We start from the raw sequence: 97,630 nt of genomic DNA on the forward strand, positions 1-97,630 counted from the left end.
GAACACAGTGACGAACATCGAGAAGGCGCAGCGCGCGCAGGGGCTCCAGTTCCGCATGCTCGACCAGAAGCTCTTCGGCAACAACGTCGGCTGGTGGTACGCCAACAACGAGAAGGGGCGCGAGCTGCGCGACGCGCTGAACAAGGTGCTGCGCGAGATGCACGAGGACGGGACGATTTCGCGCATAACGACGAAATGGTTCTATCAGGACCTCACGAAGCTCATCAGCAACCAGTGGCTGACCGACGAGCGCGGCGAGGCGAAGAAGTAAAGCCGCGCGCCAAATGATAGAAGTACGCAATCTTTCAAAGACCTTCGGCGAAGGCACGGAGGTGCTGAAAGATATAAGCTTCACGGTGAACAAGAACGACGTCGTCGCTGTGCTCGGCCCTTCGGGCACGGGCAAGTCGACGATGCTGCGCTGCCTCAACTACCTGTGCATGCCGACGACGGGCGTCATAACGATAGGTGACGTGACCGTGGACGCGGCGCACTACACGAGCGCCGACGTACGCAGGCTGCGCCGCCAGAGCGCGATGGTCTTCCAGAGCTACAATCTGTTCAAGAACAAGACGGCGAAGGAGAACGTCATGGAGGCGCTCATAACGGTGCAGAAGAAGCCGAAGGACGAGGCCGAGGAGATCGCGCTGAAGTTCCTGAAGAAAGTCGGGATGCTCGACAGGAAGGACTTCTACCCCTCGAAGATGTCCGGCGGGCAGCAGCAGCGCGTCGGCATCGCGCGCGCTCTCGCGGTGAACCCGAACGTCCTTCTCTTCGACGAGCCGACCTCCGCGCTCGACCCCGAGCTGGTCGGCGAAGTGCTCAACACGATAAGGCAGCTCGCCGAGGAAGAGACGACGATGATACTCGTCACGCACGAGATACGCTTCGCGCGCCACGTCGCGAGCAGGATACTCTTCATGGACGGAGGGCGGATAGCCGCCGACGGGACGCCGGAGGAGATAATCGACGACCCGCAGAACCCGAGGCTGCGCCAGTTCCTGAAGTTCGTGAGCAAATAACGGCGATACGCGGCGGAGGCTTCGCGCCTCCGCCTTTATTTTTTACTGAACGGAGAATGAAAGATGCTGACCGATGATATTAAGGCGTTAGCGCAAAAATACGCGCCGCGCATGATAGAGTTCCGGCGCGACCTTCACAGACATCCTGAAATTTCCATGCACGAGCTCCGCACCTCGGAACGCATAGCCGAAGAGCTGAAAAAGCTCGACGGCGTGGAGGTGCGCGAACACGCGGCCGGCGGCACGGGAGTGATTGGGCTCCTGCGCGGAAACGGCGACGGTCCGACTGTGCTGCTGCGCGCCGACATAGACGCGCTTCCGATAAAAGAGGCGACCGGGCTGCCCTTCGCCTCGGAGACCGACGGAATGATGCACGCCTGCGGTCACGACGGACACGCGGCGTGGCTCCTGGGCAGCGCGATGATTTTGTCCGAGCTGCGCGGACGCTTCCGCGGAAACGTGAAATTCGTCTTCCAGCCCGGCGAGGAGACCGGAGACGGCGGACGCAGGATGATACTCGACGAGAAGGTGCTCGAAGCGCCGAAGGTCGACGCGGTGTTCGCGGCGCACGCGTGGCCCGACGTTCCGGCGGGAAAGATCTCTATAGCCGAGAGATGTGCCTTCGGGTACGCGGGACGTTTTTCGGTAAAGGTGACTGGACGCGGAGGCCACGGCTCGTGGCCGCACCTCTGCATAGACCCGATAGCGGTAGCGCATCAGATATACGGCGCGATCCAGCAGATAGTCTCGCGCCGCCTGCCGGAGATCGCGCCGCGCGTCATATCGGTCTGCACGATACGCTCGGGCGACAGCGAGAAGAGCAACATCATCCCGGACTGGTGCGAGATGACCGGGACGATACGCGGCGACCGCGTCGAGGTGATGGAGCAGATAACCCGCGACCTGAAAACTCTCGCCGAGGGCATAGCTGCGGCGAACGGCGCGCGCGCGGAAGTCGCGGCACGCTGCGGCAACGCGGTCATAAACACGCCGGAGGCCGTAGCCTTCTGCGCAGAAGCCGCCGCGAAGATAACCGGCGCGGAAAACGTGATAATAGACAAAGAGCCGCACCTCGGCGGCGAGGATTTCAGCGAGTACATCACGCGCGTTCCCGGCGCCTATCTCTTCGCCGGAATAGAGACGGAAGAGACGCGCGGAAAATTCGGCCTTCACGCAAACAACTTCGTCCTTGAGGAATCCGCCGTTCCGCGCATGGCGGCGGTCTTCGCGCAGATAGCGGTAGATTTTACGGAAAAGGGCGGCTTCCGGTAGCTTTCCCAGGAATTACGGCGGCGCGGCGGCGCTCCGTTTTGTCAGGAGCGGCGCGCAACGCCGTAAGTTGACGCGCGTTTTGAAACGCGCGCCCGTTTGCGCGAAAGGCTAAAAATAAGGGGACGGGCGAAAATCCCGTCCCCGTGTCTTCATTCTTCCGGCGCTACCAGAAGAGCGCCGACCAGTAGGCGAAGGTGTCCGTCAGTATCGCTATGCCGGCGGCGGCGAGTATCGCGCCGGAGACTTTTTTTATCGCCTGTCCGTGGCGGCGAAGCCACTGGAAAATTCCCTTGATGCGCGTGAAGAAGAGCGCCGCAAGTATGTACGGCACGCCGAGGCCCATCGAGAAGACGAAGAGATAAAAAACTCCCTCCGCGACGGTCTCGCGCGCGCCAGCGAGCATCAGCGCCGAGCCGAGGAACGGGCCGAGGCACGGCGTCCAACCGAGCGAGAAGGCCGCGCCGAAGAGCAGCGCGCCGATGAAGCCGCGCCGCTTCACGTTCACCTCGAGCTTCTTCTCAACGTCGAGGAAGCCTATTCTGAACACGCCGAGGAAGTGCAGGCCGAAGAGCAGTATCACGATCCCGCTCGCGCGCTGAAGCAGAAGCCTGTGCGCGTCGAGCGCGGCGCCTATCGCGGTGGCAGTCGCGCCGAGCGCCATGAAAAGCAGCGTGAACCCCGCGACGAAGCCGAGCGTGTTGACGACGCTCGCGCGTTTGCCCTGCTCAGTCTCCGCCGCGAGGTACATCAGATAGACCGGCAGCATCGGCAGCATACACGGCGAGACGAAGGCGAGCAGCCCTTCGAGAAAAAGGAGCGGAAGCTCGCCCCCCACTACTTGCCCTCTCCGCGCAGCAGCTTCAGCACGGCGTCCTTTGTCGTCGCGCCCTGTATCTGTCCCGCGAGTTTTCCGTCCTTGTCGAGTATGAATGTCGTCGGTATGTAGCGCACGCCGAAGAACGACGCGGCCTCCTGTTTTTCGTCAAGCAGCACGGTCATGCCGTAGCCGGTCTCCTTGAGGAATTCGGCGACGCGCTCGGGCGTCTCGCGCTTCCCGTCGGTGAGGTTGACGGCGAGCAGCACGGCTTCTCCGCTCTTTTTAAGCTCTTTGTCGAGCTCGTCGAACTCCGGCATCTCGCCGCGGCACGGCGGGCACCACGTGGCCCAGAAGTTGAGGACGACGGGCTTTCCTTTGAAACCGTCGAGCGAGACCGGCTTTCCGGACATGTCCGTAAGCGTTATGTCGCGCGCGAGGTCGCCCGAGCCGACCGCGAACGAGGGGACGGCGATGAGCGCAGCCGCGAGCAGCGACATTACGAGCGCCGCGAATATTTTTCTCCGCATTGAAGATCCTCTCCTTTTGTCAATGTTTACGCCCTGCGCGCGTATTATATCATGAAAGATGCGGCATGCAGGACAATGCGCCCCTTCGTCTGGAATTTATAAAGTTTGCGCTTTTTCGGACGATATGGACGGACGCTTTGAGCTTTGGGCGTGAGCGCAAAAAAGCAGCCGCGCCGGGAACGTCATGCCCGCGGCGCGGACGAGCCGGATTTTTTATGATTTGCGCGCAGGAGCCGAAACGTTGCGGCTTTCCGTAATTTCCGCCGCGGCCTCCGTTTTGAGGCGCAGGAGGCCGCGCGGCGAAAGTCCGCGGAACTTCGCGCTTCCGCCGTTTTCCGCACCGCGTTACAAATACGCGCCGTCGGGGTAATTCCGCACGCGTTCCTCGCCGCGCAGGACGCGCAGAGCGCCGAACGCGAGGGCTTCGAGCTCGTTCTCGCCGGGCAGGGCTATGACGTTTCCGAGGAATTTTATCTTTTTCGTGATGCGCGAGACAAGCTCCGCGGAGTTAGCCATTCCTCCCGTGAGTATGACGGCGTCGACGTCTCCGTCGAGAGCCGCGGCTAGCTCGCCTATCCCCTTCGCCGTCTGGTAGACGAAGGCGTCAAGGACGAGCGCCGCTCGCTCGTCGCGCCGCGCGAGCGCGAATATCTCGCGCAGGTCGCGCGTGCCGAGGTATGAGACGAAGCCCCAGCCCGAGAGCAGCTTGACGCGCAGTTCGGCCTCCGTGTATTTCCCGCTGAAGCAGAGCTCGACGAGCGCGTCCGCGGGCAGTCCGCCCGCGCGCTCGGCCGAGAACGGGCCGTCGGCCTTCGCGCCGATGACGTCGGCGATGCGCCCGTTTTCGTGCGCGCCTATCGTGACGCCGGTGCCTAGGTGCGCGACGACGAAGCGGCAGTCCTCGTAGCGCTTGCCGAGAGCCGCCGCGGCCTTGCGCGCCGTCGCGCGCTGGTTCAGCGCGTGGACGAGGCTGCCGCGCTCTATCTCCGGCGCGCCCGATATGCGCGCGACGTCGGAGAGCTCGTCGACAGATACGGGGTCGACGATGTAGGCGGGAGCGCCGGACTTCTCCGCGAAGCGGCGCGCGATGAAAGGGCCGAGGTTCGAGGCATGTTCGCCGCGCGGCGCGCGCGTGAGCCAGTCGGTCATCGCGCCGTTGACGAGGTACGTCCCCGACGGCACGGGCGCGAGCAGCCCTCCGCGTCCGACGGCGGCGTCGAATTTCCGCCCGCCGAAGCCGGCTTCGCCCAGCGCCGCCTCTATCGCGGCGCAACGCGCGGGAAGCTGCGCGAGTATCGTCGAGTAACGCGCGCGCTCCGCGTCGGAGAAAGGCAAGCTCTTTTCGAAGAGCTGACGTTCGTCCTCGTAGACGGCTGTCTTCGTCGAGGTCGAGCCGGGGTCGGCGGCGAATATCAGCAACGATGCATTCCTCCGGCGACGAGGCACGATAGCGCGATGGCGTTGAACTTCGTCTCGTGGTCGTCTGTACGCGACACGAGGATTATCGGGGCTTTCGCTCCGAGGACGACGCCAGCCGACTTCGCGTGACAGTAGTGGATGAGCGTCTTGCAGTGGACGTTGCCGCACTCGATGTCCGGCACTATCGTGAGGTCCACCTTGCCGGCGATGACGCTCTTTATCCCCTTGCGTTCGGCGGCCTCTTTCGAAGCCACTACGTCTATCGCCATCGGCCCCTCTATAGTGCAGGTGCAGGGCAGTCCGTCGAACTCCCCTTCGCGCCACGCCTCGACGAGCGCCGCCGCGTCCACGGTCGCCGGCATGTCGGGGTTGACGCGCTCGTTCGCCGCCAGTATCGCGACGTTGACGTGCTCGTAGCCGAGCGCGTGAATCGCGCGCAGAGAGTTCGCGATTATATGCTTTTTCTCTTCGAGAGTCGGCGCGATGATGAAGCCGCTGTCGGCACAGAATGACAGATGATGCTCGCCCGGTATCTCGAGCACCGCAAGATGGCTCAGCATCCGCCCTGTGCGCAGGCCGTTCTCCCTGTCGAGCACGGCGCGCAGAAAGTCCTCCGTGTTGACGAGCCCTTTCATCAGAGTGTGCCCCGAGCCCTCGCGCACTATGGAGACGGCTTTGCGCACCGCCTCCGCCGGAGCGTCCGCGTGGACGACCTCCGCGCGCGCCCCTACGCCGAACTCCTCCATCGCGGGGCGTATCACGCCCTCGTCGCCGACGAGCACCGCGTGACCGAGGCCGTGGTCGAAGGCGAGCTTTATCGCCTCGACGGTCTCCCTGTCGGCGGAAGCCGCGACGACGTTGCTGCCTCCGAGGCAGCCGCAGCAGTTTATCATTTCGTCGAAAGTCTTATACAAAGAACAGCCCTCCAATCGTTGGGGACGCCGGGCCGAGGCCCGGTGTTGTGAAAAAATTATACTATACTATAATGTACAGCGTCTGCGCGCGCCGCGCGGCGATGGAGGCGGCTTAATGGGTTTTATGAAAAACGCGAAAGGGATATTTTTTCACAGAGGTCCCGTCGATCTCGGCGGCGGGCACGTGCTTCAGTCGCTCGCTCGCCTCTCCGTACCCTCTATCGGAATGGTGCTCTTCCAGACGCTCTTCAACCTCGTAGACACTATTTTCATCTCGTGGCTCGGCGAGAGCCACATGGTCGCTATCTCGTACACATTTCCCGTGCAGATAGGAGTCTTCGCCCTGCTCGAAGGCGTCGGCAACGGCGTGACCGCGCTCGTAGGCCGCAGGCTCGGCGAGAGCGACATCGAGCTCGCGCGTAAGACCGCGCGCTTCGGCCTCGCATTCTCCTACGTCCTGAGCCTCGTGTGGCTTCCTTTTTTATTCCCCGGCCCGTCGAACGCTTTCTTCTCCATGCTCGGAGCCTCCGACCCTGAGACGCTGCGCCAGGCGTGGCTCTACAATATGTGGATTCCGCCGATGACCTTCGTCATAAGTTTCACCTACATCGTCAATTCCATATTCCGCTGTCAGGGCGACACGATGACTCCGCTGCGCTTCTTCGTCGTCGCGAACGGGCTGAACTTCGTACTCGACCCGCTGTTTATATTCGTCTTCGGCTGGGGCATGACCGGCGCGGCCGCGGCGACCTTCATCGGGCGCGTCGCGGGCGCCGTCTACCTTATAAAAAAGATGCGCCGCGGCAGCGCGATACAGATACCGCTCTTCGTCCGCCCGCGCCGCGAAATGCTGCCGGTATGGCGCGCGGTCGCGGCGATCGGCCTGCCCGTGACGCTCTCGACCGGAAGCGTCGCTCTCGGCATGGGCTCGGTCAACCGCGTGCTCACCGAGGCATACGGCAACGTCGCGATAGCGGGCTGGATGATCTCGCTGCGCATCGAGGACCTCGCCTTCGGCACGCTGATGGGCGTCAGCAACGCGCTCGTCCCCTTCATCGCCTTCAACTACGGGCGGCGCAGCTTCGCGAGGATAAAAGAAGGAATACGCGCGGCGTTTGTGATATGCTGCTGCGTCACGCTCACGATCTGCTTCCTGCTCGCGCTGTACCCGTGGCCCGCGATAGGGCTCTTCCGCCCGTCGCCAGATGTCGCGCACGCGGCGGTGCGCTCTCTGCGCATCACGATGGCGGGCTATCCGTTCGCGATGTACGGAATGATATACAACGCGCTCTTCATCGCCGCCGGCAGCTCCGTCTACGGTTTTATCGTGCAGATGGGCAGATGTATGTTCTTCCGCCTGCCGATGGCTTGGTTCCTCGCCGCGACCGTCTCGATGAGCTGGGTATGGCTCTTCCAGCCGCTCTCGTTCCTCTGCGCCGCAGTCATGACATTCGCCTTCGCCGCAACGCTTATGAAAAAGCTTAAAAAAGAGCTCGCCGGCCCCCTAAGCGCGGAATAAAACCAAAAACGTCAACAAGCTCGGAGATGGACAAGAAATGATACGACACGCCATAAAAAAGGTCGATCTCGGAAAAGACCCGATAAGGCCGCTGCTGTTCAAACTCGCCGCACCGGCGATAACGTCGCAGGTCGTCAACGCGCTCTACAACGTCGTCGACCGCATGTACATCGGACACATCCAGGGAGAAGGCGCTGCGGCTCTGACCGGGCTCGGCGTATGTTTCCCGCTCATCATGCTCATATCGGCCTTCGCGAACCTCATCGGCATGGGCGGCGCGCCGCGCGCGAGCATACTCATGGGCCACGGCGACGAAAAGGGCGCGGAGCGCATACTCGGCAGCTGCTTCACCGCGCTCGTAGCCGTCTCCGTCGTCCTCACCGCTTTCTCGTTCGCCTTCATGCGCCCGCTGCTCACGCTCTTCGGCGCGAGCGGCGCGACCATCGGCTACGCGACGGACTACATGGAGATTTACGCCGCCGGGACTATCTTCGTGCAGCTTACGCTCGGCATGAACGTTTTCATAACGGCGCAGGGCTTTGCCAAGATCAGCATGATGACGGTCATTATCGGCGCGGCGATAAACATTGTGCTCGACCCGATATTCATCTTCGTCTTCGACATGGGCGTGCGCGGCGCGGCGTGGGCGACGGTGATCTCGCAGGCGGTCAGCGCCGCGTGGGCGCTGTGGTTCCTCTGCGGGGAACGCGCCGTGCTGAAGCTGCGGCGCTGCAACATGCACCCCTCGCGCGCAGTCATAACGCCGTGCGTCGCGCTCGGCTTCGCTCCGTTCGTAATGCAGTCAACCGAGAGCCTGCTCCTGCTCTCCTTCAACTCGTCTCTGCTGAAATACGGAGGCGACGCCGCGGTCGGAGCCATGACGATTGCGTCGAGCGTGATGCAGTTCGCCATGCTTCCCGTGCAGGGGCTCACGCAGGGCTCGCAGCCGATAATAAGCTACAACTACGGAGCCGGGAACCCGGAGCGCATGAAGCAGGCGTTCGTCATACTTCTGAAGTCGTGCCTCGCCTGCACCGCCGTACTGTGGGCCGTGTGCGTGTTCTGCCCGGGAGTATTCGTCCGCATATTCACCGACGACCCTGAGCTTGCCGCGTCGGCCTGCCGGGCGCTGCGCATCTACATGGCCGGCATCGGCGTATTCGGCGCGCAGACGGCATGCCAGCAGACCTTCATCGCCCTCGGAAATTCAAAGACGTCGTCGTTCCTAGCGATGCTGCGCAAGATCATCCTGCTCATACCGCTCATCTACATACTGCCGCATTTCTTCGACGACAAGGTCTTCGCCGTCTTCCTCGCGGAGCCGGTCGCCGACGTCATAGCAGTAACGACGACGGCGACGCTCTTCAGCCGCGAATTCCGCCGGCTGCTGCGCTCTATGGAGAGCGGCGCGGAACTTCGGAACTATTGACACCCGAGGCGCGAGCGGTTATAAATACTTCGGGAAGAGAAGGGACAGCCCTCCTCGCTAGAGACAGGACAAGACGAGAAAAGCTGCGAGATAAGACGAGTGTGTTGACTGTGAAGACATTCAAGGCTCCGTCGTGTGCGCGGGGCCTTTTTTCGTGAGTTCATAAATTTTTCAGCGCTTGGGGGAATTTTTTCATGCGTAAGGTCTGTATGGGAAACGAGGCGATAGCGCTCGGCGCGCTCGCCGCGGGGCTGAAACTTGCAGCCGGCTATCCCGGAACGCCTTCGACGGAAATAATAGAGACTCTCGTCCGCGAGCACCGCGCGGACGTGGACGTACAGTGGTCGGTCAACGAGAAGGCCGCGCTCGAAGTCGCAGCGGGCGGCGCATACGCCGGCGCGCGCACGATGTGCACAATGAAGCAGGTCGGCCTCAACGTCGCGTCAGACCCTCTGATGAGCCTCGCATACATCGGCGTCAAGGGCGGCATGGTCGTCGCCGTCGCCGACGACCCGGGGCCCTGGTCGTCACAGACGGAGCAGGACACGCGCGGCTTCGCGAAGCACGCGAACCTTCCGGTCTTCGACCCGTCGTCGCCCGAGGAAGCCTACGAGATGATACAGACGGCTTTCGACTTCTCCGAAAAATACGAGCTTCCCGTCTTCCTGCGCCCGACGACGCGCGTCTGCCACGCGAGCGCGGAAGTCGAGCTGCGCGAGCCCTCGCCCGTTAAAGAGGCGGACGGCTTCGAGCGCCGCCCCGAGTGGTGCATATTCCCCGCGCTCTCATACCGCAAGCACGGCGAGCTCGAGGTCAAGCAGCACGAGATGGCGCGCGACTTCGACGCGATGCCGTATAACAGGATAGAAAAATACGGAGCGGGCGGACGCCGCGCGATAGCGGCCTCCGGCATATCGTACCTCTACGCTAAGGAGGCGCTGAACGAACTCGGCGCGGACGCTGCGCTCTACAAGATAGGCACGCCCTACCCGATCCCCGAGCAGACGACGAAAGATTTCCTCGCCGGCGCGGATTCCGTGCTCGTACTCGAAGAGCTCGACCCCGTAGTCGAAGAACAGCTCCTGATAGAAGCCGCGGGGCGCATCCCCGTGCTCGGCAAGCGCAGCGGCGACATGCCGTGGAACGGCGAGTATTCCTTCGAGCTCATAAAGGCGGCCCTCGCGAAATATCTCGGGCTTTCCGCCGAAGCTGAGGCTGCGCCCGAACTTCCGCAGCTTCCCGTGCGTCCGCCGGTTCTCTGCGCCGGATGCCCGCACCGCGCTTCGTTCTACGAGGCGAAGGTCGCGACAAAGGACTGCAAGAAAGCGATATACTGCGGCGACATCGGCTGCTACACGCTCGGCAACGCCGCGCCGCTCAACATGGTAGACACATGCCTCTGCATGGGCGCTGGCATAACGGTTGCGCAGGGGCTCGCGCTCGCCGAGCCGGGGGCGAAATGCCTCGCCTTCATCGGCGACTCGACCTTCTTCCATACGGGCATCCCCGGCGTGATAAACGCCGTCTACCAGGGAACGGACATAACGATAATAGTCCTCGACAACAGGACGACCGCGATGACGGGCCACCAGCCGCACCCCGGCACGGGAAAGCGCGCGCTAGGCGACGACAGCATCGCGCTCGACATAGAGACGATTCTGCGTGCCTGCGGCGTGGAGCACATAGCGCGCGTCAATCCATTCGACTTTGAAAAATCCGTCGCCGCGATGAAGGATGCCGTGGCCTTCGACGGCCCGTCTGCCGTCATAGCAGAAGCGCCCTGCATAGCGAGCCTCAAGAAAAAACCGGCGGCGCACTTCGTCGCCGAAAGCTGCATAAAATGCGGCAGGTGCGTGCGCGAGATAGGCTGCCCCGCGATAACGCCCGACGCCGAAGGGCGCGCCGTCATCAGCGCGTCGCTCTGCACAGGCTGCGGCCTCTGCGCGAGCGTCTGCCCCGTAAACGCGATAAAGGGAGGCGAAGCCGATGCTTAGCAGCATAGTGATAGCAGGAGTCGGCGGACAGGGGACGCTGCTCGCCTCGCGCATACTCGCGGAGGCGGCGCAGGACAAGGGGCTCTTCGTCCGCACGTCTGAAACGATAGGCATGGCTCAGCGCGGCGGCTCCGTATCGAGCCATCTGCGTATAGACGCGCGCGAAGTCTCGCCGATAATCCCGGCGGCGCACGCCGACGTGCTGCTCGCCTTCGAGCCGGCGGAAGCCGTGCGCATGATACCGAAACTGAAGAAAAACGCCGCCTGCGTAGTCAACACCGACGAGATAATCCCGACCAACGTCGCGCTCGGCAAAGGCGTCTACCTCGGCGAAGAATATATAGATACGATGAAGCGCTTCTATCCGGATACGCTCTTCCTCGCCGGCGCGGCTCTCGCGCTCAAGGCCGGAGACATCCGCACGCTCAACATCGTGATATTAGGCGCGGCCTGCGGGGCCGGGAAACTGCCCTTCACGACCGACGAAGTACACTCCGCGATAGCGAGATGCGTCAAGCCGAAGCTGCTGCCGATGAACGAAAAAGCATTCGCGCTCGGCATAGACGCGTCGTCGCGCCGATGGTGAGAGACCGGCGGAAATTCATAAAGACGCAGTAAACTACGCGGCCCCGCGCGGGCCGCACAGAACAGACCAGATTTAGAGAAGACGAGACAAGGAGAAGAAAAATGAACGAACTTACGATAATGAGCCAGTGCTTCGCTCAGGTGCGCCGCGTAGCTAAAGAAAGCCCGATGTACCGCGAGAAGTTCAAAGATATACCGGTCAACACGATGATGACGAAAGAGCAGTTCGAGACGCTGCCCTTCACGACGAAGCAGGACCTCCGCGACGCATACCCGATGGGCATGCAGTGCGTGCCGAACGATAAAATAGTCCGCGTCCACTCGTCCTCTGGCACGACCGGAACGCCCGTCATCATGCCCTACAGCGCGCAGGACCTTGAAGACTGGGCCGTCATGTTCGAGCGCTGCTACCAGTTCGCGGGCGTCACGCCCGAAGACCGCGTGCAGATAACGCCTGGCTTCGGCCTCTGGACCGCCGGCCTCGGCTTCCAGGCCGGAGCGGAACGCCTCGGCGCGATGGTCATACCGACCGGCGCGGGCAACACCGACCGCCAGCTTCAGCTCATGCGCGACCTGAAAGCCACAGTGCTGTGCAGCACGTCGTCATACGCGCTCGTCATCGCCGAAGAGGTGGACAAGCGCGGCATGAGAGACCAGATACACCTCAAGCGCGGCATCTTCGGCTCAGAGCGCTGGGGCGACAAGATACGCGAGCGCATCCACGAGACGCTCGGCATAGAGTTCTTCGACATCTACGGCCTGACGGAAATCTACGGCCCGGGCATCGCGATCGACTGCGAAAAGCACACAGGCATGCACTACTTCAACGACTACATCTACTGCGAGATAATCGACCCGGTAACGGGCAAGGTGTTGCCCAACGGAGAGCAGGGCGAGATAGTCATCACGACCTTCCGCAAGGAGGCCGCGCCGCTCATCCGCTACCGCACGCGCGACATCTCGCGCATAATCCCCGGCGAATGCCCCTGCGGCTCGCCGTTCCCGCGCCTCGACAGGATAGTCGGACGCAGCGACGACATGATAAAGGTCAAGGGCACGAACATCTACCCCGCGCAGGTCGAGGAGATACTCAAGAACATCGACGGCTTCTCCAGCGAGTACCGCATCATCCTCGAGAACAAAGACCTCCGCGACCGCATGATAGTCCAGGCCGAAATGAAAGAGGGCGCGGACCCTGAGCGCCTCGCCGAAGAGCTCGTCCGCGAATGCAAATCCGGCCTCGGCATCCGCATAGTCCCCGAAGTAATGAAGCTCGGCGAACTCCCGCGCAGCGAGAAAAAGACGCAGCGGGTCATCGACAGGAGATACTAAAAGCTGAATAAACGACAGACGCGGGCGGCGGCGGGAATTTTCCCCGCCGCCGTTTTTATGCGCGCGGCGCGTTTTTGCGCAATATGCGCGTACCTCCATAAAATCTCCACACAAGGGATGTATAATGATTAACTGTGGGAAAATCATCGACGGTCAAGGTGATCTGGCTTTATGAAAATCACGGAAATTTCTCTGCGCAGACCCGTAACGGTCCTTATCGTGACGATAGCCACAGTTATATTCGGAGCCTATTCGTACATGCACATGGGCGTGGAAAGGATGCCGAACGTAGAGTATCCGATAGTCGTCGTGCGCACGACGCTAGAGGGCGCGAGCCCGTCGATCATCGACAACGACGTTACTGACGTGCTGGAATCGCGCATCAACACCATAGAGGGCATCAAGAGCATGAGCTCCAGCAGCTACGAGGGACGCTCCGTCATCGTCGTGGAGTTCGAGCTTGACCGAGACATCGACTTCGCGACGGCGGACGTGCGCAACAAGGTGAGCCGCGCGCGCGGACAGCTGCCCGACGACTGCGACGAGCCGGAGATCGACAAGTACGACCCGAGCGACCGCCCGATCATGCGCGTCGCGGTGAAGAACGACGGGCGCACGGACATGAAGACTCTCTCTCGCTACGTAGACCAGGTCGTGCAGGAGCGCCTCCAGACGGTTCGCGGCGTCGGCGGCGTGCAGCTCCCGGGCTTCCGCGAGCGCGAGATGCGCGTCTGGCTGAATCCCGAGGCGCTCGAGGGCTACCGCATCACGACGAAGGAAATCAAGGACGCCATCTACAACAAGCACGTCGAGCTTCCCGCTGGGCGCGTCGAGACGGGGACGAAGGAGTACGGCATACGCATCATCGGCGAGTACGCCTCCGCCGCAGAGCTTGAGTATCTTCCGATAGCCGTGCGGAACGGCGCTGTGATACGGCTGCGCGACGTCGCGCGCATCGAGGACGGCCTCGAGGACGCGCGCAGCATGTCCATCTACGAGGGCAAGCCGGCGATCATGGTCAGCATAAGAAAGCAGCGCGGCGCGAACGAGGTCGCGCTTTCGCGGCTGATGCACGAGCGCATAGCGGAGCTCAACAAGACCGCGCCGGTAGGCACGAGCCTCGTCGTAGTGTCGGACAACGCGAAGTTCATCATGAATTCGATGAACGGCGTATTCGGCGACATCATCGCCTCGATAATCCTCACCGCTCTCATCATGTTCGTATTCCTGCGCACTCTGCGCGCGACGATAATCGCCTGCATAAGCATCCCCGTCTGTCTGCTCGGCAGCATGTCCGTGCTCTATCTGATGGGGATAACGATAAACAACATGTCGATGATGGGCATCTCGCTCGCCGTCGGAATGGTCGTAGACGCGACGACCGTCATCATGGAGAACATTTCGCGCCACAAGTCGATGGGGAAGAGCGCCTTCCGCGCTTCTGAGGACGGCACGAACGAGATCGCTTTCGCGGTCGTCGCGGGCGCTGCCACGACCCTCGCCGTCTTCGTCCCGGTCGCCTTCATGGGCGGGATGATGGGACGCTACTTCAACGCGTTCGGCGTCACCGTATCCACGACGATAGCCATATCGCTGGTCATCGCGGTGACGCTGACGCCGTTCCTCTGCTCGCGCATCATGGGGCGCTCGCACAAGCCGACGCGCCTTGAGACGGCGCTCGAGCGCCCGTTCCTGCGTCTCGAGGCGCAGTACGAGCGCGCGCTGAAATTCGCCGTCGGACACCGCGCGCTGGTGCTTTCGTCGGGGATAGCGCTCTTCCTCATAGGCATGGTCTTCGCCTTCAATCTAGGGACGGAGTTCTTCCCGAGCGAGGACCAGGGGCGCCTGCGAGTCGAGCTTGAGCTTCCGGCCGACACATCGCTTGAAGTGACTACGGCGATAACGAAGGAAATGGTCGATATAATCCAACAGAATAAATTCGTCGCCTACACTTACGGCGAAATCGGGAGCGGACGCGGCGAGGAGGTCTATAAATCCACGATAAACATTGAGCTGATAGACCGCGCGCTGCGGCCGCGCGCCGCAGTCATAATGCGCGGCCTGCGCGAGGAGCTTTCGCGCTACCGCGACGCCGACATAAAGATGGGCACGTGGGGCAACTCGGACATCGCGCTGGTCGTAATGGGGCCGACGAGCGAGGAGCTTGCGGCGCTGGGCGATCTCATCAAGCGAGACCTGACGGAGAACGCACGCGGCCTCGTAGACATAACGACCGACCTCCAGATGAACAAGCCGCGCATCAACCTGGCGCTGAACCGCGGCCTCGCCGACGACCTGAATGTGAGCATACGCGACCTCTCGGACGAGATGCTGACGTGGTTCGGCGGCGACGACGGCGGCACCTTCAACGACCGCGGATACCGCTACGACATCCGCCTGCGCGCGGAGCGCAGCGGGCGCGACGACCCGGAGAAGGTGCTGAAGACTCTGATAACGACGCAGAGCGGCGCGACGATACCGGCCGAGGGCGTCATAACGAGCTCGATAGGCATGGCGCCGAACGTCATAACGCGCTACAACCGTCAGCATTCGATAGAGATAGAGGCCAACGTCGACGGCATATCGCCGGGCGAGGGCATAGAGATAATGCAGGAAGTGTTCCGCAAATACGCGCCGCAGGACGGCATGTACAGCATGGTGCCGACCGGAGACTCCGAAGACATGCGCGAGAGCTTCCGCTATATGACGGTCGCGCTGATTTTCGCGATAATGCTCGTCTACATGGTGATGGCGATACAGTTCGAGTCGTTCATACACCCGCTGACGGTCATGTTCTCGCTTCCGCTTATGACGGCTGGCTCCTTCGGCCTTCTCGCGCTCGCGGGGCTGCGTATCTCCGTTATGAGCTTCATGGGGATAATCCTGCTCGTCGGCGTCGTCGTCAACAACGCGATTCTGTTAGTAGACGTAATCAACCAGCTCCGCGCCGCGGGGGACGACAAGATAACGGCTGTGCTCAAGGCCGGGCCGCTGCGCCTGCGCGCGATACTTATGACGACTGTCTCGACGCTTATCGGCTCCCTGCCCGTCGCGCTCGCGCTCTCCGAGGGCGGCGAGACGCGCCAGCCGATGTCTGTCGCGGTCATAGGCGGGCTGACGACGTCGACGCTGCTGACGCTGCTCGTCATTCCGGTGGTCTATCTCATCTTCGACGACATAACGGACAGAGTAAAAGGCTCGATACGGCGCTTCAACGCCTACAGGCGTCTAAAAAGCCACGGGAGGGGCGCGTGATGAATAAAAAATTTGCGATTCTGGCGGCGGCACTCGCGCTCGCCGCCGCGGCGGCCCCGTCCTTCGCCGCGGCCCCGCTGGAGATAGGCGAGGCAGTCGCGATAACGATGAAAAACAACTCCTCGCTGCGCTCGCTGCGGCAGGAGCTTATAAAGGCCGAGGCTTTCAAGCTCGCGGCCGACGGCACTCTGCTGCCCTCCGCGACGGTAGACGGGACGCTCGGCTGGCAGCGCGAGCCGCAGACCGACGACGGGGACCGCGACGACGACCGCAGCGCCGAGGCGGCGCTCGAACAGGTGATATACTCTGGCGGGCGCAACAGCGCGATGCGCGCGCAGTCGCCGCAGGTGCGCACGATAGCGGAAATGGCGATAGCCGACGGAGAAAACAGCGCGGCGGGAGAGCTTTTCGCGCGCTTCTACAACGTCCTGCTCCAGAAGAAATGTATCGAAGCCGAGGAAGACGCCGTGAAAACTTCGGAGCTTCATCTGCGCGAAGTGTCGCGCATGTGCGACGTCGGCCTCGCGAACAGGCTCGAGGTGATACGAGCGCAGCAGCAGCTCGCTGAAAACAAGGCGGCTCTCGCGACGGCGCGCGGAGCCTTCGAGGCGGCGAACATTTCGCTGATGAACTACATGGGCATAGAGCCGGCAAACCGCCGCGAGGTGCAGGGCGAGCTTTACGAGCCGGAGATAACGGGCAGCCGCGAGAAGTCGCTCGCGCTCGCCTCGCAGTTCCGCGCCGACCGCCGTCAGCTCGAGGAACAGCTCGGCTATCAGACGAACCAGATAAAGATAGAGCGCAGCGAAATGCTGCCGCAGGTCTCGGCGGGATTCACCGCCGGATGGCTCAGCCCGTACCACCAGCGCGACGAGAGCGGCGACACGTGGCGCGCCGAGCTTCGCATATCCGTCCCGATATTCGACCGCAACGTGACGCGGCGCGCCGTAATGGAGGCGAAGGCCGTGCGCGAGCAGGACAAAATAGCGCTAGAACAGAAGGAGCTCGACATAAAATCCGAGGTCGAGACGGCGTGGACGGAGATAGAGACGAACCGCGAAAATCTCGCCGCATCGGAGGAGGCGCTGCGCCTCGCGCGCGAATCGCTGCGCCTCGCCGAAGTCGGCTACCGCGAAGGGGTAACGCCGCAGCTCGACCTGCTGACGGCGCAGTCCGACCTCACGGCGGCGCAGCTCGAATACAACCGCGCGCAGTACAACTGCATAATAGCCGCCGTCGCGCTCAAAATGACGGAGGGGACGATAACAAAGTGGAACGGGGAGAGCATATGAGATGAAAATACAGAAACGCCCGCGATTCGGAAAGGCCGCGGCGATAACGGCGCTGCTAGTCGCGGTAACGGCGGCGGCCTGGATCTACAGCCGCAGGGAGACGCTCTTCGACAAGCCGGCGGACCCGTCGCTGCTGACGCCGATAGTGAAGACCGAGATAGTCAGAGGCGACGGCACGATATCGAGCCGCATAATCCAGAACATGCAGATAGACGCGCGCGACCGCGTCGAGCTGCTGCCGCGCGTCACGGGGCGGCTCCTCTCGCTCTCCGTCAAACAGGGCGACCGCGTCAAGAAAGGGCAGATAGTCGCGACGCTCGAACACGAGCAGCAGGACGCGCTGATACTCTCCACGATGGCGCAGGCCGCCTCCGCGCGCGCCGACAGCGAGAAGGCGCACGCCGAGATGCTCAACGCGAAGACGGAGCTCGACCGCTACAGCCGCCTCGTAAAAGAGGGCTTCAGCACGCAGCAGCAGTACGACGCCGTGCAGACGCAGTACACCAGCGCCGAAGCCTCCTACCGCGCCGCGCTTGCGAAGGAACGCCAGTACGAGGCCGAGGAGAAGCGCGTGAAGTCCGAGAAGAACGACTACATAATCCGCGCGCCGATAGACGGCGTCGTGCTCGACGACTACTCCTTGACGCCCGGCGCGATGATTTCTCCCTCGTCGCCGATACTCGACATCGCCGACCCGCGTATGCTGAAAGCGACGCTGCGCGTGCCCGAACTCAAAATATTCAACGTCGAGGTCGGGATGCCGGTGACGCTGCGCTTCGACGCGCTGCCCGGCGAGACCTTCGACGGCAGCGTGACGCGCATAGACCAGTACGTCGACCCCGCGACGCGCACGAGCGCCGTCGAAATTGCGCTCGACAACGAAAAGCAAGCCGGCGGCAGGCTGCGTCCCGGAATGTTCGGACAGGCCGCAATCGTCGAAAAGGAATACAAAAACTCGCTGACTGTGCCAGAGGGCGCGCTCCACGCGAGCGAGGACGGTTTTTACGTCTACGTCGTGAAGGATGGCAAAGCCGAGGCGCGCCGCGTGACTGCCGGCATCAGGGAGAGCGGGCGCGTGCGCATAGACGAAGGACTCGCCGCGGGCGACGAGGTCGTCGTCTTCGGCGGCAACAACCTGCGCGACGGAGAGGCCGTGACGGTCAGAAACTGACGCGAATGACGAACGCCCAAAGCCAGACGTCCGACTCTTACCGCGTCGGGATACTGCTCGCCGCGGCGGGCGGCTTCCTCGACGCCTACACTTTTCTCTGCCGCGGCCACGTCTTCGCTAACGCGCAGACCGGCAACATGGTGCTGCTCGGCGTCAGCCTCGCGCGCGGCGACCTCGGCGGCGCGGGCTACTACCTGCTGCCGATAACCGCCTTCTTCGCGGGCATCCTGCTCGCGGAGCTCGTCAAGGAATCCATGCGCGAAAGCCGCTTTATACACTGGCGTCAGGTGATAATAGCCGCGGAAGTGCTCTTCCTGCTCTGCGTCGCCTTCACGCCATCCGGGGAATTTTACGACATGTGCGCCAACGCCGCCGTCTCGTTCATCTGCTCGCTGCAGGTCGAGGCCTTCCGCAAGGTCCACGGACGCGCCTACGCGACGACGATGTGTACCGGCAACCTGCGCAGCGCGACGGAAAACCTCTACAAATACCGCAGCACGGGCGACCGCGAGAAACTGCGCTCCAGCGTCGAATACTTCGGGATAATCCTCTTCTTCATAATCGGAGCAGCGATAGGCGCCGTCGTGACGGCGGCGTTCTCGACGAAAGCCGCCCTCGTCCCCGCCGCCGCGCTCGCCGCGGTGTTCGTCCTCATGTTCCGCGAAAAGCTCTAAACGCCGCACCGTGCGGAAAAGTGTATCTCACACAACACTTTTTTTGCAAAAAAGTGTATCGCGCGGCACACTTTTCCGCAAAACATAAATGTAGTAATATATCTGCAAAGACAAGGAGGGAGCGCAATGGGCATAACGACGGTGACAAGCAGAGAGTTTAACCAATATGCCGGAGAGGCGAAGAAAGCCGCTAACAACGGCCCCGTATTCATCACGGACAGGGGAAAGCCCTCACACGTGCTGCTGAGCTTCGAGGAATACCAAAGGCTGACGCGCAGCGGCCGCAGCATAGCGGAGGCTCTCGCTATGCCCGGCGTCGAAGATGTCGAATTTGAGCCTCCGAAAGCTTCGATAACAGCGGCGGAGGTCGATTTGCCCGATGTTCGTGCTTGATACTAACGTCGTCTCCGAGCTGCGCAAAGCTGCCGCCGGAAAGGCGGACGCAAACGTCGCGGCATGGGCGGCCGAAGTCGACGCTTCGGAGCTTTTCATATCGGCGATAACCGTCATGGAGCTTGAGATAGGCGTCATGCGGATAGAGCGGCGCGATGAAGCGCAGGGCGCCCTTCTGCGCCGGTGGCTTGAAACGCGCGTCCTGCCGGCATTTGAAGAAAGGATTCTTCCGATAGACGCCCGCGTCGCGCGCCGCTGCGCCAGGCTGCACGTTCCGGACATGCGTTCAGAACGCGACGCGCTCATAGCGGCTACGGCGCTGACGCACCGCATGGCCGTCGTCACCCGCAACACTGCGGACTTCGCCGCCACCGGAGTTACTCTTATAAATCCGTGGCTTCCGCGCCGGTAAGCGCTGAGACACAAAGACGGCAAAGGCCGGAGCTTTTCGCTCCGGCCTTTTTACGGCTCCTGCCGCGATTTTGTTGGGAGATTTTTATGCATACGCCGTGTGCCAGGCGGTTATTTTTTCACGGTCTCCTTGTCGAAGTAGCAGCTCTTCAGCAGCTCCGCCATCTGCTCCGGCGTTATCTTGCGCGGGTTGGAGCCGGTGCAGGCGTCGCCGACCGCGAGCTCCGCGACGTGCGGCAGCTTCTCCATGAATTCTTTTTCGTCTATTATGCCGCCCTCGTAGTCCTTGATGCGCGACGGTATATTCAGCTCGGCGTTCATCTCGTTGATGCGATTTACGAGAGCCGCGACGAGTTCTTCCGTCGTATCGCCCTTGAGGTGGATGAAGCGCGCTATCTGAGCGTAGCGCTCCGCCGCCTCGGGCTCGACGGCGTTGAAGCGGATGACCTTCGGCAGGTACATGGCGTTCGCCGCGCCGTGTACGATGTGGCCGCCGCTGAACGCCGCGCCGGTCTTGTGCGCCATCGAGTGAGTGATGCCGAGCAGCGCGTTGGAGAAGGCCATGCCGGCCAGGCACTGCGCGTCGTGCATCTTCGCGCGCGCCGCCATGTCGCCGTTGTAGGACTTGACGAGGTTCGCGTTAATAAGCTCAATCGCGTGCAGCGCGAGCGGGTCGGTGTATTCGCAGTGCATCGTCGAGACATAGGACTCGATGGCGTGGGTCATCGCGTCCATGCCGGTGTTGGCGGTAAGTTTCTTCGGCATCGTCTCGGCAAGCTCCGGGTCTACGATGGCGACGTCCGGCGTGATGTTGAAGTCGGCGAGCGGATATTTGACGCCCTTCGCGTTGTCGGTGATGACCGCGAACGACGTCACCTCGGTAGCTGTGCCGGAGGTCGAAGGGATAGCGCAGAAGCGCGCCTTCGTGCGCAGCGTCGGGAAGCTGAAGGGCACGCAGAGCTGCTCGAAGGTCACTTCGGGATGCTCGTAGAAGACCCACATCGCTTTCGCCGCGTCTATCGGCGAACCGCCGCCCATCGCGACTATCCAGTCCGGCTGGAACTCGCGCATCGCCGCCGCGCCGCGCATGACCGTCTCGACCGACGGATCGGACTCCACTCCCTCGTAAAGGCGCACTTCCATGCCGGCCTCTTTAAGATACTGCTCCGCTTTATCGAGGAAGCCGAAGCGCTTCATGCTTCCGCCGCCGACAACGACGAAAGCCCTTTTGCCCTTAAGACTGCGAAGCTCGGCGAGAGCTCCCTTTCCGTGATACAGATCGCGCGGTAATGTGAATCTTGCCATAATCTATCTCTCCTTCCGACGCGCGGGTTCTATGTCCGCTGCGTTCGTTATCTCGTTCACGTTTATTATTCTAGGACGGCGGCAAAAATTTAGTAGATACTAAAAAGAAATATCGCTATACCGTTATCGATATATCCGTATCAAATGTTCGCCGCCTTGACAAGCCGCGCGCGCAGTCGGACAATGTTGCGCATAATCGCACGAAATAGACGCTCGATACGGAGGTGCCTGATATGCACAAGCTTGTACTGATAAGACACGGCGAAAGCTCGTGGAATAAAGAGAACCGCTTCACGGGATGGCAGGACGTCCCGCTCTCGGAGAAGGGGCTCGCAGAGGCGAAGGCCGCGGGCGAGCTTTTGAAGAAAGAGGGCTACGTCTTCGACAAAGCCTACACGTCGGTGCTGCGCCGCGCGATAAAGACGCTATGGTGCGTGCTCGAGGAGACCGACCTGATGTGGATACCGGTCGAAAAGTCGTGGAAGCTCAACGAACGCCACTACGGCGCGCTGCAGGGGCTCAACAAGGCGGAGACCGCGGCGAAGTTCGGCGACGCGCAGGTGAAGATATGGCGGCGCAGCTACGCGACGCGCCCGCCGCTCCTCGACAGGAGCGACGAACGCTGGCCCGGCAACGAAGCGCGCTACGCCTCGATACCGGCGGACGAGCTTCCGCTCGGAGAGTGCCTCGCCGACACCGTCGCGCGCGTCGTGCCCTACTGGGAGGACGTCATAGCCCCGGACATCCGCGCGGGAAAGCGCATAATAATCGCGGCGCACGGCAACAGCCTGCGCGCGCTCGTGAAATACCTCGACGGAGTGTCTGAGCAGGACATCGTGGAGCTCAACATCCCGACCGGCGTGCCGCTCGTCTACGAGCTCGACGGCGATCTGAAGCCTATAAATCATTACTATCTCGGAGACGCCGAGGCGATAGCCGCGGCGCAGGCCGCAGTCGCGAATCAGGGAAAGGCGAGACAATAAACGCCGCCGCACTGCAGGCCAACGGACAGACACACAGACGCGCCGTCTTTTCGGGAGGCGCGTCTGTTTTTTTGCGCGCGCGGCTGCGCGGCTCCGAGCGCGGCCGCTTCTTGGTTTTTTAATATAAACTAGGCAGACGTTCGAAAACCTGAAAGAAAGGAAAACCGACATGAATTTTACCATTATGACGATCGAAGGCTATCTGCAAAAGCTCGCGGAAGACGAGCGGAGCGCAGCGACGATAGACAAATACCGGCGCGACCTTCTCCGTTTCCGCGATTTTCTGCATGGAAGCAAACATCTGGATAAAAACGCCGTGCTGCGGTGGAAGGAATCGCTGATCGAAGCGGGGTACGCAAGTTCCTCGATAAACGTGATGCTCGCTCCGGTCAACGGGATGCTGTCGTTCGCCGGACGCCCGGAACTGCGCGTGAAGTTTCTGAAGCGCCAGCGCTCCGCTTTCCGGGACGAACGCCGCGAGCTCGGGCGCGCCGAATATATAAAGCTTCTCAAGACGGCTCGCAGAGAAAAAAACGACCGCCTCGGCCTTATCCTGGAAACTATATGTTCGACCGGCATACGGGTATCCGAACTGGCCTTCGTAACCGTAGAAGCGGCGCGCGCCGGACGGGCCGAGCTGATGCTCAAGGGCAAATGCCGGCGCATACTCTTCCCAGCCGCGCTCGTAAACAAGCTGCTGAGCTACTCCGCAAGGCTCGGGCTTACGCGCGGCTTCATATTCAAGACGAAGAACGGAGCGCCGGTGAGCCGTAACTGGATATGGAAAGAGATGAAAAAGTTGGGCGCGAGGGCCGGCGTGGCCGCGAGCAAAGTGTTCCCGCACAATCTGCGCCACCTTTTCGCGAAGATATTTTATGAACTCGACCGCGACATTTCAAAGCTCGCCGATCTTCTGGGACACAGCAGCATAGAGACGACGCGGATATATATCGCCACCGACGGCGGCGAACACCGGCGCCAACTAAATAAAATGAGGCTGATAATGTAATTTCGCTTACGTTGCCATAGTCGCGCTGACGGCGCGGCGCAATATGGCAGGAAGGTGATAAAAAACGGCTAAATATTCGTTTTATAAAAGGCGGGGAAAACTCCCCCAGGCGGGCTGTATCCCTCGTAACCGGGAAAACGGCGTCAGGCGCGCGCGGTTCATCGCCCCGACGCAGAGGAAAGAAGCGTTATTTCACGCTGAATGCCGTTCGGGAACTTGATTTTTTGTGCATGGTAATGTTATAGGGGATGTTGCGTACAATATATTTTTATATTAAAATGCTTCACAATAACTTTTCAGGCAACGTAAGCGAAATTACGTGCGCCGCGCCGCCTTTCTCAAATAAAAAACGCCGGGCGCGGCGGACGCAGCGAGCGCAAATACACCTGATGGGGCGTGTTTAATAAAAAATTTCATGACAGGAAGGTGCCAAACGTGAAGAGAAACGTATCCATGCTGCTTTTCCTCTTCATCCTAACCGCCTCGCCTCCGGCGTTCGGAGACTCGCCTCTGCCGACCTTCGACAAGGAAGCGGTGGAGACCTATCCGTACATGCGGACGGGAGACATGAACATCATGGTGGACGACCCTGATATAAGGCCGCCGGCCGGATACAGGGGCGGCAACACCGGGACGGAGGACGAGCCGGCGTTTTTCGTCAGGTCGATCAGGCTCACCGGCTATCAGGTGCTTCGGGGGAGCGGACTTGACGAGATACTCGCCCGCTACAGCGGGCGGAACGTCAAAGTCAAAGAGCTTCCGCTGCTCACCGCCGCGATCACGGAATACTGCCGCGAACGCGGCTACACGATACCGCTCGCCGCCATCCCGGAACAGGAGGTAAAAGACGGCGTGCTGGAGGTAAGGATCTACACAGCGACCTACGACGGCGTAGAGATAACTGCCAATTCGTCTGACATTTACGACAAGACGCTCCGCCGCTACGTGAGCTGCCTCAAGCGCGGCGACGTAATCACAGACCGGCGGCTCGAGACCGCAGTCAACAACCTCAACGACCTTCCAGGCGTGCAGGCGCGCGCGGTACTCAAGCCCGGCTCTAAGCCGGGCACTACGAAAATCGACATAGAGGTGCGGAAACGAAAGGTCTGGAACAACTACGTCTTCGCCGACAACGGCGGCAGCGAATACTCCGGCCGCTACCGCTTCGGCTTCAACACGGAAATAAACAACCCTTCGCGCACAGGCGACAAAATCATAATAAGCGGCATGATAACGGACGAAGAGACCAAGAATTACAGCGTCCGCTACGAGACGCCGCTGGGCAGCCGCGGCACGCGCGCCGGCGTCGCGTTCAGCCAGACGAACTACGACTTTGCCAACACCGCGTTCAGCGCCCCCGGCTTCAACCTCGACAGCTCGGGAGAATCGCGCGGCGTCAGCGTCTACGGCATGACGCCGCTCTACCGAAGCAAGGCCGCGCGAGTGACGCTCATATACGGCTACGACCGCCGCGACATAGAGGAAGAGCTTCGCTGGCGCGAGTACGGGCTGAAACTCTCCGAGGCGGATAAGGACGCCAACGTCTGGCACATAGGCATTACCGGAAGCTGCTACGAGCCGAACGAGTTCCTTCAATACAGCCTCGTCTACTGGTACGGCGATATATCCACCGACGGCGGAGCCTACTACGACGGAAGCTATCAGAAGCTCACCGCCGACTTCCTCAAGATATGGTACGCGGGACGCTTCAACTACCGCATACGCGCCAAAGGACAGCTCGCAAGCCGCGCGCTCGACGGCAGCGAGCAGTTCTTCCTCGGCGGCATAAACGGCGTGCGCGCTTACGCGAACGGCGACGGCTACGGCGACACGGCCTACACCGCGACGGGCGAAGTCCGTTACGGCCTCGGCGTTCCGGGGCTCGAGCTCGCCGCCTTCATAGACGCCGGAGCGGCGAAAAACCTCGAAAGCGGCGTCACAGACCACCTCGCAGGCTGGGGCGTCGGCCTGCGGTACTCGAAGCCGAACGACTGGCACGCGCAGCTCGACTACGCCCACAAGATAGACGGCCGTCCCGACAGGACGGAAGAGGGCGACGACGACGGCAGGATATGGTTCCAGCTCTACAAGATGTTCTGACGCGCGCCCGGCGCACTGCCGCCGGACGTATTGGAAAGGAAGGAACGACACTGATGATAAAGCAAAAACTGAAAAAGGCCGCGGCCTTCGCCGTGCTTTTCTGCTTCACGTCGCTCACGGGCGCTCAGCCGCTCTACGCGATACCGGCGAACACGCAGCTGCCGACCGTTGACAATTCGTTCACTCCCATAGGTGGCGTGAATATACCGGGCATCAACGAAATTCAAAACAACACAATGAACATCACGCAGACGGATATAACCTCCGTCATAAAATGGGAAAATTTCTCAATAGGCGCTGACGCGACTGTGAACTTCACAGGGCCGAAAGACGGCTTCAACTCGCTGAACTTTGTCAACAGCGGCGCTGTTTCTGAAATCTACGGGCAGCTCAACGCGCTCGGCGGCAACATATTCATAGCGAACCCCGCAGGCGTGAGCATAGGCAACTCCGCGCAGATAAACGTAGGAAGCCTCTACGTGACGAACAGGGAAATCGACGAAAGAGCGTTGCTCAACACGCTCACGGGCACGTCCGGCACCGACGATATAAGGGCGTTTATCGCAAAGCAGAACGCTCAGGGAACGGCCGAACTGATGAGCCTCGGCAGCATCATCAGCACGAACAACAAAGTCACCTTCGACGGCGACAGGATAGTCATAGACGCCGACCGCCTCTACACAAAATCAGACGGGACGAAGATGATGAACGTGGAAACAAACGCAATCACGGGCCTCACAGTCCATACGAGCGACGCTGACAAGCTCATACTCGGTTACTCGGCGTATGACGGCAGCACATACGCGAACAAGGACAAGACCTTCACGCTGAATGTAAATTCGACGGCAAACGGAGCAAAGTCAAACAGCGCGCAGGGCTACATGTGGGTCGAAAACGCCGAACAGCTCCAGGCGATGAATACGAACCTGAACGGCTGGTACGCCCTGCGCAATTCGATAGACGCGAACGCGACGGCGAACTTCACATCGATAGGAACAGCATACAATTCAGCGTTTTCCGGACGCCTTGACGGCCTCGATTACAGTATATTCGGGCTGAATATATCGGTCGCCGGCAATGGTCCAGCAGGGCTTTTCGGTTACACAAACGGCGCTCATATACGAAACTTTACTCTTAATTCCGGTTCAGTGTCGGGCAATACTCTAGTCGGTTCAGCCGTGGGGCATGCGCGCGGCGGCGTTATAGAAAATATTACAAACACACTGACAGTAAGCGGCAATCGTCAGGTTGGCGGTATCGTCGGATATACCGATAATGTCGCGATGTCCAATCTCATCAACACGGGGACAGTAACAGGAGACATCAGCGGCAATTCGATAGGCGGCATCGTCGGATACATGTACGGCGGCGCCCTCGGCGGGACTACCTACAACCTCGGCGGCGTCAGCGGCGGTCACGACGTCGGCGGAATCGTTGGTTACGCATACGGCGCGACTATAGGAGGCGGCGAGTTCCGGATATACAACCAGCTCAACGTGACGGGACAGTACGACGCCGGCGGAATCGTCGGCAACTTGGAGAACGGCACGGTGACGAACACCGCGAACTACGGCAGCGTGACGGCGAACGGCTGGACGGAAGACACATACAGATACCACACGGCTGAAACAGACAAAAATTCGGCCAACCTCAACGGAGCTGAGCTCTCTGACGGCGTCGCGTCCATAAACGTCAACGCCGCGAACGCGGGCGGCATCGCCGGAAAATCGAACGGCGGCACGATAACGAACGTCACGAACGAGGGCAGCGTGACCGCCGGACAAGGCACTCTTGACGGCGGCGCGAAATACTACACCGCTGGCAATGTCGGCGGTATCGTCGGACGCGCGGAAAACACGGCCATAACAAAAGCCGAAAACAAAGAAAACACAGTTGCGGGCGCGCATAACGCCGGCGGCATCGCGGGCTACCTTACGGGGAGCAGCTCGATAGACGGCGGCGTCAACAACGGCGGCGACATCACGGCGACAGGCGCGCGCAAGTACGGAGACATCGGCTTCGCCACGGAGTACGTTCGTTCGGACGCCGGCGCCAACGAAAAATTCATCGTCGGCAATATCGGCGGCATTGCCGGCTACGTCGAGGGCGGCAACGCGAAGGTGAGCAGCTCCGGCAACCGCGGCACTGTACATTCTGCTTACATAGACGGAGACGTAGTGCCGGATACCGCCAAAGCCGCGAACGTCGGAGGCGTAGTCGGGAAGATCGACAGCGACACGACGGGGACGGAAGAAATTCTCGATTCCATAAAAGGCGATTACGGCAACGCGACCGTCTCCAACTCCTACAACACGGGAGACGTGCAGGGCTACACGGGAGTCGGCGGCGTAGTCGGCATGATGTACAACGGCTCAGTCGCGGGGTCGTACAACCTCGGCTCGGTAAGCACCACGCGTCAGATCGCTGCAAGCGGCGGAACCAACATTGAGCCGCTCAACATGGGCGGCGTAGTCGGCGACACGACGGAACAGACGGACGCGCAGGCCGTCATCTACGACGTGTACAACGCGGGGCAGATAGGCGACGAGAACTTCACATACTTCGCGCGCCACGCCGGCGGCGTCGTAGGCCGCCTCTCGGGCTATCTCGAAAAGGCCTACAACACCGGCGACATATACAACAAGGACACGACCGTCGGAGGCGTCGTCGGCTGGTGGTACAACGGCGGCATAAAGGACGTATTCAACACCGGCAACATAACCGTCCGAGCCGGCACGGAGCTTCAGGTAGGCGGAATAGTCGGCGCGTCCAGCGCACAGAGCGGCTTAGAGCTTTCAAACGCATACAACCTCGGCACGATAAGGGGCTTTCAGGACTCCGGCGCAGCGATTATGGTGGGCGGCATAATCGGCAGGGTGCGCGGCGGCTACAACACTACCATCAGCAACGTCTACGCACTCGGCAACATCTATGCGGCGACACGCAATGCCGATGACAATTACCAGTCTACCGGGACGGGGCTGGGCGCGATATACGGCATAGGCGCGGGACAGAACATTGACGGCTACACTCCGAATCTTTCACACGCGAACTACATAAAGCCGGAAACCACCGGCACGGGGAACGACCAGTTCCGCAACCTCAGCAACAGCAACGGCAATAACGTCAAAATAATAGAATACGCGGACAGAGGCGACGCCGATAAATACGACCTCACCAAATTAGAAAAGCTCGACGGCGACGACTGGAGCGTAAACGACGGCGACTGGCGCATCTACGCAAACGGCACGCCGATACTGAACGCCTTCACGCCGAACATGGCGGCAAGCGACGGCTGGAAGGATACGGAAGGCATTACCGGCGTCCAGTACGGCACCGCCTATAACCCGTTGCTGACGATACTGAATGTCAGCGATAACGTCAGCTTCAACTGGGGCGGCCTCGGCCTGACGAGCGCGGGCGGCCTCGCGGTCTACGGCGGCGGCCTGACGCTCGACGGCTTCACCTCGGGCGGCGCCGGGCGTTATTTCGGCGGCACGCTCTACAGCGACGGAGCGCTTAATGTGAGCGGTACGAGCGGCGGATTCTTCAACCTCGGCAGCGCGGCGCGGCTCTACGGCTCGTCCGTAACGCTCGACTCGCAAGGCGGAGACATTACGTTATACGGCTCCGTGACCTCGACTAACGGCGGCATAACGATAAACGGCGGCGGCGTCGAGATACTCGGCTCGCTCACAGCGTCGAAGATCGGCAAAGATACGACGGTAAACGGCATAGCCGCAGGCGCGGAAATCAAGCACGACGACACCTCCGGCCTAAGCACCCCAGACAACGCGATGACGTCCGTCTCCGACATGCACTCCTTAACTGTAAAGGGAGATAAAGACGGCGACATCACAGTCAGCGCGCAGGGCGGCGCGGAGATTCTCTACGGCAACCTCGGAACCGGAAGCGTATCGGCTGGCGGTAATCTCTCCGTGACGAGCGCAAACGGAGCCGTATATGCCGACTCCGACGTAAGCGGCGTGAACGGGAACATCTCGCTCGAGGCCGGCGGCGAAGCCCTGCTCGACATCACGAACGTGGCGAAGGCCAACGCCGGCGAAGACGACCCGAACGGCACGAACGCGCTGCATACGTTCCTGGACAACTACAGCGGCGAGAACGGCAAAACGATAACGCTCAAAAGCGCCAACGACGACGTAATAATAGCGATAGACATGTGGGAAGACAGTGAGGGCGCGTTCGGCCTCGGCAAGTACGACATAACCGGCGGCGCGAAACTGACGGACGCACTGAGCGATCTCAACCTCGGCGGGCTGAAAGCGGAAGAAGCCGTCCGCATCTGGGTCGGCGACGCGGAACAGCTCAAGGGCATACAGACTTACGCGGAAAGCAACAAAGACAGCAAAATTCTCGGCTACAATTTCGCGCTCAGGGACAACATCGACGCGAGCGCGCTCACAGGCTTCACGTCAATCGGCAAGGACGCGGCGAACGGCTTCTCCGGCGTATTCGACGGGCGCGGCTTCCGCGTCATCGGGCTGACCGCCGAGGGAGAAAACGCCGGCATATTCGACACGCTGACAGGCACGGTGCATGACCTCCGCGTCTACTCCTCCACGTTCAGCGGCACGGACAACGCGGGCGCGATAGCGGGCGTCAACAAGGGCGAGATAACCGGCGTCACGACCTTCGGCAACCACGTCGAAGCCGCAGGCGCGGCGGGCGGCATAGCGGGCGTCAACTCAGGCACGATAGCCGCATCCAACGCCTCCGACTCCGTGATCGCTAACGGCGCAAATGCCTCCGCTGGCGGCGTCGCCGGTATCAACAATGAGAAGGGCGAGATAGGCGCGGACGGCTCACAGGTAACGGCGGACAGCGCGGTAACGTCCGGCGCAAACGGCGCGGCGGCCCTCGGCGGCGTCGCCGGCGACAACAAAGGCAGCGTGCTGCTCGCCAACAGCCTCGGCGTGACCAACGGCGCGGGCGCGGACAACATCGGCGGCATAGCCGGCGTCAACTCCGGCGAGATGAAAAGCCTCTACAACGAAAGCATAGTGACCGGTAAAACCGACACAGGCGGCGTCGCCGGAACCAACAGCGGCACGATAACCAACGCCGTCAACGCGACGAACGTCACCGGCACGGAAGAAAACACCGGCGGCCTCGTCGGGAAAAACTCCGGCACGGTGGACAGCGGCCGCAACGCGGGCGTTGTAACCGGCGTCAAGAACGTAGGCGGCATGGTCGGCCACAACGCGGACAAGGGCGCGGCGCTTAAGAACCTATCCAACGCCATAAACGCCTCGATAAACGGGCAGACCAACGTCGGGGGAATAGCCGGAACCAACGACGGAACGATCAACAACGAAAACGCGCTCGTCAACGAAGGCACCGTAACGGGAACTACGAACGTCGGCGGCATCGCGGGGATGAACAACGGCACTATACAGAACGTAGATAACCAGACGCTCGTCCTAGAAACCGACGGCGCCGGGGGGCAATACTTCGGCGGCATCGCGGGCGTCAACAACGGCACAATAACAGACGCGACGAACACGAGCAGCGTTACCGCGAGCGGCGCGGCGTTCGTCGGCGGAATCGCCGGACAGAACGGAGAAGACGGACTGCTTCTCGGCGAGCTGACCAACGAAGGCAGCGTCACCGGCAAAGGCAGCGTAGGCGGCCTCGTAGGCTCGAACAGCAACGATGAGCTGCTCAAGGGCACGGCGGGCAAGCGCATCACCGTCACCAACAAGGGCACCGTAACCGCAACCGAAGGCAGCGCGGGCGGCATATTCTACGAGAACACGGGAAACATAGAATACGCCGACCTAACGAACACCGGCACAGTCATCGGGAAGCAGCAGTCCAACACGGGCGGCCTCTTCGGAATCAACAGAGGAAACATCACAAATTCGACGCTCGCCAACAGCGGCACGGTTGAAGGCGGCAAAAACACCGGCGGCCTCATAGGCAGCAACAGCGGAAACGTGTCGAGCTCCACGCTGATAAACACAGCGGACGCCGTAGTCAACGGCGGCGATAACACCGGCGGACTGATAGGCTGCAATACAGGCGAGATAGCGGGCGGACGCAACGAGAATGATACTATGTACGCCGACCGCATCGTCAACAACGGAAACGTCAAAGGCGGCGACAGCACCGGCGGCCTCATCGGCTACAACGCGGAAGACGGCTCGCTCTACGCGGCTTACAACACCGGCGGCGTGAAGGGCGATAACAACGTAGGCGGCGTCGTAGGGACTAACGCGGGAACCGTCAGTTCCGTATTCAACACGATAATGACGAAGGACGGACAGGGCGAAGAAGTCGCGGGCGCGTCGAACGCCGGCGGCATCGTCGGGAACAACAGCGGCACGCTGACCGATGCCTACAACACGACCGCGGTCGCGGCGAACGGCACGAAAGGCAGCGCAGTCGGCGAAAACAGCGGCACCATAAAGAACGTCTACGCGACGAACACGGACGGAAAGCTCATAGGCCAGACGACCGACGGCGGGAGTGCGCAAAACGTCTACACCTTCGCCGCGGACGACGGCTCCGCGGCATACATAGGCGGCGACGCGCAGAAGCAGAGCGGAAGCTACGACGGCTTCGACTTCACCGGAACGTGGAAAAACTACGACGGCTGGTCGATGCCGATGCTCGCCGTGTTCCTGACGAAAGCCCAGTACAACGACAATAGCGACCTCACATACAACGCGGGCGAACAGAAGGCCGACGGCAGTTTCACGGCGGCGGACGGACTGACAGCCAATGAGAACACCGGAAACCAGCTTCTTCTACAGACCGCCCACAAGGACGCAGGTCAGCATATGGCTTATTATTCGAGCCAGATAGCCTCTTCCACCGACGATGATGGAACATTCAACCCCAACAACCTCGGCTATGACATCGATAATAACAGCTATACGATAAAGAAGGCGCAGCTCGACGTAATCCTCAACGACATTTACCGCACGTATGGAGACGCCGCGATGTACGATAAAGACGGCAATGCGACGGACTACGGCCTCTCGCTCAGAACGGGGCTTAACGAGGCGATGCTGGCCGAGCTTGCCGGAGGGCTCTCTATGTCTGATGTCATCGACGGCGCAGTCCACGGCCTCGCAAACGGCAAAACCACTAACAACGCAGGGACATACGCTTGGAGCGCCCTCGTAACGCTGGCTCAAAGCCTCACAAAGAATTACCAGCTTGACGCGAACGGGGCCAGTTCCATGCGGGCCGGCGGCGGCAGCTCTTACGTCAACAAGGCCGGCGTAACAATCAGCGTCAATGACGCCTCAACGACCTACGGAACGGCGTTCGACAAGAACGGCTATGGGCTGACCTTCGGCGGATTGGTAAACGGCGACACGGCGGACGGTCTGCTCACGGAAATCGGCGACGTGGAATACACTAACACTGCGGCGCTCGGCGGCACGGATGGGAAATGGACGGCGAACGCCGGAGACCATGAAAACGCTGTTGGTGTAACCGGCGTCGGCGAGCTCAAGAATTACAATATCGTCGAGATAAACAACGGCGACGCACACATTGAAAAGGCATCGCTCACGATCACCGCCGACGACCAGAACGTCATGCCAGGCGTCAAGCCGTCGTATACCGGAACGACGCCGGAGCGGCTCGCCGCAATGCTCGTGAACGGCGACAAACCCGGCGGATTCAGCTACGTTTTCGGCGTCGCGGACGAGAGCATCGAAGGGCTTCCGGGCTTCTATCCCGGCGCCGTCGGGCTGTTCGCCGGCGGAGATTTCTACGGCGGCGGCGTTTACGACTGGAGCGCGCTCAGCCCCGTATTCGCAAACTACGACGTGACAGTGGTCCCTGGCTCGCTGACAGTCGTCGCGCCCTACAATCACGGACACCTCCACGGCAACGGATGGAGCCGCATAATCAATTTCGCCGAGCGCAAAGCCGAAATACATTTCCGCGACGGCGGCATGCTATACGACTCCGGCATCTAGTCCCCGCCGGCGGTCAGAAACGACGAAAAAATCCGTCCGCGTAAATGCGGGCGGATTTTTTGCGCGCGCCGCCGGAAACTGTAAGATATAATAACGGCGACATGCCTGCGAAGGGGGACGCGCTTATGAAGCGAGGCGTAAAGCTCTGCAACCTGATACTTCCGATATGGCTGCTGTGGCTCGTCCCGACGGCGTGGATTTTCATACTTCCGGCGAATTTCGTCATCGACCTGACAGTTTCGGCGCTCGCGCTGCGTTTATCCGGCGTGGGCGGAATCGGAAAAGTTTTGAAAGTTTCCATCCTGCGCACGTGGCTCTGCGGCTTCGCCGCGGATTTCGCCGGGACGGCGCTGATGCTGTCGCCGCTGATAATAAGCGAGACCGCCCTGAAAAACGCGCCGGGCTGTGAATGGGCCGGGAAGCTGGCATATCGTCTGACGGTAAACCCTTTCGGCGGCGCGCTCCCGCTGCTATGGACTTTCGCTTCCGTCGCGCTCGCGGCCTTCGTCATTTACAGGCTGAACTATAAATTCTGCTTCCGCCGCGCGGAGATGAGCGACGCACAGCGCGGGCGCGTATCGCTCGCGCTCGCTGCGTTCACCGCGCCGTGGCTCTTTTTCCTGCCAGCGTCCTGGCTGTACGGATTTTAGGATGCGGGGCGCGCCAACCGTAAGCAGCGCGCCGCCGCGTCCGCTCCGCCGAAACCTCGCGGACTTGACGGAACGCGCGAGGCTCATGTAAACGCGCGGACGAGGGCGCGCGTTATTCCCTTTCGTGTGAATTTAGTAACTATACGGATTTTTCTGTTAAAATACATACGGGGTACATTCTTTTCAAAGCGGAGGGAAACGGTTTGACAGAAGTAGTAATCTGCGTCGGAAGTTCCTGCCATATAAAGGGCGCGCGCCGCGTCGTCGAAGGGCTGACCAAGCTCGTCAAAGAGAGCGGAATGTCCGACCTCATAAAGCTCTCCGGCTCGTTCTGCATGGGAAGGTGCGAGGAGCCCGGCGTTTCGGTCAAGGTGAACGGCGAGATACACTTCGTCGATCCCGACCGTGTGGAGGAATTTTTCAGAGACGTTATCGTGGGGAGTCTGTGATGAAATATATCAACGTGGCGGAAGCCAACTGCAAGAACTGCTACAGATGCCTGAAGGTCTGCCCGGTCAAGTCTATCAAGTTTATGAACAACAAGGTCGAGGTGATCCAGAACGAGTGCATACTCTGCGGCCGCTGCATCCGCAACTGTCCGCAGCACGCTAAATCCCTCGTCCACGACATAAGCGGCATAAAGCAGATAGTCAAGAACAGCGCGCGCAAGAAGATAGCCGCGCTGGCCCCGTCGTACATAACCTCGTTCGGCGCTGAGAACCGCCATAAGCTCGCCGGAGCGCTCCAGCGGCTCGGCTTTTACGCAGTCGAGGAGACGTCCGTCGGCGCGCACGCGGTGACGAAGGAATATGCGAGGATCTTGGCGAGCGACACGATGGACAACATGATTACGACATGCTGCCCGTCTATAGTATTCCTCGTGCAGAAGCATTTTCCGACGCTGACGCAGTATCTCGCGCCGGTGCTTTCGCCGATGGAGGCCCACGGCGCGTTTCTGCGCAAAAAGTACGGCGGCGACGCTTTCATAGTGTTCTTCGCGCCCTGCATCTCTAAGATAGAGGAGGCGCGCCTTTCCGAGAAGCGCTATATAGACGCCGTCGTCACCTTCAAACAGCTCGCCGCGTGGTTCGGCGAGGAGGGCGTGAACCTCGCGGAGACGCAGGAGGGCTATTTCGGCAACGACCCGAGCTCGTCGGCGATCTATCCGATATTCGAGGGCATCGTGAAGGACGTGAAGGCGAATCTGCCGGAGGACTCGGACGTCTTCAGGCAGTACACCTTCCTCAGCAAACAGGGGGCGAAGGACGTTTTCGAGCTCTTCACCGAGATGAGCGAGGGGCGGCTGCACCACTGCTTCATCGAGACGAGCGCATGTTACGGGAGCTGCATCAACGGCCCGGAGAAGCTCGACGACGGCTATTACCCCGTCAGCAACGGCATGAACATGATGCGCTACCTGCGCGCCGAAAAAAACATACGCGAGACGGACCTGTCCGGCATCGACCTGCGCCGCGATATACGCCCCGCGCCTCCTAAGCGCGACATCCCGGACGAGGAGACGATACGAGCGATACTGGCGCAGATAGGCAAGACGAAGCCTGAACACGAAATAAACTGCGGGAGCTGCGGCTACCGCACATGCCGCGACAAGGCCATCGCCGTTTATCAGGGCAAGGCCGAGCTGCACATGTGCCTGCCCTACATGAGCCAGATATCTGAAACGCTCGCGAACGTCACGCTCTCCGTCAGTCCCGACTACATCATCGCCGTAGACCGCGACCTCCGCGTCAAGGAGTGCAATCTGGCGGCACAGCATCTGCTCAAGGTGACGCGCAGCGAGATAACGGGGCGGCGTATCGAAGATTTCCTCGACCCGGTCGACTTCGCCGTCGCGGTCGGCGAAGAACGCAGCATCCCGCTGCACAAGGTATGCTACGACGACCGCGGAATAATAGTAAACCAGACGGTCATATTCATACCGGAACAGGGACTCGCGATAGCCTTCCTCCACGACATAACGGAACAGGAACAGAAAGCGGACGCTCTGAACAAACTCAAGATGGAAACGATGGAAATGGCGCAGAACGTCATCGACAAGCAGATGACGGTCGCGCAGGAGATAGCGAGCCTGCTCGGCGAAACGACCGCCGAGACCAAAGTGACTCTTACCAAGCTCAAGGATCTGATAGTGTACGATGGAAACGACAACGACTGAAAGCCTCTGCATAGACGCATGCTATAACAGCCTGATAAAGAAGAACGAAGAGCTCTGCGGCGACCGCGTGGAAGTCATAGACACGCCGGAAAGCACGCTGCTCGTGCTCTCCGACGGCCTCGGCAGCGGCGTCAAGGCCAACATCCTTTCGACGCTCACGTCGAAGATAATCTCGACGATGATAAGCCGCGGCGCGTCCATCGAAGACACCGTGGACACGATAGCCCACACCCTTCCGGTCTGCAAGGTGCGCGGCATCGCCTACTCCACCTTCATGATACTGCACATCAGCAAAGACGGCAAAGGCTACGTGGTCGAGTACGACAACCCGCCGTGTATGCTGATACGCGGCGGGCGGCACATACCGTTCGACTACGACGAAAAAACAATAGAAGGCAAACTCGTGCGCGAAAGCCGCTTCACGGCGCAGCCCGGCGACTACTTCGTGATAGTCAGCGACGGAGTGACGCAGGCCGGCATGGGCGAAACGCTCGCCTTCGGCTGGGGCTGCGACGAGGTCGCGGAATTCCTCTGCGGCCCGTGCGGCGAAAAGCTCTCCGCGCCGCGCGTCATAGAGCGCGTGCTCGACGTGGCGAAGGACCTCTACCTCGGCAAACCCGGCGACGACACCACAGTCTCCGTCGCGCACATAATGGTGCCTCAGACAGTCAGCCTCTTCTCAGGCCCGCCCAAAAACCCGGAAGACGACTCGCGTCTCGTGCGCGAATACATCGAGACGCCGGGCCTCCACGTCGTAAGCGGCGGCACAAGCTCCGAAATACTCTCGCGCGAACTCAAGCGCCCGCTGCGCGTCAACATCGACTACACGGACATGGACATACCGCCGACCGCGACGATAGAGGGGATAGACCTCGTCACCGAAGGAGTAATGACGTTAAAGCGCGTCATAGAACTAGTGGAGGAATACCGCATGCGCCCGGCCGCGCCGGAATTCACGGCGGAGCTCGACAATGAACACGGAGCCGCGAAACTGGCGAAAATACTGATAGAGCGGTGCACGCACCTCAAGCTCTTCATCGGCAAGGCGGTCAACCCGGCGCACCAGAACGCCGACTTTCCAACCGAGCTGCGCGTAAAATTCCGCCTCCTCGACGACCTGGCTGAATCGATGACGAAACTGGGCCGCCACGTCGAAAAGAGATACTATTAGACGAAACGCAAAAAACGCCGCTCCGCGCAAACGGGGCGGCGGCTTTTCATAAACGCGAGCGATTCCGCAAAAGCGCGCCGCGCGGTAAAATCAGAGCCTACTCTTCAAAACGACCTCGAGGTGATAAATTTGTCCGAGCTCTTCCGATTTCTGGCGAAATACGCCGCGCGCGGCGCGCCGTCCGCGATAACCGGCGGCGGAGGAAAAACGTCGCTGCTCTACGGCCTCGGCGCGGAGCTTGAAAAACACGGGCGCGTACTGCTCACGACCACGACCAAAATTTTCCGTCCGAAGCCCGAAGAATGCCGCGGCGTCTTCATCGGCCCCGCGCGGCTCTGCGCGGAATTCCTGCGGGCCGCGCCGGAACGCTCCAAACTCACCGCCGCATCCGGAGAAAAAGACGGCAAGCTCATAGGCTACGCGCCGGAAGAAATAGACGCGCTCGCACGATGCGGCGCGGCGGACTTCGCTGTAGCCGAATGCGACGGCTCGCGCGGACGGCCGCTCAAATTTTACGAAGAATGGGAGCCTCCCGTGCCGGAGACCAGCGCCGCCGTATTCGCCGTAATGGGAGCGTACGCCGCCGGCGCCGCGATAAACGACGAAAACATCTTCCGCGCGGACAAATTCCGCGAACTGCACGGCGCGCATGAAAAAGCCGCCTCGTTAAAGACGCTGCTGTCATACCTGCTCCACGCCGAAGGGCCGCTGAAAAACGCGCCGCGCGCGGCGAAAAAAATACTAATCATAAACAAATGGGAAACGCTGGACGAAAAGCGCGCCGCTGAGACAGAGGCCATATTCCCGGCTCTGCTTGAAAAATACGACGCCGTCTGCGCAGCGTCGGCGCGGCGCGGCGAACTCTACGCCGTAAAGGAGAAATAACGATGGACGCGATACTGCTCGCAGCCGGCCTGTCCAAACGCATGGGCCGCCAAAAGCTGCTGCTCCCCTTCGGAAACAAAACAGTGCTCGAAACAGTGATAGACAACCTGCGCGGCGCGGGAATAGAAAAAATACACGCCGTCATCTCGCGCGAAGTCGCAGCCGCGCTGTCCAACCTTCCGCCGTGCGTCGAGACGCGCGTCAACGAAGCGCCCGAACGCGGACAATCGAGCTCGCTCGCCATAGGTTTGGAAATGCTCGGCGAAAGCGGCGACTTCCTCATAATGCTCGGGGATCTCCCACTCGCCGCGTCCGAAGCGATAGCCGCGCTAGCGCGCCGCTTCGACGCGCTTCCGCCCGAAAAAACGCTGCTCGCCCCCTGCCGCGCGGGAATCTTCGGCCACCCGATGTTCTACCGCGCCGTCTGGCGCGAACGCTTCCGCGGCGCGCAGGGCGACGCAGGCGGCAGAAAAATCGTAACGCAATACGAACATGAAATAGAACGCATCGAAGCCCCCGACTGCCACTTCAAAGACATGGACACGCCGGAAGAATACGAGGAAAGAGTGCGCCAGGCGATAAGTGGCGCGAACGTGCGGGGAGAGAGTATAATATAGCGTCGCGTTTTCGCGTTTTGTTGAAACCATATTGAATTGGTAAAGGCTGCTCATACAGATAGGAGCGGTCTTTTTTATGTGCCCGTATAGGAATAATTTATTATTAAATTTTACTAAATCAATATGGAATATATGATATAATAATTACAGAAAAAACAACGAAAAGGTGATTTGTCATGGAACGTTACGCCCACATCAGTAAAGACTTCAGAACGCAGACGCTTGACGAACATCTGAGAGGAACCGCGGAACTCTCGGCAAAATTTGCAGCCGTTGCAGGCATGGAGCGACTCGCAAAAATATTAAGCAAACAACATGACGCAGGGAAAAACTCGCATGGCTGGCAATGCTATCTCAAGAAGAGCTCCGGCTTCGATACAAGCATACCTGATGCCGAATGCGACAAAGGCTCCCATTCTGACGCAGGGGCCGTTTATATGCTGAAAAATTTCCCGAAGCCTCTGAACCTTCTGCTTGCGTACGTCATAGCCGGACATCATGCCGGTCTTCCGGATTTTTACGGCAGCGGACACGGCAAGGGACTTCTTGAACGATTTTTCGACGACGGCGAACGACTCAAAACAGAGCTGCTCGACGCGGCGGGAGAATACGCGAACATGCCTCTGCCTGAATGGTGTACGCCGTACGAACTAACCAGATTTTATAAAGAATATACGAAAGAATATATTCACATGTGGGGGCGATTCCTTTTCTCGTGTCTCGTCGATGCAGACTGGCTCGACACGGAACGTTTTATGAAGCCGGAGGATTTCGCCGCCCGCCGCGAACCGATGGGGCTCGACGAACTGAAGCGGCGATTCGACGTTTACATTGAATCAAAGCGCCGCTCAGCGCCCGACAGCCGCGTGAACCGGATAAGAAATAAGATTCTTGAGCGCTGTATCGAAGCCGGCGGCATCGCGCCCGGCTTCTTCTCGCTTACAGTGCCTACAGGCGGAGGAAAGACGCTCTCGTCGCTCGCGTTCGCGCTCGTACACGCTCTGGCACACGGCAAGAGGCGCATAATCATAGCGGAACCCTACACGAGCATCATCGAACAGATCGCCAAGGTCTTAAAATACGGCACGGACGACGAAGAAGAGATAAAGCAGATGAAGGAGCGCGGAGAATGTCTGTTCGGGGAAGAGAACGTGCTCGAACACCACAGCAGCGTAGACCCCGACAAAGAGCTTTATACTAACCGTCTCGCAGCGCAGAACTGGGACGCTCCGATAGTAGTCACGACGAACGTGCAGCTGTTCGAGTCTCTTCTAGCGGCGTCGCCAGCGCGCTGCCGCAAGCTGCACAACATCGCGGACAGCATAATAATCCTCGACGAAGCGCAAAAGATCCCGGCTGAACACCTGAGCGCCGTCCTGTCGTCGCTGAAGGCGCTCGTCAAACATTTCGGCGTAACCGTGCTTCTATGTACAGCTACGCAGCCGGCGCTCAACGGCGAAATAGGCGGCGGTTCCGCCATCGTCGAAGGCATAGAAGAATGTACCGAAATAATTCCGGATACCGCTGGATTGTACGATTCGCTGAAGCGCGTAGAATACCGCGTTTATAAAGACGACATAACCAAAAAGGCGTCATGGGAAGAGATAGCCGGAGAACTTTCAAAAAAGTCTCAGGTTCTGTGCATCGTCAACAAACGCAAAGACTGCCGCGAGCTGGCGAAGCTGATGCCCAAAGGCACAATCCAGTTGTCCGGCTTTATGTGCGGCGAGGAGATAAGCGAACTTATCTCCGAAATAAAGCGGCGTCTGAAACTCGGCGACGACGTCCGGGTCATATCGACGCAGCTTATAGAGGCGGGCGTCGACGTGGATTTTCCCAGCGTATGGCGCGCGCTCGCACAGCTCGACTCTATAGCGCAGGCGGCCGGACGCAGCAACCGCGAAGGCAGACTGGAAAAAGGAGAAATCGTCATATTCAATCCCGAATCCGAGCCTTTCGGCGAAATAAAAATCGGAGCACAGGTCACGACGACTTTCGTGTCGAGGCCGGGATTCTTCGCAGAACTTTCGCCCAAGTCGTTCTACAGGTACTTCAGGAAGTTTTACGGTGATATGCACAGCCTAGACAAAAGCAGGTACACAGAACTTCTCGTAAAAGAAGCCGCAGAGGGACGCATACAGTTCCGCGAATTTGCCGAAGGATTCAAGCTGGTGGACACTTCGGGACAAAAGACTGTATTCGTACCGTACGGAGAAAACGGCAAACTGGGGCCGGAACTTATCGAAAGGCTCCGAGCCGAAGGCCCGAGCCGCGAACTGATGGCGTCTCTTCAGCGTTTTACGGTCAATATACCGGAGAGGCTGCTGAATGAGATCTACGCCAAAGGCGGTATAGAAGACGTGCACGGCTACTATGTGCTGAATAAAATCTTTTACAAACCCGGAGAAGGCATTATTACAGATTCATTGTATAATTATGATAAGGATAATTTCATTTACTAACACAATAAATTAGGGAGGGATGTCTATGGAGTATCACGACCCGTTGTACTGCCTCGAAGTGTGGGGGGATTACGCATGTTTTACGCGGCCGGAGCTCAAGGTCGAGCGCGTGAGCTATGACGTGATTACGCCGTCCGCCGCGAGGATGATCTTCCAGGCCGTCTTCTGGAAGCCCGCGATACGCTGGCAGGTCGAGCGCATCGACGTGCTGAGTCCGATACGCTGGGTCTCTGTGCGCCGCAACGAAACGGCTAAGCTCTGTTCGCCTAGCGGCAAGAGCTTCTTCATAGAGGATACGCGCCAGCAGAAGGCGGGGCTTTTCCTGCGCGACGTCAAATACAGGCTTTTCGCGCGGCAGATTTATCTGCCGCCTGACAAAAGGCCGAAGCTTTCGCGCGCCGCTTACGAGGATTACGCCGACGCGGAAGAGAAGACGGAGCGCGGAAAGGACGAGAATCCAGGCAAATATCACGCGATGTTCGAGCGCCGCGCAAAAAAGGGGCAATGCCTTTTCCAGCCTTATCTCGGCTGCCGCGAGTTCAGCTGCCACTGCAAGTTCGTCACTGAGCCGTACGGCGCGCATAGCGGCGAAACACGCGAACTCGGCCTCATGCTCTACGATATGGACTACAGCGACGAGGCTGACATCAAACCGATGTTCTTCCGTGCAAGGCTGGAGAACGGCACGATAAACGTGCCCGCGCCGGAAAGCGGGGAGATTTTCAGATGATTTTGCAGTCGCTCGCGAACTACTATATCCGAAAGTCACGAAATCCAAGCCCGGAAAGCCGCGTAGCCCCGTACGGCATGGAATACAAGGAGATAAAATTCATCATCGAGATAGACGACGACGGGAGCTTCGTCAACCTCGCCGATTTACGCGACGATAAAAAACGTGGTAAAACTCTGCTAGTACCGAAATCCGTCGGTCGCTCCGGCTCGGCAAGCTGGCAGACGGCGAATCTGCTCTGGGACCATTACGGCTACGTTCTCGGCCAATCGAAGGCCGGGACGGAAAATCAGAACGCGGAAGGACAGCTTCGATCTTTCATCGCAAAAATAGAAAGCCTGCCCGAAGAGCTGAAAAGCGAGGAAGATATAGCCGCCGTCATTAAATGCTATCAAAGAGGCGAATATAAGAAAGTCCTGGAAAGCCCCAACTGGCCCGAATGCAATAAAATACCGGGCTGCAACATGACGTTCCGGCTTTTTTACGAAAGCCGCGCGGTTACGGAGAACAGGAAACTCATAGACTGGGCCGCGTCGGCGGTGAACGATGCGCCTGAAAAGGGCGGAGTCGTCGGGCGCTGCCTCGTGACCGGCGAAATAGGCGAGATAGCGCGCACGCACGCCAAGGTAGGCGTCGGAGGCAGCCAGGCTAACCTTGTCGGTTTTCAGAAAAACAGCGGATACGACTCGTACGGCAAGGAGCAGGGATACAACGCTCCGGTGTCTAAAAAAGCCGAGTTCTTCTACACGACGGCGCTGAATATACTGCTGAAGTCCCCAAGCAACAGGGCTCTCTTTCTAGACTCGAAGAAAAATATCCGCGTGGCGCTTCTCTTCTGGGCCGAGCCGCATTCCATTTCTGAAGACGACGCGGCGGACGCCGAACTGGCAGTACGCGCGCTGATATACGGTTCGAGCGGCGAGAGCGGCGATGATGCCGACACAGGGATTAAAAACGCTAAAAATATTTTCAAATCTATCTTCAACGGCAGCGTGCCGACTACGACAAAGGACAGATTCTGTGTGCTCGGCATCGCTCCGAATAAGGCACGCATCAGCGTCGTATTCTGGACACGCGGAACGCTGAAAGAAATCGCCCAAAATATCTATGAGTATGTGAAAGATGTAAATCTTGAAAACCGCGTAAATACAATAACTCCCTCCGTCTATGACATCCTGCGCTCCTCCGAATACCAGGGAAAGATGGAAAACGTCCCGTCGAACATGATCCCCGCGATGGTCTATTCGATTTTCAACGGAACGCCGTTTCCGTCCTCCGTATTCGGTCACGTCATGGCGAGAATACGCGCGGAACACAATCCGAGCAGCGTGCGCGTCGCGTTTCTCAAAGCATATTTGAACAGAAAATACCGGAACACAAAAGGAGCTGAGCTACAAGTGGCGCTTGATAAGAATAACGCAAACACGGCATACAGGCTCGGAAGACTTCTCGCCGTACTACAGAAATTACAGGAAGAGGCGAATCCGGGCATCAACGCGACGTTGATGGACAGGTTTTACAGTTCCATGTCGTCGACGCCCGCGGCGGTGATTCCGACGCTGCTCCGCCTAAAAACGCACCATCTTGCAAAACTGCCGGTAGGCAGAAAAATCTTTTTCGAAAAAGTATTCACGGAGATATTCTCCAATCTCAAACAGGGCGGCATTCCAAAACACATGTCGCTTGAACAGCAGGCCGATTTCGCCGTCGGGTACTATCACCAGCGCGAGGACTTGTTCAAGGAAAAAGATAAGGATGCGTCAAACGGCAATAACGAGAGCGCGAACGGTACGAAAAGCGAAGACCAAAACTAAGGAGGAACTGTAATGACCGAGCTTAAGAACAAATACGACTTTTTATTCTTCTTCGACGTCAAAGACGGAAACCCGAACGGCGACCCCGACGCAGGAAATCTGCCGCGCATCGACGCTGAGACCGGCGACGGACTTGTCACCGACGTCTGCATAAAACGCAAGATACGCAACTACTTCCAGATAACGGCGCAGGACAAGCCGGGGTTCGACATTTTCGTGAAAGAAAAGGCCGTCCTCAATAACATGATAGCGGCGATGTACGACGAGCAGAACGGCGGAAAGACGCCCGATACCCCCGCGGAGACACAGGAGTTCGAGGACAAGACGCAGGCCGGAATGTGCCGCAAGTACTTCGACATAAGAGCCTTCGGAGCCGTCATGAGCACCGGCAATAAAGAGGAAGCTGACACAGGCGAAGCGGAACAGGCAGAAGAAAGCGGCAAAAAGAAAAAGGCCAAGACTAAAATCGTCAAAAAAGCAGGACAGGTGCGCGGCCCTGTGCAGCTCACCTTCTCCCGCTCCGTTGAACCGATCATCGCGCAGGAACATGCGATAACGCGAATGGCTGTCACAAATGAAAAAGACGCGGAGAAAGAACGCACTATCGGACGCAAGTACACTGTGCCGTACGGTCTCTACCGCGGCTGCGGATTCGTTTCGCCATACTTTGCGAAGAAAACAGGCTTCTCCGAGGAGGACTTGAAAGAACTCTGGAAAGCGATGGAAAATATGTTCGAGTTCGACCATTCTGCGGCACGCGGCATGATGAGCCTGCGCAAGCTCATTGTATTCAGGCACGATTCGGCGCTCGGCGACCGCCCTGCCTATGAACTTTTCGACAGGGTACAGTGCCGCCGCGTCACGGAAGGGCCTGCGCGCGGATATGAAGACTATTCCATCACGATAGACGGCAAGGAAGCCGAAGGAATTTTCGTCGAGCTTCCGGCAAAATAGCCATGAACAGCGACGACGCCGAGCTTCTCATCTCCGGCCTTCAGCATCTTACTTTCTGCGAGAAGCAGTGGGCGCTGATACATCTTGAGGGGCTCTGGGAGGAGAACGTGCTCACGGCGGAGGGCTCGCACCTTCACGAGCGGGTGCATAAAATCGGGAGAGAGAGCCGCGGCGAGGTAAAGCTCGCGACAGGGCTTGAACTCAGCTCCGCGAGGCTCGGGCTGTACGGCGTCGCGGACATGGTCGAGTTCCGTCACGACGAGGAGCGCGGCGTCCGCGTCGCGGCCTTCGGCGGGCGGCGCAGGTGGCTGCCCTACCCCGTCGAGTACAAACACGGGCGCAAACGTCCGGACACGGCCGACGAGATGCAGCTCTGCGCGCAGGCCGTCTGCCTTGAAGAAATGCTCGGCGTCGAGATACCTTCGGGCGCGGTCTACTACGGCGAGCCTAAACGCCGCACGGAAATAGAGCTTACGCCGGCGCTGCGCGCGAAGCTCGAGGAAAAATGCGCGCGCGCCCGCGCGATCATGAGCGGCGAGGCCGCGCCTGAATATAACGTGGGCAAACACTGCAAAAGCTGCTCGATGAACAAATTCTGCATGCCGGAGAAGACGGGCGGCCGCGACCGTTCAGCGCGCTACGTCGCCGGGCTCTTCCGGCTGCTTTCCGAAAATACCGGCGACGAGGAGGGCGGACTATGAGACGTATGCTCAACAGCCTGTTCATAACGACGCAGGGCGCGTGGCTCTCGCTGCGCAACGGCAACATAGTCGTAAACGTTGACGGCGAAGAAAAGGCTTCGTTTCCCGCGATAAACTTCGGCTCCATACTCTGCTTCGGCCGCGTCAACGCGACGCCGCCGCTCATGGGCTTCTGCGCGGACAACGGGGTGTCTCTGTCGTTTTTCAAGGAAAACGGGCGCTTTCTCGCGCGCGTGCAGGGGCCAGTCCACGGCAACGTGCTGCTGCGTCGCGCGCAGTACAGGCTGGCGGACGACGAGAAGGCGTCCGCGGAAATCGCGCGCGACGTGCTGATCGGCAAACTGGCGAACACGCGTACAGTCCTCCGGCGCTTTCTGCGCGACCATCCGCAGGAAGGAGAGGCGGCAGAAAAATTCCGCTCCGCGCTCTCCGTGACGGAGGCGCTCGCGCCGCAGCTCAAAGCCGCAAAAGATACGGAAGAGCTGCGCGGCTACGAAGGCACGGCGGCGCGCGCATACTTCGACGCCTTCGACGGAATGATCCTGCATCAGAAAGAACACTTCAAATTCACGGAACGCACGCGCCGCCCGCCGCGCGACGCGGTCAACGCGATGCTCTCGTACATATATTCGATACTTGCGAGCGAGGCCGCCTCGGCGCTCGAAGGCGCAGGCCTCGACCCCGCCGTGGGATTCCTGCACAAGGACAGGCCCGGCCGCCCGAGCCTCGCGCTCGACCTAATGGAAGAATTCCGCACATGGCTCGCGGACAGGCTCGTCCTGTCGATGATAAACATGAAACAGGTGAAGCCCGAGGATTTCAGGACGAGCGAAAGCGGCGCGGTGGAAATGGACGGCGGCGCGAAGAAAAAGCTGATAGCCGAATGGCAGTCGCGCAAGCAGGACGAAATAACACACCCGTACACAGGCGAGAAAATGCCGATAGGCATGGTCCCGCACATGCAGGCGATGCTCCTCGCGCGGCGCATACGCGGCGACATGAGGGAATATCCGCCCTTCGTCTGGAAATAGGAGGCGTGCAAAATGCTTGTTGTGGTAAGCTACGACGTGAACACGCAGAGCGAAGGCGGACAGAAGCGGCTGCGCCGCGTCGCGAAGCTCTGCGAAAAGTACGGCCAGCGCGTGCAGTTCTCCGTCTTTGAATGCCTCGTAGACCCGGTGCAGTGGACGGAGCTGAAATTTCAGCTCGAAAAAATGATAGACAAAGAGACGGACAGTCTGCGCTACTACTTCCTCGGCGCGAACTGGAAGAAGCGCGTAGAACACTGCGGCGCGAAAGAGCCCTACGACCCGCAGGGCGTGCTGATATTGTAAAATCAAGATAGCGAAAAGCCGCCCGCTTTAGCGGGCGTGAGTTGAAACCGAGAGGGAAACGGGCGAAGCATAAGGATATGGCTCGACCATATTTTGAAGACTGAGCTGAAAAAGGTCGTCGATTGGAGCCGCGTAGACAAGGACGATTATCTGCTAGCTATGGAACGCAGTCCTATAAAGGACGTGGAAATCAAGGCGCTGCTCAAAGCCGCGCTGACGGACAAAATCGACGACAGAGATACGTACATGAAGGGCGTGGACGCAAGCTACAGCTACGAAGGGTACGGCGTCTACAAAACGCGCGATTTGAGCGGAAACCGGTAAAGTTCGCCGCCGCGCGCGGCGTGAGTTGAAACTGCGGACACGGGAGGCAGGTCGTGAAGTAATCGTGTCGCCCGAAATTTTCGGACGTGAGTTGAAACTTGTCGCGGAATCACTCGTTCCATATCAGGTTGTATACCGCCGGTGCGTTTGCCTGCCGGCGCGGATTGAAACGGCTAACAGGAACAATGGGCCGATTATCGTTATTTTCTATTAAAGATGCGAAAAGGCGCGGCGTTCAGGCCGCGCCTTCAATTCGTCGGTGTTTCGCAGTTTTCCCGCCGCTTCCCTACTCCTCCTGCGGGTCGTACAGGCAGTACAGAGACTGCGTGCCTTTGTTTTCGTAGCCGCCTTCGGCGAGTTCTTCGTAGAGCTCGCGCGTGAGGGTGAGGGCTGGGAGGTCTAGTTCCATCGCGTCGGCGGCTTCTTCGGCCAGTTTCATGTCTTTGATGTAGTGTTTGACGAAGAAGCCCGGCTCGAAGTCGCCTTTGAGGATACGCGGGCCGTAGTTGGCGAGGCTCCACGTCGCCGCCGAGCCGCCGCCTACCGCTTCGATGAATTCTTTGAGGTCGAGGCCGCACGATTTCGCGAAGGCGAGCGCTTCGCACATTCCGGTCATCGTTCCGGCTATGACTATCTGGTTGCCGAGTTTCGCGTTCTGTCCGTCGCCCGCGCCGCCCATTAGTTTTATCGTGCGGCCCATCTCTTTGAAGTAGGGCAGCGCCTTTTCAAAATCTTCTTTGTCGCCGCCTGCGAATATGGTGAGCGTAGCTTCGCGCGCGCCTTTGTCGCCGCCTGTTACGGGCGCGTCGAGTATGCCGAGGCCGCGTTTTTTGCCGGCGGCGTAGATTTTGCGCGCAAGGCTCGGGCTCGAGGTCGTCATGTCGATGAGCAGAGCGCCCTCTTTCGCGTTTTCGACGAGGCCGTTTTTGCCGAGGTAGGTTTCTTCCACGTCTTTTGGAAAGCCGACCATCGTGAAAACGACGTCGCATTTCTTCGCTATCTCGGCGGGCGAGTCTTCCCATATCGCGCCGCGCGAGACTAGTTCGTCCGTCTTGGACTTTGTGCGGTTGTAGACGTGAAGCTCCCAGCCCGCGTCGAGCAGGTGTCCCGCCATGCTGTGGCCCATGACGCCTATTCCTATGAATCCGAGTATTTTTTTGTCAGCCATTTATATCACTCCGTTTTTAAGATTGTTTCCGTCGATAGAGTTTCGCCCCGGCGCATGCGGACGTTTACGACCGGCGGGCGCATTTCGATGCCGTGTTCGGCGTAAGCTCCGGGGATCGCGTCTATTATGTCGAAATAGAGCTCCCAGTAGTCGTCGGTCCTGCACCATACGCGCACGGCGTATTCGACCTGTTCTTCGTAGGCGCGCACGCGGATGAACGGCTCCGGCTCTTTCAGCACTTTCGGGAATTTCGCCACGGCGGAGCGAAGCGCCGCCTTGACGGTCTCCGCGGGATAGGCGTAGTCGGCCTTGAATATCAGGTCTACGCGCCTGTTTTCCTGCTCCGTGTAGTTGATTATCTTCGAGGTGGACACTTCGTTGTTCGGGATGTATATCACGCGGCGGTCGAAGGTCGTGAGCTGCGTGTTCATGAAGCCTATCTCGCTGACCGTGCCGCTCACGCCGCCGACTTCCACGTAGTCGCCGACTTTGAACGGCTTGACGGAGAGCAGCATCAGACCGCACGAGACGCTTGATAGCACGCTTTGGAGCGAGAGGGATATCGCGAGGCCCGCGACGCTCAGCAGCGCGACGAGCGACGTTATCGGCACGCCGAGCACGCCGGCTACAGTGACGAAAAGGACGAAGTAGAGCACGAGGCGCGTCGAGGCCAGGATGAAGCGGTGGAGCGTCTGGTCTATCGACGATTTGGCGAGAGCCTTCGCCGCGGCCGCCATGACGAGGCGTATGATGACGAGTCCCGCGGCGAGGAACAGGATTGCCGGCAGCAGCGACGCGAGCGTGACTTTTTCGAGCATCATGGAGAGTCCGTCAAAGTTGAAATTCACAGCCGCATCCCCTTTCCGTCAAAGCCGCGCGGACGCGCGGCGTTTTCCGGTTTCATTCTATATTCTGGGCTGGGCTTTTGCAATGAGCGCACACTAAAAAGCCCGTCCAACAACTTGGACGGGCTGGAATATCTGGCTCCCCGACGAGGACTCGAACCTCGAACCTAGTGATTAACAGTCACCCGCGCTGCCGATTGCGCCATCGGGGAATAACCGCCGAAAATCTCAACAGGGGATATTATAGCACGCTTTCCTGTTTTGACAAGCCTTTTTTGCCGCGCCTGTTTATCCGGCCTTTTTTGTTACCGGCCGCAGCTTTCGCAGTAGCGTATTATCGTCTCTACCGCGCCGTCTACGCCGCACTTGTCGGTGCAGATGCAGAGGTCGTAGTCCTCCATGCGTCCCCATTTGCGGTCGGTGTAGAACTCGTGGTACTTGGCGCGCTTTTTGTCTACGTCGATGATGCGCTTGCGTATCTCGTCCTTCGTGAAGTCGAGCCCTTCGGGCACCATCGCCATTTTTCTCTTGACGCGCTCTTCGAGGCTCGCGTAGATGAAGCAGTTTATCGGGTTCATGTTGCGCAGGATGTAGTCCGCGCACCGGCCTATGACGACGCACGGGCCGCGCTCCGCGAGGCTGCGTATGAGCTTCGACTGCCCTTTGTAGATGAGGTCGGAGGGCAGGTCCTGATAGAATACCGGCATGGCGAAGCCCGGCATGACTGGGCATATCGGCGGCGAGCATTTCTCCTCGTGCGCTTCGATGAAACTCGCGTCGTATTTTCCGTCCTTTGCCAGGAGGTCTACGAGCTCCTTGTCGTAGAACTTCACGCCGAGGCGCTTCGCGAGCTTGACGCCTATCTCGTGTCCGCCGCTCCCGAACTGGCGGCTGATCGTTATTATCCGGCTGCTCATGCCATCACGTCCTTTCGCTTTACTTTATCAGTATTATACCGTCATTGAAGCCGCAGCGCGCGGGCGATTTGACGCAAAAAACGCGAATGTGCGGAGGCCGTTCGCTAACCGCGTCTTGTAAGCTCTCCGCCGCGGTGATAGACTAAAGGCATTTCATGAGATCCGGGTGAGACGGTATGATATATCTGAAGGAGGCCAACCTCGAGGACGCCGCTAAGGAGTACGCCTTTATCCGCGAACTGCCGCCGTGCGAGAACGGCTTTACGAATTTCTGCTTCGGCATGTCGGAGGAGGAATTTACCGCGCGCGCTCTGCCGCGGATGATGGATTTCGCGCGCGGAGCCGGGCTGCCCGTGGGGTATGTGCCGGAGACGAATCTTTTTCTATGGGAAGACGGCGAGGTCGTCGGCCTTTTCCGCCTGCGCCACGCGCTTACGGAATGGCTGCGCGTCGGCGCGGGGCATATCGGCTACGCGATAGCGAAGCCGCACCGCGGGCGCGGCCTCGCGACGCGCGGGCTGGCTCTCGCGCTCGAATACGCGCGCGGCGTCGTGCGCGAGGACGAGATATACATGTCCGTCAGCAGGACGAACGCCGCGTCGCTGCGCGCGCAGCAGAAGAACGGCGCGTATATCCACCACTCAGACGGCGAGTGGCACTATACGCGCATAAAGCTTTCGTAGAACGCGGGCCGGACGCCCCCGTCCGCGGCCAGCGCGATACGCCGTCAGGCGTAGATATTTTTGCCGAACAGATAAGCCTCTTCGAGGTGGTCCGTTTTGTCGATCTGCGGGGCGCCGTTCGTGTCGCCGCAGCCTCCGGCGAGCAGCGTCCCCATGTCACGGAAGCCTATGTAGTTTACGACCGCGAGGCGGTAGTACGATACTGCGGCCTCGAAAGTCCAGAAAAAGTCGTCCGCGGCGGTCATCAGCAGCGCACAGTCTTTCTCGGGATATTTCTCGTATCTTCCGAACGGCGGTGCCGGGTCGTACCGCGCGACGCAGTAGAACCTCTCGATGAACGCCTTGAGCCGCGCCGTTATCGTCCAGAAATAGAGCGGCGACGCGAACGCGAGCAGGTCAGCCTCCGTCATCTTCGGAACGATGGAGTTGAAGGCGTCCTTCTGCACGCACGGTTTGCCGTAGCGGCACATGTTGCAGCCTATGCAGCCCTTCACCTCGTTTTTTATCAGAGAGATTATCTCGACCTCGTGTCCCGCATCGCGCGCGCCGCGGGCGAAGCTCTCGACGAGCTGCGCCGTGTTGCCGCGCGGACGTCCGCCTCCCTGGATAACCAGAATTTTTTTCATTTCTTCCCCTCCGTGCAACTTTTCCCAAGCGCGGGCAATGTCCCGCACGGCCGGTATTATGACGCCGCCGTATAAAAAATATATAAAAGAAGGGCCGGAACGCGGCGCGTCCCGGCCTCCGATATTTTTTAGCTTTCCGCGTTATCTGCGGATCAGCAGCACCGTGAGGTCGTTGACGTTCGTTCCGGTCGGGCCGGTGATTATGAGGCCTCCGCATTCTTTGAGCGCGTGGTAGGCGTCGTTGCCGGCGAGCACCGCCGTCACGTCGATCCCCTTTTCGCGCAGGACGGACATAGTTTCGCCGTCGCAGTAGCCGCCGGCCGCGTCGGTCGGGCCGTCTGTGCCGTCGGAGCCGACGGAGAATACCGCCGCGTCTTTGAGGCCGTCGAGCAGAGGGGCCGCCGCGAGCGCTATTTCCTGGTTGCGTCCGCCGAGCCCCTTGCCGGTGAGGTGGACGACGGTCTCGCCGCCCGCGATATAGGCGAGCGATTTTTCCGAGTCTTTATGCGTGCGCGCTATCGCGCCGAGGAAGCTGCCAGCGTCGCGCGCGGTGCAGCAAAGTTCGGCGGTAAGGACGATAGGCTCGTAGCCGAGAGCCGAGCAGACTTTTTCCGCCGCGGCGCAGAGCTGGCGCACGCTGCCCGTGATCTGCGTCTCGACGTTGTCGAGGCTCTTCGGCGTCTCCTGCGAGAGAAGTTTCTGCGCGTTTTCGGAAAGTTTAAGGCCGTAGCGCTTCACTATCGCCTGCGCCTGCCCGCAGGTCGAGCCGTCGGGGTAGGCCGGGCCCGAGGCTATCATGTCGAGAGGATCTCCGATGATGTCCGAGAGGACGACGGAGAAAACTTTCGCCGGCGCGCAGAGCTGAGCGAAACGTCCGCCCTTGACCGCCGAGAGGCGCTTGCGCAGCGTGTTCATCTCGACGATGTTCGCGCCGCAGGCGAGGAGCTGCTTCGTTATATCCTCAAGCTCTTCCGCCGGGATGAGCGGCTTCTCGAAAAGCGCCGAGCCGCCGCCGGAGAGCAGGAAGAGCACCGTGTCCTCCGCCGTCAGCCCCTCCACGAGCTTTATCGCCTCGGCGGTCGCGGCGAATGAGTTCGCGTCGGGGACGGGATGGCCCGCTTCGAATATGCGCGTGTGCGGAAGCTCTCCTTTTGAGTGCCCGTACTTCGTTATGACCACGCCGTCGTCTATCCTGTCGCCGAGTATCGCGCATGCGGTGCTCGCCATCTGCCACGCCGCCTTGCCGACGGCGACCATGACGAGGCGGCCGGCGCCGAACTCGCGTCCTTCCAGCGCCTTCGCGACCGCCGTGTCGGGCAGCGCCGCGCGCAGCGCTTCGGCTATGATTTTATCCGCGTCTTCTCTGATTCTGCTCATTTTGAAAAATGCGTCTCCCTTCGTAAAATCCGCGTGAGCGGCATAAATTTCCATCAGAATTATAAAATAAAAAAGCCGTCCGAAGCGGACGGCCCGTTGTAAATACATTGTAAATTTTGCCGATTTCACCTAGACGAGGAACAGCGAAATTATGTAGATGATCACGATGAGCGTGATGCCCATGACTGCGGTCATGCCGGTCTGGCAGCGGTAGGCGTCGCTCGGCTTCATGTCGGAGAACTGCGAGACGACCCAGAAGTAGGAGTCGTTCGCGTGCGAAGCGACCATCGAGCCCGCGCCTATCGCCATGACTACGAGGACGCGCCCGAGCGGGCTGCCGTAGCCCATCGTCTCGATGAGCGGGGCCATCATGGCGGAGACGGTTATCATGGCGACGGTCGAAGCGCCCATCGCGAGCTTCATTATCATAGCGATGAGGAACGGCACTATGACGCCGAGTCCGGAGGCGAGCAGGCCGGTGGTGGCGTCCGCTATCGGCAGCAGGCTCAGTATCGCGCCGAAGGAACCGCCAGCGCCCGTGATGGCGATTATCGCGGCGGAGTCGCTGACGCCCTGCGTGACCCATTTGAGAGTGTTCTGCTTTTCGCTCTTCGGAATGAGCGTCATTGCGAGGAATACGCCGAGCATGAGCGCGACGACCGGGTTGCCTATAAAGTTGAAGAACTTGAAGGCGAAGCCCTCGCCGAGCGGGCGGCTCGGGAAGGAGACTACAGAGGCGACGCCTATGAGGATTATCGGAAGGAATATCGGCGAGAAGCTGTGAAGCACTCCCGGAAGCTTCCCGTATTTTTTGATGAGCTCTTCCATCGTGTACTCAGAGTTCGCCGGGATGTCTACCTTGCTGGATATTTTGCTCGCATATAGAATCGCTACCGCCACCGCGGGGACGGAGAGGATAAGGCCGACGATTATCGTGAGGCCGAGGTCCGCTCCGAGCGTGCCCGCCATCGCTATCGGTCCCGGCGTCGGCGGGACGAGGCAGTGGGTGGCGTAAAGGCCGCCGGAGAGCGCTGTCGCCATGACGGCGAGGGACTTGTTGCTCTGCTGGGCGAGAGCGCGGCTGATTGGCGAGAGGACGACGAAGCCCGAGTCGCAGAAGACAGGAATGCCAGTCACATAGCCCATAGCGCCCATCGTGAGTACGCTGCGTTTTTTGCCGACGACGTTCAGTATGCTGTTCGCCATCGTGAGGGCCGCGCCGGTCTTCTCAAGGATCGTACCGATTATCGTTCCGCAGAGGATGACGATACCGATGTTCGCCAGGATGCTGCCGAAGCCGCTCTTGACGGTGTTGATTACCTTCACCGCGTCGAAGCCGCAGACGAGCCCCATCGCTATAGCGATGACGACCATCACTATAAACGGATGGATGTTGAACTTGGAGATGGCGATTATCATCGCCACCACGGCGATAAAAATAACGCCGAACATGAATAACGCTGACATGTTGCTCTTCCTCCCTGTTGGGTTAAATTAAAGGCGTTCGCAGCCTTAACTGCCTGTGATATAAAATGCAGAGACGCAGCAGATATTCGCGCTCGAACGAGCCGGCGAGTCCCGGGCAGCACGCCTCCCATAGACGCTTCATGCGGTACTGGAGCGTGTTCTTGTGGACGTGCAGAGCCTCGGCGGCCTTCGTTACGCTGCCGCCGTGGCCGTAGTACGCCTCTGCGGTCGAAAGCATAGTCTCAAGCTCCCGTCCGCTGAAGCTGTCGCACAGCTCGCGGTACATCCTGCCGACGAACTCTTCTTCGCGCTTCGCCGTGCGCCGCATGAGATACGAAAAACGGCAGCCCGCCTCAGTTATGTCGAATACCCCGCTCTCCCCCGCCTCGCCTAGCGTCAGCGCCTCGCCGCCCGACGAACGCGCATCCTCCGCCGAGGCGCAGAGATGCCCGGCGCACAGCCGCACAGGCGCGGCGCAGGCGTCCTCCGCGCACGAAAGCGCGCGGGACAGATAATTCCGGCAGTCGCCGGCGCAGCTCTTAAGCACCAGCAGCCTGTCGTCGAGCACGGCCCATACGTCGCGCTCCGGATCTATGAACCGCTGCGACTGCAGCTCCTCCGCCGCGCGGCTCAGAAGCTGCTGGCGCGTCAGCGAATCCGCCGCCCCGTCTACCGAAAAAGCGAGCATCCTCACAGGAAACGCGAGCTTGAGATTCAGCGCCCCGGCGAGCTCCGCGAGGCGCTCTCCGCCGCCCGCCGAGAGATTCATCAGAATCCGTATATAGTCCGAGCGAAGGCCGTCCGATATACGGCTCTGCCGCTCTATGGCCTTCTGGCGGAAAAACTGCTCCGTATAGGCCTGGAGGATATAGGCGCTGTCGCGCACCTCCTCCGGCACACCGTAGACGCCGACGACGGCCATCAGATGGTTGTCGCTGAACACCGGAAGGTTGTACCCCTCCCGCGCGCCCGGATAGCGCGGCACATCCGCCTTCTCGATCGCGACGGGGCGGCCCGTGCGGACGACCTCGCGCGCGCCCTCGTGCGTCGTGCCGATGCGCTGCGCGTCGGTCGAAGCGACGATGACGCCGGAAGTGTCCATAATGTTCACGATACGTCCGCGCAGCAGCCTAGACGCGGTGTGGACGAGGTCGCGCGCTATCTCGCCGAAACGCATTTCGCCGTCAGCGGATCGCTATGCGGTCCCCAGCCGCCATGTGGCAGGCAGCCACGTCTCCCGCGGACTTCAGATACGCCTCAGCCGCCGCACCGGAGCAGTGGCTCAGCCCGAGCACCGAAAGCCCCATCGCGCGCAGCTCCGATACGGTCTCCGCAATACGGGCGCCGTCCGCCTCGACGAGATGCGTGCCGCCGAAAACGGCGTATATCGGGCGGGCGAGAGATTCGTGGACCTTCGCCGCCATATTGAGAATACCGGGGTGAGAGCATCCGGCCAGCACGACGAGGCCGCGCTCCGTATCCATGGCGAGGCATATCTCGTCCGAAAAATCGTCCGGCACGCACTCCGGCGGCTCGCCCTTCACGAACCGCTCCGGAATCGTCTCAAACTTATGGGTACGCGGGAAATCGCCGACGAGCCAGCAGCCGTCCGCGACCTCGAGCAGTCCGGAGCAGACGCGATGCTCCACACCGTGCGCGGCAAGAAAATCCTCGCCGAAGCCGGCGGAAAGATCCGTGTACTTGATGCCGTTGAGAGCGTACTTACGCTCCCAAAACCCAGGCCCGGTATAAAGCAGCCTGCCGCCGCAGCCAGCCTCCGCCATGTCGCGGAAACCCGCGGCGTGATCGTAATGGCTGTGCGAACAGACGGTGAAATCCGCGCAGGAAAGATCGACCCCAAGCCTGTGCGCGTTGGCAAGCGTGGCCGCGCCCTGCCCGCAGTCGAAAAGAAAACGGCGTCCGCCGGCCTCGACCCAGTACGAAAGACCGTGCTCCGCGCTCAGCGCCTTATTCTCCGAGGCAACGTTGTCCATAAGAGTAAGAACCTTAATCAACAGAAATGCGCCTCCGTAAAATTAACGAAAAAATCATCAAAACTTCCAAACTGCCTATCATTCTAGCACCGAAAGCCGCGCGGTTCATTGTGACGCATACCAATAATCGCAGCCAGCACGGCGCGGCTTTTTGTACTACACGAAGAAAAAAATCGACGCGGGCACGCGCGCCCCCTTTCCAACGGAACGGCGCGGCTGTATATTAAAAGACGGTTTTTACTGACGATTCACGCTTGGAGGGATTACTAATGATATTCTTCTTCGGCAAAAGCCGCGCCGTATTCTACACCGGCATGGCCGCGACCGCGGCCCTGGCCGTGGCCGTGGCGTTCCGGCGCGCTGACGGCCCAGTGTGGCTCTTCGTCCTCACGGTGGCGCTCGTCGCGCTCGTCGGCAGCGCCGTCACGTCGCTCGCCGCGAACGTGGCCGCCGCCTCCTGCGAGAGCGCGGCGCTCGCGAAGCTCCACATAGACCTCGAACCGGAGGAATTCATCGGCATATACGAGAAACCCGCGCGCGCCCAAAAGCACGGAAGCGCGCAGCGCACGGTCGGAATGGCGAGCCTCGCCGACGGCCTGTGCGCCGCCGGAAACTGGCGCGCCGCGCTGAAAGCGCTTGAAGAGCCGGGAGAATCCGTGCCGCAGCCGAAGCGCGCGCCGCTCGACGCGCTCGTCAAAAGAAACAGATGCCGCTGCCTGCTGTGGGGAAGGCAGCATAAAGAAGCGCGCCGGGCCCTCGAGTCCTTCAAGGCCCTGCTCGATACGCTGAAGACCAGCAACCCGAAGCTCGCGGAGAACTTCGGCGCGGACGCGAAACTGTACGAGACGTGGCTAGCGCTGCTCGAAGGCAAGACGGCGGACGCCGCCGCGCTCGAGGAGACGATGAAGCGCACGCCGACGAAGCTCGCAAAATTCGACCTGTGCGAGATGCTCATACTGAACGCGCGAAACGCGCACGACACGGCAGCCGAGGAACGCTTCTCAAGAATGTTCGCCGAAGAAGGCGGAAACCTGGCGAGAGCGAAGGAGCTGCGGAAGAGATACGCATAAGGCGTCAGCCGGCAAAAGACGCTGCGGAGGAAAGAACCGCGTTCCCACGCGCCCGATAGGCGTTTGCCCACCCATGCCCCACTATGGACACGACTTGTCCCGTCCCCAGAGCCAAAAGCCGTACCGAGGTTTCAACTCACGCGTCCCGCGGGGGACGCGACGAGTTCTCTCGCTCATGGGAGGCCGACAATGCCGGTTTCAACTCACGCGTCCCGCGGGGGACGCGACGGGCGCATGAAGGAGTGTGAGACATGGCACAGCCGTTTCAACTCACGCGTCCCGCGGGGGACGCGACTTCTCCTAGGGCATAACAAGCGTTCACTTTCCAGTTTCAACTCACGCGTCCCGCGGGGGACGCGACTATTTTCGAGCGTGATTTGGAGTGGGGTATCAAGTTTCAACTCACGCGTCCCGCGGGGGACGCGACGAGAAGCAGATAAAATGGGCGGCGGAAATCCGAGGTTTCAACTCACGCGTCCCGCGGGGGACGCGACGCAACGGTATGGTCTGCGATATACCAACCTAGCGTTTCAACTCACGCGTCCCGCGGGGGACGCGACGCGCAAGGCAGCCGAGGCCGAGAGCGGTGCACTGTTTCAACTCACGCGTCCCGCGGGGGACGCGACACGATAGTCACGGTCATCCCCGGCTGGGACACCGTGTTTCAACTCACGCGTCCCGCGGGGGACGCGACTTTGGCGCTTTCGGGGTTCCATAGCTGCATTCCGTTTCAACTCACGCGTCCCGCGGGGGACGCGACGCAAAGACGAAAACGTGCCCGACGACACGCCAGAGTTTCAACTCACGCGTCCCGCGGGGGACGCGACGGCGCAGTTGAGCGCGACTGACGGTTCAAGGCCGTTTCAACTCACGCGTCCCGCGGGGGACGCGACTAGGCATGGGGACGGCAGATTTACGTTATAGAGCTGTTTCAACTCACGCGTCCCGCGGGGGACGCGACAGGCAAGCGATACGGCATTTGGAAAGACAACATCGTTTCAACTCACGCGTCCCGCGGGGGACGCGACATTCTTTCAGCTCTGTAATTTCTTCAAAATGTGGTTTCAACTCACGCGTCCCGCGGGGGACGCGACTTTTAGGGATAAGTCGTACACTATACCTGTATGGTTTCAACTCACGCGTCCCGCGGGGGACGCGACGCCGCGCGAGGTGGAGCGTCAGAAGTTGAATCTGTTTCAACTCACGCGTCCCGCGGGGGACGCGACCAACAGTATATTCAATCTGGACACGATTTTTAGTTTCAACTCACGCGTCCCGCGGGGGACGCGACCCCTTCTCGACGTCATCCGCTCGCTGCCGGAGGAGTTTCAACTCACGCGTCCCGCGGGGGACGCGACGCGACGTCTTCGCGGAGGACTGCTGTTTCTTCGAGGTTTCAACTCACGCGTCCCGCGGGGGACGCGACGGCGAAGGTGCAGGCGTTTGTGGATTATATCTTGGTTTCAACTCACGCGTCCCGCGGGGGACGCGACGTGTAATTTACGCTATGACCGCTACCATCTTGGTTTCAACTCACGCGTCCCGCGGGGGACGCGACTACATAGACCTCTGCGCCTCGGACACGATAGACGAGTTTCAACTCACGCGTCCCGCGGGGGACGCGACTAAGGTATCCGTCCACTGTATGGCTCTTCTGGAAGTTTCAACTCACGCGTCCCGCGGGGGACGCGACGATGCAGCAGCAGAAACGTAAGTTTACAGAATTCAGTTTCAACTCACGCGTCCCGCGGGGGACGCGACCAATCAAAAATCGTAGGGTGATGCGGATGTTTGTTTCAACTCACGCGTCCCGCGGGGGACGCGACAGTATTTACCGTCGAAGAGCTCAAGCGCCAGTACAGTTTCAACTCACGCGTCCCGCGGGGGACGCGACGCAAAAGAAATGAACAGCATGTTTGACTATCGAGTTTCAACTCACGCGTCCCGCGGGGGACGCGACTCCTAGTTATCAGTTGCCCGAAGCCATCCCGGTCGTTTCAACTCACGCGTCCCGCGGGGGACGCGACTTGAAAATCGTAATTGTCATGGCAAAACTGACAGTTTCAACTCACGCGTCCCGCGGGGGACGCGACGCGGCGATATTGTCTTTTTAACTCTTCGACGGTGTTTCAACTCACGCGTCCCGCGGGGGACGCGACGCGGCTAACGGCCTATATGAGCGAGATTACGTCGGTTTCAACTCACGCGTCCCGCGGGGGACGCGACAAAATCAACATGGAGGCGCTGTAAACACTTGTAGTTTCAACTCACGCGTCCCGCGGGGGACGCGACCCAACTCTCCGCACGTGAATTTGATATGATACCGGTTTCAACTCACGCGTCCCGCGGGGGACGCGACGCCGCAGTGCCCCAGTAGTCCGGCCCGCTCTGATGTTTCAACTCACGCGTCCCGCGGGGGACGCGACTAGACGTTGTTGTTCTCATTGTCGGAGGCTCTAAGTTTCAACTCACGCGTCCCGCGGGGGACGCGACCTGGGGATGTGGGTATATAAGCCGTTTGTTTATCGTTTCAACTCACGCGTCCCGCGGGGGACGCGACAACGCAAAAGGATGGAGCATTGACGCCATCGAAGTTTCAACTCACGCGTCCCGCGGGGGACGCGACGGCATTGCGATTAGACACGGTTATAATAACACTTTTTCAGCGTTATTACGCGAAGGCGCTTTATGGCGCTCTGCCGATGCGCGCCGTCTAGGTAAAATTCATGGGAATTCTCGATTTGGAGCGAAGCGCGAAAACCTTGGGATTTTTATGTGAGCTTAGGGTTCGCGCATATGTTTGGCCGCCGCCGTTTCAGCCGCGCGCTTCGGAAGGACGGGCTTGGTAATGGCGGATATTTGGGGCCAGCGCCGCCGCGTTTAGAGTATGACGGCGGGGCTGTTTCTCCACGCAACGGAGCGTTTACCCGCGCCTTTCCGCAGCGGCTTCGTGCGTGCGGCGGCGGGCGGCATGTACCTGTCCGCTAATTCCTCGCCTTGTCTACGAGCATGCGGAATATCTCTGCCTGCACCGCGTCGTCGTCGGCCAGGCATTCCGGATGCCACTGTACGCCGACGGCCCAGCGGTACGCCGGGGCGATGACGGCCTCTACTACGCCGTCGTCTGTTACGGCTGCGGCCTGCAGGCGCTTCGAGAGCCGGCCGATCGCCTGATGGTGCATTGAGTTGACGAGCATGGCTCCTCCATTGCGGCTCGGGAAGAGCCACGGCGAAAGTATTTTTACGTCGTGGACGTAGCCGCGCGTAACGTCCGGACGATTGTGCAGCTTCCACTTTTCGTCAACCGACGGCATGTCCTGTATCAACGCGCCGCCGAGTACGACGTTGAGCAGCTGGCAGCCGCGGCATATCCCGAGCAGCGGCTTGTCGCGCTCGAGCGCGGCGCGGCAGAGCGCCGTCTCGAAGTGATCGCGCGCGAGGTCGGGCGCGTGGCTTCCGGCGTTTTCCTCGCCGTAGAATGATGGCGCGATGTCGTGCCCTCCGGCGAATACGAAGCCGTCAAGCCTTGAGGCTAGCTTCGCCGTCTCGCGTTCGTCCTCCGTCGGCGTGAGCGGCAGCGGCAGGCCGCCGGCGGTGCGCACGGCGCAGATTATCTTTTCGGTGAGGCGCGACAGGAGCCAGAAATATTGCAGTTCCTCGCCGCCCATGTCCTCGAGCTGCATGTCCGCCCAGCGGCGCTGAAACGGCAGGGTCGGGACGCCGATAAGCGGCCGCCTTTTCATCACGCTGCTTTTACTCCGCTTCCTGTTCGGCGTACCACGCTATCGTCCTGTGCAGAGCCTCGCGCATCCCGGTCTTCGGTTTCCATCCGAAGCGGCTTTCCATCTTTCTGACGGAGGGCTTGCGGTTCTGCATGTCGTCGTAACTCTTGCCGTAATATACTGAGGAAGGGATTATCTCGAGCTCCGTCGCCTCGGCGGCCCAGCGGAAGCGCGGGAACTGCTTCGCTTCGTCTATAAGCATAGCCGCCGTCTCTTTTATCGAGTAGTTGTTATCAGGGTTGCCGATGTTGAATATCTCGTTGTCGCCGCGGTTGTGGTCGTTGCGGATTATAGCCATGAGGGCTTCGATGCCGTCGCCGACCCAAGTGAAGCTGCGGCGCTGTTCTCCGCCGTTGACGAGCGAGATCTTGCGGCGGTGTATCATATCGTAGAGCATTTGCGTTACGGAGCGCGCCCGGCGTTCCTCCGCGTCCCTGAATGTGTCGAGCCTCGGCCCGATCCAGTCGAATGGGCGGAATATGGTGAACTGCAGCCCGGCCTCCTGCCCGTAGGCGAATATCATGCGGTCCATCATCTGTTTAGCGCAGCTGTATATCCAACGCATCTTTACGACCGGGCCTGTCGTCATCGGGCTTTCGTCCTCTTTTAGCTCCTCGCCCGCGCTCATGCCGTAGACCTCGGAGGTCGATGGAAATATTATGCGCTTGTTGTGCTTCACGCAGAGGCGAACCATCTTGAGATTCTGTTCGAAGTCGAGCTCGAACGTCCACACCGGCTTTTTTACGTAATAGGCCGGCTTCGCTATTCCGGCGAGCGGAATGACGACATCCGACTTTATTACCTCGGCCTCCAGCGCCTCGTTGTCCTTGAAAATATCCCCGCGGCGGAAAGAGAACTGCGCGTTCCCCTCGTAGGGCGCGAGGTTCGAAGACGCTATGTCGAAGCCGCTCACCTGCCAGTCAGTTGAAGCGAGCACCGCCCCCAGCAGATGCGTGCCGATAAATCCGTTTATCCCCGTTACGAACAGTCTCATCGAGAACCTCTCCTTCCAGCTGCTCCACCGCGCGCCGCGCGGGCAATATATCGCGCCGCCGTACCAACGGCTGTAATTTTCGATTTTTTTATTATAAAGCTCAACGCCGTTTTTGTCCTGACCGGCGGGCCTGGCAAAAACGGCGTTGGAATAAAAAAGAGGCTTTCGCCTCTTTCATAAAATCAGTTGAAAATTTACATTTACGCGCGCGGACGCTTCACGTTCTCCTGCGACTCTTCGACGCCTGAGGCTATGCCGCGCTCAACCGTCGTGCCGGGGATAAGGTTGTCACAAATCGCAGCCAGGACGCCAGCGACAGCCATCGGAGTCTTCAGCACGGCCCACACCATGCCGCCGGCGGTCGTGCCGAGCGCGCCAGTGAAGAGAGCCTGGTTCGGCTCGACCCATCCGGGCAGGCCGAGCGCCATAAGGAACGAGAAGCCGACTATGAGTATGTTGCGCTGGCTGCCCATGTCGGCGCGCATAAGGTTTTGAATGCCGAGCGCGCCTATCGTGCCGAAGAGCGTAATATACGCGCCGCCGATGACAGGCGTCGGCATCGTCGCTATGAGAGCGCCGAGCTTGCCTATAAGCGACAGCAGTATAAGTATAACGGCGCCGGCGCGCACGACGTAACGGCTTGCTACGCCAGTCAGCCCGATAAGCCCGATGTTCTCCGTGTACGACGTCGTGCCGACCGAGCCGAGGATTCCCGAGAGCGCGCAGCACATGCCCTCCGCGCCTATGCCGCGGTTGATCTGCGGCACCGTAGGATCGTTGATGCCGGCGGCGTAGGAGCAGTTATGATAGTCGCCGATGGACTCTATCATCACGCAGAAAAATCCCGCCGCGATAGCGCCGATGGCGAGGCCTGAGAATTTCGGCGCGCCCCACGGCATGAAGAGATTCAGGCGAAGCCACGGCGCGTCGATGATGCTCTGGAGATTTATATAAGCCGCATGGCCCGGCGCGAAAACGCCAGCGAGCGACAGCGCGAGGCAGAGCAGATAGGCGATGACTATCGAGCCGAGAACGGCGAAGATGTTGAAATATTTATTCTTGCTCACGAGGCTGAAGAAAAAAACGAGGACGACGACCAGCAGCGAAACGGGCCAGTAATTCGCCGCGTTGAACTGGATGGCGGTCGGCGCGAGCGAAAAGCCTATAGCCATGATAGTCGGCCCGATGACGACCGGCGTGATTATCTTGCGTATACGCCCGATGAGCCGTCCGTATCCGAGCGCCGAAAGCGCGACGCCGCCGACGATGAGCGAGCCGCCGACGTACTGCATCACGACGTCAGGCCCCATGCTCTTGTACGCGCCGATGATTGTCATGATGGGCGGTATGAAACTGAAGCTCGAGCCCTGAACTATCGGAAGCCCGGAGCCGAGCTTCGGATGCGTCTGAATGAGCGTAGCGATGCCCATGCCGAAGTAGACGCAGCCGATGAACGCTCCCATCTGCGCCGTAGTCATCCCCATCGCCGGCCCGAGCACGAGCGGCACGAGCGTAGTCGCGCCGAAGAGCGTCAGCACATGCTGCGCCCCCGCAAGCACGAGTATCGGCAGCGGCGGCTTATCGTTGATTCCGTAAACAAGTTGCTTTCTCGCCATAGTTCGTTCCCCCCAAGGATCTTTGCAATCGGTTGCAAAATTAAATGCCGCGCGTATTATAGACGAAAATCGCAGAAATTACTAGGAGAGGCGGGAAACCGGCGGAGGGAGATAGAAATCGCCGCGCCCTCGACGTGGCGCGACACCGCGAATGGCTGATTTTCCAGCACGAAATCGACGTTTCGACTCACGTGCTCGCGAGGAGCGCGACATATATCGTTATACATATACTTGACCACATCACGGTTTCAACTCACGCGCTCGCGAGGAGCGCGACGCAAAAAAGCGCTGACGGGTCATTCGTGTACCCGTTTCAACTCACGCGCTCGCGAGGAGCGCGACACCGGCACCCACGCCGGTCGTACAGAGCAGTTTGCAGTTTCAACTCACGCGCTCGCGAGGAGCGCGACTGAGGCCGTCGCTGTAGTTCTTGAGGTAGCTTATGTTTCAACTCACGCGCTCGCGAGGAGCGCGACTCGATGAGTTTTTCGAGGTCTGCCGGTGAGTAGGGGTTTCAACTCACGCGCTCGCGAGGAGCGCGACTAGGCCGCGGCGTATGGCGAGGCCGCCGCTTAATGGTTTCAACTCACGCGCTCGCGAGGAGCGCGACCTCTGGGGCACGTACCTCTTCAAGCGCCGTGGGTTTCAACTCACGCGCTCGCGAGGAGCGCGACCGCGCACGAGGCCGCGATAAACAAGCATAACAGGTTTCAACTCACGCGCTCGCGAGGAGCGCGACGGATGCTCTTTAGTATTTATGGCCGGAGAGACAAGTTTCAACTCACGCGCTCGCGAGGAGCGCGACACGGATGCTTTAGCAGTATCTATAGACGACACGGTTTCAACTCACGCGCTCGCGAGGAGCGCGACGCGCAGCGGCCCTTCACGAGTCGGAACAGAGCAGTTTCAACTCACGCGCTCGCGAGGAGCGCGACGAAGGTACAGGCGCGTATCTAGCAGTGGATGGCGTTTCAACTCACGCGCTCGCGAGGAGCGCGACAAAATTCGCCCGACACGGATATTATACCACAGGAGGTTTCAACTCACGCGCTCGCGAGGAGCGCGACTGCGTTTCGCAATAGGTCTATAGTCCCATTTGATGTTTCAACTCACGCGCTCGCGAGGAGCGCGACAAAAAAGGCGAGCGCGGCATGGCGCGCGGCTATGGTTTCAACTCACGCGCTCGCGAGGAGCGCGACGGCGAGACGACGACACAGTACCTTTTAGCGCCTGGTTTCAACTCACGCGCTCGCGAGGAGCGCGACCAGTCACAAGTCAAAAAGTTGTGCCTTGACGGCAGTTTCAACTCACGCGCTCGCGAGGAGCGCGACGGCTCCTGACCCGCGAAGCGCACGAAGCCGGCCGGTTTCAACTCACGCGCTCGCGAGGAGCGCGACTCCTTGCGCCGCTCAGCGATAAGCCCCTTAGAACGTTTCAACTCACGCGCTCGCGAGGAGCGCGACGCTTTTTCGCTCATAACTTCACCTCCTCACCACACTGTTTCAACTCACGCGCTCGCGAGGAGCGCGACCGAGCACGCTGTTCCGCTGTCCCGTCAGGCTCTTGTTTCAACTCACGCGCTCGCGAGGAGCGCGACTGTACTATAAATAAGTACGGACATGATAGCACTTTTTCGATATTTTGCGCGAAGCGCAGGCTTCGGCGGTTTTCATTGTGCCTGTGTTTCAACGATTTTCCGTTTTTCTCGGACGCGGCGCGGAGCGCGAAGCTTCGTGGAATTTTATGCGCGCTTCAGGTTCGCGGGCGCGCATGTGTGCGGCCCGCGCGTTTGGTCTACTCCAGGTGATCTTTAATGGTTCGGCGCAGTATCTGTTCGAGGCGCGCCGCGAAGCGTCCGTCGTCTTCTTTCGTCCTTTTCGGCGGGCCTTTGGTGCGACCGCCGGAGCGGCGGTGCTTCGCCTTTATTTCGCGTTCTTCGAGCGCGGCGGCTATCGTATCCTCGCGGTATTCGAAGCCGCACGGATTGAGCGCGGCGCATTTTTTGCCGAGCACCGCGGCGGCGAGTCCGATGTCCTGCGTTACGACGGCGTCGCCAGACTGCGCAAGGTTTATTATTTTTATGTCGGCCTCCTGAGGGCCGTCGCCGACTGTCACGTGCTCGGGCGATTCGATTACGTGGTCGAAGCCGGCGACGGTGACGAGCCTGACGCCGAAGCGCGCGGCGAGAGACAGCGCGGAGGCGAGCGCGCCGCGCGGGCATGCGTCGGCATCTACGATTATTTTCAATTATTTTGCAGGCAGCCGCAGATCTCGGTGTTGCGCCCGTCCGAAGGCTCGGCTTTGATTTCCGTGATTTTTATCGCGCCATGGCGGTGGAGCGCGAGCGCGAGCGAGATTATCGTCGCGGGCGTGACGCCGATGGTTTTCGCGAGAGCTTCAGGGTCTATGGCTCCCTTCTCTTCGACGGCGCGCGTGAGCTCGCCGCCGAGGCAGCCGACCCATTCGGCGAAGAGCGCCTGCATTTCGGGCGTCGCCGAACCTGCGAGCTGCCCCGCGCGCACTACGGAGTCGAGCACGCGCGCTGAGACGAGCTCGAGAGATTTGACGAGCTGGCGCATGTCCTGGTCGCCGAGGTTTTTTATGTCGAGTTCCATTAAATAGCCCTCCTTGCGGTTTATCTTTCCAGCCGCTCTGAATTATAATATAAACCGTCATTCTAAGAGAAGGGATGGATAGGTTTGTCCGTTTACGTCATAGAAGACAGTAAAATAGGTATTCTCTCGGACACGCACGGCAGCCTTCCGGCGTGGCGGCGGGCGCTCGCGCTTTTCGGCCCGGAGACGAGGACGGTGTTTCACGCAGGCGACGTGCTTTACCACGGGCCGCGCAACAGCATCCCGGGCGGCTATACGCCCGCCGACCTCGCCGAGGCGATAAACGATTTTTATTTCGACGGCGGCAGGGTGCTCATCTCAACGGGCAACTGCGACGCGCCGGTGGATATGATGGTGCTGAAGCCCGAGTTCCGTCAGATAGTGTCGGCGACGTGGCGCGGCAGGAAGATTCTCATGATGCACGGGGACAATTTCCCGCTGCTGCGCGAGCTGGCGCTTTACAATAAGGTTGATCTCGCGATATCCGGGCACACTCACGTCGGCTCGCTAGTGCGCGAGGAGGGGACGATTTTCCTCAACCCGGGCTCGACGACGATTCCGAAGGGGCGCGATCCCGAGAGCGCCGCTTTCGCAACGGACGAAGGCATTTGGATAATGACGCTGGACGGAGAGGAACTGCATTTTGAGAGGTGGTAAGCGCAGGACGGCGCCGGTCTTCAGGCCGCGCCGCTTTTGGCCCTCGGCGCTGTGGGTGGTTTTTCTCGCCGCGGGGTCGGTCTTCAGCTGCGTTTTCGACTCTTTTCCCTTTTTCACGGCGTTTCTGGTGGCCTCATTCATCGGACTGAACGAGGCGGGGCGGTGGCCTTATAAGACGAATCTCGTCATCTGCGCCGGCTCCGCCGTAGTCGTCGCTGTCGCCGGCGTTTTTACGTGGCTGGAGGCTGCGTCGGTATTCGTGCTGTTCTTTACTATCAGCGCCTATCTCTTTTATTTCAGGGACAGGGCGAGGCGAGTGATTCCGGCGTTTGAGGATTTCGCCTCGCACGTCGCGCAGGCTCCCGACTACCAGTCGTTCATCGACCGAGCGTGGGAGGAGCTTCAGAATATGGCGCCGGACGACGCCGTTTTTATAATTCTGGCGAACCGCGAAGGCGGGCTGTATCTCCCAGCGCATCTCGGCGAGCAGCCGCGCCGTCTGAGGCGGAGCGGAGGCACGCCGTGGAAGGTTTACGCCTCGGGCAAGCCGATGGTGGTCGGCCGCGTCTCTACGGCGCACGATCAGCCGATAGACCGCGACGCCGCGTCTATAGTTTCCGTTCCGGTTTCAGCGCACGGCGAAAAGCTCGGAGTGCTCCAGCTCGAGTCCGCGTCGGCCGGAGCCTTTACGCAGGAGGACGCGGCGAAACTTTCTCTCGCGGCGATGATTTTCGGCCACGAGCTTTATATGTTTGAAACAGACGATACGCCGGAGGGGACTGATTATGATGTTGATTGATATGCATGTTCACAGCCGTTTTTCAGACGGCAGGTATTCCCCGGCGCAGCTCGCAGCGGCGGCCAAGCGGCGCGGGCTCGCGCTGCTGGCGCTGACCGACCACGACACGACCTCGGGGCTGCCGGATTTTAAAGCGGCGTGCGAGAAAGACGGCGTGCGCGGCCTTTGCGGTATAGAGCTGTCGGCGGCGGCGCCATATACGCTCCACATACTGGGCTACAGGATAACGCCCGGGGCCGAGCCTCTTGAGAAACGGCTCGAGGATATAAGAGAGAAGCGCAATGAGCGCAACGCGGCTATTTTTGAAAAACTGCGCAAGCTCGGCGTCAAGGTCCGCATCGAGGAGGCCGAGGAGCTCGCGGGCGGAGAGGTGCTAGCGCGTCCGCATATCGCGAAGCTGCTGGTGAACAAGGGCTACGCGCTCTCGATCGGCGACGCTTTTATGAAGTATCTCGACAGGGGGGCGGCGGCCTATGTGCCGCGCGAAAGGCTCTCAGCTGAGGAATGTATAGCTCTTATAAAGGAGGCCGGCGGCTTGGCCGTACTCGCACACCCGGCGCAGTGCCGGCTGGACGGCGACGGGCTCGCCGCGCTCGTGACGCGCCTCAAGGACGCGGGGCTGTGGGGGATAGAGGCCGTCTACGGCTCCAACGACCCGGAGACGACGTTCCGCCATCTCGCGCTCGCAAAACGCTTCGGCCTTTACGCGACGGCGGGGAGCGACTTCCACGGCATCTCCGGGCAGGATATAGAGCTAGGCATGGCTGTGAGCGACGATTTCCTGCCGTGGGCGAGGCTGGGCATAAGGTAGATTTTCGGCGGCCTTCGCGCCGCTTTATAAAAATTTCCGAACGGAGGACAAACGATGCACAAGATCATGGATTTCAGAAGCGACACCGTAACGAGACCGTCCGACGAAATGCGCGAGGTTATAGCGCACGCGGAGGTCGGAGACGACATATACGGCGACGACCCGTCGTCGAACGCCCTCTGCGAATACGCTGCCGAGATAACGGGTAAAGAGGCTGCTATATTCGCCTGCTCCGGCACTATGGGCAACCTGCTCGCCTTCGTCGCGGCGGGACACCATGGCGAGAGCATACTCGCGGGCAAGCGCTCGCACGTGTGGTGCTCAGAGGTCGGCGGCCTGTCCGCGATAGCGGGACTCTGCCCCTATCCGCTCGACGACGGCAGCGGCATCCCCGCGCCCGAGGAGCTCGCGCCGGCCAACAGAGCCGACGGCGACATCCACCACGCCGAGACGACGATGCTCGCGCTCGAAAACACGCACAACTACACGGGCGGCATCGCCGTATCGCCGGAGCGCTTCGCGCGCACGGCCCGAGAGGGACGCAGGCTCGGCTTCCACGTCCACCTCGACGGCGCGCGCATCTTCAACGCCGCGGTCAAGTACGGCGTCGAAGTTTCCGAATATACAAAAGAAGTCGATTCCGTGCAGTTCTGCCTCTCGAAGGGGCTCGGCGCGCCGCTCGGCTCGATGCTCTGCGGCACGCGTGACTTCATAGAAAAGGCGAAGAAATGGCGCAAACGCCTCGGCGGAGCGCAGCGCCAGGTCGGCATCGCGGCCGCCGCGGGGCTTTACGCGCTCAAGAACAATGTAGCGCGCCTAGCCGAAGACCACGAGAACGCACGTCTGCTCGCGGAGCTGCTGCGCAAGGCCGGAATAGCCGTCGAGGATACGCCCGACATGACGAACATGGTCTTCTTCCCGCTCGGAGAGGGCGACGTGAGCGACGCGGAGTTCGAGAAGCGCTGCTTCGACAAAGGCATGCTCGTCCACATGGTCTCGCCGCGCCGAGCGCGTTTCGTGACGCACATGGACGTGGACCGCGAGGACGTTGAGCGCGCCGCGGCCATAGTGGCGGAGGTAATACGGGCGTGACGGGATTTCTTTCACACGAGGAAGTCGAGGCACTCGCCGCGCACGCTCTGGACGAGGCCCTGCGTCTAGGAGCCTGCGGCGCGGACGTGCTCTACAGCGAAGGCTGCGCCAACGGCCTGACGCTGAAGGACGGCGAAATAGAGGAATCCACCTGCGGCTCGTCCGCGGGCCTCGGCATACGCACGATACTCTCCGACGGGCGTCAGGGCATAGCCTACGGCAACAGGCTCGACCGGGCCTCCGTCGATTCGCTCATCGAATGGAGCCTGCACAACGCGCGCGCCTCGGAGCCTGAGGAGGGCGTCGCTCTCTACGATGGGCCGCTCGTCCGCTGCCCGGAGCTTGAGGCCGAGGACGAAGCGATACGGGCTATAACTCCGGCCCGGCGCATGGAATACTGCAAACTCATGACGGAAACGGCAAGGAGCGCCGACGCGCGGATAATCTCGGTGCGCTCCGCGGCGTGGCGCGACGGCTGGGGAGCTTCATTCTTCGCCACGACGAAAGGGCTTTCGGGCTGGGAGCACGGATCGAGCGCCAACTGCGGCGTCGCCGTCCTCGCGCAGTCCGGCGAGTTCACGGAGATGGGAGGCTACGGCATGGACGCTCTGCGCCTCTGCGAGCTCGACGCTGAAAAATGCGCGCGCAGGGCGGTAAAGCAGACCGTCGCGGCGCTCGGCGGGACGCAGCTCGAGACCGGAACGTACACGATAGTCATCGACCCCGAGGCCGTGGCGCCGCTCGTAGACGTGATCGGGAGCCTCTTCTGCGCTTCGGACGTTCACCGCGGGCGTTCGCTGATGAAGGGGCGCATAGGCGACGCCGTCGCGTCCCGGTGCGTGAGCCTCACGGACGACGGACGCGTGCCGTGGAAGCCCGGCAGTTCGTCCTGGGACTCCGAGGGAGTGCCGACATCGCGCACCGAGCTTATAAAGGACGGCGTCGCGTCAGCCTTCCTCTACAACCTTCAGTACGCGGCGAAGGACGGCGTGAAATCGACGGGCAACTGTTCGCGCGGCATGTCTTCTCTGCCCGACGTAGGCACGACGAACCTGATACTCGAGCCCGGGACTGAAAGCCCTCAGTCGCTGATCTCGCGCGTGACGAGCGGCATGTACGTCACCGAATTCATGGGGCTGCACACTATAGACCCGGTGAGCGGCGACTTCTCGATAGGGGCCAAGGGGCACAGGATAATAAACGGCGAGCTCACGACTCCCGTCAGCGGCGTCACGATAGCCTCGAATCTTCTTGAATTCATGAAAAACATCGCGGCGGCGGGGAACGACCTCACCTATTCATACGCGACCGCCGCCCCGACATTGGTGGTAGATAATGTTGTCATCGCAGGTAAATAGAACGAAATACATAATCATGGCGGCGCTGTCGGCGCTGCTGCTCTTCGCGCTTCCGGCCTTCGCGGAGGAGCGGATAGAGCTGTGGAACGGAGGCATCAAAAAGGGCGCGGTCAGCACGCGCATGAACGGCACGATACGCGAGATGGCGATAGACGAGGTCGTCTCGGCGCTCGGCTTCGCGCCCAAAAAGGACGGCACGTCGCTTATCGTAACGATGGACGGCAAAAAGATAGAATTCTGGAACGGCTCGAACATCGTGCGCGCCGCCGGAACGATAATCAGCTTCTCGACGCCGGTCGTCACGCAGGACGGACACTGGTGGGGCGAGGGACGCGGGCTGCTATCCGCCTTCGGACAGTTCTACAAAGCCATAGGCCAGAAGGCCGATTTCCGATGGGGCGCGGTAAGCGCGGCGGCCGCCGCGCCGGCGCCGAAGAAACAGGCCCAGCCTAAGCCGAAGCCGGCAGAACAGACGAAAAAGGCCGAGCCTGCGAAAAAAACGCAGACGGAGCCGGCGCCGCAGAAGGCCGGGCCGAAGCAGGAGGCCAAAGCCCCGGCACAGACGCAGACGCAAGCGCCCGCTCCGAAGGTCAAGAGCAACAGAAAGCCCATAGTAGTAATCGACGCGGGCCACGGCGGCCACGACCCGGGCGCGTCGGCCAACAAGGTACGCGAAAAGGACGTTAACCTCAAGGCCGCAGTGCAGCTCGGCAAGATACTGAAGGAGCGCGGCGTCGACGCGCGCCTGACGCGCAGCACGGACGTATACCTCAAGCTCGCGGAGCGCACCGCCTTCGCGAACAAGAACAACGCCGACGTCTTCATCAGCCTGCACTGCAACTCCATGCCAAAGGGGCACAGCAAAGTCGCCGGCTTCGAGATATACATCATGGCCCTGCCATCCGACAAGGACGCGATGAACCTAGCCATAGTTGAAAACAGGGAAATATCCGGCGACGCCCACAGCGCGGCGGAGATACAGAAGGCCGACAAAAAGACTCAGCTCCTGCTCAAAATCCTAGGCGACATGCAGCAGAACAACAAGATAGGCGAAAGCACCGCGCTCACCGAGGTGCTCAACGCGAGAGCAAAGAAATCCGGCCTGCCGATGCGCAAGGTCGCGCAGGCGCCGTTCTTCGTGCTGCGGGGCGCGGCGATGCCGGCCGTCCTCGTCGAGATGGGCTACCTGACGAACGCGGCGGAGGCCCAGCGCCTCAACACGGCGGCATACCGCGACAAGATATGCCGCAGCCTCGCCGACGGCATAATAGAGTACATAGAGACGCACCGCGCACAGTAGCGCGGAAGTCCCGCGCCTGCGACACGCGCGGGACGTTTTTGGCATATAATACGAAACCGCCGCGAAAGCGGACACCGCCATTGGGGGACGACGAATGAGAGAACCGGAAGAAAGACAGCGCCATTTTGTGATACGCGACAAGAAGGACGAAAACTACGACCAGCCGGCGGTGCGCCGCCGCGGCCTGATGCGCGAGGAAGAGGACGAACGCGGCGAACAGGACGAAAAGCCCCGCAAGCCGCGCGCGCGCCGCACTCTGCGCGAGCGCGAAATGGAGGAGGAGGAAGAGGCGCGTTCGCTGCGCGGCGGCCGCAGGCGCAAAGCGATGAAGCGCGCAGACTTCGACGACGAAGACGATTACGAGGATGACGACGACTACAGCCGCCCGCGCGCGCCGAAAATCGTACGCATATTCGCGTGGATAGCGCTCGTCGTCATACTCTTCACCTGCGGCTACGTCGCCACGAACTACTTCTTCTCGTGGTCGGACAAAAAAGGCGGAGAGCGCATAGGCAACGTCTACGGCAGCGGAGCGGAGATAACCGAAAGCGCGGCGACGGCGGAGAACGCCCCGTCGAACGCGAAATACAGCATATATGTACCAGACGGCTCATCCTTCCAGACACGCTCCATAGAAATAAAGCCGGGAGGCACGCGCGAGGAGGACATCCAGAAGGTGCTCTCCATGTACATAGACAGCCTAAAAGAAACGAAGGCGATGGACACCGCCGCGGCCGTCAACAGCGTCTTCCACGGAGGCGACTGGCTCTACGTGGACATGACTCCTGCCTTCCAGAGCTCGATAAAGAAGCTCGGCAAAGAAAAGGCGGCGCAGGTACTCAACGGCATGCTGAACACGATGCGCGACAACTTCCCGCCCATCAAAAAAATAAAATTCTACGTCAACTCGAAAGAAATCACGGACAAAACGCCCGTAGACCTCACGGGACCGTGGGAGGAGGGGCGCTAGGATGGAGGCAGCACGCATAGACGGGCGCGCGCCCGGCGGACTGCGCCCGATAACCATTGAACGCGGCGTCAACAGATACGCGGAAGGCTCCGCTCTGATCCGCTGGGGAGACACGCACGTCCTCTGCACCGCCACGGTCGAAGAGAAAGTCCCGCCCTTCCTGCGCGGCTCCGGCAGCGGCTGGATAACGGCGGAATACGCCATGCTTCCGCGCTCGACCCAGAGCCGCATGCAGCGCGAGATAAACCGCGGAAAGCGCGACGCGCGCGGCAGCGAGATACAGCGGCTCATAGGCCGTTCGCTGCGCGCCGCCGTGGACATGCCGCGCCTCGGCGAACGCACGATAACGATAGACTGCGACGTGCTGCAGGCCGACGGCGGCACGAGGACGGCATCCATATCGGCGGGCTTCGTCGCGCTCTTCGACGCACTGCGGACGCTCAAGGCCGACGGCAGACTCGCAGAGATACCGCTGAAGGATCAGATAGCCGCCGTCAGCGTAGGGAAATCCGGCGGCGCGCTCGTCCTCGACCTGCGCTACGAAGAAGACTCGTCCGCCGACGTAGACGCCAACGTCGTCATGACGGGGCGCGGCGGCATAGTCGAAATACAGGGCACGGGCGAGGGCGCGGCCTTCTCGCGCGCGGAGCTCGGACAGATGCTCGACCTCGCTGCATCAGGAATCGCCGAAATTCAGCGTAGGCAGCTTGAAGTCCTCGGACTGACCGAAGACGAACGGAGGCTCTTCGAGACATGCGCATAGTCTTCGCGAGCGGGAACAGAGGCAAATACAGAGAGATGAAGGCGCAGCTCGAGCCGGCCGGCGTGGAGCTGCTCTTCGGCGGCGACATGGAAGGGCCGCACGAAATCGAAGAGAACGGCGAGACCTACGCGGAAAACGCGCTCATCAAAGCACGCGCGTGGGCCGAGGCTACCGGCCTTCCGGCTCTCGCCGACGACAGCGGCCTCGAGGCCCGCGCGCTCGGCGGACTGCCCGGCGTGCGTTCCGCCCGCATAGTTGAAGGCGGCGACGCGGACAGGACGCGCTGGCTGCTCGGCGAGCTCGCGGACAAAGAGGACAGGCGCGGACGCTTCGCCTGCGCGATAGCCGTCGTCCTCGCGCCCGGCAAAAAGCCGCTCGTCGTGACGAGGTACTGCCCCGGCACGATAATACGCAAGCCGCGCGGAGAATCCGGCTTCGGCTACGACCCCGTATTCGTCCCGGAGGGCTTCGACAAAACCTTCGCGGAGCTCGGCGACGAGATAAAAAATAAAATTTCCCACCGCGCGCTCGCAGTCAAAGGTATAGCCCAAAAGCTCAAGGATATGATAGAATAATACGCTGTACGCAGTATGTAACGGCGAAGTCACAGCAAAGCAAAAGCTTTGCTTTTTACTAGAAAAATTTGGAGGTGTAGTTTGTGAGAATCCTTTTGGGAGTCATTCACATACTCGTTTGCGCAGCGTTGATAGCCGTCGTAATGATGCAGAAAAGAAAATCCGGCGGATTCACCGGAGCGTTCGGCGGCGGCGGCACGCAGGCCGATATGAGCGGCACGTGGCAGCGCATGAGCGGCCTGACTAAGGTAACGGCGTGCCTCATGGCGGCCTTCATGGTCATCTCCATCATCCAGGTACTCGTCAGATAGCGGATAAAGCCATGACCATCAAGCCTCTGGACAGCCAGAAAGACATAGCCTCATACAAGGGCGAGGAGGGACGCCTCTTCTCCGCCACCCACGAGGAGATACTCGAAGGCTGGACTACGGACATATATTTCCTCAAGACACGCGACGTCCTGCGCTCGGCGGGACTCCTCGACACCCCGGTCGTCGCCGAGGTGTTCACACGCAAAAGCGGGATATTCTGCGGCTCCGAAGAAGTCCTCAACCTCTTCCGCCGCCTTCCGAACCCGCCGCAGGTCGAAGCTCTCGCAGAGGGAGACAGCTTCGAAGCGAAGGAAGTCCTCATGCGCATAACCGGCACATACGAGTCCTTCGGCATCTACGAAACCGTCCTCCTCGGAATGCTCGCCTCCTCCACCGGCTGGGCGACAGCCGCCAGGGAATGCGTCGAAGCCGCCGAAGGACGCAGCGTCCTCTGCTTCGGGGCGCGCCACGTACACCCGGCGATAGCTCCAGTCATGGAGCGCGCGGCGAAAATCGCTGGCTGCAGCGCCATGAGCTGCATACTCGCAGCAAAGCTCTGCGGCGAAGAGCCGAAAGGCACCGTACCGCATGCGGCGATACTCATGGTTGGAGACACCGTAAAGCTCGCCAAGCTCTATGACGCGCAGGTACCGCAGGAAGAGCCGCGCATCGTCCTCGTCGATACCTTCAAGGACGAATGCGAGGAAGCTCTGCGCGTCGCCGACGCGCTCGGAGACAAACTCTCCGGCATACGCCTAGACACGCCGGGCGAGCGCGGCGGAGTCACGCCCGATCTTGTGCGCGAAATGCGTTGGAGGCTGGACGCGGCGGGATTCAACAAAGTACAGATAATAGCTACCGGCGGACTCACGCCGGAGCGCATAAGGGTCATGAACGAAGCGGGCGCGGACGTCTACGGCGTAGGCAGCTACATAACCAGCGGCGCGCAGCGCGACATGACGATGGACATAAAAATGGTAGACGGCAGGCCGATAGCCAAGCGCGGCCGTCTACCGGGGATAATCCCGAACCCGAGACTTAAACGCGTGCTCTAAGCGCCGCGCCCTGCCGCCGTCCCCCACAGCCGGCGGCAGGGCGTTCCCGGCGGCGGGCGGGCCTGTGTTACGGCGGGCGCGCCTCGCGGACGGGATGGGCGCGGAGACGCTTTGAGCGATAAATCACAACTATGAACAACCACGTCTTCTAAGGAGGAAGATCCATGATAGGCACTCGTTCCTACATGGCCAAGGGCGAAGAAGTAGAGCGCAAGTGGTATCTCATCGACGCCACCGACAAGCATCTTGGCCGTCTCGCAGTACAGGTAGCCCGCATCCTTTCGGGCAAGCATAAGCCCACATATACGCCGCACGTCGACACCGGCGATTTCGTCGTCCTCATCAACGCGGACAAGGTCGGGCTCACCGGCAAAAAACTCATCCAGTCCACGATACGCCGCCACACGGGACATCCCGGCGGCCTCAAGTCGCTCACCTATAAGGAAGTCCTCGAGCGCCGTCCCGAGCGCCTTATCGAGCGCGTCGTCTGGGGCATGCTTCCCAAGACGAAGCTCGGACGCGACATGTACCGCAAGCTCAAGGTCTACGCCGGCCCGGCTCATCCGCACGCGGCGCAGAAACCCGAGCAGATAGACTAAGGAGAGGGGTGGAATAACATGGCAGAGAAAAAATCGGCTTTCCTCTGGGGAACCGGAAGAAGAAAGAACGCGATAGCCCGCGTCCGCATATGCGAAGGCACGGGACAGTTCCTCATCAACAACCGTGAAGTCAAGGACTACCTCCCGCGCTTCTACTGGTCCTCGATGGCTGTACAGCCCCTCGCAGTAGCCGGCGTCGAAGGCAAGATCGACGTATTCGTCAACGCCCACGGCGGCGGACTTACCGGCCAGGCCGGAGCCATCCGCCTCGGCGTCGCCCGCGCGATCCTCAAGATGTACCCGAACGCGCGCCCGGCGCTCAAAAAAGCAGGCTTCCTAACGCGCGATCCGCGCATGGTCGAACGCAAGAAGGTCGGCCTCAAAGGCGCCCGCGCCAACAAGCAGTTCTCTAAGCGTTAATCCGCGGGAGTTCAAAAAACACAGACAACCGCCGTTCATACGGCGGTTGCCTTTTATGCCTGCACAAACAACAAGAGTCAACGGCATCGCGCCGAAACAGTCTCGCATATCATACGCCTGCGGCAACGCTGTAGCTCCAGACTATATCTTCGATCTTATCAAAACAATCCAGGACGAAACGCGGATAGCGCGGCATACCGTTGTAAATCAGCTCAAAACGGAGAGAGCCGCCGAGACCCATGACAGGCATGGCAAACAGCCGCTCGTCTTCCCCGCAGCGCTCGTTGCCCTTGAGCATCGACTGGATGAAAAACTGCGGCGCGCAAAGCGCCGCAAGGCCGGTGCGGCAGATTTTCTCCGAAATGTCGTAGTCGCTGACGGAAAGCACATTCTCGACCGAAATGTCGTTCGACGCCATGAACTGCGCGACGAGCTGATATGTCGTACTCTTTGGATAATTCATCACAAACGACTGTCCGCTGAAATAACGCAGGTCGATCTCCTGCTCCGATACCGGCGACTCGGACACCTCAATCCCGGCACGCTCGCGCAGATAGGCGCGCGACGCAACTAGATATATCCCTTCGTTCGCCAGCGCGCGCACGCGCATATCCGGCGGCGTGACGGCGTTGACGCCGAGAAAACACTCCAGCTTCCCCTTTTCAAAAGCTCCTGCATCGTCAGAGTCTCTTCAAGCGTCAGCTCTATCTTCACGTTCGGGTACTTCATGCGGCACCATCTGAAAAGCTCCGGCACTATTATCTTCGCGCGAGTGTAGTTCATGCCAAGCCGCAGTGTTCCCGAAGCGCCGCGCTGGATCTCCGACAGCTCTGCGTCTAGTCCCTGCTCTATATTCCTGACCGCGAGCAGTGACCGCTGCACCGCACGCCCCGCATCCGTAAGTTCGACGGCGGGACGCCGCGTGAAAAGGCTCACGCCATAATGATCTTCGAGCCGCTTGATGTGGTCGCTCAGACTCTGCTGGCTGATGAAAGATTTCCTTGCGGCCCGTCCGAAGTTCAGCTCCTCCGCCAGAACCAGAAACAACCTTTCCCCGTTAGTCAAACGACCGCCCCCCTTCAAAACAAGATTAACACGAAATTTTCACATCCACAATCTAAATACTGTTAATATATCGGATTTAACTGTTTCCATTATGTCGTTCGAAGACTTATAGTATATGGCATAAGAGAAAGACGAAATTTTCATAAATGTAAAAATTGATAAGCAAAAGGTGTGGACAAAATGAGCAGTCACAATATCAACGATCCAACTCAGGCTTATTACGTAGGGTTGATGAATTCGTGCGGTTATTCGGAGAAAGATCTTGGCAAACCCGTCATCGGTATCGTTAACTCATATACCGACGCAAACCCGGGGCACAAGCCGCTGCGCGAACTGGCCCAGCGCGTCGCCGAAGGGGTATGGGCTGCGGGCGGAACGCCGGCTGAGTTCAACGTACCGGCTCCGTGCGACGGCATGGCTCAGGGGCTCGGGATGCACTACATACTGCCATCGCGCGACCTCATCGCCGGGGCGGCGGAATGTATGGCGCGCGCGCACGATTTCGACGGACTCGTATTCCTCTGCTCGTGCGACAAAATAGTCCCGGGCATGCTCATGGCGGCGGCCTCGCTCGACAAACCGTGCCTTTTCCTCACGGCAGGATGCATGGTGCCATACGACGACGGCGAGCGCGTATATGTGACGCCCGACCTGAAGGAATCCATCGGCGCGTACAGGGCGGAGAAGATAACGGCCGACGAATTCAGCCGCTTCAAACACAGCATCTGCCATTCGTGCGGAACATGTTCGATGTACGGAACGGCGAACACGATGGGCGTATTCGCCGAAGCGATAGGCATCGCCCCCTTCGACTCGACGACCATGCTCTTCTGCTCGGCGGAAAAAGTACGGCAGGCGCGCGCCGTCGGAGAGAGAGCCGTCGAACTCGTGCGCGAGGGGACATGCTTCTCCGACATCGTGACGAAGAACTCCATAATCAACGGCCTGCGCCACGTCTCCGCGACCGGAGGGTCGAGCAACGCGCAGATACACGTATGCGCCCTCGCGCGCGTCATGGGAATAGACCTGACGCTCAAGGAGTTCGACGAAATTCAGAAAGACATCCCCGTAATAGCGAAATTCAAGCCGTCGTCGAAATACAACATCAGCGACTACCACAAGGCCGGCGGTGTCGGCGCGACGCTCAAAGCTATAAAACGCCATCTTAATCTCAACGAGAAACTCGCGATGGGCGGAACGCTCGGCGAATATCTCGACGCATACAGCCGCCGCGTCGACCCCGAAATAATCCACGGCGAAGACGACCCGCTCTACCCCGACGGATGCTACGCGGTTCTCTACGGCAATGTCGCGCCCGGCGGCTGCGTCATAAAGAAAAGCGGCGTCGTGCCGGAGATGTTCAAACACACAGGCCCCGCCGTCTGCTTCGACTCGGAAGAAGAGCTGCGCGACTTCATGGTGAACAAGGACATAAAGCCCGGCTGCGTCCTCGTCATACGCTATGAGGGGCCAAAGGGCGGCCCGGGAATGCGCGAGATGTCCATCCCCGCCGCTATGCTCGTCGGCATGGGGCTGCACACCAGCGTCGCGATGATAACCGACGGACGCTACTCGGGCGCGACGCGCGGCCCGTGCGTCGGACACATCTCCCCAGAGGCCTGGGACGGCGGCCCGATAGCGGCGATACAGGACGGCGATATGATAACGATAGACATCGACGCGAAAACCATCAACGTCGCCCTCACTGACGAAGAAATAGCGGAACGGCTGAAACACGTAAAACGCCCCGACCACCCCGCCCCCGGTGTGCTGTCAGCGTACAGGCTCGGAGTTTCCGGGCCGGATGAAGGAGCGCTCTGGCTCTACCGTAAATAGCCCTCGTCACCAATAAGCAAAAACACGGAACGTTTTTAAGCGTGCGGCCGTGAAATTCGGGAGGCCGTACTGGTCTCCCTTTTTTTGCAAAAATTCCAAAGGAGGAAAAACAATGACAAATCTTATCATTTTCATCGTCGGACTCGCCATAATGCTTTTCCTGATGATGAAGACAAAGCTCGGGCCTTTCGCATGTATGCTTCTCGCTGGGCTCGGCATAGGAATGGCCTGCGGCCTCGACAGCATGAAGGCGATAAACACGCTTGTGGACGGTTTCGCCGGGACATGCAAAAGCATCGGACTTCTTGTAATTTTCGGTACGATACTCGGTATTTATCTTGAAAAATCGAACGCCTGCCTCCGCATCGCAACGACGCTGCTCCGCGTGGTAGGCAACAAAAATTCAAGCGCAGCGCTCGCCACAACCGGATACCTCGTCGCCATACCGGTCTTCAGCGACGTCGCAATGGTGCTTCTCGCTCCGCTCGTCAAATCGGTCGCGAAGAAAAGCGGCAAAAGCCCTTACGCGCTTGGCACGGTGACAGCCTGTTCTCTGCTCTCGACAAACGCTTTCGTAGCGCCCACCCCCGCACCGCTCGCGGTCATAGCGGTGCTCGGGCTCGACATAGGCACATCGATACTGTGGGGGCTTCCCGCCGCTCTCTTCATCACGATATGCGTCTGGATATTCGGCGAATTCTATCTTATGCGCAAACCAGCCTCGTGGTTCACGCCGCTTGAGAGCGAAAAAGCAGACAGCGGCGTTATGCCTGACGAGAGCACGCTTCCGTCATTCATAGTCTCAATAATGCCGATACTGCTTCCGGTCGTGCTCATACTCTGCGCGTCGGTCGGCGGCCAGCTTCTTGAAAAAGGGACTTTCCTGACCGTCCTGAACTTCCTCGGAGACAAAAACATCGCCCTCGTGCTCGGCATAGTAGTCTCCATACTTTTCCTCGCACCGTATCTTCCTGAAAAAGAGCGTTACGCTCCGATGACGGACGCGCTGAAAATCTCGGGCCCGATAGTATTCATCACAGCCGCGGGCGGCGCGCTCGCAAAGATAGTCAGCGCCACAGGCGTAGGCGAAACGATAGCACAAGTCCTAATCAATTCGCCGATCCCGGTAATTTTCATCCCATTCCTCATCACCGGATTCTCTAAGTTCGCTCAGGGCTCGGCCAGCGTAGCGGCGATACTCGCCGCCGGTCTATCCGTTCCGATGTGCGAAGCTGGGCTCATCACGCCGCTTGAAGCTTTCCTCTCAATCAGCGCCGGCTCCTCGCTCGGCTCGCACGTCAACAACAGCTTCACGTGGGTCTACAGCGAATTCATCGGCTGCGACATAAAGACGACGCTGAAAACGCTCTGCGTGGGACAGAACATAGTCATGTCGATCACGGGCATCATAGCGACGCTCGTCATCAGCATGATAGCATAACGCCTGAAAAGATTTACCAAAACACTGGGGCACGCGCGGCAAACCGCGCGTGCCTATTATTTTGCGCCGCGTGCAAAAAATAAGCGCGTTTCCGTCACTTCTCCGCCCGTCCGATAAAATAAAAGCCGTTCGACGTGTGTCCGTTCATCGTCGTGAAGGTCAGGCGGCTGTATTCGAGCTCTTTGAAGCCGCTCAGGAGCGCCTTTATCCAAAGCTCGTCGTGGTGGCGGCATACCGCGCCTTCCGGCAGTTCGAAGACGCCGTACACGCCGTACTTGTCTTTGAATTTTTCGTAGCGCGCGGCGTTGCGCTCGTCGGCGTTGAGCAGGAAGTCGTTGACGTACAGGATACCGCCGGGACGCAGGACGCGGCGGATCTCCGCTATGAAGCGCTCCTGCTCCGCGTCGGTGCGTATGCAGGTGAGCACGGCGAAGACTATAACGGCGCCGGCGCTTTCGTCTGGCAGGTCGATTCTCTCCGCCTCGGCCTTCACTCGCAGGTCAAGGTAAGGATACTCGTCGCGGCCTCTTTGTATCATTCCTTCGGAAAAATCTATGCCTATGAGATCGCGCCAGCCCGCGCGGTAAAGCTCGTCGAGCGTGCGCCCGTAGCCGCAGCCGACGTCGAGTATCGAGGCTACGCGCGGGACGTATTTTTCAAACGCTTCGAGCTGAAACGGCGTTGTGAATTGTTTTGTCTCCGCGGCTTTGTTCCAATATTCCTGCTGATCCATCTTCTGACTTCCTCCAATTTTTTATACGTGGCTCGCGCTCCGGAGATTTTCAACCGTTTCTAGTTTTCTCAGTCGCATGCGGCGTCTTGCGTATTTTCATTTCCTTCGTCTTTTTTTGCACCGTCGTTTTCATGTTTGAAGCCCCAGAGCATTATTTGATAGAAAATCGGCATGAGGTCTCTTCCTCGCTCCGTAAAGGAATATTCCACGTGAGGCGGAATTTCGTTGTATTGTACGCGGTTTACGAAGCCGTCGGCTTCGAGCTCGCGCAGCGCGCTGGCCAGCATGGTGTTGGTGATGCCGCGTATTTCTTTTTTCAGCGTGCTGAATCGCACCGTGTCGTGGATGCAGAGCTCGTATAAAATCTGCGTCTTCCATTTGCCCTGGAGCATCCGCAGCAGCGGCGTGACGGGGCAGTTGCCGAGGTCGGTCACGATGCCTTTTTTAACGTCGCGCAGGTATTCTTCGTATGTCATTGTTTGGTCCATCGCCGGAACTCCTTCCCCGTCACGCGCCGAGGCACGCGGGCCAGCCGAGCACCCTGCGCTTCATGCCGCCGACGTCGAGCACGCCCTGCGCGAAGCCTTTTCTGACCAGCTCTTCGGGCACGTATTCGTCGTATTTTTCAAAGACGGGGACTTCCTTCGGGTAGAGCAGCTCCATCGGGTCGAAGTCTTTGGCGGCCTCTTCGGCCGTGACGCGGTAGAATTCTTCTTCCGAGGCCTTCATCGTGAACTGCATGTAGTACGGCCGCGAAGGGGCGAGCCCGCGGAGGCCGAGCCGTTTGCCGCAGCGTATTTTGAGAAACCGCTCAAGCGCGAGAAAGCCGTAGCTTCCGAGCCACGGGAACAGCGCCCATATGTTTCCGCCGAGGTTCACGAGCGGCCGTTCCGCGACGCCAGCTTTCGCGAATGTCTCCCTCGCGTCCATAAGCCTGCACGCCGCGCGGCGCATGAGGTACGGATAGCTCGTCCGCTCGTTCAGGACGCCGTACATGCGTTCGAGTATGCGCGTGTGGATGTCGCCGGCCACGTCGCCGAAGTAGGCCGGGATGCTGCCTTTTACAAGCGTACACCAGACTTCGCGTTTTTTGTGGTCCACCTCTTCGACGAGCCAGACGCGGCCGGCTATCGCTATCTTGTCGCCTGGGGGCGGCGGCTTTACTATCGTACCCAGCTCTTCGGGGCCGGAGCGAACAGAGTATTCTATGTTTTCGCGGAATACGGCATAGAACTTGTAGTCGTTGACTATGCGTTCGCCGGCGAGGCCGAGGATGAGGCCTCCGTTTTCAGTCCGGCTTATGTGGTCCGTTTCGAGCAGGCGGCGGAGCAGGATGCGGTAGTCGTCCTGCGAAATCCCGCGGAAGCAGGAGAGCGTCAGCACGCGCGAGGCCAGCTCCCCCGGCGTCATCTCGCCGCACGACGCGAGAGTGCTCATTGTCTGGTGATAGAGCAGGCTGTAGGGCAGCCGGCCGGTACGCGGCGGCTCGACGAAGCGCTCTTCGATGTAGAGCTGCACGATGGCGATCCCCTGTATCAGATACCACGGGACCGTCTCGGGCATCAGCGCTCGCGGCTCGGCGTGGTCTTCGCGCATGACGAACCACATTTCGGCCGGAGCGCCGCGCCGTCCCGTCCTGCCCATCCTCTGGAGAAAGCCGGAGACTGTGAAGGGCGCGTCTATCTGGAACGCGCGCTCGAGTCTGCCGACGTCGATTCCGAGCTCGAGCGTCGCCGTCGCGCAGACGGACATCGTCGAGTCGTCGTCCTTCATCTCTTCTTCGGCGCTCTCGCGGTACGACGACGAGAGGTTTCCGTGGTGTATTAGGAATCTGTCGGGCTCGCCGTTGGCCTCACAGTACTGCCGAAGGCACTGGCAGACGGCTTCGCATTCTTCGCGCGAGTTGGTGAAGATGAGGCATTTCTTGCCCCGCGTGTGCTCGAAGATGTAGCCTATCCCCGGGTCGGCAGCCTTGGGCGCGGTGTCGGCCGGCGCTTCCGGACGGATGGTCTCCGGCGCCGACTGGCGGTCTTCGTCGGCCTGCGGCGCTGTGTTGTAAAAATGTTCCATCGAGAGCCGCCACACTTCCCTGCCGCCGTCGAAGCGCGGCACTACGGTGCGCCGTCCGCTGCCGGCGGCGAGGAAACGCCCCGCCGCTTCCGGGTCGCCGATGGTGGCGGACAGGCCGACTCTTCGCGGGCTGCACCCGGCAAGGCGGCACATGCGCTCTATCAGGCAGAATGTCTGCAGGCCGCGGTCGCCGCGCAGAAGCGAATGGATTTCATCTATGACGATAAAGCGCAGGTCGCCGAAGAGCGACGGAATCTCCATGTGCTTGTTTATCATCAGAGATTCGAGCGATTCCGGCGTTATCTGCAGGATGCCGCCCGGCTTGCGCATAAGCCGCCGTTTCTGCGACTGCGGCACGTCGCCGTGCCAGCGGGTCACGGGGATGCCGGCCTCTTCGCAGAGTTCGCCGAGCCTGCCGAACTGGTCGTTGATCAGAGCTTTCAGCGGCGCTATATAAAGCGCGCCGACGCTGCGCGGAGGGTCTTCGTCTAGCAGCGTCAGTATCGGGAAAAACGCCGCCTCCGTCTTGCCGGAAGCCGTCGAGGCGGTCAGAAGCACGTTGTCTTCCGTGCCGAAGATGGCCTCGCCAGCGGCGTTCTGCACGCCGCGCAGCGCCTTCCAGCCATAGCGGTATATGTAGTCCTGTATGAAGGGAGCGTACCGGTCGAAGACGTTCATATAGTAAACTCCGCGTAATCCTTGTCCGTCTTGTCGGAGACGGCCTCCGGCTTCGCGTAGTTGAAATCGCCCGACTGCAGCAGGCCGTCCATAGTAAGCTCAGGATTCTGGTACATCAAATCAAGCAGCTCGATGAAATCCCTGATGACCTCGCGCGGCGTGATGTTCTGGTCCGCGCCGACGCGCTCGTATTCCAGCCTGACGAAACGGGCGAGGTCCTCGGTGCCGGGTTTCTTCCGATAGCCGTAGAGCCCGGCGTGCATGTCCGAGAGTTTTTCGCAGAGCACGAGCATTTCCTCCGGCGTCAGCGGCTCAAGACGTATCACCGGCGCGAGAAGGTCCCTCGCCCCTGGCCTCGAAAATTTGCCCTCGGCAAGACGCGAGCGCAGCGCCTCGTAGCTGTAGAGACCGCGCCGCCTGTCTTCGACGGCCTGCGGCGTCGCGCCCATGATGACGCCGAGGTACCTCGCTCTGCCCTGAAGGACGTCGTTGTACATGGTCAGCAGCTTCTCGTAATTGTACTGCCGCGTCACTGAGTTCGGAATCTTGTAGAGATTGACCAGCTCGTCGATCATTATCATCATGCCGGCGTACCCCGCCATGCGGAAGAATACGGCGAAGATTTTCAGATATTCGTACCAGTCGTCGTCGGTGATGATGATGCTGACGCCGAGCTCATCCTTCGCCTCGCGCTTCAGCGTATATTCGCCGCGGAACCAGCGCGTCACCTTCGCCTTCATCACGTCGTCGTCTTCGACGTAGGCGTGGTAATAGACGGACAACAGCCGAGCGAACTCGAAGCCGTGCACAAGCTCGCTGACCGTGGAGGTGACCTCGTAGATTTTTCTGTCAACGGCCTTTGTCAGCGCTGGGTCGCCCGGCTCGAGTCCGGTCTCCTGCACCGTCTGAGCGCGCACGCCGCTTATCCACCGGTCGAGCACGAGCGTCAGCGCGCCGCCCTCCGGCTTCGTCTTGGTCGAGAGGCTGCCTATCAGCTCGCGATAGGTGGCGAGCCCCTGCCCCCTCGTCCCCTGGAGCCGGCGCTCGGGCGAGAGGTCGGCGTCAGCCACGATGAAGCCCCTGTCCATCACGTAGTTGCGGATGGTCTGTATCAGGAAGCTTTTGCCGGAGCCGTATCGCCCGACTATGAAACGGAAGGACGCGCCGCCCTCCGCCGTGATGTCCACGTCGTGCAGCAGCGCCTCGATTTCGTTTTTCCTTCCAACTGTGATATACGGCAGTCCCACCCTCGGGACTACGCCGCCTTTCAGCGAATTCAATATCGTCTGCGCGATCCGCCTCGGAACTTTCTTATTGTCCGCGTCCACCGGCACCGCCTCCAAACATTTTAAGAATATCTTCGCGATAGTCCTCGACAAACGAAAGGGTTTCTCCGTCGCATTCGACGGCGTTGTCGCCTATCGCGTCGAACAGGGCCTCGTTTACGGCGTCCGCCGCGACCGAGGGCATCATGTGCGATGCCTTTATGGCGGCTCCGGCCGCCTTGGGCCCTCCGTTGATAAGGTCGAGAAGTATCCGCCGCAGCGTTTCGTCGAGCGCGGGCGGCCCGCCGGCTTCTTCATCAGCCGTAGCCGCCTGCCGCGTCTCTTCCGCGCGCGCCGGCGTCTCCGGCGCGGCGGGGCCGTCGGTATCTTCCTCCGTCAGCAGGCTGTCCATCGTGACGAGCGCGTCGCGCCGTATCCGGTCGAGCCCGGAGAAATCTATCGTCACCTTCGGCCTCGCGGCCTCGCTTTCCCTCCTGCGCTCCTCCGCCAGCACGCGCTCCACGAAAGGCGACGCCCACGCCTCGTCTGGGTCCTCGCGGAGCGCGGCGCCAGTCTTGAAATATTTTCTAAGCAGGCGGTCAGTCTCGTGCAGAAGGCTGCGGAAGAGCTTCCTGTCAAAAAACAGATCGTCGTAGCGCGATTCGCGCCACTCGCCGCCCCGGCAGCGGTAGCTCCTGCCCGCGTCCAGCTCGTAGTCCGCGTCAGGGTGCGGCTTCTCCTGCCAATAGACGGCGTTGGCGAAAGGATACCACCGGCAAAGCCTCCGCCTTCCGAAACACGCCGTGAAAAATTTGTTCCCGCTGACGCGATGCTCCTCCGCGACGGCTCGCCATACCGCGGCGAAAATGCGCTTTCCCCGCCCGCCGCGCAGTGAGGCGGCGGGCGAATGGGCCAGCCGCTTTCCGTCCAGAGCGCAGAGAGCTGAGAAAATATCCTCGTCCGACGCATCCTTAGAGTTCTTTAGGACGGCGAGCGCCTCGTCCCGCTTTATCACGGCGGGATCCGCGTACTGCCGCGCCAGCTCCGGCGGCAGGCCGCGCGTCACGGCGTACTCGAATTCCCATCGACGCAGGTTGCCGCGCATTCCTGGGTCTCCTATGCCGGAATCTATAAATCCCGTCTCAAAATCGCGCATCTTCTTCAGCGCGTCCTCGGGAGAGTCCGTCCCGATGCCGTTGATCAGCTCGTACACATACAGATATGCGAGCGAAGCGGGTATCGGAGAGAAGACTCCCTTCCTGACGCGGGCGCGCCACGTGAAATATCCGCGGAGCTGCCCTATATTCAGATCGTGGTAAGTGGTGAAGTAGCGGCGGAACACTCCGCTCCACGGCGCGTCGTCCTCGTAGTCCTCCATAAATTTGCCCTGCCGGTAAAAGTTACGGCATTTCTGTGCGAACGAGCCGTCCGTATATTCGTATAGCCTCAGCATTTCTCGGATTTTTTGCGGGACGTCGGGAATTTCTCCGGCCCCGCGCTCGCCTGCGGCCGGCAGCGCCACAGCCCCGAGCTCCGCCGCTTGAACGGCGGGCGTGGCGTCAAGCACGATAGTATAACCGCGTTTCTCACCGGAATAGACGGCGCGGTCGAAGAGGCGGAAGACTACCTCCGGCTTGGTATTTTCGCCGAAGCTGACTCCTACCCAGCGGTCACCCTCCATTCGGAAAGGCCGCGAAAGAAACGGCTCGGCCTTTTCGGCGGGCTCGAGCCGCCCGCACTTGATATCGCATAACTGAACCTCAGCCCTTGAAACTGGGTCACGCCGGCGTATAAGGAGCGCGATCCACCTTCCAGTGGCCGGATGGGCCATGACGGAAAAGCCGTGAAATCCCACCCATTTGCGCTGCTCGCGGATATGGAACTTTTCTTCGGCGTAGGCCGTCAACTCCGACAAATCCATCAAGTCACCACACGGCACGGACGCAGGTTCTGAAAAACCGTCTGGAACCGTCGCGGGATAAAATCCGACGCCGCGCCTTCCTCAAGGTATAGTATAAAAATTGTACTATATCCAACTAGAAAATCAAGTACGCAGAAAATCCGCACTTGGTATCGTAAGGCGTACCTGGTAGGTATTTTGTCCCGAAGCTCGTGTCGTTACAGCACGCGCTCGAAGAGCAGGAAGTTTCTCGGTTCGCCTATGTCTTCGTAGAATATTTCAACGGTCCCGGCGTTTTTGAAGCCGTGGGAAAGGTACATTTTCTGCGGGATTACGTTGCCCTCTATGCAGTCGAGGCGGAGTGCTTTCTGTCCGCGTGCGCGCGCCGTTTCCGCCGCGTGTTCCACGAGGCGGCCCGCGTATCCCCTGCCGCCGTACCGCGGCGAGACGCGCAGCGCGTGCAGCACCGAGACGGATTTCTTATCCGCATCTATCTGCCACGGCGCCGCGTCGTACGCTTCGTCGCATTCGTTGTTCATTATGTACGCGGCTATTATTTCCCCGTCTTCTTCGCCGACGAAAAGGCCGCCTTCGCGGGCCGCCGCTTCCGCCATCGCGCGCGGCGGGAATCCCCCCTTGTATTCTCCGCGCAGGAATTTCGCGCCGCCGAGCTCGCGGCACATCGCGTCGTAAAATTCCATTATTTCATCAAGCTCGTCAATTTTCGCCTCGCGTATCACCATCCGCCCGCGCCTCCGTTCTCTCCGTCTCTTCGCGTTATGATACCAGATACGGCGCGCGCGTAAAACATAGAAAAAGCCCCGGGGCTTTCGCTCCGGGGCAGCGTCGTTTGCTTTTGCGTGAATCGCGCGTGGCTTAGAAGCTTTCCTGTGCGTTTCTAGCGATGATCTCTTCCTGCTGGTAGTTGTCGAGGTCTACGAAGTAGTCGCTGTAGCCCGCGACGCGGACGAGGAGGCCGCGGTAGTTGTCCGGGTGGGCCTGGGCGTCGCGCAGCGTCGCTTCGTCGACGACGTTGAACTGGATGTGGTGCCCGCCGAGCTTGAAGTAGGCGCGGATGAGGTTCTTGACGCCTTCGATCCCCTCTTCGCCGGCGAGGACGGAGGGCAGGAAGCGCTGGTTGAGCAGCGTTCCGCCGGACTTGACCTGGTCCATCTTGCCGAGCGACTTGACGACCGCGGTCGGGCCGTGGCGGTCTGCGCCGTGGCTCGGGCTGGTGCCGTCGGACTCGGGCATTCCGCTGAAGCGTCCGTTCGGCGTCGCGGCGAGTTTCTGCCCGAAGTAGTTGTGGCAGGTCGTCGAGAGCATGTTGAGGTGGTAGGTCGGGCCGAGGATGCTGTGCTTTCCGTCGATTGTGCGGAAGAGGCTGTCGTATACCCTTCTCATTATGTCGTCGGCGTAGTCGTCGTCGTTGCCGAAGAACGGCGTCTTGTTCCAGAGGGTGAGGCGCATTGCTTCGTGGCCCTCCCAGTTGTCCTTCATCGCCGCGACGAGTTCCTCGAGCGTGTAGGTGCCTTCGTCGTAGACGTGCTTCTTTATCGCGGAGAGGCTGTCGGTGATGGTGCCTATGCCGCAGCACTGGATGTAGTCGCTGTTATAGCGCGGGCCGCCGTTGTAGTAGTCCTTACCCTTCTCGATGCAGTCGCGGATGACGCAGGAGAGGTAGGTCGCCGCCATATTGGTGGCGTACTGGTGGCGCAGGTAGTTGTCCACGCCTATCTTCGTATCGACGACGTATTCCATCTGCTTCTCGAAGGCCGTGTAGAGGTCGTCGAAGGTCTTGAAGTCGGAGAGTTCGCCGGTCTTGATGCTGACCTGTTTTCCGGTGAGCATGTCTACGCCGTTGGTGAGCGCGTACTCGAGGAGCTTCGGCGTGTTGAGGTAGCCGTGGAGCAGGTAGGCTTCCTTGCCGGAGCAGCCGGTCTCGATGCAGCCGCTGGTGCCGCCTTCGCGCGCGTCTTCGAGCGTTTTGCCTACGCGCATCTGCTCCTGGATGACCATGTCGGCGTTGAAGACCGACGGGTAGCCCATGCCGTTGCGGAAGACTCTCGCCGCCGCGCGGATGACGTTGTCTGGCGTGCGCTCGCTGACCTGGATGTTGCCCTGCGGCTGGAGCAGGCGCAGCTCGTTGAAGAGCTCGAGGCAGATGTAGGTGACTTCGTTGGAGCCGTCGGTGCCGTCGCGCTTGAGTCCCGCGAGGTTGATGTTGGTGAAGTCGTTGTAGGTGCCGCTTTCCTTCGCTGTGACGCCGACTTTCGGCGGGGCCGGCGTGTTGTTGACCTTGATGAAGAGGCAGGCGAGAAGCTCTTTCGCCTGGTCGCGCGTGAGCGTGCCGTCGGCGAGGCCCTTCTCATAGAACGGCCCGAGGTGCTGGTCGAGGTGTCCGGGGCTCATGGCGTCCCAGCCGTTGAGCTCGGTGATGGTCGCGAGGTGTACGAACCAGTACATCTGCACGGCCTCCCAGAAGTCGCGCGGCGCGTGGGCGGGGACCCAACGGCATACGTCGGCTATCTTGAGTAGCTCGGCTTTGCGGGTCTCGTCCTTCTCTTCGGCGGCCATCTTTTCGGCGAGGTCGGCGTGACGCTCGGCGAAGATGATGACCGCGTCGCAGGAGATGTCCATACCCTGGAGCTGCTCGTCCTTAGCGGTAGCTTCGGGGTCGTTGATGAAGTCGAGCTTCGCGCGTGCTTCGGCGATGTCCTTCTTCATGTCGAGGGCGCCCTTCTGGTAGATGAGGTTGTCGAGCGACGTGTGCCCCAGCGCGCGCTGCTCGCCGAACTCGGTGAAGGTGCCGGCCTCGTAGAGGAGGTTCCACGCCTCGGGCATACGCTCGAAGAGGCGGTCTCTCATGCAGCGGCCGCGCCAGTAGGGCTCGACTTCCTTTTCGTAAATGTCCATGTCGGCCGGCGACACGGTGTAGTTCTGCTGCGCGCGCGTAGTGAGGACTTCAAAGTCGTGGCGCGAGTGGCAGGTCAGCTCAGGGAAGGTCGAGACGGCCTTCGGGAACGGGCCGCGCTCGCCGACGATGAGCTCGTCCTTGCCTATGTAGATGGTCTTGTTTTCGCAGATATGCTTGAAGTTCGCGCCGCGAAGCACAGGCATAGGAAGCTTGCCTTCGTACTCCTTGTAGAACTCGGTCTCGAGCAGCGCTCTTTCGATGGAAATGCTCGGGTGCTGGTCGAAGCTCGCGTCGCGGAGCCTCTTGACGCGCTCGCTCGAAGGAGCGGCGGCCTTCTGGACTTCTTCGCTCATCTGTCCGCAGCAGCACGGTGTTTTGATGTTTTCAGCCATTGTTGTTTACCTCCTTGCGGTATTTCGTTATGATGTCTGTTTCTAAACTTTTACGGCGTTTCCCAGGGGGCTATCCGCCGATGTGTACTTTCAGCCCGTAGCTCTCGAGTATCGCCGCGGCGTGCCGCGTCTGGTTCTCCGTCGGCGGCATAAGGTCGGGCAGTTTGTAGTCCATGTGCCAGCGCTCATGCTTGCCCTTCGCCACCGTGTGGTACGGCAGTATGTTGACGCCAACTATTCCGCGCAGCGGAGCTACGAATTTTCCTATGGCGCGCATGTTGTCGTCGCCGCTGTTGAGCCCCGGCATGAACGGGATGCGGACGTTGACGTTCGCCCCCGCCTCGCATATCGCGGCTAGGTTCTCGAGTATAACGACGTTGTCGACGCCGGTGTATTTTTTATGCTCCTCCGGGTCCATGTGCTTGATGTCGTAAAGATAAAGGTCGGTGCGCTTGACAGAATCTACTATCACGCGCTTCTGCGTGAAGCCGCAGGTATCCACGCAGCGGTGGTAGCCCTGCGCGCCGCAGGCGTCGAGCGCCTCGATAAGAAACTCGGGCTGCATGAAAGGCTCGCCTCCCGAGAAGGTGACTCCGCCGGTGCGGAAGAAAATCTCGTCCTTGTGAAGCTCTTCCATGAGAGCCTCGACGGTGTACGGCCTTCCGCAGAGTTCGCGCGCCTCTGGCGGGCATGCGTCGCAGCATTTGCCGCAGCCGTTGCAGAGCCCTTCGTCCGTCACGAGAGAGCCGTTCACGACGGAGACGGCGCCGTTCGGGCAGACTTTTATGCACGTTCCGCAGCCGATGCACTTCTCCGAACGGAAGAGCACCGTCGGCGCCACGGACTGGCTCTCCGGATTGTGACACCACCAGCAGGCCAGCGGACAGCCTTTGAGATGCACCGTAGTGCGCGTCCCGGGCCCGTCGTGTATGGAATATTTCTTGATGTCGAATATTATCCCGCTCTTACTCAACGGTAAGATTCCCCTCCTCTGACACGTCAAGCTCCACATGGTTCGCAAAATAATATCTGCGTATGAAGCGCTCCTGCACCGAGAAAGACCAATGCACGTCGCGGATATAGTCCGCCGCCCCGTTGAAGTCGTGCTCCCTCAGAAGCTTTATCATCGCCGCGTGCTCGTCGAGCGAATGAACCTCCCACTCCTTCACGAAGGTCTTGTTTCTCGGAAAATCGTAAAGACGCTCCTTGCGTATCTTCACCGCGTGGTACATCTCCGCGTTGTCCAGCATATCGAGGTAGACGTTGTGGAACCGCAGATTCGCCTCGTAAAAGACGGTGAAATTATTGTGGTCCAGAGCCTTCCTCATCTGCTGGTTGTACTTCTCCATAACGTCGGCGTCCGCGTCGCGGAACCTGACCGCGACGAGCAGCAGAGCCGCCGACTCGAGAGCGCCGAGAATCTCGTAAATATTGCGTATCTTCTCCAGAGTCAGAGAATTCACCACTACGCCCCGGCGCGGGAAAATCGTCACAAATCCCTCCGACTCGAGCTGAAAAAGAGCGTCGCGCAGCGGCGTCCTGCTCATCCCCAGTTCGCGGCTGATGTCGTTGAGGTTCAAAAAGGCCCCAGGCCTAAGCCTGCCCTCGTTCATCTGCACGCGAAGATAGTCGTATACCTGCTCCTTCAACGATTTCAACGTGAAGTGGGATTCGCACGTCATAAAATTCTTCCCCTCTCGCATTCTAATTGTAGCACAGATATATCAGTTTGCCAACGTGAACCTGATTATCCGCGCCGCAGAAAAATTCAAAACGCGCAAAGGCGTTGTAATATCAAGCCTTTTTAAGCTTATGCGCCACGCGCGCCGTGATATTTTTCAAAAAATTGTCATCGCCCTTTGTAAAGAGCGGCCAATTCAGTTTACTTATTATAATTCTAATACAAGGGCCTTGGAAACATCTCGCATAAAGGGATTACAGCGCGGCGAAAAAAGGTTATACTTAACAAATCGGGGGAAATCCTGGTTCCTTCGGAAAGCGACGAGACAACTACGAAAGGGGAATTTTTATGAGGATACAGACCTTCAAGCTTGAAAGACAGTTCGCGCTATACAAGGCCAAGGCGAAATATATGCTGAGCCAAAGCTCATGCGAGGGCTGCACGATGCGCGAGATCCTCGACATGGCAGACGACGAATGCCGCCGCCTGTGGGACGATCTCAGCCTCGGCTATACGAAGCCGGAGGGCTTCCTTCCCCTGCGCGAGGCTATATCGTCGCGCTACACCTCGATACGCCCCTCCGACATACTAGAGCTCGCGCCGGAAGAGGGCATCTTCATTTTCATGAACAATATGCTCGAGCCGGGCGACGAGGTCATCGTCATGCACCCGACGCTCCCGTCGCTCTACGAGCTGCCGCGCGCGCTCGGCTGCACCGTCGTCAAATGGCCTCTCGAGGTCACAAGCTGGGGCTGGCGGCTGGATATAAACTTCCTCGCCGAAAACATCTCGCCGAAAACGAAGCTGCTCATCATGAACGTGCCGAACAACCCGACCGGCTTCATCCCGGTGCGCGCGGAGCTGGACAGGATACTGAACCTGGCAGACCGCAACGGCACGTGGATATTCAACGAAGAGACGTACCGCGGCATGGAACACGACCCTGGCGCGGCCCTTCCCTCGCTCGCGGACATATACCCGCGCGCGACCGTCGTCGGCGGCCTCAACAAATACGGCCTGCCCGGCACGCGAATCGGCTGGCTCGCCTCGAAGAACCGCCAGATCATAAGCGACTGCGCCGCCTTCAAAGACTACACGACGCTCTGCAACAACGCTCCGGGCGAAATACTGGCCACGATAGCGATGCGCAACGCTCCGGACCTCCTTAAGCGCAACCACGACATAGTGCTCGAGAACCTCGCCGTAGCCGAATCCTTCTTCAAGAAGCACCGCGACCTCTTCCAATGGATACAGCCCAACGGAGGCGCGACGGCTTTCCCGCGTCTGCTTCCTCCGCTCGACGTGACAGAGATGTGCGAGCGCGCGATGGCGGAAAAGCAGCTCCTTATAATAGGAGAGCGCGCCTTCGGCCTCAACACGAACCACTTCCGCGTCGGCCTCGGACGGCGCGATTTCAAAGAGTCGCTCGCCGTATTCGCGGACTGCGTTGAGCATATGAAGGCCGCAGCCGAAGCCAGGGGCAAATAATCGCGAACAAGCCGCGCCGCCGGCGCGGCTCTTCAAGACTGACATAAAATAAAAAGGAAATAAAAACAGGAGTGATTCAATCATGCGTTATTCAGACAGGATTCTGACAACCCCGTCCTCTTTCATAAGGGACATACTCAAAGTGACGGAGGACCCGTCGGTCATATCGTTCGCCGGCGGACTGCCGAACCCCATATCGTTCCCGCAGGAGGCCCTCAAGGAGTCCGCGTGCAGGATAATCGACGAATTCCACGGAAAAGTCTTCCAGTACTCGACGACCAACGGCTACGCGCCGCTGCGCCAGTACATCGCCGACAAATATAACAGAAACTTCGGCCTCAACCTCAAGCCCGAACACGTACTCATCACAACCGGCTCGCAGCAGGCGCTCGACCTGATGGCGAAGATACTGCTCAACAAGGGCGACGGCGTCATAATCGAAGAGCCCGGCTACCTCGGCGCAATACAGGCTTTCATGATGTTCGAGCCGACTTTCTACCCCGTCACTCTCGAGCACGAGGGGCTGAAACTCGACGAACTCGAAGCCGCGCTCAAAAGGGGCGTCAAGTTCGCCTACACAGTGCCGAACTTCCAGAACCCGACCGGCCTCACCTACACGATGGAGCGCCGCGAGGCGATACGCGAACTCTTCGAAAAGTACGACACCGTGCTCATCGAAGACGACCCATACGGAGAGCTGCGCTTCAAGGGCGACAAGCTGCCCTACATCGGCGCCGGCAAGCTCGCGCACAGCGTCATCCACGGCTCCTTCTCCAAGACCGTCACGCCAGGCATGCGCCTCGGCTTCATGATCACGCAGGACGACGAGCTCATGCAGCACCTCATCACCGCGAAACAGTCGAGCGACCTGCACACGAACATCTTCTCGCAGTACATGATCTACGACTACCTCGCGCACAACGAATACCAGCAGCACGTAGACAAGATCGTAGCGCTCTACAAAGAGCAGTCCGACGCGATGCTCGCCGCGATAAAGGAATACTTCCCCGCCGGAGTCAAGTACACCGAGCCGGAAGGCGGAATGTTCATCTGGGTCACTCTGCCCGAAGGCATGTCGGCGCTCAAGCTTTTCCACAAGGCGATGGAAAAGAAGGTCGCCTTCGTCCCCGGCGATCCGTTCTACGTAGGCAAGAGCGACGTCAACACCTTCCGCCTCAACTACACGAACTCGACCGACGAAGTCATCCGCGAGGGAATCAAGCGCCTCGGCGAAGTCATCAAGGAATCTATGCCGAGCCGCGAAAGATAACAAATTCCCGAAGCCACGCAAAAGCCAAGCCTCGCGCGCAAAGCGCGGGGCTTTTTCGTACGCGCGCGGAAACCTCCCGAGGCCGCACGGAAATTCCGCGGCGATAGGCCGCCGTCAAAATTTTGTCCGACGCGCGGATTTCGTGTACAATAATCCCAGCAGAGGTGAGAAAATGGCCGCCGCCCGAGAGATGAATCCTAAACTCAAAATTTTGATACCGGTCGTGCGCGGGCTTGCGCGCATACTCGGCAAGGATTACGAGGTGAACCTTCACGACGTATCCATCCCCGAGCGTTCGCTCGTGCTCTGTGAGAACGGCTACGTCACGGGGCGCAGCGAGGGCGGCCCGATGACCGACTTCGGCCTGCTCATGCTCAAGTCCGAGGAATATCAGAGCCGTGAAGGCGTCTTCAACTACCTCGCGAAGAACAACCGCGGCGAGCTCATCAAATGCAGCTGCATCTTCATACGCGACGAGAACGACAAAATAATAGGCTTCCTCTGCGTCAACTATGATCTCAAAAAAGCCGTCGCTGCGCAGGAGCTTATCGAGGGTCTGCTGCGCGTCGAGATGGGCGCGGCGGACGCCGCATCGGAGAAAGAGTCCGGCGCGCGCTTCCCCGAGCCTGTGCGCGAATCATTCGCGCAGGACATCGAGGAGGTCGTCGGAGACTCGCTCGCGCAGGCGAAGCGCCGCATCGGCAAGCCCTTCAAATATCTCACGAAGCCCGAGAAAAAAGAGGTCATACGCGAACTCAACGACAAGGGCTTCTTCCTGCTCAAGGGCTCAGTGGACAGGCTGGCCGCTGAAATGGGTAACACCAAATTTACAATATATTCCTACATAAGAGAGATACAAAAGAAGGGCTGATCTCCGTTTCGCCTTACAAAAAACCACAGCCGCGTCAAAGCGGCGCCATGTCTCAAAGTTTGTGAATCTATTCTTTTCTATAAAATTTACTTGAACGCTTGACAAAATTTTATAAATATCTCAAAATATTCTATGTCGATAACAAAATATTGATATATAAATCATTTTTTTGATGTATCGCGCTCACCTACGATTTTTATGCTTTATGGACAATTCAATGCGAGCGCCGCGCAGCGGCGCACACCAGCAGGGAGGGAGCAGATGTAATGGAGTTGATCAAGAACCATCCGATACTGGAGTACAGCCACGGACGCGAGGTGAAGTTCACCTTCGACGGGAAAGAGCTCACGGGGTTCGAAGGTGAACCGATAGCGATGGCGCTCCACGCCAACGGCGTGCAGGTCTACCGCGTTACGCCCGAAATGAAGAGGACCAGGGGATTTTTCTGCGCCATAGGCAAATGCAGCTCGTGCTTCATGGTGGTCGACGGCGTACCCAACGTCCGCACCTGCGTCACGCCTCTCGCGGAGGGGATGAAAGTCGAGACGCAGACGGACAAGGGCCGCGTGCCTCTTGAACTTTAGGACGGGAGGGAAGAGATTATGAAGAAAGTATATGAGACCGACCTCCTCGTCGTAGGCGGAGGAGCCGCGGGACTCTGCGCCGCAGCCGAAGCCGCGGGGGCGGGAGCCAAAGTCACGGTAATAGAAAGCGACCTCCACCCGGGAGGACAGCTCGTCAAACAGACCCACAAATTCTTCGGCTCGCGCGACGAATACGCGGGAACCAGAGGCTTCAAAATAGCCGGCATACTCCTGGACGAGATAGCCGCCCTCGGGGACAAAGTGACCATAAAATGCAACTCCACAGTAACGGGCTACTACCCAGAAGACGGAGTCTACACCGTAATGGAAGGCGAAGAAGACTACTACAGGGTAAAAGCCAAAAAAGCCGTAA

82 protein-coding genes, 1 tRNA gene, 1 pseudogene and 2 CRISPR repeat arrays (1 of these 86 running past the window's edge) are annotated in these 97,630 nt (G+C 59.9%); of the genes and pseudogenes, 54 read left to right on the top strand and 30 right to left on the bottom strand.

Annotated features, from left to right (window positions below; all coding sequences use genetic code 11):
* The 3 genes from B5F39_RS05250 to B5F39_RS05260 form a co-directional block, all read left to right on the top strand.
* A protein-coding gene (locus B5F39_RS05250; protein WP_087364679.1) for a transporter substrate-binding domain-containing protein crosses the window boundary here: on the top strand, positions 1-271 show its final stretch. It extends 560 nt beyond the left edge of the window; the window shows 271 of its 831 coding nt (coding positions 561-831); the start codon falls outside the window, past its left edge; the stop codon is at positions 269-271.
* Positions 272-284: 13 nt separating this feature from the next.
* The gene (locus tag B5F39_RS05255) at positions 285-1,022 is read left to right on the top strand and encodes an amino acid ABC transporter ATP-binding protein (protein ID WP_087364681.1); all 738 of its coding nucleotides are present in this window, start codon (positions 285-287) and stop codon (positions 1,020-1,022) included.
* 111 nt (positions 1,023-1,133) lie between these two features.
* Entirely contained in the window at positions 1,134-2,294 is a 1,161-nt protein-coding gene (locus B5F39_RS05260; protein ID WP_204245041.1) for a M20 family metallopeptidase, read from the top strand.
* A 163-nt stretch (positions 2,295-2,457) separates the two neighbouring features.
* On the opposite strand, the gene B5F39_RS05265 is transcribed toward B5F39_RS05260, so the two are convergent.
* The 4 genes from B5F39_RS05265 to B5F39_RS05280 all read right to left on the bottom strand — a co-directional run bounded on the left by B5F39_RS05265 (position 2,458) and on the right by B5F39_RS05280 (position 5,971).
* Positions 2,458-3,129 carry a cytochrome c biogenesis CcdA family protein gene (locus tag B5F39_RS05265; RefSeq protein ID WP_087364685.1) on the bottom strand — a complete coding sequence of 224 codons (672 nt, stop codon included), beginning with the start codon at positions 3,127-3,129 and terminating at the stop codon, positions 2,458-2,460.
* On the bottom strand, positions 3,129-3,638 hold the full coding sequence (locus B5F39_RS05270; protein ID WP_087364687.1) for a TlpA disulfide reductase family protein: 510 nt from the start codon (positions 3,636-3,638) through the stop codon (positions 3,129-3,131). The genes B5F39_RS05265 and B5F39_RS05270 overlap by 1 nt, the downstream gene beginning before the upstream one ends.
* A gap of 345 nt (positions 3,639-3,983) precedes the next feature.
* Positions 3,984-5,057: a butyrate kinase gene (gene buk, locus B5F39_RS05275; protein ID WP_087364689.1), complete on the bottom strand. Its 1,074-nt coding sequence runs from the start codon at positions 5,055-5,057 to the stop codon at positions 3,984-3,986.
* The gene (locus tag B5F39_RS05280) at positions 5,051-5,971 is read right to left on the bottom strand and encodes a phosphate acyltransferase (RefSeq protein WP_204245042.1); all 921 of its coding nucleotides are present in this window, start codon (positions 5,969-5,971) and stop codon (positions 5,051-5,053) included. The genes buk and B5F39_RS05280 overlap by 7 nt, the downstream gene beginning before the upstream one ends.
* Before the next feature lie 115 nt (positions 5,972-6,086).
* Here B5F39_RS05280 and B5F39_RS05285 point away from each other — a divergent pair, with 115 nt between their 5' ends.
* The 11 genes from B5F39_RS05285 (at position 6,087) to B5F39_RS05335 (ending at position 20,027) form a co-directional block, all read left to right on the top strand.
* A complete protein-coding gene (locus B5F39_RS05285; RefSeq protein ID WP_087364691.1) occupies positions 6,087-7,490 on the top strand; it encodes an MATE family efflux transporter in 1,404 nt (467 codons plus the stop codon).
* A gap of 37 nt (positions 7,491-7,527) precedes the next feature.
* Positions 7,528-8,919, top strand: a complete 1,392-nt coding sequence (locus tag B5F39_RS05290; RefSeq protein ID WP_087364693.1) for an MATE family efflux transporter — start codon at positions 7,528-7,530, stop codon at positions 8,917-8,919.
* 194 nt (positions 8,920-9,113) lie between these two features.
* Complete coding sequence (gene iorA / locus B5F39_RS05295) at positions 9,114-10,913, top strand: indolepyruvate ferredoxin oxidoreductase subunit alpha (protein ID WP_087364695.1); 1,800 nt, start codon at positions 9,114-9,116, stop codon at positions 10,911-10,913.
* On the top strand, positions 10,906-11,499 hold the full coding sequence (locus tag B5F39_RS05300) for an indolepyruvate oxidoreductase subunit beta (RefSeq protein WP_087364697.1): 594 nt from the start codon (positions 10,906-10,908) through the stop codon (positions 11,497-11,499). The genes iorA and B5F39_RS05300 overlap by 8 nt, the downstream gene beginning before the upstream one ends.
* A 101-nt stretch (positions 11,500-11,600) precedes the next feature.
* Complete coding sequence (locus B5F39_RS05305) at positions 11,601-12,830, top strand: phenylacetate--CoA ligase (RefSeq protein ID WP_087364699.1); 1,230 nt, start codon at positions 11,601-11,603, stop codon at positions 12,828-12,830.
* A 171-nt stretch (positions 12,831-13,001) separates the two neighbouring features.
* Positions 13,002-16,085, top strand: a complete 3,084-nt coding sequence (locus B5F39_RS05310) for an efflux RND transporter permease subunit (protein WP_087364701.1) — start codon at positions 13,002-13,004, stop codon at positions 16,083-16,085.
* Entirely contained in the window at positions 16,085-17,377 is a 1,293-nt protein-coding gene (locus tag B5F39_RS05315; RefSeq protein ID WP_087364703.1) for a TolC family protein, read from the top strand. The genes B5F39_RS05310 and B5F39_RS05315 overlap by 1 nt, the downstream gene beginning before the upstream one ends.
* Position 17,378: 1 nt before the next feature.
* Positions 17,379-18,548 (top strand): efflux RND transporter periplasmic adaptor subunit, encoded by a 1,170-nt coding sequence (locus B5F39_RS05320; protein WP_087364705.1) that lies wholly within the window; start codon positions 17,379-17,381, stop codon positions 18,546-18,548.
* Between the two features lie 5 nt (positions 18,549-18,553).
* Complete coding sequence (locus tag B5F39_RS05325; protein WP_087364708.1) at positions 18,554-19,222, top strand: YoaK family protein; 669 nt, start codon at positions 18,554-18,556, stop codon at positions 19,220-19,222.
* Positions 19,223-19,348: 126 nt separating this feature from the next.
* Positions 19,349-19,615 carry a type II toxin-antitoxin system Phd/YefM family antitoxin gene (locus B5F39_RS05330; protein WP_087364710.1) on the top strand — a complete coding sequence of 89 codons (267 nt, stop codon included), beginning with the start codon at positions 19,349-19,351 and terminating at the stop codon, positions 19,613-19,615.
* Positions 19,602-20,027 (top strand): type II toxin-antitoxin system VapC family toxin, encoded by a 426-nt coding sequence (locus tag B5F39_RS05335; protein WP_087364712.1) that lies wholly within the window; start codon positions 19,602-19,604, stop codon positions 20,025-20,027. The genes B5F39_RS05330 and B5F39_RS05335 overlap by 14 nt, the downstream gene beginning before the upstream one ends.
* Before the next feature lie 110 nt (positions 20,028-20,137).
* Here B5F39_RS05335 and B5F39_RS05340 read toward each other — a convergent pair whose 3' ends face one another.
* Positions 20,138-21,331: an iron-containing alcohol dehydrogenase gene (locus tag B5F39_RS05340; RefSeq protein ID WP_087364714.1), complete on the bottom strand. Its 1,194-nt coding sequence runs from the start codon at positions 21,329-21,331 to the stop codon at positions 20,138-20,140.
* Between the two features lie 233 nt (positions 21,332-21,564).
* Here B5F39_RS05340 and gpmA point away from each other — a divergent pair, with 233 nt between their 5' ends.
* The 18 genes and pseudogenes from gpmA to B5F39_RS05430 form a co-directional block, all read left to right on the top strand.
* Positions 21,565-22,314, top strand: a complete 750-nt coding sequence (gpmA, locus tag B5F39_RS05345) for a 2,3-diphosphoglycerate-dependent phosphoglycerate mutase (protein WP_087364716.1) — start codon at positions 21,565-21,567, stop codon at positions 22,312-22,314.
* A gap of 169 nt (positions 22,315-22,483) precedes the next feature.
* On the top strand, positions 22,484-23,323 hold the full coding sequence (locus B5F39_RS05350; RefSeq protein WP_087364717.1) for a tyrosine-type recombinase/integrase: 840 nt from the start codon (positions 22,484-22,486) through the stop codon (positions 23,321-23,323).
* Between the two features lie 435 nt (positions 23,324-23,758).
* Positions 23,759-25,423 (top strand): ShlB/FhaC/HecB family hemolysin secretion/activation protein, encoded by a 1,665-nt coding sequence (locus B5F39_RS05355; protein WP_143330659.1) that lies wholly within the window; start codon positions 23,759-23,761, stop codon positions 25,421-25,423.
* Positions 25,424-25,476: 53 nt separating this feature from the next.
* The gene (locus tag B5F39_RS05360; RefSeq protein WP_158095946.1) at positions 25,477-33,384 is read left to right on the top strand and encodes a filamentous hemagglutinin N-terminal domain-containing protein; all 7,908 of its coding nucleotides are present in this window, start codon (positions 25,477-25,479) and stop codon (positions 33,382-33,384) included.
* 125 nt (positions 33,385-33,509) lie between these two features.
* Positions 33,510-34,034 (top strand): hypothetical protein, encoded by a 525-nt coding sequence (locus B5F39_RS05365; protein ID WP_143330660.1) that lies wholly within the window; start codon positions 33,510-33,512, stop codon positions 34,032-34,034.
* Between the two features lie 161 nt (positions 34,035-34,195).
* Positions 34,196-34,483, top strand: coding sequence for a (2Fe-2S) ferredoxin domain-containing protein (locus tag B5F39_RS05370; protein ID WP_255376013.1), 288 nt, complete (start codon positions 34,196-34,198; stop codon positions 34,481-34,483).
* Positions 34,483-36,210, top strand: a complete 1,728-nt coding sequence (locus tag B5F39_RS05375) for a [Fe-Fe] hydrogenase large subunit C-terminal domain-containing protein (protein WP_087364727.1) — start codon at positions 34,483-34,485, stop codon at positions 36,208-36,210. The genes B5F39_RS05370 and B5F39_RS05375 overlap by 1 nt, the downstream gene beginning before the upstream one ends.
* Positions 36,191-37,381, top strand: a complete 1,191-nt coding sequence (locus B5F39_RS05380; RefSeq protein WP_087364729.1) for a SpoIIE family protein phosphatase — start codon at positions 36,191-36,193, stop codon at positions 37,379-37,381. The genes B5F39_RS05375 and B5F39_RS05380 overlap by 20 nt, the downstream gene beginning before the upstream one ends.
* Before the next feature lie 120 nt (positions 37,382-37,501).
* Positions 37,502-38,266, top strand: coding sequence for a selenium cofactor biosynthesis protein YqeC (gene yqeC / locus B5F39_RS05385; protein ID WP_158095947.1), 765 nt, complete (start codon positions 37,502-37,504; stop codon positions 38,264-38,266).
* Between the two features lie 2 nt (positions 38,267-38,268).
* Complete coding sequence (locus tag B5F39_RS05390) at positions 38,269-38,883, top strand: nucleotidyltransferase family protein (protein WP_087364733.1); 615 nt, start codon at positions 38,269-38,271, stop codon at positions 38,881-38,883.
* Positions 38,884-39,059: 176 nt separating this feature from the next.
* A complete protein-coding gene (locus B5F39_RS05395) occupies positions 39,060-41,345 on the top strand; it encodes a CRISPR-associated endonuclease Cas3'' (protein WP_087364735.1) in 2,286 nt (761 codons plus the stop codon).
* Between the two features lie 25 nt (positions 41,346-41,370).
* Positions 41,371-42,075 carry a type I-C CRISPR-associated protein Cas5c gene (gene cas5c, locus B5F39_RS05400; RefSeq protein WP_087364737.1) on the top strand — a complete coding sequence of 235 codons (705 nt, stop codon included), beginning with the start codon at positions 41,371-41,373 and terminating at the stop codon, positions 42,073-42,075.
* Complete coding sequence (gene cas8c, locus B5F39_RS05405) at positions 42,072-43,889, top strand: type I-C CRISPR-associated protein Cas8c/Csd1 (RefSeq protein ID WP_087364739.1); 1,818 nt, start codon at positions 42,072-42,074, stop codon at positions 43,887-43,889. The genes cas5c and cas8c overlap by 4 nt, the downstream gene beginning before the upstream one ends.
* Positions 43,890-43,901: 12 nt before the next feature.
* Positions 43,902-44,843 carry a type I-C CRISPR-associated protein Cas7/Csd2 gene (gene cas7c, locus B5F39_RS05410; RefSeq protein WP_087364741.1) on the top strand — a complete coding sequence of 314 codons (942 nt, stop codon included), beginning with the start codon at positions 43,902-43,904 and terminating at the stop codon, positions 44,841-44,843.
* Positions 44,844-44,845: 2 nt separating this feature from the next.
* Positions 44,846-45,544, top strand: coding sequence for a CRISPR-associated protein Cas4 (gene cas4, locus B5F39_RS05415; protein WP_087364743.1), 699 nt, complete (start codon positions 44,846-44,848; stop codon positions 45,542-45,544).
* Positions 45,541-46,575: a type I-C CRISPR-associated endonuclease Cas1c gene (cas1c, locus tag B5F39_RS05420; protein ID WP_087364745.1), complete on the top strand. Its 1,035-nt coding sequence runs from the start codon at positions 45,541-45,543 to the stop codon at positions 46,573-46,575. The genes cas4 and cas1c overlap by 4 nt, the downstream gene beginning before the upstream one ends.
* 12 nt (positions 46,576-46,587) lie before the next feature.
* A complete protein-coding gene (cas2, locus tag B5F39_RS05425) occupies positions 46,588-46,878 on the top strand; it encodes a CRISPR-associated endonuclease Cas2 (RefSeq protein ID WP_087364747.1) in 291 nt (96 codons plus the stop codon).
* A gap of 48 nt (positions 46,879-46,926) precedes the next feature.
* Positions 46,927-47,202 (top strand): annotated as a pseudogene (locus B5F39_RS05430) (cell filamentation protein Fic); the annotation flags it as partial.
* A 286-nt stretch (positions 47,203-47,488) separates the two neighbouring features.
* Here the strand turns inward: B5F39_RS05430 and B5F39_RS05435 are convergent.
* The 4 genes from B5F39_RS05435 to B5F39_RS05450 form a co-directional block, all read right to left on the bottom strand.
* Positions 47,489-48,370: an NAD(P)-dependent oxidoreductase gene (locus tag B5F39_RS05435; protein WP_087364752.1), complete on the bottom strand. Its 882-nt coding sequence runs from the start codon at positions 48,368-48,370 to the stop codon at positions 47,489-47,491.
* 5 nt (positions 48,371-48,375) lie between these two features.
* The gene (locus B5F39_RS05440; RefSeq protein ID WP_087364754.1) at positions 48,376-49,218 is read right to left on the bottom strand and encodes a mechanosensitive ion channel family protein; all 843 of its coding nucleotides are present in this window, start codon (positions 49,216-49,218) and stop codon (positions 48,376-48,378) included.
* A gap of 133 nt (positions 49,219-49,351) precedes the next feature.
* Positions 49,352-49,427: transfer RNA gene (locus tag B5F39_RS05445), tRNA-Asn, on the bottom strand.
* A gap of 93 nt (positions 49,428-49,520) precedes the next feature.
* Positions 49,521-50,132 (bottom strand): cytidylate kinase-like family protein, encoded by a 612-nt coding sequence (locus B5F39_RS05450; protein WP_087364756.1) that lies wholly within the window; start codon positions 50,130-50,132, stop codon positions 49,521-49,523.
* Between the two features lie 176 nt (positions 50,133-50,308).
* On the opposite strand from B5F39_RS05450, the gene B5F39_RS05455 reads away from it, so the two are divergent.
* Positions 50,309-50,815, top strand: a complete 507-nt coding sequence (locus tag B5F39_RS05455) for a GNAT family N-acetyltransferase (RefSeq protein ID WP_087364758.1) — start codon at positions 50,309-50,311, stop codon at positions 50,813-50,815.
* Positions 50,816-50,859: 44 nt separating this feature from the next.
* Here B5F39_RS05455 and B5F39_RS05460 read toward each other — a convergent pair whose 3' ends face one another.
* The 5 genes from B5F39_RS05460 to B5F39_RS05480 form a co-directional block, all read right to left on the bottom strand.
* Positions 50,860-51,441 (bottom strand): flavodoxin family protein, encoded by a 582-nt coding sequence (locus B5F39_RS05460; protein WP_087364760.1) that lies wholly within the window; start codon positions 51,439-51,441, stop codon positions 50,860-50,862.
* A gap of 141 nt (positions 51,442-51,582) precedes the next feature.
* Positions 51,583-52,818, bottom strand: a complete 1,236-nt coding sequence (locus tag B5F39_RS05465; RefSeq protein ID WP_087364847.1) for a glycerate kinase — start codon at positions 52,816-52,818, stop codon at positions 51,583-51,585.
* 129 nt (positions 52,819-52,947) lie between these two features.
* Positions 52,948-54,285: a GntP family permease gene (locus B5F39_RS05470; RefSeq protein WP_087364762.1), complete on the bottom strand. Its 1,338-nt coding sequence runs from the start codon at positions 54,283-54,285 to the stop codon at positions 52,948-52,950.
* 22 nt (positions 54,286-54,307) lie between these two features.
* Positions 54,308-55,462 (bottom strand): sugar diacid recognition domain-containing protein, encoded by a 1,155-nt coding sequence (locus B5F39_RS05475; protein ID WP_087364764.1) that lies wholly within the window; start codon positions 55,460-55,462, stop codon positions 54,308-54,310.
* A gap of 7 nt (positions 55,463-55,469) precedes the next feature.
* Positions 55,470-56,300, bottom strand: coding sequence for an MBL fold metallo-hydrolase (locus B5F39_RS05480; protein WP_143330661.1), 831 nt, complete (start codon positions 56,298-56,300; stop codon positions 55,470-55,472).
* A 248-nt stretch (positions 56,301-56,548) separates the two neighbouring features.
* On the opposite strand from B5F39_RS05480, the gene B5F39_RS05485 reads away from it, so the two are divergent.
* A complete protein-coding gene (locus B5F39_RS05485; RefSeq protein WP_087364767.1) occupies positions 56,549-57,349 on the top strand; it encodes a hypothetical protein in 801 nt (266 codons plus the stop codon).
* 128 nt (positions 57,350-57,477) lie between these two features.
* A CRISPR array of direct repeats spans positions 57,478-59,975; the repeat unit is 33 nt; unit sequence GTTTCAACTCACGCGTCCCGCGGGGGACGCGAC.
* Between the two features lie 358 nt (positions 59,976-60,333).
* Here B5F39_RS05485 and B5F39_RS05490 read toward each other — a convergent pair.
* From B5F39_RS05490 to B5F39_RS05510, 5 genes are all read right to left on the bottom strand, one after another.
* Positions 60,334-61,092: a gamma-glutamyl-gamma-aminobutyrate hydrolase family protein gene (locus B5F39_RS05490; protein WP_087364770.1), complete on the bottom strand. Its 759-nt coding sequence runs from the start codon at positions 61,090-61,092 to the stop codon at positions 60,334-60,336.
* Between the two features lie 10 nt (positions 61,093-61,102).
* Entirely contained in the window at positions 61,103-62,125 is a 1,023-nt protein-coding gene (locus B5F39_RS05495; RefSeq protein ID WP_087364772.1) for a bifunctional UDP-4-keto-pentose/UDP-xylose synthase, read from the bottom strand.
* Positions 62,126-62,325: 200 nt separating this feature from the next.
* Positions 62,326-63,741, bottom strand: coding sequence for a solute carrier family 23 protein (locus tag B5F39_RS05500; protein ID WP_087364774.1), 1,416 nt, complete (start codon positions 63,739-63,741; stop codon positions 62,326-62,328).
* Between the two features lie 179 nt (positions 63,742-63,920).
* Positions 63,921-65,338: a CRISPR direct-repeat array (repeat unit 32 nt; unit sequence GTTTCAACTCACGCGCTCGCGAGGAGCGCGAC).
* 197 nt (positions 65,339-65,535) lie between these two features.
* Positions 65,536-65,988 (bottom strand): DUF188 domain-containing protein, encoded by a 453-nt coding sequence (locus B5F39_RS05505; protein WP_087364776.1) that lies wholly within the window; start codon positions 65,986-65,988, stop codon positions 65,536-65,538.
* Positions 65,985-66,356, bottom strand: a complete 372-nt coding sequence (locus B5F39_RS05510; RefSeq protein ID WP_087364777.1) for a hypothetical protein — start codon at positions 66,354-66,356, stop codon at positions 65,985-65,987. The genes B5F39_RS05505 and B5F39_RS05510 overlap by 4 nt, the downstream gene beginning before the upstream one ends.
* 84 nt (positions 66,357-66,440) lie before the next feature.
* Between B5F39_RS05510 and yfcE the strand changes: the two genes are divergently transcribed.
* The 13 genes from yfcE (at position 66,441) to rpsI (ending at position 77,066) form a co-directional block, all read left to right on the top strand.
* Positions 66,441-67,013 carry a phosphodiesterase gene (gene yfcE / locus B5F39_RS05515; RefSeq protein ID WP_239391118.1) on the top strand — a complete coding sequence of 191 codons (573 nt, stop codon included), beginning with the start codon at positions 66,441-66,443 and terminating at the stop codon, positions 67,011-67,013.
* Positions 67,000-67,812: a GAF domain-containing protein gene (locus B5F39_RS05520; RefSeq protein ID WP_087364779.1), complete on the top strand. Its 813-nt coding sequence runs from the start codon at positions 67,000-67,002 to the stop codon at positions 67,810-67,812. The genes yfcE and B5F39_RS05520 overlap by 14 nt, the downstream gene beginning before the upstream one ends.
* Positions 67,799-68,623 carry a PHP domain-containing protein gene (locus B5F39_RS05525; protein ID WP_087364780.1) on the top strand — a complete coding sequence of 275 codons (825 nt, stop codon included), beginning with the start codon at positions 67,799-67,801 and terminating at the stop codon, positions 68,621-68,623. Before B5F39_RS05520 ends, B5F39_RS05525 begins: the two co-directional genes overlap by 14 nt.
* Positions 68,624-68,677: 54 nt before the next feature.
* Positions 68,678-69,715, top strand: coding sequence for a low-specificity L-threonine aldolase (gene ltaE / locus B5F39_RS05530; RefSeq protein ID WP_087364782.1), 1,038 nt, complete (start codon positions 68,678-68,680; stop codon positions 69,713-69,715).
* Entirely contained in the window at positions 69,712-71,073 is a 1,362-nt protein-coding gene (locus tag B5F39_RS05535; protein ID WP_087364784.1) for a TldD/PmbA family protein, read from the top strand. The genes ltaE and B5F39_RS05535 overlap by 4 nt, the downstream gene beginning before the upstream one ends.
* Before the next feature lie 16 nt (positions 71,074-71,089).
* A complete protein-coding gene (locus B5F39_RS14395) occupies positions 71,090-72,373 on the top strand; it encodes an N-acetylmuramoyl-L-alanine amidase (protein ID WP_239391121.1) in 1,284 nt (427 codons plus the stop codon).
* Positions 72,374-72,467: 94 nt separating this feature from the next.
* On the top strand, positions 72,468-73,343 hold the full coding sequence (locus tag B5F39_RS05545) for a GerMN domain-containing protein (protein WP_087364786.1): 876 nt from the start codon (positions 72,468-72,470) through the stop codon (positions 73,341-73,343).
* Position 73,344: 1 nt separating this feature from the next.
* Positions 73,345-74,106, top strand: coding sequence for a ribonuclease PH (rph, locus tag B5F39_RS05550; RefSeq protein ID WP_087364788.1), 762 nt, complete (start codon positions 73,345-73,347; stop codon positions 74,104-74,106).
* Entirely contained in the window at positions 74,097-74,681 is a 585-nt protein-coding gene (rdgB, locus tag B5F39_RS05555; protein ID WP_087364790.1) for an RdgB/HAM1 family non-canonical purine NTP pyrophosphatase, read from the top strand. The genes rph and rdgB overlap by 10 nt, the downstream gene beginning before the upstream one ends.
* Before the next feature lie 83 nt (positions 74,682-74,764).
* Positions 74,765-74,992 carry a preprotein translocase subunit SecG gene (secG, locus tag B5F39_RS05560; RefSeq protein WP_087364792.1) on the top strand — a complete coding sequence of 76 codons (228 nt, stop codon included), beginning with the start codon at positions 74,765-74,767 and terminating at the stop codon, positions 74,990-74,992.
* An 11-nt stretch (positions 74,993-75,003) separates the two neighbouring features.
* Positions 75,004-76,047, top strand: a complete 1,044-nt coding sequence (locus B5F39_RS05565) for a nicotinate phosphoribosyltransferase (RefSeq protein ID WP_087364794.1) — start codon at positions 75,004-75,006, stop codon at positions 76,045-76,047.
* Positions 76,048-76,211: 164 nt separating this feature from the next.
* Positions 76,212-76,646 carry a 50S ribosomal protein L13 gene (gene rplM / locus B5F39_RS05570; RefSeq protein WP_087364796.1) on the top strand — a complete coding sequence of 145 codons (435 nt, stop codon included), beginning with the start codon at positions 76,212-76,214 and terminating at the stop codon, positions 76,644-76,646.
* Between the two features lie 18 nt (positions 76,647-76,664).
* Positions 76,665-77,066 (top strand): 30S ribosomal protein S9, encoded by a 402-nt coding sequence (rpsI, locus tag B5F39_RS05575; protein WP_087364798.1) that lies wholly within the window; start codon positions 76,665-76,667, stop codon positions 77,064-77,066.
* Between the two features lie 109 nt (positions 77,067-77,175).
* Here the strand turns inward: rpsI and B5F39_RS05580 are convergent, their stop codons facing one another.
* Both B5F39_RS05580 and B5F39_RS05585 read right to left on the bottom strand, forming a co-directional pair.
* On the bottom strand, positions 77,176-77,676 hold the full coding sequence (locus tag B5F39_RS05580; RefSeq protein ID WP_239391123.1) for a hypothetical protein: 501 nt from the start codon (positions 77,674-77,676) through the stop codon (positions 77,176-77,178).
* Positions 77,637-78,131: a LysR family transcriptional regulator gene (locus tag B5F39_RS05585; RefSeq protein ID WP_158095948.1), complete on the bottom strand. Its 495-nt coding sequence runs from the start codon at positions 78,129-78,131 to the stop codon at positions 77,637-77,639. The genes B5F39_RS05580 and B5F39_RS05585 overlap by 40 nt, the downstream gene beginning before the upstream one ends.
* Before the next feature lie 180 nt (positions 78,132-78,311).
* Here B5F39_RS05585 and ilvD point away from each other — a divergent pair, with 180 nt between their 5' ends.
* Both ilvD and B5F39_RS05595 read left to right on the top strand, forming a co-directional pair.
* Complete coding sequence (ilvD, locus tag B5F39_RS05590) at positions 78,312-79,967, top strand: dihydroxy-acid dehydratase (protein ID WP_087364804.1); 1,656 nt, start codon at positions 78,312-78,314, stop codon at positions 79,965-79,967.
* 112 nt (positions 79,968-80,079) lie between these two features.
* On the top strand, positions 80,080-81,408 hold the full coding sequence (locus B5F39_RS05595; RefSeq protein WP_087364807.1) for an SLC13 family permease: 1,329 nt from the start codon (positions 80,080-80,082) through the stop codon (positions 81,406-81,408).
* Positions 81,409-81,502: 94 nt separating this feature from the next.
* Here the strand turns inward: B5F39_RS05595 and B5F39_RS05600 are convergent, their stop codons facing one another.
* The 9 genes from B5F39_RS05600 to B5F39_RS05640 all read right to left on the bottom strand — a co-directional run bounded on the left by B5F39_RS05600 (position 81,503) and on the right by B5F39_RS05640 (position 93,021).
* Entirely contained in the window at positions 81,503-82,141 is a 639-nt protein-coding gene (locus B5F39_RS05600; protein ID WP_087364810.1) for a class I SAM-dependent methyltransferase, read from the bottom strand.
* Positions 82,142-82,209: 68 nt separating this feature from the next.
* Positions 82,210-82,629: a helix-turn-helix domain-containing protein gene (locus tag B5F39_RS05605; RefSeq protein WP_087364811.1), complete on the bottom strand. Its 420-nt coding sequence runs from the start codon at positions 82,627-82,629 to the stop codon at positions 82,210-82,212.
* Positions 82,630-82,648: 19 nt separating this feature from the next.
* Positions 82,649-84,889: a DEAD/DEAH box helicase gene (locus tag B5F39_RS05610; protein ID WP_087364813.1), complete on the bottom strand. Its 2,241-nt coding sequence runs from the start codon at positions 84,887-84,889 to the stop codon at positions 82,649-82,651.
* A complete protein-coding gene (locus B5F39_RS05615) occupies positions 84,886-86,217 on the bottom strand; it encodes an ATP-binding protein (protein ID WP_087364815.1) in 1,332 nt (443 codons plus the stop codon). The genes B5F39_RS05610 and B5F39_RS05615 overlap by 4 nt, the downstream gene beginning before the upstream one ends.
* Positions 86,201-88,069 carry a TerB N-terminal domain-containing protein gene (locus tag B5F39_RS05620; RefSeq protein WP_158095949.1) on the bottom strand — a complete coding sequence of 623 codons (1,869 nt, stop codon included), beginning with the start codon at positions 88,067-88,069 and terminating at the stop codon, positions 86,201-86,203. Before B5F39_RS05620 ends, B5F39_RS05615 begins: the two co-directional genes overlap by 17 nt.
* A gap of 203 nt (positions 88,070-88,272) precedes the next feature.
* Positions 88,273-88,797, bottom strand: a complete 525-nt coding sequence (locus B5F39_RS05625) for a GNAT family N-acetyltransferase (RefSeq protein ID WP_087364818.1) — start codon at positions 88,795-88,797, stop codon at positions 88,273-88,275.
* Between the two features lie 133 nt (positions 88,798-88,930).
* Positions 88,931-91,363, bottom strand: a complete 2,433-nt coding sequence (gene hypD, locus B5F39_RS05630) for a trans-4-hydroxy-L-proline dehydratase (RefSeq protein ID WP_239391125.1) — start codon at positions 91,361-91,363, stop codon at positions 88,931-88,933.
* 70 nt (positions 91,364-91,433) lie between these two features.
* A complete protein-coding gene (locus B5F39_RS05635) occupies positions 91,434-92,336 on the bottom strand; it encodes a glycyl-radical enzyme activating protein (protein ID WP_087364819.1) in 903 nt (300 codons plus the stop codon).
* Positions 92,329-93,021 carry a GntR family transcriptional regulator gene (locus B5F39_RS05640; RefSeq protein ID WP_239391127.1) on the bottom strand — a complete coding sequence of 231 codons (693 nt, stop codon included), beginning with the start codon at positions 93,019-93,021 and terminating at the stop codon, positions 92,329-92,331. Before B5F39_RS05640 ends, B5F39_RS05635 begins: the two co-directional genes overlap by 8 nt.
* Before the next feature lie 371 nt (positions 93,022-93,392).
* Between B5F39_RS05640 and B5F39_RS05645 the strand changes: the two genes are divergently transcribed.
* From B5F39_RS05645 to B5F39_RS05665, 5 genes are all read left to right on the top strand, one after another.
* Entirely contained in the window at positions 93,393-94,532 is a 1,140-nt protein-coding gene (locus tag B5F39_RS05645; RefSeq protein WP_087364823.1) for an aminotransferase class I/II-fold pyridoxal phosphate-dependent enzyme, read from the top strand.
* An 82-nt stretch (positions 94,533-94,614) separates the two neighbouring features.
* Positions 94,615-95,802, top strand: a complete 1,188-nt coding sequence (locus B5F39_RS05650) for a PLP-dependent aminotransferase family protein (protein WP_087364825.1) — start codon at positions 94,615-94,617, stop codon at positions 95,800-95,802.
* A gap of 172 nt (positions 95,803-95,974) precedes the next feature.
* The gene (locus tag B5F39_RS05655; protein WP_087364827.1) at positions 95,975-96,673 is read left to right on the top strand and encodes a transcriptional regulator; all 699 of its coding nucleotides are present in this window, start codon (positions 95,975-95,977) and stop codon (positions 96,671-96,673) included.
* A gap of 266 nt (positions 96,674-96,939) precedes the next feature.
* Positions 96,940-97,257 carry a (2Fe-2S)-binding protein gene (locus B5F39_RS05660; protein ID WP_087364829.1) on the top strand — a complete coding sequence of 106 codons (318 nt, stop codon included), beginning with the start codon at positions 96,940-96,942 and terminating at the stop codon, positions 97,255-97,257.
* An 18-nt stretch (positions 97,258-97,275) separates the two neighbouring features.
* Positions 97,276-97,630 (top strand): FAD-dependent oxidoreductase (locus B5F39_RS05665; RefSeq protein ID WP_143330664.1); only part of this gene is annotated, 355 nt, incomplete at its 3' end.

This window comes from Cloacibacillus sp. An23 (genome assembly GCF_002159945.1).
GTDB lineage: Bacteria > Synergistota > Synergistia > Synergistales > Synergistaceae > Caccocola.

Bases quoted from the DNA above. Each gene is read 5' to 3' on its own strand.
- B5F39_RS05510 (WP_087364777.1), bottom strand. From the start codon at position 66,356: ATGGAACTCGACATAAAAAACCTCGGCGACCAGGACATGCGCCAGCTC.
- ltaE (WP_087364782.1), top strand. From the start codon at position 68,678: ATGCACAAGATCATGGATTTCAGAAGCGACACCGTAACGAGACCGTCC.
- rdgB (WP_087364790.1), top strand. From the start codon at position 74,097: ATGCGCATAGTCTTCGCGAGCGGGAACAGAGGCAAATACAGAGAGATG.
- B5F39_RS05565 (WP_087364794.1), top strand. From the start codon at position 75,004: ATGACCATCAAGCCTCTGGACAGCCAGAAAGACATAGCCTCATACAAG.
- B5F39_RS05490 (WP_087364770.1), bottom strand. From the start codon at position 61,092: ATGAAAAGGCGGCCGCTTATCGGCGTCCCGACCCTGCCGTTTCAGCGC.
- B5F39_RS05660 (WP_087364829.1), top strand. From the start codon at position 96,940: ATGGAGTTGATCAAGAACCATCCGATACTGGAGTACAGCCACGGACGC.
- B5F39_RS05260 (WP_204245041.1), top strand. From the start codon at position 1,134: ATGATAGAGTTCCGGCGCGACCTTCACAGACATCCTGAAATTTCCATG.
- cas5c (WP_087364737.1), top strand. From the start codon at position 41,371: ATGGAGTATCACGACCCGTTGTACTGCCTCGAAGTGTGGGGGGATTAC.
- B5F39_RS05315 (WP_087364703.1), top strand. From the start codon at position 16,085: ATGAATAAAAAATTTGCGATTCTGGCGGCGGCACTCGCGCTCGCCGCC.
- gpmA (WP_087364716.1), top strand. From the start codon at position 21,565: ATGCACAAGCTTGTACTGATAAGACACGGCGAAAGCTCGTGGAATAAA.
- B5F39_RS05500 (WP_087364774.1), bottom strand. From the start codon at position 63,741: ATGGCGAGAAAGCAACTTGTTTACGGAATCAACGATAAGCCGCCGCTG.
- B5F39_RS05580 (WP_239391123.1), bottom strand. From the start codon at position 77,676: ATGCGCGTGCGCGCGCTGGCGAACGAAGGGATATATCTAGTTGCGTCG.
- B5F39_RS05475 (WP_087364764.1), bottom strand. From the start codon at position 55,462: ATGCGTTTCGGCGAGATAGCGCGCGACCTCGTCCACACCGCGTCTAGG.
- B5F39_RS05270 (WP_087364687.1), bottom strand. From the start codon at position 3,638: ATGCGGAGAAAAATATTCGCGGCGCTCGTAATGTCGCTGCTCGCGGCT.
- B5F39_RS05605 (WP_087364811.1), bottom strand. From the start codon at position 82,629: ATGGACCAAACAATGACATACGAAGAATACCTGCGCGACGTTAAAAAA.
- rplM (WP_087364796.1), top strand. From the start codon at position 76,212: ATGATAGGCACTCGTTCCTACATGGCCAAGGGCGAAGAAGTAGAGCGC.
- B5F39_RS05545 (WP_087364786.1), top strand. From the start codon at position 72,468: ATGAGAGAACCGGAAGAAAGACAGCGCCATTTTGTGATACGCGACAAG.
- B5F39_RS05650 (WP_087364825.1), top strand. From the start codon at position 94,615: ATGCGTTATTCAGACAGGATTCTGACAACCCCGTCCTCTTTCATAAGG.
- B5F39_RS05595 (WP_087364807.1), top strand. From the start codon at position 80,080: ATGACAAATCTTATCATTTTCATCGTCGGACTCGCCATAATGCTTTTC.
- B5F39_RS05485 (WP_087364767.1), top strand. From the start codon at position 56,549: ATGATATTCTTCTTCGGCAAAAGCCGCGCCGTATTCTACACCGGCATG.
- B5F39_RS05350 (WP_087364717.1), top strand. From the start codon at position 22,484: ATGAATTTTACCATTATGACGATCGAAGGCTATCTGCAAAAGCTCGCG.
- cas2 (WP_087364747.1), top strand. From the start codon at position 46,588: ATGCTTGTTGTGGTAAGCTACGACGTGAACACGCAGAGCGAAGGCGGA.
- B5F39_RS05600 (WP_087364810.1), bottom strand. From the start codon at position 82,141: ATGGATCAGCAGGAATATTGGAACAAAGCCGCGGAGACAAAACAATTC.
- B5F39_RS05450 (WP_087364756.1), bottom strand. From the start codon at position 50,132: ATGAGCAGCCGGATAATAACGATCAGCCGCCAGTTCGGGAGCGGCGGA.
- B5F39_RS05460 (WP_087364760.1), bottom strand. From the start codon at position 51,441: ATGAAAAAAATTCTGGTTATCCAGGGAGGCGGACGTCCGCGCGGCAAC.
- B5F39_RS05525 (WP_087364780.1), top strand. From the start codon at position 67,799: ATGATGTTGATTGATATGCATGTTCACAGCCGTTTTTCAGACGGCAGG.
- hypD (WP_239391125.1), bottom strand. From the start codon at position 91,363: ATGGCTGAAAACATCAAAACACCGTGCTGCTGCGGACAGATGAGCGAA.
- iorA (WP_087364695.1), top strand. From the start codon at position 9,114: ATGCGTAAGGTCTGTATGGGAAACGAGGCGATAGCGCTCGGCGCGCTC.
- B5F39_RS05435 (WP_087364752.1), bottom strand. From the start codon at position 48,370: ATGGCTGACAAAAAAATACTCGGATTCATAGGAATAGGCGTCATGGGC.
- B5F39_RS05290 (WP_087364693.1), top strand. From the start codon at position 7,528: ATGATACGACACGCCATAAAAAAGGTCGATCTCGGAAAAGACCCGATA.
- cas4 (WP_087364743.1), top strand. From the start codon at position 44,846: ATGAACAGCGACGACGCCGAGCTTCTCATCTCCGGCCTTCAGCATCTT.
- B5F39_RS05655 (WP_087364827.1), top strand. From the start codon at position 95,975: ATGGCCGCCGCCCGAGAGATGAATCCTAAACTCAAAATTTTGATACCG.
- B5F39_RS05300 (WP_087364697.1), top strand. From the start codon at position 10,906: ATGCTTAGCAGCATAGTGATAGCAGGAGTCGGCGGACAGGGGACGCTG.
- B5F39_RS05610 (WP_087364813.1), bottom strand. From the start codon at position 84,889: ATGAACGTCTTCGACCGGTACGCTCCCTTCATACAGGACTACATATAC.
- B5F39_RS05470 (WP_087364762.1), bottom strand. From the start codon at position 54,285: ATGTCAGCGTTATTCATGTTCGGCGTTATTTTTATCGCCGTGGTGGCG.
- B5F39_RS05360 (WP_158095946.1), top strand. From the start codon at position 25,477: ATGATAAAGCAAAAACTGAAAAAGGCCGCGGCCTTCGCCGTGCTTTTC.
- B5F39_RS05465 (WP_087364847.1), bottom strand. From the start codon at position 52,818: ATGAGCAGAATCAGAGAAGACGCGGATAAAATCATAGCCGAAGCGCTG.
- B5F39_RS05330 (WP_087364710.1), top strand. From the start codon at position 19,349: ATGGGCATAACGACGGTGACAAGCAGAGAGTTTAACCAATATGCCGGA.
- B5F39_RS05395 (WP_087364735.1), top strand. From the start codon at position 39,060: ATGGAACGTTACGCCCACATCAGTAAAGACTTCAGAACGCAGACGCTT.
- B5F39_RS05380 (WP_087364729.1), top strand. From the start codon at position 36,191: ATGGAAACGACAACGACTGAAAGCCTCTGCATAGACGCATGCTATAAC.
- rpsI (WP_087364798.1), top strand. From the start codon at position 76,665: ATGGCAGAGAAAAAATCGGCTTTCCTCTGGGGAACCGGAAGAAGAAAG.
- B5F39_RS05285 (WP_087364691.1), top strand. From the start codon at position 6,087: ATGGGTTTTATGAAAAACGCGAAAGGGATATTTTTTCACAGAGGTCCC.
- ilvD (WP_087364804.1), top strand. From the start codon at position 78,312: ATGAGCAGTCACAATATCAACGATCCAACTCAGGCTTATTACGTAGGG.
- B5F39_RS14395 (WP_239391121.1), top strand. From the start codon at position 71,090: ATGGCGGCGCTGTCGGCGCTGCTGCTCTTCGCGCTTCCGGCCTTCGCG.
- cas1c (WP_087364745.1), top strand. From the start codon at position 45,541: ATGAGACGTATGCTCAACAGCCTGTTCATAACGACGCAGGGCGCGTGG.
- B5F39_RS05365 (WP_143330660.1), top strand. From the start codon at position 33,510: ATGAAGCGAGGCGTAAAGCTCTGCAACCTGATACTTCCGATATGGCTG.
- B5F39_RS05335 (WP_087364712.1), top strand. From the start codon at position 19,602: ATGTTCGTGCTTGATACTAACGTCGTCTCCGAGCTGCGCAAAGCTGCC.
- B5F39_RS05645 (WP_087364823.1), top strand. From the start codon at position 93,393: ATGAGGATACAGACCTTCAAGCTTGAAAGACAGTTCGCGCTATACAAG.
- B5F39_RS05320 (WP_087364705.1), top strand. From the start codon at position 17,379: ATGAAAATACAGAAACGCCCGCGATTCGGAAAGGCCGCGGCGATAACG.
- B5F39_RS05340 (WP_087364714.1), bottom strand. From the start codon at position 21,331: ATGGCAAGATTCACATTACCGCGCGATCTGTATCACGGAAAGGGAGCT.
- B5F39_RS05325 (WP_087364708.1), top strand. From the start codon at position 18,554: ATGACGAACGCCCAAAGCCAGACGTCCGACTCTTACCGCGTCGGGATA.
- B5F39_RS05255 (WP_087364681.1), top strand. From the start codon at position 285: ATGATAGAAGTACGCAATCTTTCAAAGACCTTCGGCGAAGGCACGGAG.
- B5F39_RS05455 (WP_087364758.1), top strand. From the start codon at position 50,309: ATGATATATCTGAAGGAGGCCAACCTCGAGGACGCCGCTAAGGAGTAC.
- B5F39_RS05305 (WP_087364699.1), top strand. From the start codon at position 11,601: ATGAACGAACTTACGATAATGAGCCAGTGCTTCGCTCAGGTGCGCCGC.
- B5F39_RS05375 (WP_087364727.1), top strand. From the start codon at position 34,483: ATGAAATATATCAACGTGGCGGAAGCCAACTGCAAGAACTGCTACAGA.
- B5F39_RS05390 (WP_087364733.1), top strand. From the start codon at position 38,269: ATGGACGCGATACTGCTCGCAGCCGGCCTGTCCAAACGCATGGGCCGC.
- rph (WP_087364788.1), top strand. From the start codon at position 73,345: ATGGAGGCAGCACGCATAGACGGGCGCGCGCCCGGCGGACTGCGCCCG.
- B5F39_RS05310 (WP_087364701.1), top strand. From the start codon at position 13,002: ATGAAAATCACGGAAATTTCTCTGCGCAGACCCGTAACGGTCCTTATC.
- B5F39_RS05625 (WP_087364818.1), bottom strand. From the start codon at position 88,797: ATGGTGATACGCGAGGCGAAAATTGACGAGCTTGATGAAATAATGGAA.
- cas7c (WP_087364741.1), top strand. From the start codon at position 43,902: ATGACCGAGCTTAAGAACAAATACGACTTTTTATTCTTCTTCGACGTC.
- cas8c (WP_087364739.1), top strand. From the start codon at position 42,072: ATGATTTTGCAGTCGCTCGCGAACTACTATATCCGAAAGTCACGAAAT.
- B5F39_RS05495 (WP_087364772.1), bottom strand. From the start codon at position 62,125: ATGAGACTGTTCGTAACGGGGATAAACGGATTTATCGGCACGCATCTG.